The sequence below is a fragment of the Demequina sediminis genome, from assembly GCF_039545075.1.
Lineage (GTDB): Bacteria > Actinomycetota > Actinomycetes > Actinomycetales > Demequinaceae > Demequina > Demequina sediminis.
In genome coordinates this window covers 1-112,885 of sequence record NZ_BAABRR010000006.1, presented here as the reverse complement: position 1 = coordinate 112,885, position 112,885 = coordinate 1, and the positions used below count along the sequence as shown (strand labels likewise).

The 112,885-nt window shown below is 69.7% G+C and carries 114 protein-coding genes, 1 tRNA gene and 1 pseudogene (1 of these 116 cut by a window edge); 92 read left to right on the top strand and 24 right to left on the bottom strand.

All coding sequences use genetic code 11. The features are described from left to right. Positions 1–36 carry the 3' portion of a MaoC/PaaZ C-terminal domain-containing protein gene (locus ABEA62_RS07140; protein ID WP_286214934.1) on the top strand. 396 nt of this gene lie to the left of the window's left edge, so only the last 36 of its 432 coding nucleotides appear in the window; the start codon falls outside the window, past its left edge; the stop codon is at positions 34–36. 128 nt (positions 37–164) lie between these two features. Then, a complete protein-coding gene (locus ABEA62_RS07135; protein ID WP_286214936.1) occupies positions 165–1,616 on the top strand; it encodes an NCS2 family permease in 1,452 nt (483 codons plus the stop codon). 104 nt (positions 1,617–1,720) lie between these two features. Here the strand turns inward: ABEA62_RS07135 and ABEA62_RS07130 are convergent, their stop codons facing one another. Further along, complete coding sequence (locus ABEA62_RS07130) at positions 1,721–2,797, bottom strand: LacI family DNA-binding transcriptional regulator (protein ID WP_345379336.1); 1,077 nt, start codon at positions 2,795–2,797, stop codon at positions 1,721–1,723. A 170-nt stretch (positions 2,798–2,967) separates the two neighbouring features. Between ABEA62_RS07130 and ABEA62_RS07125 the strand changes: the two genes are divergently transcribed. Next, positions 2,968–4,377, top strand: coding sequence for an MFS transporter (locus ABEA62_RS07125; protein ID WP_345379334.1), 1,410 nt, complete (start codon positions 2,968–2,970; stop codon positions 4,375–4,377). Beyond that, positions 4,374–5,423 (top strand): UDP-N-acetylmuramate dehydrogenase, encoded by a 1,050-nt coding sequence (locus ABEA62_RS07120; protein WP_286214938.1) that lies wholly within the window; start codon positions 4,374–4,376, stop codon positions 5,421–5,423. Before ABEA62_RS07125 ends, ABEA62_RS07120 begins: the two co-directional genes overlap by 4 nt. 68 nt (positions 5,424–5,491) lie before the next feature. Here ABEA62_RS07120 and ABEA62_RS07115 read toward each other — a convergent pair whose 3' ends face one another. The 7 genes from ABEA62_RS07115 to ABEA62_RS07085 all read right to left on the bottom strand — a co-directional run bounded on the left by ABEA62_RS07115 (position 5,492) and on the right by ABEA62_RS07085 (position 13,928). Next, entirely contained in the window at positions 5,492–8,029 is a 2,538-nt protein-coding gene (locus ABEA62_RS07115; protein ID WP_286214939.1) for an ABC transporter permease, read from the bottom strand. Further along, complete coding sequence (locus tag ABEA62_RS07110) at positions 8,029–8,766, bottom strand: ABC transporter ATP-binding protein (protein ID WP_286214940.1); 738 nt, start codon at positions 8,764–8,766, stop codon at positions 8,029–8,031. The genes ABEA62_RS07115 and ABEA62_RS07110 overlap by 1 nt, the downstream gene beginning before the upstream one ends. A 143-nt stretch (positions 8,767–8,909) precedes the next feature. Next, positions 8,910–9,578 (bottom strand): response regulator, encoded by a 669-nt coding sequence (locus tag ABEA62_RS07105; protein WP_286214942.1) that lies wholly within the window; start codon positions 9,576–9,578, stop codon positions 8,910–8,912. Next, positions 9,575–10,813 carry a sensor histidine kinase gene (locus tag ABEA62_RS07100; RefSeq protein ID WP_345379330.1) on the bottom strand — a complete coding sequence of 413 codons (1,239 nt, stop codon included), beginning with the start codon at positions 10,811–10,813 and terminating at the stop codon, positions 9,575–9,577. Before ABEA62_RS07100 ends, ABEA62_RS07105 begins: the two co-directional genes overlap by 4 nt. A gap of 58 nt (positions 10,814–10,871) precedes the next feature. Beyond that, positions 10,872–11,720 carry an ABC transporter permease gene (locus ABEA62_RS07095; RefSeq protein ID WP_286214946.1) on the bottom strand — a complete coding sequence of 283 codons (849 nt, stop codon included), beginning with the start codon at positions 11,718–11,720 and terminating at the stop codon, positions 10,872–10,874. Beyond that, on the bottom strand, positions 11,717–12,622 hold the full coding sequence (locus ABEA62_RS07090) for an ABC transporter ATP-binding protein (protein WP_286214947.1): 906 nt from the start codon (positions 12,620–12,622) through the stop codon (positions 11,717–11,719). The genes ABEA62_RS07095 and ABEA62_RS07090 overlap by 4 nt, the downstream gene beginning before the upstream one ends. Before the next feature lie 103 nt (positions 12,623–12,725). Next, positions 12,726–13,928: a pyridoxal phosphate-dependent aminotransferase gene (locus ABEA62_RS07085; RefSeq protein ID WP_345379327.1), complete on the bottom strand. Its 1,203-nt coding sequence runs from the start codon at positions 13,926–13,928 to the stop codon at positions 12,726–12,728. A 321-nt stretch (positions 13,929–14,249) separates the two neighbouring features. Between ABEA62_RS07085 and ABEA62_RS07080 the strand changes: the two genes are divergently transcribed. The 54 genes and pseudogenes from ABEA62_RS07080 to ABEA62_RS06815 all read left to right on the top strand — a co-directional run bounded on the left by ABEA62_RS07080 (position 14,250) and on the right by ABEA62_RS06815 (position 56,490). Then, positions 14,250–15,110, top strand: a complete 861-nt coding sequence (locus tag ABEA62_RS07080) for a hypothetical protein (protein ID WP_286214949.1) — start codon at positions 14,250–14,252, stop codon at positions 15,108–15,110. 234 nt (positions 15,111–15,344) lie between these two features. Next, positions 15,345–15,417 (top strand) — tRNA-Trp (locus ABEA62_RS07075). A gap of 50 nt (positions 15,418–15,467) precedes the next feature. Further along, positions 15,468–15,725 carry a preprotein translocase subunit SecE gene (secE, locus tag ABEA62_RS07070; RefSeq protein WP_286214950.1) on the top strand — a complete coding sequence of 86 codons (258 nt, stop codon included), beginning with the start codon at positions 15,468–15,470 and terminating at the stop codon, positions 15,723–15,725. A 23-nt stretch (positions 15,726–15,748) separates the two neighbouring features. Next, positions 15,749–16,546 carry a transcription termination/antitermination protein NusG gene (nusG, locus tag ABEA62_RS07065; protein ID WP_286214951.1) on the top strand — a complete coding sequence of 266 codons (798 nt, stop codon included), beginning with the start codon at positions 15,749–15,751 and terminating at the stop codon, positions 16,544–16,546. Between the two features lie 59 nt (positions 16,547–16,605). Continuing rightward, positions 16,606–17,037, top strand: coding sequence for a 50S ribosomal protein L11 (gene rplK, locus ABEA62_RS07060; protein ID WP_286214952.1), 432 nt, complete (start codon positions 16,606–16,608; stop codon positions 17,035–17,037). Positions 17,038–17,100: 63 nt separating this feature from the next. After that, a complete protein-coding gene (rplA, locus tag ABEA62_RS07055) occupies positions 17,101–17,799 on the top strand; it encodes a 50S ribosomal protein L1 (protein ID WP_286214953.1) in 699 nt (232 codons plus the stop codon). 455 nt (positions 17,800–18,254) lie between these two features. Continuing rightward, positions 18,255–18,776, top strand: a complete 522-nt coding sequence (gene rplJ, locus ABEA62_RS07050; protein ID WP_286214954.1) for a 50S ribosomal protein L10 — start codon at positions 18,255–18,257, stop codon at positions 18,774–18,776. A 57-nt stretch (positions 18,777–18,833) separates the two neighbouring features. Then, entirely contained in the window at positions 18,834–19,217 is a 384-nt protein-coding gene (rplL, locus tag ABEA62_RS07045; RefSeq protein ID WP_286214955.1) for a 50S ribosomal protein L7/L12, read from the top strand. Positions 19,218–19,370: 153 nt separating this feature from the next. Next, positions 19,371–21,452, top strand: a complete 2,082-nt coding sequence (locus ABEA62_RS07040) for an acyltransferase family protein (RefSeq protein ID WP_345379321.1) — start codon at positions 19,371–19,373, stop codon at positions 21,450–21,452. 253 nt (positions 21,453–21,705) lie between these two features. Then, positions 21,706–25,179: a DNA-directed RNA polymerase subunit beta gene (gene rpoB, locus ABEA62_RS07035; RefSeq protein ID WP_345379319.1), complete on the top strand. Its 3,474-nt coding sequence runs from the start codon at positions 21,706–21,708 to the stop codon at positions 25,177–25,179. A gap of 74 nt (positions 25,180–25,253) precedes the next feature. Then, positions 25,254–29,126: a DNA-directed RNA polymerase subunit beta' gene (locus ABEA62_RS07030; protein WP_286214958.1), complete on the top strand. Its 3,873-nt coding sequence runs from the start codon at positions 25,254–25,256 to the stop codon at positions 29,124–29,126. A gap of 199 nt (positions 29,127–29,325) precedes the next feature. Next, positions 29,326–29,700 (top strand): 30S ribosomal protein S12, encoded by a 375-nt coding sequence (rpsL, locus tag ABEA62_RS07025; protein ID WP_042213193.1) that lies wholly within the window; start codon positions 29,326–29,328, stop codon positions 29,698–29,700. Beyond that, positions 29,700–30,170 carry a 30S ribosomal protein S7 gene (gene rpsG, locus ABEA62_RS07020; RefSeq protein ID WP_286214961.1) on the top strand — a complete coding sequence of 157 codons (471 nt, stop codon included), beginning with the start codon at positions 29,700–29,702 and terminating at the stop codon, positions 30,168–30,170. The genes rpsL and rpsG overlap by 1 nt, the downstream gene beginning before the upstream one ends. Before the next feature lie 36 nt (positions 30,171–30,206). Continuing rightward, positions 30,207–32,321 (top strand): elongation factor G, encoded by a 2,115-nt coding sequence (fusA, locus tag ABEA62_RS07015; RefSeq protein ID WP_286214962.1) that lies wholly within the window; start codon positions 30,207–30,209, stop codon positions 32,319–32,321. Positions 32,322–32,439: 118 nt separating this feature from the next. Continuing rightward, the gene (gene tuf, locus ABEA62_RS07010) at positions 32,440–33,630 is read left to right on the top strand and encodes an elongation factor Tu (protein ID WP_286214964.1); all 1,191 of its coding nucleotides are present in this window, start codon (positions 32,440–32,442) and stop codon (positions 33,628–33,630) included. Positions 33,631–33,866: 236 nt separating this feature from the next. Next, a complete protein-coding gene (gene rpsJ / locus ABEA62_RS07005) occupies positions 33,867–34,175 on the top strand; it encodes a 30S ribosomal protein S10 (protein WP_042213186.1) in 309 nt (102 codons plus the stop codon). A 24-nt stretch (positions 34,176–34,199) separates the two neighbouring features. After that, complete coding sequence (gene rplC, locus ABEA62_RS07000; RefSeq protein WP_286214965.1) at positions 34,200–34,862, top strand: 50S ribosomal protein L3; 663 nt, start codon at positions 34,200–34,202, stop codon at positions 34,860–34,862. A gap of 5 nt (positions 34,863–34,867) precedes the next feature. Then, positions 34,868–35,515 (top strand): 50S ribosomal protein L4, encoded by a 648-nt coding sequence (gene rplD / locus ABEA62_RS06995; RefSeq protein WP_286214967.1) that lies wholly within the window; start codon positions 34,868–34,870, stop codon positions 35,513–35,515. Position 35,516: 1 nt separating this feature from the next. Then, positions 35,517–35,822: a 50S ribosomal protein L23 gene (gene rplW / locus ABEA62_RS06990; protein WP_286214968.1), complete on the top strand. Its 306-nt coding sequence runs from the start codon at positions 35,517–35,519 to the stop codon at positions 35,820–35,822. Between the two features lie 20 nt (positions 35,823–35,842). After that, positions 35,843–36,682 carry a 50S ribosomal protein L2 gene (gene rplB, locus ABEA62_RS06985; protein WP_286214970.1) on the top strand — a complete coding sequence of 280 codons (840 nt, stop codon included), beginning with the start codon at positions 35,843–35,845 and terminating at the stop codon, positions 36,680–36,682. Between the two features lie 13 nt (positions 36,683–36,695). Next, entirely contained in the window at positions 36,696–36,974 is a 279-nt protein-coding gene (gene rpsS, locus ABEA62_RS06980) for a 30S ribosomal protein S19 (RefSeq protein ID WP_286214972.1), read from the top strand. 32 nt (positions 36,975–37,006) lie between these two features. Continuing rightward, positions 37,007–37,366: a 50S ribosomal protein L22 gene (gene rplV, locus ABEA62_RS06975; protein WP_286214974.1), complete on the top strand. Its 360-nt coding sequence runs from the start codon at positions 37,007–37,009 to the stop codon at positions 37,364–37,366. Positions 37,367–37,377: 11 nt separating this feature from the next. Continuing rightward, positions 37,378–38,199, top strand: a complete 822-nt coding sequence (rpsC, locus tag ABEA62_RS06970) for a 30S ribosomal protein S3 (protein ID WP_345379303.1) — start codon at positions 37,378–37,380, stop codon at positions 38,197–38,199. A 5-nt stretch (positions 38,200–38,204) separates the two neighbouring features. Continuing rightward, on the top strand, positions 38,205–38,624 hold the full coding sequence (gene rplP / locus ABEA62_RS06965; protein WP_286214975.1) for a 50S ribosomal protein L16: 420 nt from the start codon (positions 38,205–38,207) through the stop codon (positions 38,622–38,624). Beyond that, positions 38,624–38,851 (top strand): annotated as a pseudogene (gene rpmC, locus ABEA62_RS06960) (50S ribosomal protein L29); the annotation flags it as partial. The gene rplP and the pseudogene rpmC, both read left to right, overlap by 1 nt. A gap of 21 nt (positions 38,852–38,872) precedes the next feature. Beyond that, positions 38,873–39,160: a 30S ribosomal protein S17 gene (rpsQ, locus tag ABEA62_RS06955; protein WP_286214979.1), complete on the top strand. Its 288-nt coding sequence runs from the start codon at positions 38,873–38,875 to the stop codon at positions 39,158–39,160. Between the two features lie 58 nt (positions 39,161–39,218). Further along, a complete protein-coding gene (gene rplN / locus ABEA62_RS06950; protein WP_062293953.1) occupies positions 39,219–39,590 on the top strand; it encodes a 50S ribosomal protein L14 in 372 nt (123 codons plus the stop codon). Next, positions 39,590–39,928, top strand: coding sequence for a 50S ribosomal protein L24 (gene rplX, locus ABEA62_RS06945; protein WP_286214988.1), 339 nt, complete (start codon positions 39,590–39,592; stop codon positions 39,926–39,928). Before rplN ends, rplX begins: the two co-directional genes overlap by 1 nt. Further along, the gene (gene rplE, locus ABEA62_RS06940) at positions 39,928–40,488 is read left to right on the top strand and encodes a 50S ribosomal protein L5 (protein ID WP_286214990.1); all 561 of its coding nucleotides are present in this window, start codon (positions 39,928–39,930) and stop codon (positions 40,486–40,488) included. Before rplX ends, rplE begins: the two co-directional genes overlap by 1 nt. Before the next feature lie 3 nt (positions 40,489–40,491). Beyond that, the gene (locus tag ABEA62_RS06935) at positions 40,492–40,677 is read left to right on the top strand and encodes a type Z 30S ribosomal protein S14 (protein ID WP_286214991.1); all 186 of its coding nucleotides are present in this window, start codon (positions 40,492–40,494) and stop codon (positions 40,675–40,677) included. 57 nt (positions 40,678–40,734) lie between these two features. Continuing rightward, a complete protein-coding gene (gene rpsH / locus ABEA62_RS06930) occupies positions 40,735–41,133 on the top strand; it encodes a 30S ribosomal protein S8 (protein ID WP_286214993.1) in 399 nt (132 codons plus the stop codon). 21 nt (positions 41,134–41,154) lie between these two features. Beyond that, positions 41,155–41,691, top strand: a complete 537-nt coding sequence (rplF, locus tag ABEA62_RS06925) for a 50S ribosomal protein L6 (protein WP_286214995.1) — start codon at positions 41,155–41,157, stop codon at positions 41,689–41,691. A gap of 3 nt (positions 41,692–41,694) precedes the next feature. Next, positions 41,695–42,066 carry a 50S ribosomal protein L18 gene (gene rplR / locus ABEA62_RS06920; protein WP_286214997.1) on the top strand — a complete coding sequence of 124 codons (372 nt, stop codon included), beginning with the start codon at positions 41,695–41,697 and terminating at the stop codon, positions 42,064–42,066. Between the two features lie 23 nt (positions 42,067–42,089). After that, positions 42,090–42,659, top strand: a complete 570-nt coding sequence (gene rpsE / locus ABEA62_RS06915; protein WP_286214998.1) for a 30S ribosomal protein S5 — start codon at positions 42,090–42,092, stop codon at positions 42,657–42,659. 2 nt (positions 42,660–42,661) lie between these two features. After that, entirely contained in the window at positions 42,662–42,844 is a 183-nt protein-coding gene (gene rpmD, locus ABEA62_RS06910) for a 50S ribosomal protein L30 (RefSeq protein ID WP_062293932.1), read from the top strand. Next, positions 42,844–43,545, top strand: a complete 702-nt coding sequence (rplO, locus tag ABEA62_RS06905) for a 50S ribosomal protein L15 (protein WP_286214999.1) — start codon at positions 42,844–42,846, stop codon at positions 43,543–43,545. The genes rpmD and rplO overlap by 1 nt, the downstream gene beginning before the upstream one ends. Before the next feature lie 77 nt (positions 43,546–43,622). Further along, positions 43,623–44,921: a preprotein translocase subunit SecY gene (gene secY / locus ABEA62_RS06900; protein WP_286215000.1), complete on the top strand. Its 1,299-nt coding sequence runs from the start codon at positions 43,623–43,625 to the stop codon at positions 44,919–44,921. Continuing rightward, positions 44,921–45,484 carry an adenylate kinase gene (locus tag ABEA62_RS06895; protein WP_286215002.1) on the top strand — a complete coding sequence of 188 codons (564 nt, stop codon included), beginning with the start codon at positions 44,921–44,923 and terminating at the stop codon, positions 45,482–45,484. Before secY ends, ABEA62_RS06895 begins: the two co-directional genes overlap by 1 nt. Positions 45,485–45,487: 3 nt before the next feature. Next, positions 45,488–46,297, top strand: coding sequence for a type I methionyl aminopeptidase (gene map / locus ABEA62_RS06890; RefSeq protein WP_286215003.1), 810 nt, complete (start codon positions 45,488–45,490; stop codon positions 46,295–46,297). A gap of 117 nt (positions 46,298–46,414) precedes the next feature. Then, positions 46,415–47,044, top strand: coding sequence for a hypothetical protein (locus tag ABEA62_RS06885; RefSeq protein ID WP_286215005.1), 630 nt, complete (start codon positions 46,415–46,417; stop codon positions 47,042–47,044). Positions 47,045–47,188: 144 nt separating this feature from the next. Continuing rightward, on the top strand, positions 47,189–47,770 hold the full coding sequence (locus tag ABEA62_RS06880; RefSeq protein WP_286215007.1) for a hypothetical protein: 582 nt from the start codon (positions 47,189–47,191) through the stop codon (positions 47,768–47,770). Between the two features lie 170 nt (positions 47,771–47,940). Beyond that, positions 47,941–48,213 (top strand): hypothetical protein, encoded by a 273-nt coding sequence (locus tag ABEA62_RS06875; RefSeq protein ID WP_286215010.1) that lies wholly within the window; start codon positions 47,941–47,943, stop codon positions 48,211–48,213. Between the two features lie 204 nt (positions 48,214–48,417). After that, entirely contained in the window at positions 48,418–48,639 is a 222-nt protein-coding gene (gene infA, locus ABEA62_RS06870; protein WP_042213122.1) for a translation initiation factor IF-1, read from the top strand. A 48-nt stretch (positions 48,640–48,687) separates the two neighbouring features. Then, positions 48,688–48,801 (top strand): 50S ribosomal protein L36, encoded by a 114-nt coding sequence (gene rpmJ, locus ABEA62_RS06865; RefSeq protein ID WP_062069916.1) that lies wholly within the window; start codon positions 48,688–48,690, stop codon positions 48,799–48,801. Positions 48,802–48,925: 124 nt separating this feature from the next. Beyond that, positions 48,926–49,294, top strand: a complete 369-nt coding sequence (gene rpsM / locus ABEA62_RS06860) for a 30S ribosomal protein S13 (RefSeq protein ID WP_286215015.1) — start codon at positions 48,926–48,928, stop codon at positions 49,292–49,294. A gap of 3 nt (positions 49,295–49,297) precedes the next feature. After that, positions 49,298–49,687, top strand: a complete 390-nt coding sequence (gene rpsK, locus ABEA62_RS06855) for a 30S ribosomal protein S11 (RefSeq protein ID WP_062463072.1) — start codon at positions 49,298–49,300, stop codon at positions 49,685–49,687. A 156-nt stretch (positions 49,688–49,843) separates the two neighbouring features. Then, on the top strand, positions 49,844–50,830 hold the full coding sequence (locus tag ABEA62_RS06850; RefSeq protein ID WP_286215018.1) for a DNA-directed RNA polymerase subunit alpha: 987 nt from the start codon (positions 49,844–49,846) through the stop codon (positions 50,828–50,830). Positions 50,831–50,848: 18 nt separating this feature from the next. Continuing rightward, complete coding sequence (gene rplQ, locus ABEA62_RS06845) at positions 50,849–51,391, top strand: 50S ribosomal protein L17 (protein WP_286215020.1); 543 nt, start codon at positions 50,849–50,851, stop codon at positions 51,389–51,391. A gap of 39 nt (positions 51,392–51,430) precedes the next feature. Then, entirely contained in the window at positions 51,431–52,291 is an 861-nt protein-coding gene (gene truA / locus ABEA62_RS06840; RefSeq protein WP_345379280.1) for a tRNA pseudouridine(38-40) synthase TruA, read from the top strand. Between the two features lie 183 nt (positions 52,292–52,474). Next, positions 52,475–52,918: a 50S ribosomal protein L13 gene (rplM, locus tag ABEA62_RS06835; RefSeq protein WP_286215022.1), complete on the top strand. Its 444-nt coding sequence runs from the start codon at positions 52,475–52,477 to the stop codon at positions 52,916–52,918. Between the two features lie 25 nt (positions 52,919–52,943). Continuing rightward, positions 52,944–53,423, top strand: a complete 480-nt coding sequence (gene rpsI / locus ABEA62_RS06830; protein ID WP_345379278.1) for a 30S ribosomal protein S9 — start codon at positions 52,944–52,946, stop codon at positions 53,421–53,423. Between the two features lie 10 nt (positions 53,424–53,433). Further along, positions 53,434–54,795 carry a phosphoglucosamine mutase gene (gene glmM, locus ABEA62_RS06825; RefSeq protein WP_286215025.1) on the top strand — a complete coding sequence of 454 codons (1,362 nt, stop codon included), beginning with the start codon at positions 53,434–53,436 and terminating at the stop codon, positions 54,793–54,795. An 85-nt stretch (positions 54,796–54,880) separates the two neighbouring features. Then, positions 54,881–55,609 (top strand): DedA family protein, encoded by a 729-nt coding sequence (locus tag ABEA62_RS06820; protein WP_286215026.1) that lies wholly within the window; start codon positions 54,881–54,883, stop codon positions 55,607–55,609. Then, positions 55,609–56,490 carry a class I SAM-dependent methyltransferase gene (locus tag ABEA62_RS06815; RefSeq protein ID WP_286215029.1) on the top strand — a complete coding sequence of 294 codons (882 nt, stop codon included), beginning with the start codon at positions 55,609–55,611 and terminating at the stop codon, positions 56,488–56,490. Before ABEA62_RS06820 ends, ABEA62_RS06815 begins: the two co-directional genes overlap by 1 nt. A gap of 6 nt (positions 56,491–56,496) precedes the next feature. On the opposite strand, the gene coaA is transcribed toward ABEA62_RS06815, so the two are convergent. Continuing rightward, the gene (gene coaA / locus ABEA62_RS06810) at positions 56,497–57,471 is read right to left on the bottom strand and encodes a type I pantothenate kinase (protein ID WP_286215030.1); all 975 of its coding nucleotides are present in this window, start codon (positions 57,469–57,471) and stop codon (positions 56,497–56,499) included. A 48-nt stretch (positions 57,472–57,519) separates the two neighbouring features. Between coaA and glmS the strand changes: the two genes are divergently transcribed. From glmS to ABEA62_RS06770, 8 genes are all read left to right on the top strand, one after another. Then, positions 57,520–59,385: a glutamine--fructose-6-phosphate transaminase (isomerizing) gene (glmS, locus tag ABEA62_RS06805; RefSeq protein WP_345379273.1), complete on the top strand. Its 1,866-nt coding sequence runs from the start codon at positions 57,520–57,522 to the stop codon at positions 59,383–59,385. Between the two features lie 2 nt (positions 59,386–59,387). Further along, positions 59,388–59,744, top strand: a complete 357-nt coding sequence (locus ABEA62_RS06800; RefSeq protein ID WP_286215031.1) for a holo-ACP synthase — start codon at positions 59,388–59,390, stop codon at positions 59,742–59,744. Next, complete coding sequence (gene alr / locus ABEA62_RS06795) at positions 59,741–60,841, top strand: alanine racemase (RefSeq protein WP_286215032.1); 1,101 nt, start codon at positions 59,741–59,743, stop codon at positions 60,839–60,841. The genes ABEA62_RS06800 and alr overlap by 4 nt, the downstream gene beginning before the upstream one ends. Further along, positions 60,838–61,344 carry a tRNA (adenosine(37)-N6)-threonylcarbamoyltransferase complex ATPase subunit type 1 TsaE gene (tsaE, locus tag ABEA62_RS06790; protein ID WP_425557987.1) on the top strand — a complete coding sequence of 169 codons (507 nt, stop codon included), beginning with the start codon at positions 60,838–60,840 and terminating at the stop codon, positions 61,342–61,344. The genes alr and tsaE overlap by 4 nt, the downstream gene beginning before the upstream one ends. 4 nt (positions 61,345–61,348) lie before the next feature. Next, complete coding sequence (tsaB, locus tag ABEA62_RS06785; protein WP_345379270.1) at positions 61,349–61,957, top strand: tRNA (adenosine(37)-N6)-threonylcarbamoyltransferase complex dimerization subunit type 1 TsaB; 609 nt, start codon at positions 61,349–61,351, stop codon at positions 61,955–61,957. Beyond that, positions 61,954–62,412 carry a ribosomal protein S18-alanine N-acetyltransferase gene (gene rimI, locus ABEA62_RS06780; protein WP_286215034.1) on the top strand — a complete coding sequence of 153 codons (459 nt, stop codon included), beginning with the start codon at positions 61,954–61,956 and terminating at the stop codon, positions 62,410–62,412. Before tsaB ends, rimI begins: the two co-directional genes overlap by 4 nt. A 77-nt stretch (positions 62,413–62,489) precedes the next feature. Continuing rightward, the gene (tsaD, locus tag ABEA62_RS06775; protein ID WP_286215035.1) at positions 62,490–63,527 is read left to right on the top strand and encodes a tRNA (adenosine(37)-N6)-threonylcarbamoyltransferase complex transferase subunit TsaD; all 1,038 of its coding nucleotides are present in this window, start codon (positions 62,490–62,492) and stop codon (positions 63,525–63,527) included. Beyond that, a complete protein-coding gene (locus tag ABEA62_RS06770) occupies positions 63,527–65,113 on the top strand; it encodes a glycoside hydrolase family 3 N-terminal domain-containing protein (RefSeq protein ID WP_345379268.1) in 1,587 nt (528 codons plus the stop codon). The genes tsaD and ABEA62_RS06770 overlap by 1 nt, the downstream gene beginning before the upstream one ends. A 21-nt stretch (positions 65,114–65,134) precedes the next feature. Here ABEA62_RS06770 and ABEA62_RS06765 read toward each other — a convergent pair whose 3' ends face one another. Continuing rightward, on the bottom strand, positions 65,135–66,019 hold the full coding sequence (locus tag ABEA62_RS06765) for an ArgP/LysG family DNA-binding transcriptional regulator (RefSeq protein WP_286215039.1): 885 nt from the start codon (positions 66,017–66,019) through the stop codon (positions 65,135–65,137). A gap of 70 nt (positions 66,020–66,089) precedes the next feature. Here ABEA62_RS06765 and ABEA62_RS06760 point away from each other — a divergent pair, with 70 nt between their 5' ends. Then, positions 66,090–66,707, top strand: coding sequence for a LysE/ArgO family amino acid transporter (locus ABEA62_RS06760; protein ID WP_345379265.1), 618 nt, complete (start codon positions 66,090–66,092; stop codon positions 66,705–66,707). Between the two features lie 7 nt (positions 66,708–66,714). Here ABEA62_RS06760 and ABEA62_RS06755 read toward each other — a convergent pair whose 3' ends face one another. Continuing rightward, entirely contained in the window at positions 66,715–67,884 is a 1,170-nt protein-coding gene (locus ABEA62_RS06755; protein ID WP_286215041.1) for a THUMP-like domain-containing protein, read from the bottom strand. A gap of 172 nt (positions 67,885–68,056) precedes the next feature. On the opposite strand from ABEA62_RS06755, the gene groES reads away from it, so the two are divergent. Further along, on the top strand, positions 68,057–68,350 hold the full coding sequence (groES, locus tag ABEA62_RS06750) for a co-chaperone GroES (protein WP_062314564.1): 294 nt from the start codon (positions 68,057–68,059) through the stop codon (positions 68,348–68,350). 141 nt (positions 68,351–68,491) lie between these two features. Here groES and ABEA62_RS06745 read toward each other — a convergent pair whose 3' ends face one another. Next, on the bottom strand, positions 68,492–68,782 hold the full coding sequence (locus ABEA62_RS06745; protein ID WP_286215045.1) for a WhiB family transcriptional regulator: 291 nt from the start codon (positions 68,780–68,782) through the stop codon (positions 68,492–68,494). A 214-nt stretch (positions 68,783–68,996) separates the two neighbouring features. Between ABEA62_RS06745 and guaB the strand changes: the two genes are divergently transcribed. Both guaB and ABEA62_RS06735 read left to right on the top strand, forming a co-directional pair. Next, a complete protein-coding gene (guaB, locus tag ABEA62_RS06740; RefSeq protein WP_286215047.1) occupies positions 68,997–70,508 on the top strand; it encodes an IMP dehydrogenase in 1,512 nt (503 codons plus the stop codon). Next, positions 70,509–71,258, top strand: a complete 750-nt coding sequence (locus ABEA62_RS06735) for a TSUP family transporter (protein WP_286215049.1) — start codon at positions 70,509–70,511, stop codon at positions 71,256–71,258. It begins immediately after the preceding gene. A 30-nt stretch (positions 71,259–71,288) separates the two neighbouring features. Here ABEA62_RS06735 and ABEA62_RS06730 read toward each other — a convergent pair whose 3' ends face one another. Both ABEA62_RS06730 and ABEA62_RS06725 read right to left on the bottom strand, forming a co-directional pair. Beyond that, positions 71,289–72,617: a Glu/Leu/Phe/Val family dehydrogenase gene (locus ABEA62_RS06730; RefSeq protein ID WP_345379256.1), complete on the bottom strand. Its 1,329-nt coding sequence runs from the start codon at positions 72,615–72,617 to the stop codon at positions 71,289–71,291. 81 nt (positions 72,618–72,698) lie between these two features. Beyond that, complete coding sequence (locus ABEA62_RS06725) at positions 72,699–73,448, bottom strand: exonuclease domain-containing protein (RefSeq protein ID WP_286215052.1); 750 nt, start codon at positions 73,446–73,448, stop codon at positions 72,699–72,701. A 68-nt stretch (positions 73,449–73,516) separates the two neighbouring features. On the opposite strand from ABEA62_RS06725, the gene ABEA62_RS06720 reads away from it, so the two are divergent. Further along, entirely contained in the window at positions 73,517–74,641 is a 1,125-nt protein-coding gene (locus ABEA62_RS06720; RefSeq protein WP_286215054.1) for a GuaB3 family IMP dehydrogenase-related protein, read from the top strand. 2 nt (positions 74,642–74,643) lie between these two features. Continuing rightward, complete coding sequence (locus ABEA62_RS06715) at positions 74,644–75,201, top strand: YdeI/OmpD-associated family protein (RefSeq protein WP_286215056.1); 558 nt, start codon at positions 74,644–74,646, stop codon at positions 75,199–75,201. A gap of 1 nt (position 75,202) precedes the next feature. Here the strand turns inward: ABEA62_RS06715 and ABEA62_RS06710 are convergent, their stop codons facing one another. Next, positions 75,203–76,561, bottom strand: coding sequence for an urease accessory protein UreH domain-containing protein (locus ABEA62_RS06710; protein ID WP_286215057.1), 1,359 nt, complete (start codon positions 76,559–76,561; stop codon positions 75,203–75,205). Positions 76,562–76,755: 194 nt separating this feature from the next. Between ABEA62_RS06710 and ABEA62_RS06705 the strand changes: the two genes are divergently transcribed. The 3 genes from ABEA62_RS06705 to ABEA62_RS06695 all read left to right on the top strand — a co-directional run bounded on the left by ABEA62_RS06705 (position 76,756) and on the right by ABEA62_RS06695 (position 82,321). Then, positions 76,756–77,013: a hypothetical protein gene (locus tag ABEA62_RS06705; protein WP_286215058.1), complete on the top strand. Its 258-nt coding sequence runs from the start codon at positions 76,756–76,758 to the stop codon at positions 77,011–77,013. An 86-nt stretch (positions 77,014–77,099) separates the two neighbouring features. Beyond that, on the top strand, positions 77,100–79,787 hold the full coding sequence (locus ABEA62_RS06700) for a DNA methyltransferase (protein ID WP_345379250.1): 2,688 nt from the start codon (positions 77,100–77,102) through the stop codon (positions 79,785–79,787). Then, positions 79,784–82,321 (top strand): hypothetical protein, encoded by a 2,538-nt coding sequence (locus tag ABEA62_RS06695; protein ID WP_345379247.1) that lies wholly within the window; start codon positions 79,784–79,786, stop codon positions 82,319–82,321. The genes ABEA62_RS06700 and ABEA62_RS06695 overlap by 4 nt, the downstream gene beginning before the upstream one ends. A 195-nt stretch (positions 82,322–82,516) precedes the next feature. Here the strand turns inward: ABEA62_RS06695 and ABEA62_RS06690 are convergent, their stop codons facing one another. Further along, positions 82,517–84,388, bottom strand: coding sequence for an ABC-F family ATP-binding cassette domain-containing protein (locus ABEA62_RS06690; RefSeq protein WP_345379245.1), 1,872 nt, complete (start codon positions 84,386–84,388; stop codon positions 82,517–82,519). A gap of 63 nt (positions 84,389–84,451) precedes the next feature. Here ABEA62_RS06690 and ABEA62_RS06685 point away from each other — a divergent pair, with 63 nt between their 5' ends. The 3 genes from ABEA62_RS06685 to ABEA62_RS06675 all read left to right on the top strand — a co-directional run bounded on the left by ABEA62_RS06685 (position 84,452) and on the right by ABEA62_RS06675 (position 86,076). Beyond that, the gene (locus ABEA62_RS06685; RefSeq protein ID WP_345379243.1) at positions 84,452–85,144 is read left to right on the top strand and encodes a glutamine amidotransferase-related protein; all 693 of its coding nucleotides are present in this window, start codon (positions 84,452–84,454) and stop codon (positions 85,142–85,144) included. Continuing rightward, entirely contained in the window at positions 85,141–85,527 is a 387-nt protein-coding gene (locus ABEA62_RS06680) for a DUF3054 domain-containing protein (protein ID WP_286215067.1), read from the top strand. Before ABEA62_RS06685 ends, ABEA62_RS06680 begins: the two co-directional genes overlap by 4 nt. 201 nt (positions 85,528–85,728) lie before the next feature. Continuing rightward, positions 85,729–86,076: a cupin domain-containing protein gene (locus ABEA62_RS06675; RefSeq protein ID WP_286215069.1), complete on the top strand. Its 348-nt coding sequence runs from the start codon at positions 85,729–85,731 to the stop codon at positions 86,074–86,076. Positions 86,077–86,156: 80 nt separating this feature from the next. On the opposite strand, the gene ABEA62_RS06670 is transcribed toward ABEA62_RS06675, so the two are convergent. The 3 genes from ABEA62_RS06670 to pta all read right to left on the bottom strand — a co-directional run bounded on the left by ABEA62_RS06670 (position 86,157) and on the right by pta (position 92,299). Further along, positions 86,157–88,613 (bottom strand): phosphoketolase family protein, encoded by a 2,457-nt coding sequence (locus ABEA62_RS06670; protein ID WP_286215073.1) that lies wholly within the window; start codon positions 88,611–88,613, stop codon positions 86,157–86,159. 474 nt (positions 88,614–89,087) lie between these two features. Continuing rightward, on the bottom strand, positions 89,088–90,224 hold the full coding sequence (locus ABEA62_RS06665; protein ID WP_345379239.1) for an acetate/propionate family kinase: 1,137 nt from the start codon (positions 90,222–90,224) through the stop codon (positions 89,088–89,090). Continuing rightward, positions 90,221–92,299, bottom strand: a complete 2,079-nt coding sequence (gene pta, locus ABEA62_RS06660) for a phosphate acetyltransferase (RefSeq protein ID WP_345379236.1) — start codon at positions 92,297–92,299, stop codon at positions 90,221–90,223. Before pta ends, ABEA62_RS06665 begins: the two co-directional genes overlap by 4 nt. A 248-nt stretch (positions 92,300–92,547) precedes the next feature. Between pta and ABEA62_RS06655 the strand changes: the two genes are divergently transcribed. From ABEA62_RS06655 to guaA, 4 genes are read left to right on the top strand one after another with little or no spacing between them, the layout of a single operon-like run. After that, positions 92,548–93,723 carry a GGDEF domain-containing protein gene (locus tag ABEA62_RS06655; RefSeq protein WP_286215075.1) on the top strand — a complete coding sequence of 392 codons (1,176 nt, stop codon included), beginning with the start codon at positions 92,548–92,550 and terminating at the stop codon, positions 93,721–93,723. Then, positions 93,720–94,484, top strand: coding sequence for an SURF1 family cytochrome oxidase biogenesis protein (locus tag ABEA62_RS06650; RefSeq protein ID WP_345379234.1), 765 nt, complete (start codon positions 93,720–93,722; stop codon positions 94,482–94,484). The genes ABEA62_RS06655 and ABEA62_RS06650 overlap by 4 nt, the downstream gene beginning before the upstream one ends. Continuing rightward, positions 94,481–94,828: a DUF3817 domain-containing protein gene (locus ABEA62_RS06645; protein WP_286215079.1), complete on the top strand. Its 348-nt coding sequence runs from the start codon at positions 94,481–94,483 to the stop codon at positions 94,826–94,828. Before ABEA62_RS06650 ends, ABEA62_RS06645 begins: the two co-directional genes overlap by 4 nt. Then, positions 94,825–96,396, top strand: coding sequence for a glutamine-hydrolyzing GMP synthase (guaA, locus tag ABEA62_RS06640; RefSeq protein ID WP_286215081.1), 1,572 nt, complete (start codon positions 94,825–94,827; stop codon positions 96,394–96,396). The genes ABEA62_RS06645 and guaA overlap by 4 nt, the downstream gene beginning before the upstream one ends. Positions 96,397–96,497: 101 nt before the next feature. On the opposite strand, the gene ABEA62_RS06635 is transcribed toward guaA, so the two are convergent. Both ABEA62_RS06635 and ABEA62_RS06630 read right to left on the bottom strand, forming a co-directional pair. Continuing rightward, the gene (locus ABEA62_RS06635) at positions 96,498–96,932 is read right to left on the bottom strand and encodes a hypothetical protein (RefSeq protein ID WP_286215083.1); all 435 of its coding nucleotides are present in this window, start codon (positions 96,930–96,932) and stop codon (positions 96,498–96,500) included. Continuing rightward, complete coding sequence (locus ABEA62_RS06630) at positions 96,929–98,506, bottom strand: PspC domain-containing protein (protein ID WP_345379230.1); 1,578 nt, start codon at positions 98,504–98,506, stop codon at positions 96,929–96,931. Before ABEA62_RS06630 ends, ABEA62_RS06635 begins: the two co-directional genes overlap by 4 nt. 160 nt (positions 98,507–98,666) lie before the next feature. Between ABEA62_RS06630 and ABEA62_RS06625 the strand changes: the two genes are divergently transcribed. Further along, on the top strand, positions 98,667–99,683 hold the full coding sequence (locus ABEA62_RS06625; RefSeq protein ID WP_286215086.1) for a sensor histidine kinase: 1,017 nt from the start codon (positions 98,667–98,669) through the stop codon (positions 99,681–99,683). Continuing rightward, a complete protein-coding gene (locus tag ABEA62_RS06620; RefSeq protein WP_286215088.1) occupies positions 99,680–100,330 on the top strand; it encodes a response regulator in 651 nt (216 codons plus the stop codon). The genes ABEA62_RS06625 and ABEA62_RS06620 overlap by 4 nt, the downstream gene beginning before the upstream one ends. A 12-nt stretch (positions 100,331–100,342) precedes the next feature. Here the strand turns inward: ABEA62_RS06620 and ABEA62_RS06615 are convergent, their stop codons facing one another. Then, positions 100,343–101,032, bottom strand: coding sequence for a hypothetical protein (locus tag ABEA62_RS06615; RefSeq protein ID WP_286215090.1), 690 nt, complete (start codon positions 101,030–101,032; stop codon positions 100,343–100,345). 232 nt (positions 101,033–101,264) lie between these two features. Between ABEA62_RS06615 and ABEA62_RS06610 the strand changes: the two genes are divergently transcribed. The 7 genes from ABEA62_RS06610 (at position 101,265) to sucD (ending at position 110,066) form a co-directional block, all read left to right on the top strand. Continuing rightward, positions 101,265–102,767, top strand: a complete 1,503-nt coding sequence (locus ABEA62_RS06610; RefSeq protein ID WP_286215092.1) for a DEAD/DEAH box helicase — start codon at positions 101,265–101,267, stop codon at positions 102,765–102,767. Between the two features lie 129 nt (positions 102,768–102,896). Next, positions 102,897–103,313: a hypothetical protein gene (locus ABEA62_RS06605; protein ID WP_286215093.1), complete on the top strand. Its 417-nt coding sequence runs from the start codon at positions 102,897–102,899 to the stop codon at positions 103,311–103,313. Positions 103,314–103,637: 324 nt separating this feature from the next. Next, positions 103,638–105,998, top strand: a complete 2,361-nt coding sequence (gene pcrA, locus ABEA62_RS06600; protein WP_345379224.1) for a DNA helicase PcrA — start codon at positions 103,638–103,640, stop codon at positions 105,996–105,998. Positions 105,999–106,056: 58 nt separating this feature from the next. Continuing rightward, the gene (locus ABEA62_RS06595) at positions 106,057–106,674 is read left to right on the top strand and encodes a hypothetical protein (protein WP_286215094.1); all 618 of its coding nucleotides are present in this window, start codon (positions 106,057–106,059) and stop codon (positions 106,672–106,674) included. Positions 106,675–106,924: 250 nt separating this feature from the next. After that, positions 106,925–107,881 carry an L-lactate dehydrogenase gene (locus tag ABEA62_RS06590; protein WP_286215096.1) on the top strand — a complete coding sequence of 319 codons (957 nt, stop codon included), beginning with the start codon at positions 106,925–106,927 and terminating at the stop codon, positions 107,879–107,881. 118 nt (positions 107,882–107,999) lie between these two features. Then, positions 108,000–109,172, top strand: a complete 1,173-nt coding sequence (gene sucC, locus ABEA62_RS06585; protein ID WP_345379221.1) for an ADP-forming succinate--CoA ligase subunit beta — start codon at positions 108,000–108,002, stop codon at positions 109,170–109,172. A gap of 9 nt (positions 109,173–109,181) precedes the next feature. Beyond that, positions 109,182–110,066 carry a succinate--CoA ligase subunit alpha gene (gene sucD, locus ABEA62_RS06580; protein ID WP_286215098.1) on the top strand — a complete coding sequence of 295 codons (885 nt, stop codon included), beginning with the start codon at positions 109,182–109,184 and terminating at the stop codon, positions 110,064–110,066. A gap of 77 nt (positions 110,067–110,143) precedes the next feature. Here sucD and ABEA62_RS06575 read toward each other — a convergent pair whose 3' ends face one another. Further along, positions 110,144–110,674 carry an endonuclease domain-containing protein gene (locus tag ABEA62_RS06575; RefSeq protein WP_286215100.1) on the bottom strand — a complete coding sequence of 177 codons (531 nt, stop codon included), beginning with the start codon at positions 110,672–110,674 and terminating at the stop codon, positions 110,144–110,146. A gap of 633 nt (positions 110,675–111,307) precedes the next feature. Between ABEA62_RS06575 and ABEA62_RS06570 the strand changes: the two genes are divergently transcribed. After that, positions 111,308–112,657, top strand: a complete 1,350-nt coding sequence (locus ABEA62_RS06570; protein WP_345379214.1) for a cell division protein PerM — start codon at positions 111,308–111,310, stop codon at positions 112,655–112,657. 78 nt (positions 112,658–112,735) lie between these two features. On the opposite strand, the gene ABEA62_RS12695 is transcribed toward ABEA62_RS06570, so the two are convergent. Then, positions 112,736–112,885 (bottom strand): integrase core domain-containing protein (locus ABEA62_RS12695; protein ID WP_425557993.1); only part of this gene is annotated, 150 nt, incomplete at its 5' end.

Below are 112,885 nucleotides of genomic sequence, written 5' to 3'. Positions count from 1 at the left end.
TTGGGCAAGGCGCAGGCGCTGGTCCCCTGCGCGTAGGCGTGTCCGGGGTCCCGGTCGCGACGCGATACGCTGGCGCCGCATCCGCCCCCTCGCCGTGAGCCCCGACCGGCTGGTGGGCATCACCATTGGGAACTCAGCGCCCACGAACTACTGAGGAGACACACATGTCCGCGCCTGCGCGCCCCGGCATCGTCGCCAAGCTCGACACCTATTTCGAGATCACCCAGCGTGGCTCGACCTTCGGCCAGGAGATCCGCGGCGGTCTCACCACCTTCTTCACCATGGCGTACATCGTGGTGCTGAACCCGCTGATCATCGGCACCGTCGCCGATGGCACGGGCGAGTACCTGGGAGGCGGCGACGCCCCCAACCTCGCGATGATCGCCGCCGCGACCGCGCTCGTCGCGGGCCTGCTGTCGATCGCGATGGGGGTGTGGGCACGCTTCCCGCTCGCCCTCGCGGCCGGGCTCGGCCTCAACGCGTTCGTCGCATACGGCATCGCCGCGCGCGAGGGCATGACCTGGCCGCAGGCCATGGGCTTCGTGGTCATCGAGGGCGTCATCATCCTCGTGCTGGTGCTCACCAACTTCCGCAAGGCCGTGTTTGCCGCGGTGCCCACGTTCCTCAAGCAGGCCATCGCGGTCGGAATCGGCCTGTTCCTCGCGTTCATTGGACTGTACGACGCTGGCATCGTGCGCGCGGGCGCCGGCACCCCGACCCAGTTCGGGTTGGGCGGCTACATCTCGACGTGGCCCATGGTCGTATTCATCGTGGGCCTGTTCACGGCGATCATCCTCATGGTCCGCAAGGTGCGCGGCGCGCTACTCATCTCGATCGTGGTCGCCACCGTGCTCGCGGTGCTCATCGAGGCCGCGCTGTCGCTCGGATCCGCGGTCGAGAACCCGTCGGGCTGGGCGCTCGTGGTGCCCGCGGTGCCCGACTCGGTCGCGTCCGTGCCCGACTTCTCGCTCGTGGGTCAGGTGGACCTCTTCGGCGGCTTCACGTCGCTGCCCGTGCTCACCGCGCTCCTGCTGGTCTTTTCGCTGCTCATCGCCGACTTCTTCGACACCATGGGCACCATGACCGCCGTGGGCGCCGAGGCCGGGCTCAACGACAAGGACGGCAACCCGCCGCGCTCGCAGCAGATCCTGCTGGTGGACTCGATCGGTGCCGCCGCGGGTGGACTGGGATCGGTGTCCTCGAACACCACGTACATCGAGTCCGCGGCCGGCGTGGGTGACGGCGCGCGCACCGGCCTCGCCTCCGTGGTGACCGGCATCGCGTTCCTGCTGTCGACGTTCCTCACTCCGCTGTACGAGCTGGTGCCGTTCGAGGCCGCCACGCCCGTGCTCGTGGTCGTCGGCTTCCTCATGGTCTCGCAGGTCGCTGGGATCGACTGGAAGGACTACCGGATCGCGATCCCCGCGTTCCTCACGTTCATCCTCATGCCGTTCGGCTACTCGATCTCCGTCGGAATCGGCGCGGGCTTCATCTCGTACGTGCTGCTCCAGGTGGCGACCGGCGCCGCGCGCAAGGTCCACCCGCTCATGTGGGCGGCCTCGGGAGCGTTCGTGGTCTACTTCGCGCTGGGTCCCATCACCTCGCTGGTGGGCTGACCCAAGCAGGTGTGCGTGCCCGTGGGGCGGGTCGATCACGGATCGACCCGCCCCACAGGCTCCGCGAGCCCGAATGGCGGACGATGCCGGGAACGGCCCGCGATTCAGGTCGCCGAGGCGTGGGGCGGGCGCGCCGTGGTGTTGCCCAGGCGCAGCTCGAGCTCCATCACCACCGGCTCGGGGCTGTCGCCGGCGAGCAGCGCCTTGACCTCGGCCGCCATCGCGTGGCCCTTGGCCTCCGCGTCCTGCACCTGAGTCGTGAGCTCGAGCGGCGCGATCCAGGGCAGGTCGATTCCGTCGAAGCCGGTGATCGACAGGTGCTGAGGCACCGGGATGCCCAGCTCGCGCGCGGCAAGGATCGCTCCCCCCGCCAGGAGATCCGACTGGCACACGAGCGCGGTGGGTCGCGGCTCCTGGGCAAGGGCGAGGTGGGCGGCGGCGAGGCCCTCGGCCGCGATCGACGCGCGCGCCTCGACCACCACGCACGGCTCGACCCCGGCATCGGCGAAGGCCTCGAGCCTGCGGTGCACCGGCGTCCATGCGGTCTCGGCGAGCGCGTCCTCGAGCGTGCGCACGCGCGTCTCCCCGTCGAGTCCCGCGGGGAGAGTGATGGTGCCGATCCGCTCGTGACCCAGGTCGACGAGGTGGCGGATGAGCGCCGCCGTCGCCGCGCGGTCGTCGATCTCGAGGATGCCGGCCCCCTGCGGGGCCTCGCCCTCCATCACCACCATCGGAAGCCCGCGGCGGCGCAGGATGTCGATCGCGGGCTCGCCGTCGTGATCGCGCACGCGCAGCAGCACCGCGGCGTCCATCGACGCGGTCTCGAGCAGGCTGCGTTCTCCCGGCTCGCCCGTCGGCGTGGGGATCAGCAGCACGCCGAGCCCCATCTGACCGAGGTCGCCCACCAGCGCGTCCATGATGCGCAGCATGAGGGGATCGCGGAGGGACAGCTGGAGGCGCTCGTGAATCACCACCCCCACCACTCCGGTGCGACCCGAGCGCAGCGCCTGCGCGTGGGGCGCGGGACCGCCGTAACCCAACTCCGCGGCCGCGCGTTCGACCTTGGCGCGCGTCTCGGCTGACAGCGGTCCGGCGCCCGAGTACGTGAGGGATACAGTGGAGAGCGACACTCCTGCGAGTGCGGCGACATCGGCCATCGTTGGTCGACGTGTGCGTGCCACGTGGGTCTCCCTCGGCTCGTCGTCACCGCGCTCGGCGAAGCGAAGGCGATGCCCGGCGGCGGTGATGCGGTGTGGTGTGGTGCCCAGCGTAGCGCCGCGTACCTCGGCCATTGCCCGTCCGTCTCGCACCGCCCGCCCGACCTCGACCGTTCTCTCCCGCAAAGGTGATCGTGACCCACGTCATAGAGCCCCCGTACTCCGCCCCCCGCATCGCCGCCGCACGTCGCGGCGTGCTCGCCCTCTTCTGGCTCATGGGCGTGTTCATGGCGACGATGGTGGCCCGTTACCCGTCGATCACCGAGCTGCTCGATGTGACCTCCGGCGAACTCGCGCGGCTGCTCCTGTTCGGTGCGCTCGGCGCGCTGTGCGCGCTGCTCGTCACCGGATGGTCGGTGGCCAGGTTCGGCACGCGCGCGCTGCTGTGGTGGTCGTCGTTCGCGCACCTCGGGGCGTTCGTGCTGCTGGGGGCGTCCACCGCGCTCGGCTCGCAGGTGCTGTTCGCCGCGGCATCGTTCCTCGTGTCCGTCGCGTTCGCGTTCACGAACGTGTGTATGAATGCCGAGGCGGCCGAGGTCGAGAGGGCCATGGATCGCGCGGTGCTGCCGCAGTTCCACGCCGCGTTCTCGGTGGGCATGGCGATGGGCCTCGCGCTCGGAGCGGGCGCGTCGCACGCCGGCGTGGCCCCGGTGTGGCACTTCGCGGCGGTCGCCGTGGTGCTCACCGCGGTGCGGCTCGCGGTGCTGCCCGCCGCGGTGCTGGATGGCGCCGCCCGTCCGGACGATGCCCGGCCCGGGTTCGGCGGTCCGTTCGCCGCCGCGCGCGACGAGTATCGCGAGCGGCGCGTGATCCTGCTCGGCCTCATCGTGTTCTCGGCGTCCACGATCGAGGGAGCGGCGGCCCAGTGGGCCGCGCTCGCGGTGGTCGAGGCCTTCGACCAGCCCGAGGCGGTCGGAGACCTCCTCTACTGGGTGTTCGTGGTGGCCATGGTGTCGGTGCGGTGGGCGGGTGCGCTCGTCATCGGCCGCCTCGGGCGCGTGGTGTCGCTGCGCGTGTCGGCGGTACTTGTCACGGCGGGCGTCACGATCTTCGCGTTCGCGCCGGCGCTGTGGCTCGTGCCGGTCGGCATGATCCTGTGGGGACTCGGCGCCGCGCTCGGCGTGCCGATCGGCTTCTCGGCGGCGTCCGACGAGCCCTCCCGTGCCGCGGCCCGCGTCGCCGCGGTGTCCTCGTTCTCGACCATCGCGGGACTCGTGATGCCTCAGGTGATCGGCCACCTGGGAGACGTGATCGAGCTGCGCAAGGCGCTCCTCGTGGTGGTCGCGGGGGCCGTGATGTCGTTTGTGCTCGCGCGCGCGGTGCGGCGCGAGGGTCCGCTGTTCAGGTCCCACCGGGTGCTCGCGCGCCGCGAGGCCGAGGAGGAGGCACGGGCGACAGGTCGCGCGGCGGGACACGTGTCGACCGCCGAGCGGGACGCCGCCGCGGCAATCCTCGCGGAAGGAGTCGAGCCGACCCAGGCGCTGCCCGAGCCTGCCGATGCCCCGACGGCGGGCGGCGATCGCCCCGATACCCTGAGGGCATGAACCTCGCCTCGCTCACCACGCTGCGCGTGGGTGGTCCGGCGCGCGAGTTCCGCGAGGCGGCGACGGAGGCGGAGCTCATCGACGCGGTCCGGTCGGCTGACGCGGACGGCACGCCGCTGCTGGTGTTGGGCGGGGGGTCCAACGTGTTGGTCTCCGACGACGGCTTCGACGGCGTGGTCGTGCGCGACGCGCGCGCGGACGTCTCGCTCGTCAACGACGGCGCGTGCGGCGGCCTGTCCATCACCGCGACGGCGGGCACCCCGTGGGACGGACTGGTCGCGCAGGCGGTCGCGTCGAAGTGGAGCGGCTTCGAGGCGCTCGCGGGCATCCCCGGCTCGACGGGCGCGACCCCCATTCAGAACGTGGGCGCCTACGGAGCCGAGGTGTCCGACATCGTGTCGATCATCCGCACGTGGGACCGCGAGGACCGGCAGGTGCGCTCGCTGCCGCTCATCAAGGCGCAGTTCGGATACCGCGACTCGATGCTCAAGCGCACCATGACCGACGGCCCGTGGGGCCCCACCCCGCGCTACGTGGTGCTCGACGTCACCTTCCACACGCGCATGGCAAGCCTGGGGGCGCCCGTCCGGTATCAGCAGCTCGCGACGGCCCTCGGGGTCGAACTGGGCACGCGCGTGCCCATCATCGACGTGCGCGAGGCCGTGCTCGCGCTGCGCGCGTCCAAGGGGATGGTGCTCGATGCCGCGGATCACGACACGTGGAGCGCGGGGTCCTTCTTCACCAACCCGGTGGTGGCGGACGATGCCCTGCCTGAGGATGCGCCCCGGTATCCGTCGGGACGGGAGGGCCTTGTGAAGACCTCCGCCGCGTGGCTCATCGAGCAGGCGGGATTCACGCGCGGCTTTGCGATCGCGCCGGGTGCACCCGCGTCGCTGTCGACCAAGCACACGCTCGCGCTCACCAACAGAGGCGGAGCGACCGCTGCCGACCTGGTCGCTCTCGCGCGCGCGGTGCGGGACGGGGTGCGCGAGCGATTCGGCATCACGCTCGTGCCCGAGCCCGTGGGCGTGGGCATCACCGTCTAGCCAGCCCGCGTGCCGGACCGATCCATGATCGATCCGGCACGCGGGCCGTGGCTACCCCGCGGCGGCCGCTACCCGTCGGCGGCGATCGCCTGCAGGATGTCCATCTTGGACGCCCGGCGCGCAGGCCACAGCGCGGCGAGCACGCCCGCGAGCGCGGCCCCCACGGTGTAGACCGCGAGCCAGCCCCACGGCACGGCGACCGTCGAGAACCCGAAGTCCTCAAGCGCAAGCACCAGGGCCGCGCCGAGTCCCACGCCAAGGATCATGCCGAGGATGGTGCCGAAGATCGCCATCACCATCGACTCGATCGTGATCATGCGGCGAATCGACGTGCGCCGCACACCCACGGCGCGCAGGAGCCCGATCTCCCTGGTGCGCTCGGTCACCGAGAGCAGCAGGGTGTTGGCGACACCCAGGATCGCGATGATGAGCGCCGCGCCCAGCATGGCCGAGATCACGCCCAGCAGCAGGTCGATGAACTGGTTCGCGAACTGCTCGAGCTCGCTCGGTGACTGGAGAGCCAGGAGCGGGTACTCCTCGCCAAGGGCGGCGATCAGCTGCTCTTGAGCCTCCGCAGCGTCGACGCCGTCCTCGAGCACGACCCAGGCCTGGAAGACCTCGGTATCGCCGAGCAGCTCGGCTCCGGTCTCCTGGTCGACCCAGAGGTTGGCGTCGCCCTCGTTAAGGTACAGCCCCGTGACCGTGAGGGTCACGCTGCCCTCCGCGCCCTCGAGAGTGATCTGGTCGCCCACGTCGACACCCAGCTCCTGGATCACGGGGTCGATGAAGACGCCGCCGTCCATCGCGTCGAAGGCGGGGTCGTTGTTGTAGTCGAACGCGAGATCGGCGGTCTCGGGCTGGATGACGGCCACCGACCTCGACACCCCGTCGACGTCCGCCTCGCCCACGCCGAGAGTGCTGACGAAGTCCACGCCGGTCTCCGCGTCGAGGAGCTCGATCGCGCCCTGCGGGAGCGCTCCGCCCTGCGAGTCGAGGACGAAGAAGTCGGCGCTGGTGCCCTGGAACTGCTCGGTCACCACCGCTTTGAGTGACTCGGTGAACGTCGCGACGAGCGCGAGCAACATCACGCCGATCATCAGCGCGGCCGCCGTGTTGGCGCTGCGCCGTGGCTCACGGCGGATGTTGTTGGCCGCGAGCTTGCCGTCGACGCGGAAGAGCCTGGTCAGCATGGACTTGAGCCCGAACGCGAGCGGCACGAGCACCTGAGCCGCGAGCAGCGTGACGCCGATCACGAGGAGCATCGCGCCCGCACCCACGTAGATGTAGGGACGCTCGAGGCCCATGTACAGGCCCACGACGATCGACAGCACACCCAGCAGCGCGATTGCGCCGCCCACGATGTTGCGCAGCCGCAGCGGCTTCTTCGACTCGGTCGCGGACTCGCGCAGCGCCTCCATCGGGGAGATGGTCGACGCATGGATCGCTGGCACGAGCGCCGAGACGACCGTCACGAGCGAACCGAGGACGTAGCTCCATACGACGGCGTCGAGCGGCAGAGTGACCGTGCCGAAGAGATCGCCCGAGAACGTCTCGACCAACGCGGAAAGGCCGAGCGCGCCCAGGTAGCCCAACACCAATCCGATTGTCGAGGCGACCGCGGCCACCACGAGCGCCTCGAGCAGGATCATGGTGCGCAGTTGGCGACCCGTGACGCCGATCGCGCGCAGCAGCCCGAACTCCCTCGTGCGCTGCGTCACGATGATGCGGAACGTGTTGACGATGATGTACGAGCCGACGAACAGCGCGATGAGCGCGAACGCGATCGCGAAGATGTCGATGTACTGGAGGAGCTCGTCGAGCTGCTCGGCCTGCTCGGCCGCCTTGGCTTCGCCGGTGATCGCGCGCGTGCCGTCGGGGATGACCTCGCTGATCGCGCTCGCGACGGCCTCCTTGTCGGCCCCCTCCGCGGTGATGACGGCGATCTGCTGGAAGCCATCCATGCCGGACAGCTCGATCGCGGCGGCCTCGGTCATGTAGCCGAGCGTCGCGCCCTGCAGCGAGTTGGACTCGCCGAAGCGCACGAGGCCAACGAGCTCGAACTCCGTGACGCCCGACTCGGTCGCGACCATGACGTCGTCGCCGATCTCGTAACCCAGCCGGGGAGCAGCGTCGAGGTCGAGCACGATCTCGTCGTCGGCCGCGGGGCCCTCGCCCTCGACGAGCTCGGACAGGTCAATGCGCGGCTCTCCCACCCAGTTGAAGAGCTGGCTGGGGGCGCCGCCGCCGCCGGTCAGGTCGCCGGTCGGCTCGAAGTCGGCGGGGAGGACGGACCCCATGACCTGGATGCCGCCCTCGGCGCGCTCGACGCCGTCGACGCCGCGCACGGAGTCAAGGTCGTCGAACGAGAACACGGCCTCGCCGGCCGCGAAGGGGTCTTCACCCTCGGAAGAGGCGTCGGGCGCGGGCTCGACGATCACGTCGGTCGACGCGTAGATCTCCTCGAACAGCTTGGTGAAGCCGCTCGACAGCGCGTTGGTGAGGGTAAACGTGGTCGCGGCGAGCGCGACTCCGAGCGCCACCGCGATCGCGGTGAGCACCAACCTCTTGGGGTTGTGCTTGACGGACTTGACTGCGAGGCGGAACATCAGTGCCCCATCTGCTTCATGCGGTCGAGCACGCGCTCCGCGGTGGGCTCGCGCATCTCGTCGACGATGTGACCGTCCTCGAGGAAGAGGATGCGGTCCGCGTACGAGGCCGCGGTCGGGTCGTGCGTCACCATGACGATGGTCTGGTGGAACTCCTTGACCGCGCGGCGCATGAAGCCCAGCAGCTCGGCTCCCGAGCGCGAGTCGAGGTTGCCCGACGGCTCGTCCGCGAAGATCAGCTCGGGGCGGGACACGAGCGCGCGCGCGACCGCGACGCGCTGCTGCTGTCCGCCCGAGAGCTCGGCGGGCAGGTGAGTGAGACGGTCGCCCAGGCCCAGCACGGCGATGATCTGGCCGAACCAGTCGGCATCCAGGTCGCGTCCCGCGATGTCGAGCGGCAGCGTGATGTTTTCCTTCGCGGTGAGCGAGGGGATGAGGTTGAAGGACTGGAAGACGAAGCCGATCTTCTCGCGGCGCACCTGGGTGATCTTGTCCTCGGACAGGCCGGTGATGACGGTCTCGCCGATCGACGACACGCCCGCGGTGAGGCGGTCGAGGCCCGCGAGCGTGTGCAACAGCGTCGACTTGCCGGAGCCGGACGGTCCCATGATCGCGGTGAACTCGGCGGCGGCGATGTCGACGTCAATCCCGTCGAGCGCCCGCACGGCCATGTCGCCGGTGCCGTAGTCCTTGGTGCCGCCGCGCATCGACGCGGCCAGCGTGACAGTTGAGGTCATGGGAAGGCCCTTCTTCGTAGTGAGATGGCGCCTTCGCTTGCCGGCGCCGTGAACCGATGACCGCCCCAGTCTGGCGGCGGGCCCGCGGCCCCGGCATCGGCCGCACGGACGGTTCTCGCGCGTCCGCCTCAGGGATGACCCCGTCAGGCGCGCGGCACCACGATCCCCGAGTCGTACGCCTCGACAACGGCCTGCACGCGGTCGCGCACGCCCAGCTTGGTGAGGATGTGGCTCACGTGAGTCTTCACCGTCGTGCTCGAGACGTAGAGCTGCGACGCGATCTCCTGGTTCGACAGGCCGCGGGCCATGAGCCGCAGCACCTCGACCTCGCGGTCGGACAGGTCGCCGATCGCCTCGGCGCTCGGCACGTGGTCCTCGTCCCTCAGCGGCGCGGTGCGCGCGAACTGCTCGATCACGCGTCGCGTCACCTCGGGCGCGAGCAGCGCCTCGCCCGCCGCGACGACGCGCACCGCGGCGACCAGCGCGTCGCCCTCGACGCTCTTGAGCAGGAATCCCGACGCCCCCGCGCGCAGCGCCTCGTACACGTACTCGTCGTCGTCGAACGTCGTGAGGATGACGATGCGCGAATCGGGGTGAGCAGCCAGCACCTCGCGGGTCGCGGTGAGGCCGTCCATGCCCGGCATGCGCACGTCCATGAGGACCACGTCGGGGGAGTGGGCCGCGACGATGCGCGCCGCCTCGGTCCCCGACGTCGCCTCCGCGACCACGGAGATGTCCCCCTCGGACTCGAGGATCATGCGCAGGCCCACCCGCACCATCGCCTGATCGTCGACCAACGCGACCCGAATCATCGTCCACCCTCCGCCGTGCGCGCGCGGCGCGCCACCACCTGGTCGTCACCCGAGGGCAGCACCGCGCGCACGCGGAAGCCGCCGCCCTTGCGGGGACCGTACTCGAGGATCCCGCCGAGCGCGTGCACCCGCTCCGCCATGCCGCGCAGGCCGTGGCCCCCACTCGTGCGCGCCGCGTCGGAGATCACGCCGCGGCCGTCGTCCTCGACGACGACCGTCACGCGGTGCGGCTGACGCTCGACGCGCACCATGGCGCGCGCGCCGGGGCCCGCGTGCTTCATCGCATTGGTGAGCGCCTCCTGCACCACGCGATACGCGCTGAGTTCGACCCCGGCGGGCACGTGTGACGTACCCGAGATGCTGAGGTCGACGGGCAGGCCGGCGTCCTCGACCTGCTGGGCGAGCGCGGGAATCGCGGCGAGTGCGGGCATCGGCTCGAGGTCGATCACGGCGCGGTCACGCTCCGCGGTGTCGACGGCGTCCTGCTCGGTGGCGCGGAGCACGCCGATCATGCGCTGCATCTCGACCAGACCCTTGCGGCCCGAAGCACTGATGGTGCCGAGCGCGTCGAGCACACGCTCGTCGGACTGCTTGGCCAGGCGACGCGCGCCCTCCGCCTGCAGCGTCATCACCGTGATCTCGTGCGCCACGACGTCGTGGAGCTCACGCGCGATTCTCGCGCGCTCGGCCCGCACGGCATCGGCCGCGACGACCTGCTGCGCCTGCTCGCGCCGCGCGTGCTCGAGCTCGAGCTCGGTGAGCCGCTGTCGCCTGCGGAAGTCGACGAATCCGATCATGAGCGGCACCACCACGGCGAGCGTCACCGCGATGAGCGACGTCCACTGCACGAAGTCGGTGAGGAACAGCCCCGCCGTGGTCCACAGCAGCATCACGAGCCCGACCGCGAGGCCGTGCGTGAGCGCCGCGCGGCGCGGCGTGTAGGCCGCCAGTCCGTACAGCGCGACGTAGATCGCGAACATCGCGGAGGTGTCGGGGTAGCCCATCCCGACCGCGATGATCCACGGCACCAGCACGGCCCACACGACGATCCGCGGGTACACCTGTCGCCACGCGAGGGGAGTGACCTGCGCGACCAGGAGCACCACGCCGAATGCGTCGTAGGGCCGCGTGCGGTCGAGGATGAACTCCGCCGACTGATCGACCCCGATCAGCGCGAGGACCAGCAGCGCCGCCGCGATCGCGATGTCCCACCAGCGGGGTGCCTTGACGTCCATCCGCCCAGGGTAGGGCGGTCGGCCCGTCCGCGGCATCGGCCGCAGGGACGATGCCCCGCTAGTGGTCGTCGTGCCGCATCCAGCGGAACGTGCGGATCGCGAGGAACAGTCCGACGATCACCCACAGCGTCAGCACGATTGCCGTCGCGGGGTGCTCCCACGAGCCGCGTGCCTCTGCCATCGCGAAGTCCTCGGGCAGGAACACCGAGCGCATCCCCTGCGCGAGCCACTTGAGCGGGAAGATCTCCGCAAAGCGCTGGAGGAAGACCGGTAGCTGCGTGTAGACCAGGAACACTCCGGACGTGAACTGGAGCACGAGCACGATCGGCGTGACGATCGCGGAGCCGGCCTTCGCGTTGCGCAGCAGCGAGGACATCGCGAAGCCCAGGGTGGTCGACGCCGCCGTACCCAGCAGGAACACCCACGTGAACGTCCACCAGCGGCCCGCATCCGTGGGTAGCGCGACGTCGTAGATCGCGACTCCCAGAGCGATCAAGACCGCGATCTGGATGATCGACACCACCAGCACCTGCGCGATGCGCGCGGCGAAGAACGACGTCGTCGGCAGCGGCGAGGCGTAGATGCGCTTGAGCACGTCCTCGTCGCGGTCGATCGCGATCGACATCGCGAGCGACTGGAAGCCCGTGTTGGCGATTCCAGTCGCGATCATGCCCGGCAGGAAGTACTGCGCGAACGTGACGTCGGTGGGCTCGAGCACCTGGCCGCCGAACACGGACCCGAACAGAAGCAGGAAGAGCATCGGGAACGCGAAGATGAAGATCATCTGTTCGCGGCTGCGCACGAACTCCTTGACCTCGACCACGAAGCGATTGTGGGTCATCGACATCCACGTGGGTGTAGGCCGGGTGTCGGGGGTGCGGGGGGACGATGCCGTGGTCGCGGTCATGACCGGCCTCCTTCGGTGGTGGCGGGCTGGGCGGCTGCCGCCGCGGCGTCCTCGGCCGCGCTCGCGGCCTCGCCGATCAGCGTGAGGTAGACGTCCTCGAGCGAGGGGTGCACCACCTGGAGGCCGTCCACCTCGCCCTCGGTGCGCGCGAGCAGCTCGCGCAGCAGCGCGGTCGGCGTCGCGGTCTCGACCGCGCGCGACTCGCCGTTCTCGACCCAGCTCACCCTGGCATCGTTCGCGCGCGCCCGCAGCCCGGACGGGGTGTCGAGGGCCACGAGGCGCCCCGCGGCGATGATGCCGATCCGGTCCGCGAGGTAGTCGGCCTCGTCGAGGTAGTGCGTGGTGAGGACCACCGTGGTGCCGTCACCTCGCAGCGCCTCGATGAGTCGCCAGAAGGACCTACGGGCCTCGGGATCGAAGCCCGTGGTGGGCTCGTCGAGGAAGACCAGCTCGGGGCGGCCGATCACGGCGAGCGCGACGTCGAGCCGGCGGCGCTGGCCGCCCGAGAGGGTCTGCGGCTTGGCGCTCGCCTTCTCGGTCAGCCCCACGGCGTCGAGGGTCTCGTCGACGTCCCGCGGGTGAGGGTAGTAGCGGGAGGCGTGAACGAGCGCCTCGCGGGCCGTGAGGGCCGAGTTGTCCGAGGTGGTCTGCAGCATGATGCCCACGCGGGCGCGCCAGTGCTTGTCCGCGTGCTGCGGGTCCTCACCCAGCACGCTCACCTCGCCGGCGGTGCGCTTGCGGAAGCCCTCGAGGATCTCGACGGTCGTGGACTTGCCTGCCCCGTTGGGGCCCAGCAGGGCGAAGACCTCGCCCGCCGCGATGTCGAGGTCGACGCCGTCGACGGCGTGCAGGTCTCCGTAGTGCTTGCGCAGTCCCCTGAGGGAGATGGCGGATGCGGTCATGGCTTGGAGCCTAGGCCAGCCGCCCGCGCGGGTGCCTCCGTCGCGCGGACGAAAGTGGGGCATCGTCCCAGCGGACGATGCCCCACCCTCGGCGTACGAGGCGCTACTCGGAGAGCAGGCGCTGGATGCGACCCACACCCTCGGCGAGGTCGTCGTCGCCCAGCGCGTAGCTGAGGCGCATGAAGCCGGATGGGCCGAACGCCTCACCGGGCACCACCGCGACCTCGGCCTCCTCGAGGATGACGGTCGCGAGGTCGGCACTCGTGGCGATCTCGCGACCCCGGATGGTGCGACCCAGCAGGCCCTCGACGCTCGGGTACGCGTAGAACGCCCCCGTGGGGGTGGGGCACACGATGCCGTCGATCTCGCGCAGCATGTCGACCATGGTGCGGCGGCGGCGGTCGAAGGCCTCTCTCATCTCGTGAACGGCCTCGAGGCCGCCCTCGAGCGCGGCGATCGCGGCGCGCTGCGACACGTTCGCGACGTTGCTCGTGAGGTGGCTCTGGAAGTTGGCGGCGGCCTTGGTGACGTCCGCGGGGGCGATCATCCATCCCACGCGCCAGCCGGTCATCGCGTAGGTCTTCGCGACGCCGTTGACCACGATGCACTGGTCGGCGAGCTCGGGCACCGCGCGGACGATCGGCGTGAAGACCGCGTCGTCGTAGACCAGGTGCTCGTAGATCTCGTCCGTGATCACCCAGATGCCGTGCTCGACGGCCCACTCGCCGATCGCCCTGGTCTGGGCGGGGGAGTAGACGGCTCCCGTGGGGTTCGAGGGGGAGCAGAACAGCAGCGCCTTGGTCTTGTCCGTGCGCGCGGCCTCGAGCTGCTCGACCGTGACCAGGTAGTCCTGGTCGGCGCCGGCGAAGACCTCGACGGGCGTGCCTCCCGCGAGCGCGATCGCCTCGGGGTAGGTGGTCCAGTACGGCGCGGGCAGCAGGACCTCGTCGCCCGGGTCGACGATCGAGGCGAAGGCCTGGAACACGGCCTGCTTGCCGCCGTTGGTGACGATCACCTGGGCGGGGTCGATCTCGTAGCCCGAGTCCCGCATCGTCTTGGCGGCGATCGCCTGCTTGAGCTCCGGCAGGCCCGTCGCGGGGGTGTAGCGATGGTTCTTCGGGTCCTGCGCGGCGGCGACCGCGGCCTCGACAATGAAGTCGGGCGTGGGGAAGTCGGGCTCACCTGCGCCGAACCCGATGACGGGACGGCCGGCGGCCTTGAGCGCCTTCGCCTTCGAGTCGACGGCGAGGGTGGCGGACGGCGCGATGGCGCCGAGACGGGCGGAAACGCGGCGAGCAGGCTTCATGCGGGCCATTCTTCCATCTTCGGTTCGGGTGTCGAGCCGGGGCGCGGGTGGGTCGTGCACCGTCGCGGTCCACCGGCCCCCTCAGCATGCCCCGCGCCGCCCCGTGCCGCCCGGCGCGCGGGCGATCCTCGGGACCGCCCGCGATTCGGGCCGCCACGACCCAGGACGCGTACGGATCTCTGAACGGTGCGCAGGCGGGGTGCCCTCGCGTTGGCCTCCACGGCGCTGTGCCGATGTCCCCGGCCTCCGCACCACGCGTGCACGTCCACGATCGTGCGCCATGCGGAGGCGGGGCGCCACGCCGCGGATCACGGTGGGGCCATGGATCCGGTGCGGCTCGTGGAACTCAACGGGGGCGCGATGCGGCGAGCTGACGCGCTGCGATCACGCCTCACGCGTACGGCGCTCGACTCGGCCGTGCGCGAGGGCCGGCTGATGGTTCCGACCCGGGGCGTGGTGGCCGTGGCGACCGCCTCGCCGCGGGCCATCGTCGCGGCGACGGTGCGTGCGCGCCTCACGTGTGTCTCCGCGATCGCGGAGCAGGGCCTGCCGCTGTGGGGCCGGGTTTGCGACGTCCATGTCGCGACGGCGACCGGCGGACACGGCCCGAGAGAGAGGGATGGCCTGCGGGTGCACTTCGCGCGTGACTGCGGCCGCTCGCTTGCGCCGATGCCCCTCCCGACCGCGCTCGATCACGCGGGCCGATGCGTCGGGGACCGCGCCCACCTCGTGATGCTCGACGCCGCGTTGCGCGCTGGCCTCGTCAAGGGCGCGGACCTGAGCGCCTGGACCGCGACGCCCGCCGCGCGCAGGGACTGGCTCCTCGCGCATTGCGATCCCCGTGCCGAGTCCGCGCAGGAGACCATTGCTCGAATTGAGCTTGTCGAGGCCGGGATACCCGTGGTGCCCCAGGTCTACGTCGACGGAGTGGGGCGGGTGGATCTCATGGTGGACGGCAGGCTCGCGCTCGAGGTCGACGGACGGCGCTATCACGATGGCGATGACGCCTTCACTCGCGATCGCAGGCGGGACAGGGTGGTGCTCACCCGAGGGGTACTTGCCGCTCGGTTCTCGGCGGCGGAGGTGGAGCATGCACGCAGGGGCGAGATCGCGCGGGCGGTGGTCGAGATTCTGGCGGCGCATAGTGGCGCGGCGAGGCCGTCCCGGACGGCTCATACTTGAGGCATGCGCCCGCGTTCCAGATGAGGAGCGCTCGGGGTGCGGGTCGATCCCAGGATCGCCCGTAGAGCGGTACGTGACGAGGTCCCCACGCGGCACACGCGAGCGGCGGTTCGACTCTCGGGACAAAAAGGCGTAGCATGGCACGTCGGCGATTGACACACGTCAGGATGGTTCGCGCCCTGAGGGCGGACGATGCTGTGGTGGCAAGCGCCGACGGGGGTCACAACCCCCCGAAGGGCAGTGGCGCAATTGGTAGCGCATCGGTCTCCAAAACCGACGGTTGTGGGTTCGAGTCCCGCCTGCCCTGCGCAACGTGGGGATCCCCACGCACGCAATCCACGAGAGAAGGACTTTTCGGTGAGCGAATCTGCCGTGACCGACTCCGGAGAGAAGGACCCGCGGCACGAGACGCGCGAGGGTCTGAACATCTTCGGACGCATCGCGCTCTTCGTGCGCCAGGTCATCTCCGAGCTGCGCCGCGTGGTCACCCCCACGCGCGAGGAGCTGATCCGCTACGTGTGGGTGGTGCTCGGGTTCGTGGCGGTCATGATGGCGCTCGTCTTCGTCCTCGACCTCGCGTTCGGATGGATTGCCGCGAAGACGTTCGGCGGCTAGGGCCGCCTCAAGGGGAGTGAATGATGAGCGACAACACTGACGAGACCGTGGTCCCGGTCGACGAGGCCGGCTTTGCCGACGCACCCGTCGACGCGGCGATCGAGGCGGACGACGACACCGTCCCCTCCGACGAGCTCGAGAGCCTCGCACCCGAGGTGGACGCGCTCGCGATCGCCGACGAGGACACGACCGTTGACGAGGACGCCTCGATCGACGACGCACCCGCCGACCCCGTCGCGGAGTTCAAGGCGCGCCTGCGCACCCTCGAGGGTGACTGGTACGTGGTCCACAGCTACTCGGGCCACGAGAAGCGCGTCAAGCAGGCGATCGAGCACCGCACCGAGAGCCTCCACATGGAGGACTTCATCTTCCAGGTTGAGGTCCCGATGGAGGAGGTCGCCGAGATCAAGGGCGGCCAGCGCAAGCTCGTCACCCGCGTCCGGATGCCCGGATACGTCCTGGTCCGCATGGACCTCACGGACGAGTCCTGGGGCGCCGTGCGCAACACGCCCGGCGTCACCGGATTCGTGGGTCACGCTCACAACCCGGTGCCGCTGACCGCCGACGAGGTCTACTCGATGCTCGCGACCAAGGAGGTCACGGCGGCAGCAGCGGCCGAGGACCCCTCGGCGCAGCAGGCCCCCGTCTCCGTCGAGTTCGAGGTCGGCGAGTCGATCACCGTCATCGACGGCCCGTTCGCGACCCTCCCGGGCACGATCTCGGAGATTTCTGCCGAAAGCCAGAAGCTCCACGTGCTCGTCTCCATCTTCGGCCGGGAGACCCCGGTCGAGCTGTCGTTCTCCCAGGTCACCAAGATCTAGGTTCGGCAGCACCCTCGCGGCCGCCAAGCCGCACAGGCAAGAAAGATAAGGACCCGAAAATGGCACCCCCGAAGAAGAAGGTCTCCGGTCTGATCAAGCTTCAGATCCAGGCCGGCGCCGCCAACCCTGCCCCGCCGGTCGGTCCGGCGCTCGGTCAGCACGGCGTCAACATCATGGAGTTCTGCAAGGCCTACAACGCGGCCACCGAGTCGCAGCGCGGCAACGTGATCCCCGTGGAGATCACCGTCTACGAGGACCGTTCGTTCACGTTCGTCCTCAAGACCCCGCCGGCCGCCGAGCTCATCAAGAAGGCCGCTGGCGTCGCCAAGGGCTCCGGTACCCCGCACACCGCCAAGGTGGGCAACCTCACCGAGGCCCAGGTGCGCGAGATCGCCGAGCAGAAGATGGCCGACCTCAACGCCAACGACATCGACGCTGCGGCGAAGATCATCGCAGGCACCGCCCGTTCCATGGGCATCACGGTCTCCTAAGACCCCTGACCTAGTGGGAGGGCCGCGCTGGCCCGCCACCACGACTGCAAAGGAACATCGCAGATGACTAAGCGCTCCAAGGCTTACCGCGACGCAGCCCAGCTCGTCGACCGTAGCCAGCTCTACACGCCGCTCGAGGCAGTGCGCCTCGCGCAGAAGACGTCCTCGAAGAACACCGACTCGACCATCGACGTCGTGTTCAAGCTCGGCGTCGACCCGCGTCACGCGGACCAGATGGTCCGTTCCACCGTCATCCTGCCTCACGGCACCGGCAAGACCGCCCGGGTCCTGGTCTTCGCCAACGGTGACAAGGCAGAGGCCGCCCGCGAGGCTGGCGCCGACATCGTCGGTGGCGACGAGCTCATCGAGGAGGTGGCCGCCGGACGTCAGGACTTTGACGCAGTGGTCGCCACCCCCGACCTCATGGGCAAGGTGGGTCGCCTGGGCCGCGTGCTCGGCCCCCGTGGCCTCATGCCCAACCCCAAGACGGGCACCGTGACGATGGACGTCGCCAAGGCCGTGTCCGAGATCAAGGGCGGAAAGATCGAGTTCCGCGTCGACAAGCACGCCAACCTGCACACGCTGCTGGGCAAGGCGTCGTTCGGCGACGAGAAGCTGCTCGAGAACTACCAGGCCGTGCTGGACGAGGTCCTGCGCGCCAAGCCCTCGGCCTCGAAGGGCAAGTACATCGTGAAGGCCTCGATCTCCGCGACCCAGGGTCCCGGCATTCCGGTCGACGCCCTCGCGAAGTCCGAGGCGTAGTCTCCGGCTCCACGAGTCTCTCGCACACCGCCCGGCGATCCCGGGCGGTGTGACGGAGAACGGGTCGCGCGGGTGTCACCCACCACCCTGCCCCGCGCGCCCATCCGGCCCGGTTCCCCCACGGGGGAACCGGGCCCTCTCTCTTTCCCGGGACGATGCCGAGGTGACCGGGCAGGCGGGCCCCGCCCCGCATCGGCCGATTTGCGGACGATGCCCCGGTCACGTAGGATGGCCAGGCCCAAGACCGCCGGTCGTCGGGCCCGGGATCCCCGGGAACGGCCGAAGTCCCGCTCACGCGGGGTCCAGCGCAGGTGAAGCTGATAGCGCAGTGCGCACAGACTCTCGGGCGGCCTGATGGCCGCCTTTGGTCTGTGGCCAGCGCCTCCGGCCCCGCCTGCGCGGGGCCTTTGTCGTGTCCGGGGCGGGTGCGGTGGTCATCCGAAGGAAGGACAAACATGGCGACGCCAGACAAGGTGAACGCTGTTGCGGAGATCGCGGACCAGTTCCGCAACTCCTCGGCGGTGCTGATCACCGAGTACCGCGGCCTCTCCGTCCCGCAGCTCGCAAAGCTGCGCGGTGAGCTCCGTGGCGCCGCGACCTACAAGGTCGCGAAGAACACTCTGACGGCGCTCGCGGCCAAGGACGCCGGTGTGGAGGGTCTCGACGACCTTCTCGTCGGCCCCACGGCCATCGCTTTCGTCACCGGTGACCCGGTGGAGGCTGCGAAGGGTCTTAAGGCTTTTGCCAAGCAGAACGACAAGCTCGTCATCAAGGGCGGCGTTCTCGAGGGCAAGATCATCTCTGCGGATGATGTCAACAAGCTGGCGGACCTCGAGTCCCGCGAGGTTCTGCTTGCCAAGGCTGCCGGCGCCATGAAGGCGTCGCTCTTTGGTGCTGCATACCTGTTCCAGGCACCGCTTGCTCAGGCAGCGCGCGCCGTCGACGCCCTGCGTGCGAAGCAGGAAGACGCGGCCTAACGGTCGCACCCCACCCCATTCATCTGCTTCACGCAGTCAAAGAGTAAGGAAGTCATCATGGCTAAGCTCTCCACCGAGGAGCTCATCGAGCAGTTCAAGCAGCTCTCGCTCATCGAGCTGTCCGAGTTCGTCAAGGCGTTCGAGGAGACCTTCGAGGTCACCGCCGCCGCGCCGGTCGCCGTTGCCGCCGCTGCCCCCGCCGCCGAGGCCGCCGCCGAGGTCGAGGAGAAGGACGCGTTTGACGTCTTCCTCGCCGCCGTTGGCGACAAGAAGATCCAGGTCATCAAGGAGGTCCGCGCACTGACCGGACTCGGCCTGGGCGAGGCCAAGGCGCTCGTGGACGAGGCCCCGAAGGTGGTCCTCGAGGGCGCCAAGAAGGACGACGCCGAGAAGGCCAAGGCTCAGCTCGAGGCTGCCGGCGCCACCGTCGAGCTCAAGTAACACGGCTCGCAGAGACGGGGTCGGGTCCGCAAGGGCCCGGCCCCGTTTCGCTGATTCTGGGGGACGATGCGCCCGCGTGCCCACGCACGGGGCGGGGCAAGGAGAAGGGTGAGGCGTGTGACAATGACGGGCGTGGTAGCGACACCTCCCGCAGTGACCCCGCGGCATGCGCGAGGCCGCGTGCGACCCACGGGCACGCCGGCCGATCGCTTCCGGCCGGACATCCAGGCGCTGCGCGCCCTGGCCGTCACCCTCGTGGTGGTCTATCACCTGTGGCCCACCCGGCTCACGGGCGGCTACGTCGGCGTCGACGTCTTCTTTGTCATCAGCGGCTACCTCATCACGTCCCACATGTGGCGCGAGGCGGTCGAGACCGGGGGCATCCGCCTGGGCAGGTTCTGGGCCCGCCGCGCCCGCCGCCTGCTGCCCTCTGCCCTCACGGTGTTGCTGGTCACGGCCGTCGCGAGCATCTGGCTCCTGCCCGCCGCCACCGTGGGTTCCTCCCTCAAGGAGATCCTCGCATCGGTGTTCTACGGCGAGAACTGGTTCCTCGCCGCCTCGTCCGTCGACTATCAGGCCGCGGAGTCCGCCGCCTCGCCCGTGCGCCACTACTGGTCGCTCTCGGTCGAGGAGCAGTTCTATGTGATGCTCCCGCTGCTTCTGGTCGGCGCCATCTGGTTCGCGCGCCGTGCGCGCCTGCCTCACCGCAGGGTCGTGATGGGCGTCATCGTCTCGGCGGCTCTCGCGTCGTTCGGCTACGGGCTGTGGCTCACCGCGGTGTCGCCCGCCGCCTACTTCTCCACCTTCACGCGCCTGTGGGAGTTCGCCTTTGGCGCGGTGGTGGCCATCGCGGTGGGACGAGTCTCGGGGCGCCCGTGGATCGCGGCGCTCGGGCTCGTGCTCATCGTCGGCTCGGCCGTGGCCTTCGACGCCGCGACTCCCTTCCCTGGCTATCACGCGCTCGTTCCCGTCGTGGGGACGGCCCTTGTCCTCGTCGGCGGCAGCGGCACCTTTGTCGACCGCGTGGGACTCTGGCGACCCGTCGCCCACGTGGGGCGCACGTCGTATGCGATCTACCTGTGGCACTGGCCTCTGATCGTGCTCGCCCCGGCGCTACTCGGCGAGGAGCCCGGCCGGCTCGACAAGCTCGCGATCGCGGCGATCACCGTGGTGCTCGCGACGGCCACGACCCTGCTCATCGAGGACCCGGTTCGCTTCTCGCCTCGCCTCTTGGCCGGACGCTCGCCCCGCGCCGTCGCGGCATGGTCGCTGGCAGGCATGGCGACGGTGACGCTCGTGGTGGTGGCCGGCATGCTGGCGGCCGATGCCAGGGCCGAGCGTGAGCGCGAGCGGGCCGACGAGCTCGCCGCGCGACTCGAGGCGTGCCTCGGCGCGGGGTCACTGCTGCCGGGGATCGAGTGCCCGCCGCCAGCGGGCGAGCCGGTCTTTGTCCCCGCGCTTGCCGACCTCGAGGACGACTCAGGCAACCGCCCCGAGTGCTGGGCTGGCCTCGAGGACCCGAACTTCCACCAGTGCACGGTCGGGCGCCCCGGCGCGACCGGCGAGCGCTTCCTCGTGCTGGGAGACTCGCACTCCAACGCGCTGCTCGCGGCGTACGACTCGTTGGGCCGCACCACGGATTGGACGTTCGACATCGCGGGACACGCGGGGTGCTATCCGACTACCCGCACGCTCCACGGTCCCGGAACCGTGAGGGACGCGTGCACCGAATGGCGCGAGGCCGCACTCGACGCGATCGAGGGCGCGCACGACTACGACGCGATCATCGTGACCAGGCGCCACCTTGACGAGCCCGACGCCGAGCGACGCGAGCGCGACGTCGAGGCGCTCGTGGAGGCGTGGAACCTTGCGCCCGAGGGGGTGCCGGTGCTGGTGCTGCCTGACAATCCCCGCATGGATCGCGACTTCGTCGCGTGCCTCGAGAGCGAGGGGCCGCAGCGCGCGCACGTGTGCGGCGCGCCCGTCGCCGACGCCCTCCCGCCCGACCTGCTCCGGGACGCCGCGGAGCAGGCGCGAGATGCGCGGGTCGTCGACCTTACGCCGGCGTACTGCGCCGACGGGCAGTGCTCGCCCGTGATCGGCTCGGTGATCGTCTACCGCCCCGACGGCCACCACGTCAGCGCGACCTATGCGGCGACAGTGGCGCCGTTCCTCGAGCGGGGGATCGAGGCGGCTCTCGCCGGTCGCGATGCCACAGCGCAGGCGGCGCAGTAGCGATTGGTGGCGAGGCGTGGGCGCGATGCCAGGGTCTCATCTCGGCCAAGCCCGGCGTGTCGACTGGCGCTGCTCCGCCGGCATTGGACAAACCCCGCGGCCGGCGGTAGTCTAGCGACTTGCGCTGTCTATTGCCCTGCCCTCACATGCCTACCCGGCGTGCGTCCGCTCGTAGCGGGTTTCGCCCCGGGGTCCGGTGGAGCCGCGGCTAGGCATCGTGGTCACGCACGATCATAAAGGGAAGGAACCACCCTTGGCTGCCTCGCGCACCGATTCCGCCGTCCTCAACCGTTCAGCATCGCGCCGTATCTCATTCGCCCAGATCCACGAGCCGATCGAGGTCCCTAACCTCATCGCCCTGCAGACCGAGAGCTTCGACTGGCTCCTCGGCAACCAGGCGTGGAAGGCGCGGGTCGAGGCGGCGAAGAAGGACGGTCGCAACGACGTCCCCGAGATTGCGGGCCTGCAGGAGATCTTCGAGGAGATCTCCCCGATCGAGGACTTCGGACAGACCATGTCGCTGTCCTTCTCGGACCCGTACTTCGAGGAGCCTCGCTACACCCCCGAGGAGTGCAAGGAGAAGGACTTCACCTTCGCCGCGCAGCTCTTCGTCACGGCCGAGTTCATGAACAACACCACCGGCGAGATCAAGTCGCAGACGGTGTTCATGGGCGACTTCCCGCTGATGTCCCCTCGCGGCACCTTCATCGTCAACGGCACCGAGCGCGTCGTGGTCTCGCAGCTCGTCCGTTCGCCTGGCGTGTACTTCGAGCGCACCCCCGACAAGACGTCCGACAAGGACATCTTCACCGCGAAGGTGATCCCCTCGCGTGGCGCGTGGCTCGAGTTTGAGATCGACAAGCGCGACGCCGTCGGCGTCCGCGTCGACCGCAAGCGCAAGCAGCCTGTGACGCTGTTCCTCAAGGCGCTCGGCATGACCGACGACCAGATCGCCGAGGAGTTCGCGCAGTTCCCCGCGGTCCTCGAGACTCTCGCCAAGGACACCGTGCACGCTCACGAGGAGGCGCTAGTCGACCTCTACCGCAAGCTGCGCCCGGGAGAGCCCCCCACGGTCGAGGCGGGCCAGAACTTGCTCGACAACTTCTACTTCAACCCCAAGCGCTACGACCTCGCCAAGGTGGGTCGCTTCAAGCTCAACAAGAAGCTGGGGCTGGGCAAGGAGCTGGGCGACTCGGTGCTGGGTCTCGACGACATCGTCGCGACGATCAAGTACATCGCGGCCGCCCACGCCGGCATCTCGACGCTGGACGGCGCCACGGGCGATGTGCGCGTCGAGACCGACGACATCGACCACTTCGGCAACCGTCGCATCCGCGCGGTGGGCGAGCTCATCCAGAACCAGATCCGCACCGGGCTGTCCCGCATGGAGCGCGTCGTCCGCGAGCGCATGACCACGCAGGACGTCGAGGCGATCACGCCGCAGACGCTCATCAACACGCGTCCTGTGGTCGCCGCGATCCGCGAGTTCTTCGGCACCTCGCAGCTGTCGCAGTTCATGGACCAGAACAACCCGCTCGCGGGCCTGACCCACAAGCGTCGCCTGTCGGCGCTGGGCCCCGGCGGTCTCTCGCGCGACCGCGCTGGCATGGAGGTCCGTGACGTCCACCCGTCGCACTACGGCCGCATGTGCCCGATCGAGACCCCTGAGGGTCCGAACATCGGCCTCATCGGCTCGCTCGCGTCGTTCGGTCGCATCAACCCGCTCGGCTTCGTCGAGACCCCGTACCGCAAGGTCGTCAAGGGCGTCGTGACCGCCCAGGTCGACTACCTCACGGCGGACGACGAAGATCACTTCGTGATCGCGCAGGCGAACGCTGAGCTTGCCGACGACGGCCGCTTCGTCGAGGACCGCGTGCTCGTCCGTGGTCGCGGCGGCGAGGTCGAGTTCGTCGCCCGCGAGGCCGTGGACTACATGGACGTGTCGCCGCGCCAGATGGTGTCGGTCGCGACCGCGCTGATCCCGTTCCTCGAGCACGACGACGCCAACCGCGCGCTCATGGGCGCCAACATGCAGCGCCAGGCCGTGCCGCTGGTGCGTTCCGAGGCACCGCTGGTCGGCACCGGCATGGAGCGCCGCGCGGCGATCGACGCCGGCGACGTCGTCATCGCGACCAAGGAGGGCGTGGTCACCGAGGTCAGCTCGGACCTCGTCACCGTTGCGAACGACGACGGCACGACCGGCTCGTACCGCATCGCGAAGTTCCAGCGCTCCAACCAGGGCACCTCGTACAACCAGCGTGTCGTGGTGGACGAGGGCGACCGCGTGGTCGTGGGCTCGGTCATCGCCGATGGTCCCGCCACCGACAACGGCGACCTCGCGCTCGGACGCAACCTGCTGGTCGCGTTCATGTGCTGGGAGGGTCACAACTACGAGGACGCGATCATCCTGTCGCAGCGCCTCGTGCAGGACGACGTCCTCAGCTCGATTCACATCGAGGAGCACGAGGTCGACGCCCGCGACACGAAGCTCGGCCCCGAGGAGATCACGCGCGACATCCCGAACGCGTCGGAGGAGGCCCTGGCCGACCTCGACGAGCGCGGAATCGTGCGCATCGGTGCGGAGGTCCGCGCCGGTGACATCCTGGTCGGCAAGGTCACGCCCAAGGGCGAGACCGAGCTCACGCCCGAGGAGCGCCTGCTCCGCGCGATCTTCGGCGAGAAGGCGCGCGAGGTGCGCGACACCTCGCTCAAGGTTCCCCACGGCGAGTCCGGCACCGTCATCGGCGTCCGCGTGTTCACCGAGGAGGACGGCGACGATCTCCCCGCTGGCGTGAACCAGCTGGTGCGTGTCTACATCGCGCAGCGCCGCAAGATCCAGGAGGGCGACAAGCTCGCCGGCCGTCACGGCAACAAGGGCGTCATCTCGACGATCCTGCCCGTCGAGGACATGCCGTTCCTCGAGGACGGCACGCCAGTCGACGTGATCCTCAACCCGCTGGGTGTTCCCGGCCGCATGAACGTCGGTCAGGTCCTCGAGACCCACACCGGCTGGCTTGCGAAGAACGGGTGGGACGCGTCCGAGGCCACGGGCGAGTGGACCAAGCACCTGCCCGCGAACGCCGTGAAGTCGGAGCCGGGCACCCCGGTCGCGACGCCGGTGTTCGACGGACTCCGGGAGGACGTCCTCGGCGGACTTCGCACGGTGGTCAACCCCAACCGCGACGGCGTCCGCCTCGTGGATGAGGAGGGCAAGGCGCGCCTGTACGACGGCCGTTCCGGCGAGCCGTTCCCCGAGCCGATCGCGGTGGGCTACAAGTACATCCTCAAGCTCCACCACCTGGTCGACGACAAGATCCACGCGCGTTCGACCGGTCCTTACTCGATGATCACGCAGCAGCCGCTGGGCGGTAAGGCTCAGTTCGGTGGCCAGCGATTCGGCGAGATGGAGGTGTGGGCCCTCGAGGCGTACGGCGCTGCCTACGCGCTGCAGGAGCTGCTCACCATCAAGTCCGATGACGTGGCCGGCCGCGTCAAGGTCTACGAGGCGATCGTCAAGGGTCAGAACATCCCGGAGCCGGGCTTGCCCGAGTCGTTCCGCGTGCTCATGAAGGAGATGCAGTCGCTCTGCCTCAACGTGGAGGTCCTCAACCACGAGGGCCACGTCATCGAGATGCGTGAGACCGACGACGACGCCTACCAGGCCGCCGAGTCGCTCGGCATCTCCCTGTCCAGCCGCCCCGATGCCTCCAGCGTCGACGAGATCTAACGAGCCTCGCGCTCACTCCATACAGAAGAAGTTTTTCGGTGCCGGCCTCTGGCCGGAGTTAAGGAAGTAGAACCTTGCTCGACGTGAACGAGTTTGGCGATCTGCGCATCGGCCTGGCCACGGCGGAGGACATCCGCAACTGGTCGCACGGTGAGGTGAAGAAGCCCGAGACGATCAACTACCGCACGCTCAAGCCCGAGAAGGACGGCCTGTTCTGCGAGAAGATCTTCGGCCCCACCCGCGACTGGGAGTGCGGCTGTGGCAAGTACAAGCGTGTCCGCTACCGCGGCATCGTCTGTGAGCGCTGCGGCGTCGAGGTGACGCGCTCGAAGGTCCGCCGTGAGCGGATGGGCCACATCGAGCTCGCCGCCCCCGTCACCCACATCTGGTACTTCAAGGGCGTCCCGTCGCGCCTGGGGTACCTGCTTGACCTCGCCCCGAAGGACCTCGAGAAGGTCATCTACTTCGCGGCGTACATGGTCACCGAGGTCGACATCGACGGCCGTCACGAGGACCTTCCGCAGCTCCGCAACGAGCTCGAGAAGGAGAAGAAGTCGATCGCCAACCAGCGCGACGTCGACATCAACACCCGTGCGGAGAAGCTCGAGAAGGACCTCGCCGAGCTCGAGGCGGAGGGTGCCAAGTCCGACGTCAAGCGCAAGGTCAAGGACGGCGCGGAGCGCGAGATGGCCAACATCCGCAAGCGTGCCGATGCCGAGATCGAGCGTCTCGACGCGATCTTCGACCGCTTCGCCGGCCTCAAGGTTCAGGACCTCGAGGGCGACGAGATGCTCTACCGCGAGATGTCGCGTCGCTACGGCTCGTACTTCAAGGGCTCGATGGGTGCGGAGGCGATCCAGAAGCGCCTCCAGACCTTCGACCTTGACGCCGAGGCCGAGAAGCTGCGCGAGATCATCGCGACCGGCAAGGGGCAGCGCAAGACCCGGGCCCTCAAGCGCCTCAAGGTGGTCAACGCGTTCCTCACGACCACCAACTCGCCCGAGGGCATGGTGCTCGACTGCGTCCCGGTCATCCCGCCGGACCTGCGTCCGATGGTGCAGCTGGACGGTGGCCGCTTCGCGACCTCCGACCTCAACGACCTGTACCGCCGCGTGATCAACCGCAACAACCGCCTCAAGCGACTGCTGGATCTGGGCGCGCCCGAGATCATCGTGAACAACGAGAAGCGCATGCTGCAGGAGGCCGTCGACTCGCTGTTCGACAACGGCCGTCGTGGCCGCCCCGTCACGGGTCCCGGCAACCGTCCCCTGAAGTCCATCTCGGACATGCTCAAGGGCAAGCAGGGACGTTTCCGCCAGAACCTGCTGGGCAAGCGCGTCGACTACTCGGGCCGTTCGGTCATCGTGGTGGGCCCGACCCTCAAGCTGCACCAGTGCGGCCTGCCCAAGCAGATGGCGCTCGAGCTGTTCAAGCCGTTCGTCATGAAGCGACTCGTCGAGCTCAACCACGCGCAGAACATCAAGTCCGCGAAGCGCATGGTCGAGCGCAGCCGTTCCGAGGTCTGGGACGTGCTCGAGGAGGTCATCCGCGAGCACCCCGTGCTGCTGAACCGCGCGCCGACTCTTCACCGACTGGGCATCCAGGCCTTCGAGCCCCAGCTCGTCGAGGGCAAGGCCATTCACCTGCACCCGCTCGTCTGCGGCGCGTTCAACGCCGACTTCGACGGTGACCAGATGGCCGTGCACCTGCCGCTGTCCGCCGAGGCTCAGGCCGAGGCCCGCGTGCTGATGCTGTCCTCGAACAACATCCTCAAGCCGTCCGACGGTCGCCCGGTGACCATGCCCTCGCAGGACATGATCATCGGCCTCTACCACCTCTCGCTCCTCAAGAAGGGCGAGAAGGGCGAGGGCCTCGTGTTCGGCACGCAGTCGGAGGCCGTCATGGCGTTCGACGGCGGCAGCCTGTCGCTCAACGCGGAGATTCGTCTGCGCGTCGACGGAGACACGGTGCCGCCGGTGGACGTCGAGCTGCCCGAGGGCCACGTCGAGGGCGAGCCCTACATGCTCACCACGACGCTCGGCCGTTCGCTCTTTAACGACCTGCTGCCGGTGACGTACCCGTACGTCAACCGCAACGTCGACAAGAAGGTGCTCGGCGACATCGTCAACACTCTTGCCGAGCGGTACCCGAAGGTCGAGGTTGCCGCCTCGCTCGACGCGCTCAAGGCGGCCGGCTTCCACTGGGCCACGCGCTCGGGCGTGACGATCGCCATCGGCGACGTCGCGACGCCGTCCAACAAGCAGGAGATCCTCGAGCGCTACGAGACCCTCGCCGCCAAGGTGCAGGACCAGTTCGAGACCGGTCTCATCACGGACGACGAGCGCCGCCAGGAGCTCATCGAGATCTGGACCCAGGCGACCAACGAGGTCGACAAGGCCATGCGTGAGTCGTTCCCCGAGCACAACACCGTGCACACCATGGTGGGCTCGGGTGCGCGAGGCAACTGGATGCAGGTGCGCCAGATCGCGGGTATGCGTGGCCTCGTGGCCAACCCGAAGGGCGAGATCATCCCGCGTCCGATCAAGTCGAACTACCGCGAGGGCCTGTCCGTCCTCGAGTACTTCATCGCGACCCACGGTGCCCGTAAGGGTCTCGCCGACACCGCGCTGCGTACCGCGGACTCGGGCTACCTCACGCGTCGCCTCGTCGACGTCTCGCAGGACGTGATCGTCCGCGAGGACGACTGCGGCACCGAGCGCGGCCTGACGATGCCGATCGTCGAGGTCACCGCCGGTGGCGAGAAAGTGCTGCACGAGCGCGTGGCGACCTCGGTGTTCGCTCGCACGCTCGCGGTCGACGTCGAGAACGCCGCCGGCGAGGTCATCGCCAAGGCGGGCTCGGACGTGGGCGACGTGATCATCGACGCGCTCATCGAACAGGGCGTCGAAGAGGTCAAGGTGCGCTCGGTCCTCACCTGCGAGTCCGCCGTGGGAACGTGCGCGCGCTGCTACGGCCGCTCGCTCGCGACCCGCGAGCTCGTCGACATCGGCGAGGCGGTGGGCATCATCGCCGCGCAGTCGATCGGTGAGCCCGGCACGCAGCTGACGATGCGTACGTTCCACACCGGTGGTGTGGCATCGGCCGACGACATCACGCAGGGTCTGCCGCGTGTCCAGGAGCTCTTCGAGGCCCGTACCCCCAAGGGTGAGGCCCCGATCTCCGAGGTCACCGGCACGCTCAAGGTGGACGACTCGGAGGCGACGCGCCGCTTGGTCATCACCCCCGACAACGGCGACGAGGTCATCGAGTACCCCGTCACCAAGCGTTCGCGCCTGCTCGTGCAGGACGGCGAGCACGTGGTCGTGGGCCAGCAGCTCGTGGCCGGTGCGGTCGATCCCAAGAACGTGTTGCGCATTCTCGGCCCCCGCGCCACCCAGAAGCACCTGGTGGACGAGGTCCAGAACGTGTACCGCTCGCAGGGTGTGGAGATCCACGACAAGCACATCGAGGTCATCGTTCGCCAGATGCTGCGCCGCGTGACGGTGCTCGACTCGGGCGACACGAACCTGCTGCCCGGCGAGCTCGCCGAGCGCAGCCGCTTCGAGAACGCGAACCGCGAGACCGTGACCGCGGGCGGCAAGCCCGCCTCCGCGCGTCCCGAGCTCATGGGAATCACGAAGGCGTCGCTCGCGACGGAGTCGTGGCTCTCGGCGGCCTCCTTCCAGGAGACCACGCGCGTCCTCACGGAGGCCGCGATGTCCGGAAAGTCGGACTCGCTGCTGGGCCTCAAGGAGAACGTCATCATCGGAAAGCTCATCCCCGCTGGTACGGGCCTCGCCCAGTACCGCACGGCGACGGTCGAGCCCACCGAGGAGGCGAAGGCCAACCTGTTCCCGACCTTCGGCTACGAGGAATGGGACGGGCAGTTCTTCGGCGAGGGCACGGGTCAGGCCGTCCCGCTGGAGGAGTTCGACACTCGCGACTGACTCATGACGGGGCCGGCGGGCAGAATCCGCTTTTGACGGCGGCGCGGAGCGCAGGTATCTTAGATGCTTGTGCCCGCGTCGCCGGGCCCCCGAGTCGCGCCTCAAGGTGCGACACCCGATGGAACGACACGCCCGGGCGCGGGGGTCGGGCCGACACGTTAGAGAAGTTTCTCAGAACCGACACAGACACGGAGAAGTAGTGCCTACGATTCAGCAGCTGGTCAGGAAGGGCCGCCACCCCAAGGCGTCCAAGACCAAGACCCCGGCTCTTCAGTCGAGCCCCCAGCGTCGTGGCGTGTGCACGCGCGTCTACACGACCACCCCGAAGAAGCCGAACTCGGCGCTTCGCAAGGTCGCCCGTGTCCGCCTCTCGACCGGCATCGAGGTGACCGCCTACATCCCCGGTGAGGGCCACAACCTCCAGGAGCACTCGATCGTGCTCGTGCGTGGCGGTCGTGTGAAGGACCTCCCCGGTGTCCGCTACAAGATCGTCCGCGGCTCGCTCGACACCCAGGGCGTCAAGAACCGCAAGCAGGCTCGTAGCCGTTACGGCGCGAAGATGGAGAAGAAGTAATGCCTCGCAAGGGACCGGCCCCGAAGCGGCCGATCATCAACGACCCCGTCTACGGCGCCCCGGTCGTGACGCAGCTCATCAACAAGGTCCTGCTCGACGGCAAGAAGTCGACGGCTGAGGCCATCGTGTACGGCGCCCTCGAGGGCGTCCGCGAGAAGTCGGGCCAGGACCCCGTCGTCGTGCTCAAGCGCGCGCTCGACAACATCCGCCCCGCGCTCGAGGTCCGCAGCCGCCGTGTGGGTGGCGCGACGTACCAGGTGCCGGTTGACGTGCGTCCCGTGCGCCAGACCACCCTCGCGCTGCGCTGGCTGGTCGACTTCTCGCGTCAGCGTCGCGAGAAGACCATGACCGAGCGCCTCATGAACGAGATCCTCGACGCATCGAACGGCCTTGGCGCCGCGGTGAAGCGTCGCGAGGACATGCACAAGATGGCCGAGTCGAACAAGGCGTTCGCGCACTACCGCTGGTAGTCGCGGCCCTCGACGGAATCTCAAGGAGAACCACTCGTGGCACAGGACGTGCTGACGGACCTCAAGAAGGTCCGCAACATCGGCATCATGGCGCACATCGACGCCGGCAAGACCACCACCACCGAGCGCATCCTGTTCTACACGGGTGTGAACTACAAGATCGGTGAGACCCACGACGGCGCGTCGACCACCGACTGGATGGAGCAGGAGCAGGAGCGCGGCATCACGATCACGTCTGCCGCCGTGACCTGCTTCTGGAACAACAACCAGATCAACATCATCGACACCCCCGGCCACGTGGACTTCACGGTCGAGGTGGAGCGTTCGCTCCGCGTGCTCGATGGCGCCGTTGCCGTCTTCGACGGCAAGGAGGGTGTCGAGCCGCAGTCCGAGACGGTGTGGCGTCAGGCCGACAAGTACAACGTGCCGCGCATCTGCTTCGTCAACAAGATGGACAAGCTGGGCGCCGACTTCTACTTCACGGTCGACACCATCAAGTCGCGCCTCGGCGCGCGTCCGCTGGTCATCCAGCTGCCGATCGGCGCCGAGAACGACTTCCTCGGCGTGGTCGACCTGGTCCAGATGAAGGCCCTCGTGTGGCCCGGCGACGCCAAGGGCGACGTGACGATGGGTGCCAAGTACGAGGTCACCGACATCCCCGCCGACATGCAGGAGAAGGCCGAGCAGTACCGCGCCGAGCTCCTCGAGACGGTCGCGGAGTCCGACGAGGCCCTCCTCGAGAAGTACTTCGGTGGCGAAGAGCTCACGATCGACGAGATCAAGGGCGCGATTCGCAAGCTCACCGTCTCGTCTGAGCTCTACCCGGTTCTGTGTGGTTCCGCCTTCAAGAACCGTGGCGTTCAGCCGATGCTCGACGCGGTGGTCGACTACCTGCCGGGTCCGCTCGACGTGCCCGCGATTCAGGGCCACGACGTGCGTGACGAGGAGAAGATCGTGGAGCGTCACGCCGACGCCGACGAGCCCTTCGCCGCTCTCGCGTTCAAGGTCGTGTCGCACCCGTTCTTCGGTCGCCTCACGTACGTGCGTGTCTACTCCGGTCGTCTCGACTCCGGCGCTCAGATCGTCAACTCGACGAAGGGCAAGAAGGAGCGCATCGGAAAGCTCTTCCAGATGCACGCCAACAAGGAGAACCCCGTCGAGTCGGTGACCGCCGGCCACATCTACGCGGTGATCGGCCTCAAGGACACCACCACCGGTGACACCCTGTGCGACCCGAACGCGCAGGTCGTGCTCGAGTCGATGACCTTCCCCGAGCCCGTGATTCACGTCGCGGTCGAGCCCAAGACCAAGGGCGACCAGGAGAAGATGTCGATCGCGATCCAGAAGCTCGCCGAGGAGGACCCGACCTTCCGCGTGAAGCTGGACGAGGACACCGGCCAGACCGTCATCTCCGGCATGGGCGAGCTGCACCTGGACATCATCGTCGACCGCATGCGTCGCGAGTTCAAGGTGGACGCAAACGTCGGCAAGCCGCAGGTCGCGTACCGCGAGACCATCCGTGGCAAGGTCGACAAGCACGACTACACCCACAAGAAGCAGACGGGTGGCTCCGGCCAGTTCGCGAAGGTGCAGATCTCGATCGAGCCCCTCGACGCCGACTCCGAGCTCACGTACGAGTTCGTCAACTCGGTCACCGGTGGCCGCGTGCCGCGCGAGTACATCCCGTCGGTGGACGCCGGTATCCAGGACGCCATGAACATCGGCGTGCTCGCGGGCTACCCGATGGTGGGCGTCAAGGCGAGCCTTCTCGACGGCCAGTACCACGACGTCGACTCGTCTGAGATGGCGTTCAAGATTGCTGGTTCGATGGCCTTCAAGGAGGCCGCACGCAAGGCCAACCCGGTCCTGCTCGAGCCCGTGATGGCCGTTGAGGTCCGTACGCCCGAGGACTACATGGGCGAAGTGATCGGCGACCTCAACTCCCGCCGTGGCCAGATCCGTCAGATGTCCGACGCCGCCGGCGTCAAGGTCATCGACTCCCTGGTCCCGCTGTCGGAGATGTTCGGTTACGTCGGCGACCTGCGTTCCAAGACGCAGGGTCGTGCGGTGTACTCGATGACGTTCGACAGCTACGCGGAGGTTCCTCGCAACGTTGCCGAGGAGATCATCGCAAAGACCCGGGGCGAGTAGTCCCACCGGTTGAAGTAGGAAATAATACGACCAGTAGGGATACGCCCCACGATGGCTAGCGCCATCAGCAGTCGGATCCTCTACCCGAGTCTCACAACCCATTCAGGAGGAAGCCACCATGGCTAAGGCCAAGTTCGAGCGGAACAAGCCGCACGTGAACGTCGGCACGATTGGTCACGTCGACCACGGCAAGACCACGCTGACCGCTGCCATCTCGAAGGTCCTGCACGACAAGTACCCGGACCTCAACCCCTTCACGCCGTTCGAGGACATCGACAAGGCTCCCGAGGAGCGCGAGCGCGGTATCACGATCAACATCGCGCACATCGAGTACCAGACCGAGAAGCGCCACTACGCGCACGTCGACGCTCCTGGTCACGCCGACTACATCAAGAACATGATCACCGGTGCCGCTCAGATGGACGGCGCGATCCTCGTGGTCGCGGCGACCGACGGCCCGATGGCGCAGACGCGTGAGCACGTGCTGCTCGCCCGTCAGGTGGGTGTGCCCTACCTGCTCGTCGCGCTGAACAAGTCCGACATGGTCGACGACGAGGAGATCCTCGAGCTCGTCGAGGTCGAGGTGCGCGAGCTCCTCTCCTCGCAGGGCTTCGACGGCGACAACGCACCGGTCGTTCGCGTCTCGGCGCTCAAGGCGCTCGAGGGCGACCCGGAGTGGGTCAAGACCGTTCAGGACCTCATGGACGCGGTGGACGAGAACGTCCCCGAGCCCGTGCGCGACATGGACAAGCCCTTCCTCATGCCGATCGAGGACGTCTTCACGATCACCGGTCGTGGCACCGTCGTCACCGGCAAGGTCGAGCGCGGCAAGCTCAAGATCAACTCGGAGGTCGAGATCCTCGGCATCCGCTCGCCGCAGAAGACCACTGTCACCGGTATCGAGATGTTCCACAAGCAGATGGACGAGGCGTGGGCCGGCGAGAACTGCGGTCTGCTCCTGCGCGGCACCAAGCGTGAGGACGTCGAGCGCGGCCAGGTCGTGGTTGCCCCCGGCACCACCACGCCGCACACGCAGTTCGAGGGCAAGGTCTACATCCTCAACAAGGATGAGGGTGGCCGCCACAACCCCTTCTACACGAACTACCGTCCGCAGTTCTACATCCGCACCACGGACGTGACCGGCGTCATCTCGCTGCCCGAGGGCACCGAGATGGTCATGCCGGGTGACACGACCGAGATGACGGTCGAGCTCATCCAGCCCATCGCCCTCGAAGAGGGACAGGGCTTCGCGATCCGTGAGGGTGGCCGCACCGTCGGCTCGGGCACCGTCACCAAGATCCTCAAGTAGTTCACCACCGATGCGGGGTCTGGCCTTCGGGCCGGGCCCCGCATCGGCGTGTGTGCCATTTGCGCCCCCGGCGCCCATCTGGCACAATGTTCAGGTTGCCTATCGCGGGCACCACACCTTCACCCACGACCCGAGAGAAATCTCAGGCGCGCGTGTGTCGCAGATGAGCGACACGCCCGAGCGCGGGGGTCGGGGGAGATGACCATAGTTGTACGAGAGAAAAGGCAGACCACGCCATGGCGGGACAGAAGATCCGCATTCGGCTGAAGAGCTATGACCACGAGGTCATCGACTCCTCCGCCCGCAAGATCGTCGAGACGGTCACGCGCGCCGGTGCGTCGGTGGTGGGACCCGTCCCGCTGCCCACCGAGAAGAACGTGTTCTGTGTGATCCGTTCGCCCCACAAGTACAAGGACTCCCGCGAGCACTTCGAGATGCGCACTCACAAGCGCCTCATCGACATCGTGGACCCGACGCCGAAGGCCGTCGACTCGCTCATGCGTCTCGACCTGCCCGCGGACGTCAACATCGAGATCAAGCTCTAAGCAAGCGTAAGGACTATCACCACCATGACTACGACTTCCAATGCCCAGCGCGCGGTCACCGCGTTGCTCGGTACGAAGCTGGGCATGACGCAGGTGTGGGACGCCGAGGGTCGTATCGTGCCTGTCACGGTCATCCAGGTCGACACCAACGTCGTGACCCAGGTGCGGGGCGCCGAGACGGACGGCTACGAGGCCGTCCAACTCGCCTTCGGCGCCGTTGACCCGCGCCGCGTCACCAACCCCCTCAAGGGCCACTTCGAGGCCGCCGGCGTCACGCCGCGCCGCCACGTGGCCGAGGTGCGGACCGCCAACGCGTCCGAGTACGCGCTCGGCCAGGAGATCACCGCCGAGGTGTTCGAGGCCGGCCAGCTCGTCGACGTGACGGGCACCACCAAGGGCAAGGGCACCGCCGGTGTCATGAAGCGTCACGGCTTCCACGGCGTGGGTGCCTCGCACGGTGCGCACCGCAACCACCGCAAGCCGGGCTCCATCGGCGGCGCTTCGACGCCGTCTCGCGTGTTCAAGGGCATCAAGATGGCCGGCCGCATGGGCAACGCCCGCAAGACCGTTCAGAACCTCCGCGTTCACGCTGTGGACGTCGAGAAGGGTCTCGTGCTCGTCAAGGGCGCGGTTCCCGGCAACAAGGGCGGCGTCGTTCTCATCCGCTCCGCCGTGAAGGGCGCGTGATCTCCATGGCTACCAAGCTGAACGTCGAGCTTCCCGCCGACATCTTCGACGTTGACACCAACGTCCCCCTCATCCACCAGGTCGTGGTGGCGCAGCTCGCCGCCGCGCGCCAGGGCACTCACGCCACCAAGACCCGCGGCATGGTCGCGGGTGGTGGCAAGAAGCCCTACAAGCAGAAGGGCACCGGACGCGCCCGCCAGGGTTCGATCCGCGCTCCTCAGTTTGCAGGCGGTGGCACCGTCCACGGCCCGCAGCCGCGCGACTACTCGCAGCGCACCCCCAAGAAGATGAAGGTCGCCGCCCTGCGCGGTGCCCTGTCCGACCGGGCCCGTGCCGGCCGCGTGCATGTCGTCGAGAGCATCGTCTCCGGCGAGGTTCCCTCGACCAAGGCCGCTCTCGAGGCGCTCGCATCGATCACCGGCGGCCGCAGCGCCCTCGTGGTGCTCGAGCGCAACGACGAGCTGTCGCTGCTGTCGCTGCGCAACGTCGCCGAGGTGCACGTCATCGCGGTCGACCAGCTCAACACCTACGACGTGCTCGTCAACGACGACACGGTCTTCACGCAGGGTGCCTACGACGCGTTCATCGCGGGTCCGGCAACCGGCAAGTCCGCGAAGGCCGTTGCGACGGAGTCTGAGGCGGAGGAGAAGTAACGTGACCACGCTGAACAAGGACCCCCGCGACATCATCGTCCGCCCGGTCGTCTCCGAGAAGACCTACGGCCTCATGGACGAGGGCAAGTACACCTTCGAGGTGGACCCGCGCTCGAACAAGACCGAAATCAAGATCGCGGTCGAGCAGATCTTCGGTGTGAAGGTTGCCTCCGTCAACACCATCAACCGCAAGGGCAAGACGCGCCGCACGCGCTTCGGCCTGGGCAAGCGCAAGGACGTCAAGCGCGCGATCGTGACGATTGCCGGTGGCGGCGCTATCGACATCTTCTCGGGCCACGCAGGCTAGAAGGACACAGGTAAGCACTCATGGCTATTCGCAAGTACAAGCCGACGACGCCGGGCCGTCGCGGCTCGTCCGTCGCCGACTTCGTCGAGGTGACCCGCTCGGAGCCCGAGAAGTCGCTCGTTCGCCCTCTGCACAAGAAGGGCGGCCGTAACAACACCGGTCGCATCACCACCCGTCACCAGGGTGGCGGTCACAAGCGCGCCTACCGCGTGATCGACTTCCGTCGTCACGACAAGGACGGCGTCCCCGCGACCGTGGCGCACATCGAGTACGACCCCAACCGCACCGCGCGCATCGCGCTGCTCCACTACGCGGACGGCGAGAAGCGCTACATCATCGCCCCCGACAAGCTGGGCCAGGGCGACCGTGTCGAGGCCGGCATGGGTGCCGACATCAAGCCCGGTAACAACCTGCCGCTGCGCAACGTCCCCGTGGGTACGGTCGTTCACGCGATCGAGCTCAAGCCGGGTGGCGGCGCCAAGATCGCCCGCTCCGCGGGTGCCTCGGTGCAGCTCGTGGCGAAGGACGGCCCCTACGCGCAGCTGCGCATGCCGTCCGGCGAGATCCGCAACGTCGACGCGCGCTGCCGCGCGACCGTCGGCGAGGTCGGCAACGCCGAGCAGTCGAACATCAACTGGGGTAAGGCCGGCCGCATGCGCTGGAAGGGCAAGCGCCCGACCGTGCGTGGTGTCGTGATGAACCCCGTGGACCACCCTCACGGTGGTGGTGAGGGTAAGACCTCCGGTGGTCGTCACCCTGTGAGCCCGTGGGGCAAGCCCGAGGGCCGCACCCGCAAGCAGAACAAGGAAAGCGACAAGCTCATCGTGCGTCGCCGCAAGACCGGCAAGAACAAGCGTTAAGGGAGCCTGAAGAATGCCACGCAGCCTGAAGAAGGGCCCCTTCGTCGACGACCACCTGCAGAAGAAGGTGGACGCCCAGAACGAGGCCGGCTCGAAGAACGTCATCAAGACCTGGTCCCGTCGGTCCGTCATCACGCCCGACTTCCTGGGTCACACCTTTGCCGTGCACGACGGCCGCAAGCACGTCCCGGTGTTCGTCACCGAGTCGATGGTCGGCCACAAGCTGGGCGAGTTCGCCCCGACGCGCACGTTCAAGGGCCACGTCAAGGACGACCGCAAGGGCCGCCGCTAAGGCGCCTGAGCGAAGGTAAGAGGAGTAAGAACATGGAAGCCAAGGCGCAGACGCGGTACATCCGCGTGACCGCTCAGAAGGCTCGCCGCGTCGTGAACCTGGTCCGTGGTCAGAACGCCGTTGAGGCCGCTGCCTCGCTGAAGTTCCAGCCGCAGGCCGTCGCGACCGATGTGCGCAAGCTCATCGAGTCGGCGATCGCCAACGCGCGTGTGAAGGCCGACAAGGCCGGCGAGCGCTTCGACGAGCGCGAGCTCGTCATCAAGGAGATCTACGTGGACGAGGGTCCGACCATGAAGCGCATTCAGCCGCGCGCTCAGGGCCGGGCGAACCAGATCCTCAAGCGCTCCTCCCACATCACCGTCACCGTCGCGACCCCGGTCGCGTCCAAGTAAGGGGCCAAGTAATGGGACAGAAGGTCAACCCCCACGGCTACCGCCTGGGCATCACGACCGACCACCGTTCGCGCTGGTTCGCTGACTCGACCAAGAAGGGCGAGCGCTACCGCGACTACGTGGACGAGGACGTCAAGATCCGCAAGATGATGTCCGCGGGCCTTGAGCGCGCCGGCGTCTCGAAGGTGGAGATCGAGCGCACCCGTGAGCGTGTGCGTGTGGACCTCCACACCGCGCGTCCCGGCATCGTCATCGGTCGCCGCGGCGCCGAGGCCGACAAGCTGCGCGCGAACCTCGAGAAGCTGACCGGCAAGCAGGTCCAGCTCAACATCCTCGAGGTCAAGAACGCCGAGATCGACGCTCAGCTCGTCGCTCAGGGCATCGCCGAGCAGCTCGCCTCGCGTGTGTCGTTCCGTCGTGCCATGCGCAAGGGCATCCAGTCCGCGCTGCGCGCCGGCGCCAAGGGCATCCGTGTGCAGTGCTCGGGCCGCCTGGGTGGCGCCGAGATGTCGCGCTCGGAGTTCTACCGCGAGGGCCGTGTGCCCCTGCACACGCTCCGCGCGAACATCGACTACGGCTTCTTCGAGGCCCGCACCACCTTCGGCCAGATCGGCGTGAAGGTGTGGATCTACAAGGGCGACATGACGGAGAAGGAGTGGGCCGCCGAGCAGGCGAAGGCCCCCCGTCCGCAGCGTGGCCGTGGCGACCGCCGCGGCGGCGACCGCGGTCCCGACCGCGGCCCGCGCCGTGACGCCGCCCCCCGCCAGTCCGAGGCCCCCGCGGCCGAGGCCCCCGCTGCCGAGGCTCCTGCCGAGGCCGGTAAGGAAGGCTGACAGACATGCTTATCCCCCGTCGTGTGAAGCACCGCAAGCAGCACCACCCGAAGCGTTCGGGCGCGGCGACCGGTGGCACCGCAGTGTCGTTCGGCGACTTCGGCATCCAGGCTCTGGAGCCCGCCTACGTCACCAACCGTCAGATCGAGGCAGCTCGTATCGCGATGACCCGCCACATCAAGCGTGGCGGAAAGGTCTGGATCAACATCTACCCGGACCGTCCCCTGACCAAGAAGCCTGCCGAGGTCCGCATGGGCTCCGGTAAGGGCTCGCCCGAGTGGTGGGTCGCGAACGTCAAGCCCGGTCGCGTGATGTTCGAGCTCGCCGGCGTCCCGGAGGAGCTCGCTCGCGAGGCCATGCGTCGTGCGCAGCACAAGCTCCCCATGAAGACCCGTTTCGTGACCCGTGAGGGTGGTGACATCTAATGGCCATCGGTACCAAGGACCTCATGCCGTCCGAGCTGGACGCGATGGAGGACGAGCGCCTGGTTGAGGAGCTGAAGAAGGCCAAGGAGGAGCTGTTTAACCTGCGCTTCCAGTCGGCCACCGGTCAGCTCGAGAACCACGGCCGCCTCAAGGCGGTCAAGCGCGACATCGCTCGCATCTACACGATTCTGCGTGAGCGGGAGCTCGGCATCCGCACCGCGCCCTCCGCGAAGGCTTAAGGAAACACTATGTCGACCAAGAATGAGACGGCGGCGGCCGAGGAGCAGCGCGGTTACCGCAAGACGCGTCGCGGCTACGTGACGTCGGACAAGATGGACAAGACCATCACCGTGGAGATCGAGGACCGCGTCAAGCACCCGCTCTACGGCAAGGTCATGCGCCGCACCAGCAAGATCAAGGCCCACGACGAGAACAACACCGCCGGCATCGGCGACCTCGTTGTGGTGATGGAGACTCGACCCCTGTCCGCCTCGAAGCGGTGGCGCCTGGTCGAGATCGTCGAGAAGGCCAAGTAGAAGGTTCGACCAGGCTCGCCGAGGTGTCGGCGAGAACCAGACGACAGGAGACTAAGACATGATTCAGCAGGAGTCGCGGCTGCGCGTCGCCGACAACACGGGTGCAAAGGAAGTCCTTTGCATTCGCGTGCTCGGTGGCTCGCACCGTCGCTACGCCGGCATCGGCGACATCATTGTCGCCACCGTCAAGGACGCTATCCCCGGCGGCAACGTCAAGAAGGGTGACGTCGTCAAGGCGGTCGTCGTGCGCACCACCAAGGAGCGCCGTCGTCCCGACGGTTCGTACATTCGTTTCGACGAGAACGCCGCAGTGATCCTCAAGAACCTCGATGGTGACCCGCGCGGCACCCGCATCTTCGGCCCCGTGGGCCGCGAGCTGCGCGACAAGAAGTTCATGAAGATCATCTCGCTGGCACCGGAGGTCATCTAATGGCGAAGATCAAGACCGGCGACCTCGTGGTCGTCATCGCCGGCCGTGACCGCGGTCAGCAGGGTCGCGTGCTGTCCATCGACCCCGTGCGCGAGCGCGCACTGGTCGAGGGCATCCAGCGCGTCACCAAGCACATCAAGCCGGGCACCCGCCGCGACAACGCGGAGGGCGGTCTCGTCACCGTCGAGGCCCCGATCCACATCTCGAACCTGATGCTCGTGGACCCGGAGACCAAGAAGGGCACCCGTGTGGGCTACCGCACGGAAGAGGTCGAGCGTGACGGCCGCAAGCGCACTGTGCGCGTGCGTGTCGCCAAGCGCTCGGGTAAGGACGTCTGATGGCCACCGCGACCACTACTCCTCGTCTGAAGGAGAAGTACCGCAACGAGATCATCGCGCAGCTGCGCGAGGAGTTCGGGCACGAGAACATCAACCAGGTTGCCGGGCTGACCAAGGTCGTCGTCAACATGGGTGTGGGCGACGCGGCGAAGGACTCGAAGCTCATCGAGGGCGCCATCGCCGATCTCACCGCGATCACCGGGCAGAAGCCGCAGGTCACCAAGGCTCGCAAGTCCATCGCGCAGTTCAAGCTGCGCGAGGGTCAGCCGATCGGCGCGCACGTCACGCTGCGCGGCGACCGCATGTGGGAGTTCCTCGACCGACTGCTGTCGGTCGCGCTTCCCCGCATCCGTGACTTCCGCGGCCTCAGCCCCAAGCAGTTCGACGGTCATGGCAACTACACCTTCGGTCTCAACGAGCAGTCGATGTTCCACGAGATCAACCAGGACAAGATCGACCGCGTGCGTGGCATGGACATCACGATCGTGACCTCCGCCACCACCGACGACGAGGGCCGCTCGCTGCTCAAGCAGCTGGGCTTCCCGTTCAAGGAGAAGTAGGACATGGCCAAGACCGCGCTGAAGAACAAGGCCGCCGGCAAGCAGAAGTTCGCCGTCCGCGCCTACACCCGGTGCCAGCGGTGCGGACGTCCGCACTCGGTGTACCGCAAGTTCGGCCTCTGCCGCGTGTGCTTCCGCGAGATGGCTCACCGCGGTGAGCTTCCCGGCATCACCAAGAGCAGCTGGTAAACCACTACGCCACAGGTCCCCTTCGGGGAAACCACGGCGAGGAAGAGTTCAAGACTCATGACGATGACTGATCCCATCGCAGACATGCTCACGCGTCTGCGCAACGCGAATGCGGCCTACCACGAGACCGTGGCCATGCCTCACTCGAAGCTCAAGTCGAGCATCGCGGCGATCCTGGAGGCGGAGGGCTACATTGCTGGCTCGACCGTCACCGACGCCGAGGTTGGCAAGACGCTGACGCTCACGCTCAAGTACGGCCCCAACCGCGAGCGTTCGCTCGCCGGCGTGCGCCGTGTCTCGAAGCCCGGCCTGCGCGTGTACGCGAAGTCGACCAACCTGCCGAAGGTCCTTGGCGGCCTCGGCGTGGCCATCCTGTCCACCTCCTCGGGTCTCCTCACGGACCGCGAGGCCGAAAAGAAGGGCGTCGGCGGCGAGGTCGTCGCGTTCGTCTGGTAACCGGAAAGGAGAACAAGAGCAATGTCCCGCATTGGCAAGATCCCCGTTCCGGTCCCGGCCGGGGTGGACATCACCATCGACGGCGCCGACGTCACGGTGAAGGGCCCCAAGGGCACCCTCTCCCACACCGTCGCCGCCCCCATCACGGTCGAGCGGGGTGACGAGGCCCTCGAGGTCAAGCGCCCCAACGACGAGCGTGTCTCGAAGTCGCTTCACGGACTCACGCGCACCCTGATCGCCAACATGGTGACGGGTGTGACCACGGGTTACGAGAAGAAGCTCGAGATCGTCGGCACCGGTTACCGCGTGGCGCTGAAGGGCTCGGACCTCGAGTTCGCGCTCGGCTTCTCGCACCCGGTCGTCGTGACCCCGCCGGAGGGCATCACCTTCACGGTCGAGAGCCCCACCCGCTTCACCGTTGTTGGCATCAGCAAGCAGCAGGTGGGCGAGGTCGCCGCGAACATCCGCAAGATTCGCAAGCCCGAGCCTTACAAGGGCAAGGGTGTCCGCTACGCCGGCGAGAACGTGCGCCGCAAGGCAGGAAAGACGGGTAAGTAAGACATGGGTATCGCAATCAAGGGCAAGGGCAAGGCGATTCAGCGCAAGCGTCGCCACTTCCGCCTGCGCAAGAAGATCTCCGGCACCACCGCCCGTCCCCGCCTCGTCGTGACGCGTTCGGCGCGCCACATGGTCGCGCAGATCGTCGACGACACCGTGGGCAAGACCCTGGCTTCCGCGTCGACCCTCGAGGCCGACGTGCGTGCGCTGGACGGCGACAAGACGGCCAAGGCCTCGAAGGTCGGCCAGCTGGTCGCCGAGCGTGCCAAGGCCGCGGGCATCGACGCCGTGGTCTTCGATCGTGGCGGCAACAAGTACCACGGCCGCGTGGCTGCCGTGGCGGACGGCGCCCGAGAGGCGGGCCTCGCCCTCTAGGGCGCGGCCAGGAGTGAGGAATTATGGCTGACAACAACAGCGGCCGTCGCGGCGGAAACCGTCGCGACTCTGAGCCGGAGAACAAGTTCGTCGAGCGCGTCGTCACCATCAACCGCGTCGCCAAGGTCGTGAAGGGCGGTCGTCGCTTCAGCTTCACCGCGCTCGTGGTCGTGGGCGATGGCGAGGGCAACGTCGGCATCGGCTACGGCAAGGCGAAGGAGGTGCCGGCCGCGATCTCGAAGGGTGTCGAGGAGGCCAAGCGCAGCTTCTTCCGCGTCCCGCGCATCCAGGGCACCATCCCGCACGCCGTGCAGGGTGAGGCCGCCGCGGGCGTCGTGTTCCTGCGCCCCGCGTCCCCGGGTACCGGCGTGATCGCCGGTGGTCCGGTGCGCGCCGTGCTCGAGTGCGCCGGCATCCACGACGTGCTGAGCAAGTCGCTCGGCTCGTCCAACGCGATCAACATCGTGCACGCGACCGTCGATGCCCTCAAGCGCCTCGAGCGCCCCGAGGCCGTCGCCGCCCGCCGTGGCAAGGCCGTGGAGGACGTGGCTCCCGCCGCGATGCTCCGCGCCCAGGCAGCGGGGGTGAAGTAGTCATGGCACGACTCAAGGTCGTTCAGAAGAAGTCGGCGATCGGCACCAAGCCGCAGCACCGCGAGACCCTGCGGTCGCTCGGCCTCAAGCGAATCGGCGACATCGTCGTCAAGGAGGACCGTCCCGAGATCCGCGGGATGGTCAAGGCGGTTGACCACCTGGTCACCGTTGAGGAGGTTGACTGATGGCTGAGGCCAAGAAGCCGGTCGAGGAGACCGCCGAGAAGGCTGCTCCCGCCAAGAAGCCGGCCGCCAAGAAGGCTCCGGCCAAGGCTGCGGCTGACAAGCCCGCCGCCAAGAAGCCGGCCGCCAAGAAGGCACCCGCCACCGCTGCGGCTGACAAGCCCGCCGCGAAGGCGAAGGCCGACGAGGCGAAGCCTGCCGCGAAGAAGCCGGCCGCCAAGAAGGCCGAGCCCAAGGTCCAGGAGCCCGTGGAGAAGGTGTCGACCCTCAAGGTCCACCACCTCCGTCCTGCCGCCGGCGCACACACCAAGAAGACCCGTGTGGGTCGTGGTGAGGCGTCGAAGGGTAAGACCGCGGGCCGCGGTACCAAGGGCACCGGTGCTCGCTACCAGGTTCCGGAGCGCTTCGAGGGTGGCCAGACGCCCATCCACATGCGCATCCCGAAGCTGCGTGGCTTCAAGAACCCGTTCAAGGTGTACTACCAGGTCGTCAACGTGGGTCAGCTCGGCGAGCTGTTCCCCAAGGGCGGCGAGGTCACCAAGTCCGACCTCGTGGCGAAGGGCGCCGTGCGGCGCAACCAGCCCGTCAAGGTCCTGGGCGAGGGCGAGATCTCTGTGAAGGTCACGCTGGTGGACGCCGATAAGGTCTCGCAGTCAGCGAAGACCAAGATCGAGGCCGCGGGCGGCTCGGTCAACGAGGGCTAGTATCGCACCGGGCCCGTCCTGAGGGACGGGCCCGGTCGCGTATCCTCGTCTTCTCAATACCCCGCACTGGAGGATCAATGCTGAGTGGCTTCGTGAGTGCGTTCCGCACCCCGGACTTGCGGAAGAAGCTCCTCTTCACGCTTGGCATCATTGCCATCTACCGCCTGGGTGTGTCGATTCCGACCCCGGGCGTCGACTTTGGCAACGTCGAACTGTGTCTCAACCAGACGAGCACGAACACGGCGTTCCAGATCCTCAACCTCTTCTCCGGCGGCGCGCTGCTGCAGCTCTCGGTCTTCGCGCTCGGCATCATGCCGTACATCACCGCGTCGATCATGGTGCAGCTGCTGCGCGTGCTGATCCCTCGCTTCGAGACCCTCTACAAGGAGGGCGCCGAGGGCCAGGCCACGCTCACGCAGTACACCCGCTACATCACCGTGGGCTTCGCCGCGATCCAGTCGGCCTCGTACATCACGATGGCGCGCAACGGGGTGTTCTTCCCCGGCTGCTCGGTGCCCGTGATCCCGAACGACACGTGGAACGTCATCCTCATCATGGTCCTCACCATGACGGCGGGCACGGTGTTCATCATGTGGCTCGGCGAGCGCATCACCGAGCGTGGCGTCGGCAACGGCATGTCGCTGCTCATCTTCACCTCGATCGCCGCCTCGTTCCCCGGTGCGGCCATGACCATCTGGAACTCCTCGAACGGCCCGGCGAACTCGCTGATTGTGGCGCTCGTGGTCCTCGTGGTGATCGTTGCGGTGGTCTACGTCGAGCAGTCGCAGCGCCGCATCCCCGTGCAGTATGCGAAGCGCATGGTGGGCCGCAAGATGCTCGGCGGGTCCTCGACCTACATCCCGCTGAAGATCAACATGGCGGGCATCATCCCCGTGATCTTCGCGTCCTCGCTGCTCATGATCCCGCAGGTGATCCGTCAGTTCCAGGGCAACGACCCGTCCGAGTGGATGGTGTGGCTCGAGAACAACATCGCGGATCCCGGGGCCCCGCTCCACATCGCGCTGTACACGCTGCTGATCGTGTTCTTCGCGTACTTTTACACCGCGATCACGTTCAACCCGACTGAGGTCGCAGACAACATGAAGAAGTACGGCGGCTTCATTCCCGGCATCCGTCCGGGGACCCCGACCGCCGACTTCCTCGACTACGTGCTGTCGCGCATCACCGCGGCCGGTTCGCTGTATCTCGCGATCGTCGCGCTGGCGCCCACACTGGTGTTCGTCGCGCTGGGCCTGTCGACCTCGATCCCCTTCGGCGGTGCCTCGGTGCTGATCCTCGTGGGAGTGGGACTCGACACCGTCAAGCGCATCCAGTCGCAGCTCGAACAGCGTCACTACGAAGGGTTCCTCAAGTAATGCGTGCAGTACTCCTCGGTCCTCCCGGTGCGGGCAAGGGCACTCAGGCCGCCCGCCTCTCGGAGCGGTTCGGCGTCCCGGCGATCTCGACCGGCGACATCTTCCGTGCGAACGTCAAGGGCGGCACCCCGCTCGGGCGCCGTGCGCAGGAGTACATGAACGCCGGGGCCCTGGTCCCCGACGAGGTCACCAATGCGATGGTGCGGGCGCGCCTGGAAGAGGACGATGCCGCGGCTGGCTTCCTCCTCGACGGGTACCCGCGCAATCCAGAGCAGGCGGTCGAGCTGGACTCGATGCTCGGCGACCTTGGCGTCGCGCTCGACGTCGCGATTGAGTTGACCGCGGATGTCGACGAGGTCACGGCGCGGCTGCTCAAGCGCGCCGAGATCGAGGGACGCGCGGATGACACCGAGCCGGTGATTCGCAAGCGCCTCGAGGTCTACGCAACCTCGACCGCCCCGCTCACCGCGTTCTACGCCGGCCGCGGCCTGCTCGTGCAGGTCGACGGACTCGGCGACATCGACGAGGTCACCGCACGACTCGTCGCCGCCGTCGCGCGCTGACCGATGGCGGGACGGATCGAGCTCAAGACCCGCGAGCAGATGCGGGTCATGGCCCGCGCCGGCGTCATCGTCGAGCAGGCCCTCGCGGCGGCTCAGTCCGCGTGCGTCCCCGGAGCCCGCACCCTCGATGCCGACTCCGCCGCGGCACGCGTGATCGCGGAAGCGGGGGCCACCTCGAACTTCCTCGGGTACCACGGCTTCCCTGCCACGGTCTGCATCTCGGTCAATGACGAGGTCGTGCACGGCATCCCCGGTGACCGCGTCCTGGCCCAGGGAGATGTCGTCTCGATCGACTGCGGCGCAGTGGTCGAGGGCTGGCACGCCGACAGCGCTCGCACGTTCATCATCGGCGACCCCCTGTCCAAGGCCGATGTCGCGCTCGTGTCGGCCACCGAGCGCGCGTTGTGGGCAGGTATCGCCGCCCTCGCGACAGCGGAGCGCGTCGCGGAGGTGTCCGCCGCGATCGAGGACGTCGCGGATGAGGCGGGACTCCACCCGCTCGAGGGCTATGTGGGCCACGGGATCGGCTCCGCGATGCACATGGAGCCAGACGTCCCCAACTACAGCGTGCGCGGACGCAGCCCGCGGGTGCGTCCCGGCATGTGCGTCGCGATTGAGCCGATGCTCGTGATCGGTACGCCCGACTCGGCGACGCTGAACGACGAGTGGACTGTGGTGTCGCTCGACGGCTCCCGGGCCGCCCACTGGGAGCACTCGATTGCCGTGCACGACGACGGAATCTGGGTGCTCACGGCCGCGGACGGCGGGGCGGCACGCCTGGCCACCCACGGGATTGTCCCCGTCGCGCCGTAGCGCGCTCGCCGCGCGAGTTCACGCGCCCTTTACATCCGCGCCACGCAGGGGCAACGACCCGGCGATAGCCTCCCGATAGCCGGCGGTCTCCACCGTCGGCACGCTGAGGAGGCGGGCATGGCGCGAGGGTTCAATTACGCGCCCGGCGCGAGCGCGGAGGTCGACGAGGCCGCGCAGCCGGGGCTGTCCAAGGAGCGGCTCACCGCGCTCGGTGGCTCACGCAACGCGATGGTGCGCGAGGCAATCGCACGTCGCGAGGATTGCCCTTTTGGGTTGATGGTCACGCTCGCGCACGATCATGCGCCGGCGGTGCGGGTGGCGATCGCGAGCAACCCGCGCGTCCTGCACTCCGTGCTCGAGTACCTGTCGCACGACCGTCATCAGGAGGTTCAGGTCGCGGTCGTGAACAACCCTGCGACCACGCCCGACATCCTGGACGCCCTTGCGGCAAGCCGCAAGGCGGACGTCCGCGTCGCGGCGGCCGCGGCCCTCGAGGCGCGCGCCGGCGGCACGACAGCTGAGGATCTCCACACGCCGGAACTGCGCGATCGCGTGTTCGAGCAGTCACAGGCGCGCCGTCAGGCCATGCTCGAGGCCTCGGCCGAGCAGTCGCTCGCGGCGGCGGCCGACGCCGCGATGAGCGCGGCGACTCCTCCGGCAGCTCCGGCCAAACCGGTTGAGCCGCTGCCCGCGCGTCCGACGCGTTCCGCGCCGGTGCGCGGCTTCCGGCCGCCCGTCGGCTCGTAGACCGCCGCCGTCACCCCCCGCGTCGCGACCCAGCGCGTGACGGCACCCAGGATTTGCCTGCGCGTCACCCGCCCGCAACCGCGCGGACAGGCGTTGCTCACACCCGCGGCCTAGCCTCGCCCTCACCAAGGCGAGGAGGTTCGGGTGTCGGACGACGGATGGTCCCGTGCCCTCATGGCGGCCTCCGGCGTGCCGGTGGCGAGCGAGGCCCGCGACGATGGCGTGCGCGCCGTGGTGATGGAGGCACGCTCCGACGGCCTCGCGCGGTCGCGGATCCTTGAGTTGGCGCAGCACAAGGAGGCGGTGGTGCGGGAGGCGATCGCGTCGCGGCCCGACTGTCCGCTCGGCATGCAGGCCGCGCTCGCGCATGACCGAAGGACGTCGGTCAGGGTGTCGCTCGCCGCGGGCGCGGGGCTCGCCGGATCGATTGCGGCGGTGCTCGTGGGGGATCGCGAGCCGGCGGTCCTCAAGGCGCTCGCGCGCAACGCGGTGACCCCTCGCAACGTGCTCGAGCGGCTCGCCGTGCATCGGCGCGAGGACGTCGCGCGCCTCGCCCGCCGCGCGCTCGACGGCGTGACCCTGGCGCCCACGCGCTCGGGCGTCCAGGAGATCGAGGAGCACCAGGGGGCGCGCACCGCGCCGCCGCGGGAGGTCGCATCGCCGGTGGGGGAGCGCGTCGCACGCGTGCTTGCACCCCGGCCCGCGGTGGGGCCGCGGCATCCGTGACGCGGTGTCCCGTCTGTCGCGTACGTGGGGCGATGTCTGATTCATCACAATGGTTTGACCAGCCGCCCGGCGATGGTGAGGATACATTCCACAGCCCGGTGACGATCGCCGGGCGCCGACAGGCGCGGAGGTGAGCGATGGTGGTTCCCGCGAGCGGAGCATCCGAAGACGTGAGGCGCGCCCTCGACGCGGATGTGAGCGGCCAGGACCTCCTTCCGTACGCCGTTCACCGCGACCCCTCCGTACGTGCCGCCGTTGCCGCTCGCACCGACTGCCCCATGGGCGCGTTGGTGTCGCTTGGCCACGACTCGAGCCTCGAGGTCTTGGGCGCACTGCTCGGGAACCCGAAGACGCCGTCGTCCGTGGTGCGCCGCCTCGCGGATCACCGCGATCCCCGCATCGCGGGACTGGCCGTCCAGCGACTACGCAACGCGTTCCGCTAGGCCGACTCGCGCATCGTCCCCCGGCCGAACCCGGCATCGTCCCTCGGGGAGCCGCAGGATTTCCGCGCCCTCGCGAGTCCGCTCGGTGGCCTCGCGCGGGAGCGACGTCGAGGCCCGGTTGAGACCCGCATCCGGATGCCGTATAGTTTTCCGTTGGGCGTTTTCGCGCGCCCGCATCCGAGTCAATCAACGTTAGCGGAGTTCATGGCCAAGAAAGACGGCGTCATCGAGGTTGAGGGTGTGGTGGTTGAAGCCCTGCCCAACGCATCGTTCCGAGTGGAGTTGACGAACGGGCACCTGGTGCTCGCTCACATCTCCGGAAAGATGCGCCAGCACTACATCCGAATCCTCCCCGAGGACCGCGTGGTGGTGGAGCTCAGCCCCTATGACCTGTCCCGCGGCCGCATCGTCTACCGCTACAAGTGAGTCGTCGTCGGAGCGCATTCGTGCGTGACGACGGCGCAGGAAAGAACCATGAAGGTTAAGCCCAGCGTCAAGCCCATCTGCGACAAGTGCAAGGTGATCCGACGCAATGGCCGAGTGATGGTCATCTGCGAGAACCTGCGCCACAAGCAGCGTCAGGGCTAGACACACCCAGAAGCATCCTCGTTCGACCCAGCACGAACCCCCGGCTCGGAGGCCGGGGCCCGCTTCGCTTAAGCGGGATGGTCGAGCGTCAGACCTCCGACTACTGATGGAGTAGAACCCCACAATGGCACGCATCGTTGGTGTCGACATCCCGCGCGATAAGCGCATGGTGATCGCACTCACTTACATTTACGGCGTCGGGCGTACCCGCGCCGAGCAGATTCTCGCCGCGACCGGCATCAGCGCGGACCTCCGCGTGAAGGACGCGACGGACGAGCAGCTGGTCGCGATCCGCGACTACATCGAGGGCAACTTCACCGTCGAAGGTGACCTGCGCCGCGAGGTGGCAGCCGACATTCGCCGCAAGGTTGAGATCGGCAACTACCAGGGTCTGCGTCACCGCCGCGGCATGCCCGTCCGCGGACAGCGCACCAAGACCAACGCCCGCACCCGCAAGGGCCGCAAGAAGACCGTCGCCGGAAAGAAGAAGTAAGCCATGGCCGCTCCCACGCGCAAGCCGCGCAAGAAGATCAAGAAGACAGTCGCTCACGGTCAGGCTCACATCAAGTCGACCTTCAACAACACGATCATCTCGATTACGGACCCCTCGGGTGCCGTCGTGTCGTGGTCGTCCTCCGGCCAGGTGGGCTTCAAGGGTTCGCGCAAGTCGACCCCCTACGCCGCCCAGATGGCTGCCGAGGCCGCCGCTCGCCGCGCCCAGGAGGCCGGCATGAGCAAGGTTGACGTGTTCGTCAAGGGACCGGGCTCGGGCCGCGACACCGCGATCCGCTCGCTCACGGCCGCCGGCCTCGAGGTGACCTCCATCAAGGACGTCACCCCGCAGGCGCACAACGGCTGCCGCCCGCCCAAGCGCCGCCGCAACTAGCACGCAGCGCGCGGTTCCGCCGCGCGCACCAAGGTCGCGGGCCGATGCCCAGCATCGGCCCCGCGACCGCCCTCACCTCATCTTCTGGCCCCCGTCGGACCGAACCCGACAGGGATCGCGAGCATCAGATAGCGGATGCTCGGAAAGGAAAGAACCGTGCTGATCGCACAGCGTCCCACGCTGACCGAGAAGGTCATCTCGGAGAACCGTTCGCAGTTCTCGCTCAAGCCGCTCGAGCCGGGCTTCGGCTACACGCTCGGCAACTCGCTCCGCCGTACCCTGCTGTCGTCGATTCCCGGCGCGGCCATTACGGCGGTGCGCTTCGAGGGTGTCCTCCACGAATTCACCACCATTGACGGGGTGAAGGAGGACGTGACCGAGATCCTGCTCAACCTCAAGAACCTCGTGGTCTCGTCGGAGCACGACGAGCCCGTCGTCATGTACCTGCGCAAGTCCGGCGCGGGTGCGGTGACCGGCGCGGACATCGCGCCGCCCGCCGGCGTCGAGGTCCACAACCCCGACCTGCACATCGCGACGCTCAACGCGAAGGCGAAGTTCGAGGTCGAGCTCACGGTCGAGCGTGGTCGTGGCTACGTGCCCGCCGCGCTCAACAAGAGCTACGACGCCGAGATCGGTCAGATCCCCGTCGACTCGATCTACTCGCCCGTGCTCAAGGTGACCTACAAGGTCGAGGCGACCCGTGTCGCGCAGCGCACGGACTTCGACGAGCTGGTCATCGACGTCGAGACCAAGTCCTCGATCTCGCCCCGTGACGCCGTGGCGTCGGCCGGTGCGACGCTGGTCGAGCTGTTCTCCCTCGCCCGTGGCCTCAACGAGGCCGCCGAGGGCATCGAGATTGGCCCGTCGGACACCGACGAGTCGCTCGAGGAGGACTACAACCAGCCGATCGAGGAGCTCAACCTCACGCAGCGGTCGTACAACTGCCTCAAGCGTGAGGGCATCCACACCGTGGGTGAGCTCACCGCGCGTTCCGAGGCGGACCTCATGGACATCCGCAACTTCGGCCAGAAGTCGATCACCGAGGTCAAGGAGAAGCTCGCCGAGCTGGGCTTCTCCCTCAAGGACAGCGCCGTCGAGTACGACAGCGCCTCGTCCGTGTACTTCTCGGGCAGCGACGAGTAACAAGGAGAATCCGCAACTATGCCTACCCCCACTAAGGGAGCCCGCCTCGGCGGCGGCCCCGCGCACGAGCGTCAGATGCTGGCGAACCTTGCGCAGAGCCTCTTCGAGCACGGCCGCATCACCACGACGGTGACCAAGGCCAAGCGCCTGCGTCCCTACGCCGAGCGTCTCGTGACCTTCGCCAAGCGCGGCGACCTCGCCTCGCGCCGCAAGGTGCTCGGGATCATCTCCGACAAGGGCGTTGTCCACAGGCTCTTCGCCGAGATCGGCCCCGGCTTCGCCGAGCGCGACGGCGGCTACACCCGCATCACCAAGGTCGGCTTCCGCAAGGGCGACAACGCGCCCCTCGCGGTGATCGAGCTGGTCGAGGCCGGTGCGCCCGCCAAGAAGGCCGTGACCAAGGAGGCCGAGAAGGCCACCAAGAAGGCCGCGCCCAAGAAGGCGAAGGCCGAGAAGGTCGAGGAGGCTCCGGCCGAGGAGACCGTCGTCGAGGACACCACCGTCGAGGAGACCGAGGCCCCCGCGGCCGAGGCGACCGCGACGGACGCCGAGACCAAGTAGTCACCGCCTCTCTGTGAGGCGCACACGAGGCGGGTCCGCATGATCGAGCAGTCGACGATCGTGCGGGCCCGCCTCGACTTGTCGTACGACGGGACCGACTTCTCGGGCTGGGCCGCCCAGCCGGGCCTGCGGACCGTCCAGGGGGTCCTGGAGGACGCGCTGACGCGCATCCTGCGCCAGGACCGCGCTCCCCGCGTCACCGTCGCGGGACGCACCGATGCGGGGGTCCACGCGCGCGGTCAGGTCGCCCATGTGGACATCGACCTCGACTCGTGGGAGCGGCTGCCCGGTCGCGCGCCGCGTAGCCCCGCGGAGGGGCTCGCGAGCCGGCTGGATGGGCTGCTTCCCGACGATGTCGTGATCAAGGCGGTGTCGATCGCGCCGGAGGGATTCGACGCGCGGTTCTCTGCCACGCAGCGTCGCTACGCGTACCGCATTTGCGACGGGGTGCCCGACGTCCTGACCCGTCGCCACGTGGCGCGCGTGCGCCGCCCCCTCGATGTCGACGCCCTTAACAGGGCATCGGCCACCCTCACGGGACTGCGCGACTTCGCCGCCTTCTGTCGCGGACGCGAGGGCGCGACGACCATCCGCGACCTGCTCGAACTGTCGTGGCGACGCGAGAGCGACGGCCCCGATGCGGGGCTCGTGGTCGCGACCGTGCGCGCGGATGCCTTCTGCCACTCGATGGTCCGCTCGCTCGTGGGCGCGCTGCTCGCGGTGGGAGAGGGTCGCCGCGACCTCGACTGGCTCGAGGTGGTGGCCGCCACGGAGGGGCGATCCTCGGCGATCGCGGTGGCGCCGGCGCATGGGCTCACGCTCGAGTCCGTCGCGTATCCGGACGACTCCTCGCTTGCGGCGCGCGCCGAGGCTACCCGGGGCAGGCGCACCCTGCCGTGACCGACGCGCGGGGCAGGCCGGTGTCGGATTGACCGCCGCGCCACCTCCCGCGTATGATGGTGCGTCGTTGTGCGTTCCCTTGTGGACGGTGCCTCCCACTCGCCCCCGCAGGTCCCGCCGACCGAAATGCTTCGCGGTGATTCCGTCACCGTCCACCGAATCGAGTAGAAGTAAGGCTTCACAGTGCGTACGTATTCTCCCAAGCCGGGTGACGTCACCAAGAACTGGTATGTCATCGACGCTACTGACGTGGTCCTCGGTCGTCTGGCCTCTCAGGCCGCTTCGCTGCTCCGCGGCAAGCACAAGGCGACGTTTGCGCCCCACGTCGACGGCGGTGACTTCGTCATCGTCATCAACGCTGAGAAGGTGGCCCTGTCGGGCAACAAGCTGACCGACAAGATGGTCTACCGCCACTCGGGCTACCCGGGCGGCCTCTCCGCCGTTCCGATCGGCGAGCTCCTCGAGAAGAACCCTCGCCGGGTCATCGAGAACGCGGTCAAGGGCATGCTCCCGAAGACCACGCTCGGCGCCAACCAGCTCAAGCACCTCAAGGTGTACGCGGGCTCGGAGCACCCCCACGCCGCGCAGCAGCCGCAGGTGTTCGAGATCTCCCAGGTCGCGCAGTAAGCGCCGCAGTTAAGGATTGATGAAAGTGGCAGAAGTGACGACCGAGGTCGAGAACGAGACCCCCACCGAGTACACCTCCGAGACCGCGCCCGAGCGCGGCAAGGGTGCCTCCAATGTTGCCCCCGGCGCCGGCCTTGGCCGTCGCAAGGAGGCCGTCGCCCGCGTGCGCCTGGTGCCCGGCACCGGCACCTGGGTTATCAACGGCCGCACCCTCGAGGACTACTTCCCGAACAAGGTGCACCAGCAGCTCGTGAACTCGCCGTTCGCGCTCCTCGACATCGAGGGCAAGTTCGACGTGCACGCGCGCATCCACGGTGGAGGCCCCTCGGGTCAGGCCGGCGCGCTGCGCCTCGGCGTGGCCCGTGCCCTCAACGAGATCGACGTGGAGAACAACCGCCCCGAGCTCAAGAAGGCCGGTTTCCTCACGCGTGACGCTCGCGTGGTGGAGCGCAAGAAGGCTGGTCTCAAGAAGGCCCGCCGCGCGCCCCAGTACTCGAAGCGCTAACACCGCGCGCATGGCGCGTCTCTTTGGCACGGACGGTGTCCGGGGCCTCGCGAACCGCGACCTCACAGCGGAGCTCGCCGTCGACCTTGCGGTCGCGGCGGCCCATGTGCTGGCCGAGCGGGGCGAGTTCTCCGGACACCGCCCGCGTGCCGTGATCGGCCGCGACACCCGCGTCTCAGGCGAGTTCCTGAGCGCGGCTGTCGCGGCCGGTCTTGCGTCTGCGGGGGTTGACGTCCTCGACGCCGGCGTGGTCCCCACGCCCGCCGTCGCCTACCTCACGGGTTCCACTCAGGCCGACCTGGGTGTCGTGATCTCCGCCTCCCACAATCCGATGCCAGACAACGGCATCAAGTTCTTCGGCAGGGGCGGGCACAAGCTCGACGACTCCGTCGAGGAGGCGATCGAGGCTCGCGTGGGCGAGGCGTGGGAGCGCCCGACAGGCGCGGCGGTGGGACGCATCGTCCCGTCACCCGACCTGGCCGACGACTACGTCGCGCACGTCGACGGCGCTGTCCGTGCCTTCGCGCGGCTCGACGCGCCCCTCGCGGGCCTTCACGTGGTGGTCGACGCGGCGCACGGCGCCGCCAGCGTGGTCGGACCCCTCGCGCTCGAGAACGCCGGCGCGCGGATCACGACCATCAACGCGAGCCCCGACGGCCTCAACATCAACGACGGCGTCGGCTCGACCCACCTGGCGCCGCTGCAGGCCGCCGTGGTCGCGCACGGAGCGGACCTGGGCGTCGCGTTCGACGGTGACGCCGACCGCTGCCTCGCGGTCGACCACGAGGGCAGCGTGGTCAACGGCGACCAGATCATGGGCCTGTTGGCCGTCGCGATGCGAGACGCCGGCGCGCTCTACCGCTCGACGCTGGTCGCGACCGTGATGAGCAACCTGGGGCTTCACCAGGCGATGCGTCGCGAGGGCATCGACATCGTGGAGGCCGCCGTGGGCGACCGCTACGTGCTCGAGGCGATGCGCGACGGCGGCTTCTCCCTGGGCGGCGAGCAGTCGGGCCACATCATCGTCGCTGACCACTCCACCACCGGAGACGGGATTCTCACCGCGCTGCTCGTGGGCGCCCGCGTCGTCGCGCGCGGACCGCTGCGCGACCAGTGCGCCGGGATCGAGACACTGCCGCAGGTGCTCATCAACGTGCGCGACGCGGACCGCTCGCGCGTGCACACCGACACCGAGGTGCAGTCCGCAGTAACCGCGGTGCGCCGCGAGCTCGGCGACTCTGGGCGCGTGCTGTTGCGCCCGTCGGGAACGGAGCCGCTGGTGAGGGTCATGGTCGAGGCCGCGACGGCCGACGACGCCCAGCGCCACGCCGAGGCGATCGCGGCCGTGGTCGCGCGCCGGCTCGCGCTGTAGCCGGTTCACCTTTCATCCTCGCGGCGGGTCGCGATCAGGGGATCACCCCATCGTCCGCAGGGCATCGACCTGACAGACTGACCCGGTGAATGAGTTTTGGCACCTGCTCACCGACTGGGTCGGAGCGGTCGAGGAGTGGACGCTCACCCTCACCGAGTCCCTGTGGATCTACCCCAGCGTGTGGGCCCTCGCGGTCATCGACGGCATCTTCCCCGTGGTGCCCAGCGAGTCTGTCGTCATCGCCTCCGCGACGGCTTGGGCACAGACGGGCACACCGATCGTGTGGATCGTGTGGATCGCGGCGGCGCTGGGCGCGTGGTGCGGCGACCAGATCGCGTACTGGGTGGGGTCGAGATTCGACGTGCGCAAGCATCCGTTCTTTGCTCGCGCTCGCGTGCGCAAGACCCTCGATTGGGCGGAGACCACGCTCGAGCGCAGGGGCACGACCTTCATCATCGCGGCGCGCTTCATCCCCATGGGGCGCGTCGCCGTGAACATCACCGCGGGCGCGCTGCGCTATCCCCAGAAGTGGTTCATGGCGGTCGACGCCGTGGCCGCGGTGATCTGGGCCACCTACGGCATCGCGCTCGGCGTGTGGGCGGGCTCGATCTTCGAGAACCTGCTGGTGTCGATCGCGGTCGGCGTGACCGGCGGCATCATCCTCGGCATCGTGATCGACAAGATCCTGCAGCGACTCGGATTCGCGGAGCCAGAGCTGCCCGACCTGGTGGCCGACATCGAGCAGCGCATCGCGACCGGCGAGATCCAGGTGCGGCCGCCGCGTCACGAGCGCCGCGCCACGGAGGAGGACTGATGTCGGGAGCCGACGAGCCCGTCGAGATCGCGTGGGAGGCCGCGCGCGCAACCAACCACGCCAACTGGGAGGAGCGGGTGCCCCTCCACCTCGACGCGTACGACATCGCGTCGCTGCGGGACGACCCGGTCCGGCTGTCGGGTGTGGTGGAGACCGACATGGAGACGATGCGCGCACACCTGGGGCCCGACGGCCTCGCCGGGCTTGACGTGTGTCACTTGCAGTGCCACATCGGCACGGACACGGTTTCGCTCGCGAGGGCCGGCGCGGCCCGCGTGGTCGGCGTCGACTTCTCGGCCTCCGCGCTGGAGGCAGCGGCGGCACTCGCGCGTGAACTCGGTGTCGCCGCGCGGTGGGTCGAGACGGATGTGCTCGCGGCCCGAGCGGCAGTCGTCAGGGAGCTCGGCCCGGAGACCGTCTTCGACGTCGTGTACACGAGCATCGGCGCGATCTCTTGGCTCAACGACCTCGACGCGTGGGCCGCGCAGGTGGCCGCGCTGCTGACGCCGGGCGGGCTGTTCTACATCAGGGACGGGCATCCCGTGCTGTACGCGCTCGACGAGGATGCGGAGACGCTCGAGCTGCGCTATCGCTACTTTGGCGACGGCCGGGCGCTCGCGTGGGACGAGGACACGACCTACGTCGGAGACGGGCGGATCACTCACACCCGCACGTACGAGTGGCCGCATCCGCTGTCCGAGGTGGTCATGGCGCTGCTGGGTGCGGGGCTCGTCATCGAGCGACTCGACGAGGGCCGGACGCTGCCGTGGCGCTTCAGCGACCGCATGATCGAGCTTCCCGACGGCAACTTCGCCTGGCCCGACGAGGACGCATGGCGCGTGCCGTGCACCTTCACGGTGGTGGCGCGGCGTCCCGCGTGACGTGAGCTACAGCTTGCGCAGCCGCACCGACTCGACGGTGTGGTCGGCGCCCTTGCGCAGGATGATGGTCGCGCGCGAGCGCGTGGGCGCGATGTTGCGTGCGAGGTTGGGTGCGTTGACGGTGTCCCACACCTGGCCGGCGACCGCCTTAGCCTGGGTGTCGGTCAGCGTCGAATACGAGTGGAAATACGAGTCCGGCCGTGCGAACGCCGACTCGCGCAGCGCGAGGAACCGCTCGATGTACCAGCGGCGGATGTCGTCGGGATCCGCATCGACGTAGATCGACACGTCGAAGAAGTCGCTGACCGCGATCTGCGAGGCGCCCGGCTCGCGGGACTGCGCGGTCTGCAGCACGTTGAGGCCCTCGACGATGAGAACGTCGGGCTGGCGGACCACCACCTGCTGGTCGGGCACGATGTCGTAGACCTGGTGCGAGTACACCGGCGCCCGAACCTCGGAGGCGCCCGACTTCACCTGCAAGATGAAGTTGCGCAACGCGCGCCTGTCGTACGACTCGGGAAAGCCCTTGCGCGCGAGCAGGTCGCGCTCGATGAGGACCGAGTTCGGATAGAGGAAGCCATCGGTCGTGACGAGCTCGACCCGGGGAGAGCGGGGCCAGCGGGCCATGAGCTCCTTGAGGAGGCGCGCGGTGGTCGACTTGCCGACCGCGACGGATCCCGCGACCCCGATCACGAAGGGCGTGCGCGACGCGCGCTCGCCAAGGAACTGGCTGGTCGCGCGGTGCAGGGCGCCGGTCGCGCCCGAGTACAGGTCGAGCAGTCGCGACAGCGGGCGATAGATCTGATCCACCTCGGCAAGGTCGACCGGATCTCCCAGGCCCCTGACCTTGGCGATGTCGGCCTCGGTGAGCGGCAGCGGCGTGGCGTCGGCCAGCGCGGCCCACTCGTCGCGGCCCAGGGTCACATAGGGGGTGCCCGCATCGGACCCTCGCGCCTCATTCACTCGCCCATTGTTGCGCATCGTCCGCGCTGCGCCGGGTCCGCGAGGGCGGCATCTAGACTCGGGGTCATGTGCGGAATCGTCGGATATGTGGGTGCGGGTGAGCCCGGAGCACGGCCTCAGGGCGTCGTGATGGCCGGACTCGCGAGGCTCGAGTATCGCGGATACGACTCCGCGGGCATCGCTGCGGTCACGACCGACACGAGCCACGTGGACATGGCCAAGAAGTCGGGCAAGCTCATCAACCTCGCGAAGGCGCTCGCGGAGCACCCCCTGGGCGCCGCCACCGCGGCGATCGGGCACACGCGGTGGGCGACCCACGGAGCACCCACGGACGCCAACGCGCACCCGCACCTCGCTGCCGGCGGGCGCATCGCGATCATCCACAACGGGATCATCGAGAACTTCGCGGCGCTGCGCGCCGAGCTCGAAGCCGAGGGCGTCGCGTTCCTCTCGGAGACCGACACCGAGGTCGCCGGCCACCTGCTTGCCAGGGAGGTGGACAAGGGTGTGGGCCTCGCGGATGCGATGCGCCTCATCACGCGACGCCTCGAGGGCGCGTTCACGTTGCTCGCGGTCGATGCGCGGGAACCGCGCACGGTCGTCGGCGCGCGTCGCAACAGCCCGCTGGTGATCGGTCTGGGCGAGGGAGAGAACTTCCTCGGCTCCGACGTGGTGGCGTTCATCGAGCACACCCGCACGGCGCTCGAGCTGCACCAGGACGAGGTCGTCGAGATCACTCCCGATCGCGTCACGATCACCGACATGAAGGGCCTCGTGGTCGAGCGCGAGCCGTATCACGTGGACTGGGACGCCTCCGCTGCTCAGAAGGGCGGCTTCTCGACCTTCATGGAGAAGGAGATCCACGACCAGCCGACCGCGGTCGCGGACACCCTGCGCGGCCGCATCGACGACCGCGGACGACTCCAGCTCGACGGTGGCATCATTCACGAGACCGTGCTGAACTCGATCGACAAGATCATCGTCGTCGCGTGTGGCACCGCCGCATACGCGGGGCTCGTGGGCCGCTACGCGATCGAGCACTGGTGCCGCATTCCCGTCGAGGTCGAGCTCGCGCACGAGTTCCGCTATCGCGACCCCGTGGTGGGCGTGCGCACCCTCGTCGTGGCCATCAGCCAGTCGGGCGAGACCATGGACACGATCATGGCCGTGCGTCACGCGCAGCAGCAGGGCGCGCCGGTCATCGCGATCGTCAACACGCAAGGCTCGACGATCGCGCGCGAGGCGGACGCCGTCCTCTACACGCGCGCCGGTCCCGAGATTGCGGTCGCGTCGACCAAGGCCTTCCTCGCGCAGATCACCGCGGTGTACCTGCTGGGCATCTACCTCGCGGAGCTGCGCGGCAACAAGTTCCCCGACGAGATCGAGTCGCTCCTCGAGCAGCTCGACGCGATCCCCTCGAAGATCCAGCGGGTCCTCGACACTTCGGAGCCCATTCGTGAGCTTGCGCGCACCATGGCGAACGAGCGCACCGTGCTGTTCCTGGGCAGGCACGTGGGATACCCGGTCGCGCTCGAGGGCGCCCTCAAGCTCAAGGAGCTCGCGTACATCCACGCCGAGGGCTTCGCCGCGGGAGAACTCAAGCACGGGCCCATCGCCCTGGTCGAGGAGGGCCAGCCGGTGTTCATCGTGCTGCCCAGCCCGCGCGGTCGCGAGTCGCTGCACGCGAAGGTGATCTCCAACGTGCAGGAGGTCCGCGCGCGTGGCGCCCGCACGTTCGTGATCGCCGAGGAGGGCGACACCGACGCGGCCAACTACGCCGAGCAGGTCTTCTACGTCCCGTCCGCCCCCGTCCTCATGACGCCGTTGCTGTCCGTGGTGCCGCTGCAGATCTTCGCGCTCGAACTCGCCGCGGCGAAGGGCTACGACGTCGATCAGCCGCGCAACCTCGCCAAGTCCGTCACGGTGGAGTAGCGGTGGCGATCCTGGGCCTCGGCATCGACGTGGTCGAGATCGCTCGCTTCGAGGAGGCGCTCGAGCGGTCGCCCGGCTTCCTCGACCGCGTCTTCACCCCTGCGGAACGCCACCTGGGCCACGCGAGCCTCGCCGCGAACTGGGCCGCGAAGGAGGCGCTCGCGAAGGCGCTCGGCGCGCCGGCGGGACTGAACTGGCACGACTGCGAAGTCCTGCGCGAGGAGGGCGGGCAGCCGCGCCTCGCGGTCACCGGCACCGTCGCCGCGCGGGCGACGGCGCTCGGCATGACGTCGCTCCACGTGTCGCTGTCGCACGATGCCGGGATTGCCTCGGCCGTCGTCATTGGGGAGGGCGCATGACCAGGCTCGAGGTGAGCGTCGACTACGGCGCGATCACCCGCAACGTCGTCAGGCTGCGGGCGACGACGACGGCTCAGGTGATGGCGGTCGTGAAGGCCGATGCGTACGGTCACGGCCTCGTGCCGGCGTCACGAGCGGCGCGTGAGGGCGGTGCAACGTGGCTGGGCGTCGCCCAGCCCGACGAGGCGCTGGCGCTGAGGGCCGCGGGCGACACCGGGCGCATCCTGACCTGGCTCTACGGTCCCGAGCTGCCCGCGCGCGCACTGCTCGCGGCGGGGGTGGACCTCAGCGCATCGTCCCTCGAGGTGCTCGACGTGATCGTGTCGGCGGCGCGCCAGGACGGGCGCCGCGCGCGCGTCCACGTGTGCCTCGACACGGGGCTTGCGCGCGAGGGAGTGCGCGCGGAGGGTCTGTCCGCGCTGCTCGACGCCGCGCTCGCGGCGGACGATGCCGTGGAGATCGTCGGGGCGTGGTCGCACCTCGCGTGGGCCGACCAACCCGGCCATCCCACGATCGACCTGCAGGCCCAGGCCTTCCGCGACGCGCTCGCGGTGATCGAGGCCAGGGGAGTGGCGCTCGAGGTGCGCCACCTGGCGAACTCGGCGGCCACGCTCACGCGACCCGATCTGCACTTCGACCTGGTGCGCCCCGGAATCGCCGTATACGGGCTGCCTCCCGTCGAGGACCCCGCCGGAGCGTCGTTCGGACTCGAGCCCGCGATGAGCGTGACCGCGTCCCTCGCGCTCGTCAAGGACGTCCCCGCCGGGCAGGGCGTGAGCTACGGCCACGACTACACCACGCCCGCGGCCACGCGCCTGGGACTCGTCACGGCCGGATACGCCGACGGCATCTTCCGGTCGGCCGGCAACCGGGCCGAGGTCGCGATCGACGGCCGTCGCCACCGGATCGCGGGGCGCGTGTGCATGGACCAGGTGGTGCTCGACCTGGGCCCCGACGCGCCGGAACGCGCGGGTGACCGCGTGGTGCTGATCGGCCCCGACGGCCCGAGCGCACGCGACTGGGCGCGCGCCGTCGACACCATCGACTACGAGATCGTCTGCCGGTTCGGCGGACTGAAGGGGAAGACGCCCGCATGACCACAGCATCGGCCCCCGCCACCTTCTCGATCGCCGACGGCGACGCGATGCGCGCGCTCGCGCGTGACGTCTTCGCGCCACACCTGCGCGCGGGCGACGTCGTCATCCTGTCGGGCGACCTGGGTGCGGGGAAGACCACGTTCACGCAGGGCCTGGGCGAGGCGCTGGGAGTCCGGGGCCCGGTCGCGAGCCCCACGTTCATCATCGCGCGCACCCATCCTTCTCTCGTGGGAGGGCCCGCGCTCATCCATGTCGACGCATACCGGCTCACGTCCCTCGCGGAGCTCGACGACCTCGACCTCGACGCGACCGTCGACTCGTCGGTGACCGTGGTCGAGTGGGGTGAGGACAGGGCCGAGCAGCTGTCGCAGGATCGCCTCCACGTGGTGATTTCTCGCACGCGCGGCGGCGAGGTCGACATGGAACGGCCCGACGAGGGCCTGCGCACCGTGACCGTCACGACCCACGGCGACCGCTGGGCCGACGTCGCCCTCGTAGGCTAGAGCCGTGATTCTCGCGCTCGATACGTCATCCGCGATCGCGGTCGCACTCGTCTCCGAAGCGGGCGAGGTGGTCGCGTCGCGCTCGGAGTTCAACCCGCGCGGCCATGCCGAGCTGCTCGCGGGCCTCATCGACCAGGTGATGGACGAGGCCGGAGTCTCTCGCGAGGCGATCACGCGCATCGTGGTCGGCACGGGTCCCGCGCCGTTCACAGGCCTGCGCGTGGGACTGGTGACCGCGCGCACGCTCGGTCACGTGTGGGGCATCCCCGTCGAGGGGGTGTGCTCGCTCGACGCGATGGGCGCCGCTCACGGCGGCGAGGTCACCGTGGTCGCGGACGCCAGGCGCCGCGAGGTGTACTGGGCGACGTATCGCGACGGCGAGAGGACCGCGGGTCCCGCGGTGACCGTGCCCGGCGAGGTTGAGGCGGTCGGAACCGTGGTCGGCCGCGGCGCGCTGCTGTACCCCGACGACTTCCCCTCCGCGGTGACGGCGGACCCGGATCCGGTGCTGCTCGCGGCGGTCGCGGCGCGGCTACGCCGGCGCGGCGAGGACCTGCCGACCGAGCCGCTGTACCTCCGCCGCCCCGACGTCCACGGCGTGCCAGGGGCGTGATCCGCGACCTCGGGGAGTCCGACCTGCCGTGGATGGCGGAGGTCGAGAGCGAGTTGTTTGGCGCCTCGGCGTGGTCGCGCGAGCTCATCGAGCACGACTACGTGTACGGCTTCACGCGCTATCGAGGCATCGAGGCGGATGGGAGGCTCGCGGGTTACGCCGTGTACGGCTACGACGGCGATGCGTTCCACCTCATGAACCTGGCGGTGCTGCCCGCGATGCGTCGCCGCGGCCTCGCGAGGGCGTTGATGGAGGACTTCCTTGCGGAGGCGCGGCGCGTGGGCGCTCCCGACGTGTGGCTTGAGGTGGCGGTGACCAATGACGCGGCTCTCGCGCTGTACCGCGCATACGGCTTCGAGGACGTGCGCGTGCGGCGCAAGTACTACCAGCCCGAGGGTGTGGACGCGCTCGTGATGCGCCGTGCGCTCTCGACCTACGAGCCCGGTTCCCCGTAGTAGCACGTCCCCGTTCGGGACGCTCGGGGCCCAGACGCGCGCGGAGGCGCGCGCGGCGGCCCGGCTAGAGTTGACCCGTGGCACTTGTACTCGGACTGGAGAGCACCTGCGACGAGACCGGCGTCGCCCTCGTGGAGAACGGGGAGCTGCTCGCGGACGTCGTCGCCTCGTCGATGGACGAGCACGCGCGCTTCGGCGGCATCGTCCCCGAGGTCGCCTCGCGCGCCCACCTGGAGGCCGTGCTTCCCACGCTCGACGAGGCTCTCGCGCGCGCCGGGCGCTCGCTGTCGGACGTCGACGCGGTCGCGGTGGCCTCCGGCCCGGGGCTCGTCGGCTCGCTCACGGTGGGCGTGTCCGCGGCCAAGGCGCTCTCGCTCGGGCTCGGCCGCCCGCTCTACGGCGTCAACCACGTGATCGGCCACGCCGCCGTCGACCAGTTGGTGCACGGCCGCTTCCCCGATCGCACCATGGCGCTCGTGGTCTCGGGTGGTCACACGTCGCTGCTTCTCGTGGACGACATCGCGACGCGCGTCACCGAGCTCGGTCACACGCTCGACGATGCCGCGGGCGAGGCCTTCGACAAGGTGGGACGCCTGCTGGGCCTGCCGTATCCGGGTGGGCCGCACGTCGACCGGCTCGCGCGCGAGGGTGACCCCGAGGCGATCCCCTTCCCGCGCGGACTGTCCAAGCCGAAGGACATGGCTAAGCACGCCTACGACTTCTCCTTCTCGGGTCTCAAGACGGCCGTCGCGCGGTGGGTCGAGGCCCGCCGTGAGTCTGGACTCGAGGTGCCGGTCGAGGACGTCGCCGCGAGCTTCGCCGCAGCCGTGGCCGATGTCCTGGTGACCAAGACCCTCAACGCGTGCCGCGAACACGGGGTCGACACCCTCGTGATCGGCGGGGGATTCTCCGCGAACAGCCAGTTGCGTGAGCTCGCGCAGCAGCGTGGCGAGGCGGCTGGCATCGACGTGCGCATCCCGCCGCTGCGCTACTGCACGGACAACGGCGCGATGATCGCCGCGCTCGGCTCCGCCGTGCTGGAGGCTGGCGTCGCGCCCAGCCGCCTCGACATCGGCGTCGACTCGTCGATGCCGCTGTCGACCATCACGGTCTGATGCGCATCGCGGCGCTCGCGCTCGCGGCCGCCCTCGCCCTGGGCGCGTGCACGCCGGCGACCGACGCCCGGCCGCTGCCGACCGCGACGGACCCCGCGAGCGCCGCCCCGGCATCGTCCCCCTCGCCCGACCCCGTGCCCACGACGCTGACGTGGGGCCCGACCCACGAGACGTGGCAGCAGGCGCTGGCCGATGCCAGGGCGCTGCCGCTCGAGCGCGTGGCCGCGCAGGTGATGGTCGTGGATCTCGCGTCGCCCGATCCCGCCGTGGCGTCGGACCTCGTGCGACGCCACCACGTGGGCGGGGTGATCCTCATGGGGGGATCGGCTCCCTCGGCCGAGGCCGTCGCGACACTCACGCGCGCCGTCGCGGATGCCGACGACCGCGACTGGCCCGTGTGGATCTCGACCGATGAGGAGGGCGGATCCGTGGCCCGCTTGCGCGCGGCGATCCCCCGCCTGCCGTCGTTCATGGCGGCCGGTGCCGCGCGGGACAAGGATGCGGTGACCGCCGCGTATCGCGGCCTCGGGGCCGACCTGCGGGACCTGGGAGTGGGCATCGACTACGCGCCGGTGGCCGACGTCACGATCGGCACCACGGATCCCACGATTCGCACGCGCAGCGCGGGCGACGATCCCGAGCGCGTCGCGGAGACGGTCGTGGCGGCGGTCGAGGGCTTCGTGAGCGGCGGAGTGGCCCCGGTCATCAAGCACTTCCCTGGCCACGGGTCCGTCACGGTCGACTCTCACACGGGGCTCCCCGTGCACGGGCGCAGCGTCGCGAAGCTTGCGGAGACCGACCTGGTGCCCTTCGCGCGCGCGATCGAGGCGGGCGCGCCCGCGGTCATGATGGGTCACATCGCGGTGCCGCAGTGGGGCTCGGGACCCGCGACGCTCGAGCCCGACGCCTACGCGTACCTGCGCGAGGAGATGGGCTTCGAGGGCGTGGCGATCACCGATGCCCTCAACATGGCCGCCGTCACCGAGGGGCGCGCGCCCGGCGAGGTCGCGGTCGAGGCGCTGGCGGCCGGCGCCGATGTCCTCGTCATGCCCGGGGACATCGAGGTCGCGGTGCGCGCGGTGGTTCGCGCGGTCGAACGGGGCACGCTCACGCGCGAGCGCCTCGACGAGGCGGCCGCGCGCTCGATCGCGCTGCTGCGGTGGCAGGACGCGCTCGACCCGGCGCCACAGGAGGACGGCTACGCGCGCACGCTGGCCGCGGCGGGAGCGACCGTCGCGGCCCGCGAGTGCGAAGGACCGTTCGTGGGCGAGACCGTGCGCGTGACCGGGGGATCGGACGATGCCGCGCGCGCCCTCGCGGGCGCGCTCGAGTCGCGGGGGGTGCCAGCGGGAGACGGCACCTCGGGCGTGCTCCTGACGTCCGGCTCGCAGACAGCCACGGCGGATGTGGTGGTGTCGCTCGGCGGGCCGTGGGGCCTCGAGGCCTCGACCGCGGACGCCTACGTCGCGATGTACGGGGACTCGCGCGCGGCCATCGAGGCGCTCGCGGATGTGCTCACGGGCGCGAGCGCGCCCGGTGGGGACTGGCCGGTGCGCATGGGTGAGGGCCTGCCGGCGACCTGCTGAGGGGCGACCGCTCGCCCGCGGCTACTGATCGAGGGCCGTCGACGCGGCCGCGGCGACCTCGCTCGCGAGCGCGTCGAGGTGGTCCGAGTGAAGGCGCCACTGCTGCCAGTGGAGGGTCACCGCGAGCTCCGGCTCGCCCAGCGCGACCAGGTCCAGGCCGCGGCGCTGGGCGGCGGGAAGCATGCCCCACCCCAGCCCCAGGGCGATCGCGGACGCGAACTCCGCCGAGGACGGCACGCGATGGCGCGGGGGAGCGGCGGGATCGACGCCGCGCGACTCGAGCCAGCGGGTCTGCAGCGTGTCGCGTGCGTCGAAGTCGACGATGGGAGCGTGGGCGAGTGCGGTCGCGAGCCCTGCGGGCCCCGCATCGCGGGAAAGCCACCGCTCCGCGAAGGCGGGACTGGCGACCGCGCGATACGTCATGCGTCCCAGGGTGGTGACCGTGCAGCCAGGGACCGGGGTGGCGCGCGTGGTCACGGCGGCGACCACGGTGCCGTCGGCAAGGAGCGCGGCGGTGTGGGACTCGTCCTCGCGATGCAGGTCCAGCAGGAATCCGCGTGACCGTGAGACGCGGGCGAGCGGGGCGAGCAGCCAGGTCGCGAGCGAGTCCGCGTTGACGGCTATCGGGAGGCGCGCCGCGTCGCTGTCGCTCAGCCCCAGCGCCGATGCGGCGTCCGCGTCGAGTTGCTCGACCTGGCGCGCGTAGCGGATCACGACGTCACCCGCCGACGTCGCGCGGACCGGGCGCGCGCGCACGAGCAGCACCTGCCCGGTGAGGCGCTCGAGCGTCGCGAGGCGCTGGCTGACCGCGGACTGCGTCACGTGGAGCGCGCGGGCGGCCGCCTCGAGCGAGCCCTCACGCACGACGACGGCCAGCGTGATTGCGAGTTCCGCGGGGATCTTCACATTAGTGAGCCTAATGCTCGTGAAGGAATCATGAGTGGTGCTCGAGACGCGGCGACCCTACGGTGGCGCCATGACCTTTCTTGCCGGGCTCGGCCTCGGGCTCTCCCTGATCGTCGCGATCGGCGCCCAGAACGTCTTCGTGCTGCGCCAGGGCCTGCGTCGCGAGCACGTGCGGCTCGTGGTCGCGATCTGCGCGGTGTCGGACGCGGTGCTGATCGCGGCAGGAGTCGCGGGAGTCGGCGCCGCGATCGAGACCGTGCCGTGGCTCATCACCGTCGCGCGCTGGGCCGGCGCCGCGTTTCTGCTGGGCTATGCGCTGCTCGCGGCGCGGCGCGCGTGGCGGCCCGCGCGTGAGAGTCTCGCCGCGGACGGCGCGCCCCCCGGTCGATCCGTGTCCAGCGAGTCCGCGCGCACGGTCGCGCTGACGTGCCTCGCGCTCACGTGGCTCAACCCGCACGTGTACCTCGACACCGTGGTGCTGCTCGGCACGGTGGGAGCCGCCCAGGCGGCGCCGTGGATCTTCGCGGCGGGGGCCATGACCGGCTCCGTGGTGTGGTTCACGTCTCTCGGCTACGGGGCGCGGCTGTTGTCGGGGGTGCTCGCGAGGCCCGGCGCGTGGCGCGTGCTCGACGGGATCATTGCCGTCGTGATGGCGGCGCTCGCGGTGTCGCTCATCGTGGGGGCGTAGCGGGCGCCTACGCGGGCTCGACGAGCAGCGCCGCGTGGTCGCCCTCGAGGCGAGTGAGCACCACCGTCGCGCGCTGCGTGCCCTTGAGCTTGAGCCGCGGCCGCACCTGTTCGGGGGTGAGGTCGACGCCGCGCTTCTTGATGTCGACCGTGCCCACGTCGCGCGCGCGCAGCTCGCGTGCCAGGGCCTTGATGTCGAGCGGCCATCGCTCGAGCACGCGATACGTGCGGGCCAACGGCGTCTCGACGCGCTCATCCGCGGTGAGGTAGGCGATGCGCGGGTCCACCAGGCGCGTGCCGGTCCGCTCCGCGAGCACGCCCACCAGGCCCGCGCGGATCACCGCGCCGTCGGGCTCCAGGAGCCAACCCCCGAGCGGTCCCGAAGGGGCGCGATCCGTCGGCCCGAAGATCTCGTGCGACTGCCCGCCGCGCAGGACGAGCGCCGCGTGGCCCGGACGCCGCGCGGCGGCGCCGGACCACAGGCCCACCTCGACCACGTCGCCGTCGATGCTCACCCACTGAGCCTCCATGTCGGGCGGAATCGCCTCATGCGGCAACCCCGGCCCCGCCTTGACACCGAGCGCGCGCACCTCGTGACGGAGGTCGAGGACGGCGTCGAGCCGCGGCGAGTAGTCCGCGGGGTCGTGGCGGCGACCGCGTGCCGTGCGCCGGGCGGGATCCGCGAAGATGCCGTCGACCGACAGGTCGCCCAACGCCTCGAGGGAGTCTCCCCACACGACCCTCGCGTGGGGCCACGGGGCCAGGTTGTGCGCCGCGAGGATCGCCGTCGCCTCATCCGCCTCGAACGCGACCACCTCGATGCCGCGTGCGGCCAGCGCCATGGAATCGGCCCCGAGGCCGGCCGTGAGGTCGGCCACACGCTCGCACCCCGCCTCCGCGAAGCGCGCCGCATGCAGCGACGAGGCCGCGACACGCGAGGCCTGCTCGAGGCCCGCGCGGTGAAACACCATGGAGTCCGCCGCGTCGCCGAGCCGCGGGCGAGCCTCGGTGCGGAGCTCGGCGAGGGTCATCGCGGCCGTCACGAGCGCGGGATCGTGACCCGCACGGCGCAAGCGACCCGCGATCGCGAGGGCCTCTCGAGGAGCGAAGCCGCGCAGCGACCCCGCGAGGTCGAGGCACGGTGCGCTCACGGTGAGGCGAGCGGTGGCGGCGTCCATACGCGGATCCTTTCACGGGGGGCGAACACGACCGCGCCCGTTAGCACTCGGGGCACACGAGTGCTAAATTGGTCCTGCTCTCACGAGCAGGAACCAGCTGGGTCCGACCCCCGCGACGGCGGACCCGACCGGTTCGCATTCCATACTTCGACGACGGAAGGTGAGGTCCGCAGTGTCGGTCTCAATCAAGCCTCTGGAGGACAAGGTCGTTGTCAAGGCCGCCGCGGCCGAGACCACGACGGCGTCCGGCCTCGTGATCCCTGACACGGCCAAGGAGAAGCCCCAGGAGGGCGAGGTCGTGGCCGTGGGCCCCGGCCGCATCGACGACAACGGCAACCGAGTCCCGCTCGACGTGAACGTCGGCGACAAGGTCATCTACAGCAAGTACGGCGGCACCGAGGTCAAGTACGCCGGCGAGGAGTACCTCATCCTCTCGGCGCGCGACCTGCTCGCCATCGTCGGCTAATTCCAGCCGTCACCACGGGCCCCGGGGCGATAGCCTCGGGGCCCGTTGGCGTCTGCGGGCGGACGATTCCGCCCACCCCGTACCCCGGCATCGTCCCTTCACCAGGCCTCTCGAGGGACGATGCGCGAGGCAACGGGGCAGCTAGCTCGCCTGACGCAGGCGGCCGGCGAGGATCGCGTGACGCTCATCCTCGCTGAGGCCGCCCCACACCCCAAACGGCTCGCGTGCCTGGAGCGAACGCTCGCGGCACATGTCGAGCACGGGGCACCGCGAGCAGAACTCCTTCGCGGACTCGGCCCGGCGCTTGCGCGCCGCACCGCGTTCTCCCTCGGGGTGGAAGAACAGGTCGGGGTCGGCCTCGCGGCACGCGCCCTCGTATTGCCACTCCCACTGATCTTGGGTGGGTGCTGGCAGTTTCGCCACGGCCTCCATAACGCCCCCTTAACGGGTCTTCGCCGGTTCCCCCCAGGAAAACGCCGTTGCCTCCCGAACCGAACTGTGGTGCCACTGGTGCTGCAGCGGGAACCGGGCTGGTAACCCGGGCCTCGCGTGCTCCCTCACTGCCATTCTTAACACCCTCGGGGTGGCTTGGGAAGTCCCGATTTGCCTGGTTCGTGAGACTCCGACGACCGCCTAGAATGTGCCAATGGCGCCGCTCGAGAACGACCCCTTCGCCTTCACCGGACTGACCTACGATGACGTCCTCCTCTTGCCCGGGGAGTCCGACGTCATTCCGTCCGAGGTGGACACCACCACTCAGCTCACCAAGGGCATCTCCGTTGCGGTCCCGCTGCTGTCCGCGGCGATGGACACTGTCACCGAGGCACGCATGGCGATCGCCCTCGCGAGGCTCGGCGGATTGGGTGTGCTGCACCGCAACCTGTCGATCGAGGACCAGGCTCACCAGGTCGAGATCGTCAAGCGATCCGAGTCCGGCATGATCACGGACCCCGTTACCGTGGGCCCCGACGCGACTCTCGCGGAACTCGACGCGCTGTGCGGCAAGTACCGCGTCTCGGGCCTGCCCGTGGTCGACGAGGACAACCGCCTCGTGGGCATCATCACCAACCGCGACCTGCGCTTCGTGAGCCCCTCGGAGTTTGCGACGCGCCTGGTGCGCGAGCAGATGACGGCAATGCCGCTGATCACGGCGCGCGAGGGCGTCTCGAACGCCGAGGCCTCGGAGCTGCTCGCCAAGCACCGCGTCGAGAAGCTGCCGCTCGTCGACGCCGACGGCCGCCTCACGGGCCTCATCACCGTCAAGGACTTCGTCAAGACCGAGAAGTACCCGCTCGCCTCGAAGGATGCGGAGGGTCGCCTCAGGGTGGCCGCCGCGGTGGGCTTCTACGGCGACGCGTGGGAGCGTGCGACGGCGCTCGTGGAGGCCGAGGTCGACGCGCTCGTGGTCGACACCGCCCACGGTCACGCGCGCGCGATGATCGAGATGATCCAGCGACTCAAGTCCGACCCCGCGACCCGCCACGTGCAGGTGATCGGCGGCAACGTGGCGACCCGCGCGGGCGCCCAGGCGCTGGTCGATGCTGGCGTCGACGCCGTCAAGGTCGGAGTCGGCCCCGGGTCGATCTGCACGACGCGCGTGGTTGCGGGCGTGGGCGTGCCTCAGGTGACCGCGGTGTACGAGGCGTGGAAGGCGGCGCACCCCTCGGGCGTGCCCGTGATCGCCGATGGCGGCCTCCAGTACTCGGGCGACATCGCCAAGGCCCTGGTGGCCGGCGCATCGTCCGTCATGCTGGGGTCGCTGTTCGCCGGCTGCGCGGAGACCCCTGGTGACCTGGTGCTCGTCAACGGCAAGCAGTTCAAGAGCTACCGCGGCATGGGGTCCATGGGTGCGATGGCGTCCCGCGGGCGCGTCTCCTACTCGAAGGACCGCTACTTCCAGGCGGACGCCCCGAGCGACGATGACCTCATCCCCGAGGGCATCGAGGGTCGCGTCCCCTACAAGGGTCCGCTGTCCTCCGTCGTGCGCCAGCTGGTCGGCGGCCTGGGCCAGTCGATGTTCTACGTGGGTGCGCGCACCATTCCGGAGCTGCAGGAGCGCGGCAAGTTCGTCCGCATCACGCCTGCCGGGCTCAAGGAATCCCACCCTCACGACGTTCAGATCACGGTCGAGGCACCCAACTACGCGGGCCGCCAGTAGGTGGATCTCGCCTGGCAGACGCTCGCGATCCTGGCGGTCGTGGCGTTGGTCGCCGGGTTTCTCGACACCCTCGCCGGCGGCGGCGGGCTGCTGACGCTGCCCGCGCTACTGCTCGCCGGCGTGCCCCCGCTGCAGGCGCTCGGCACCAATAAGCTGCAGGGGTCCTTCGGGACGGGAATGGCGACGTGGCAGGTGCTGCGCAGGCGCCGAGTGAGATGGGACGATGCTCGCTGGCCGATGCTGTGGGCCTTCCTGGGGTCCGTCGCGGGTTCCGTCGCGGTGCAATTCGCGGACGCGGACGCGCTGAGGATCCTCATCCCCGTGGTGCTCGCCGTGATCGCGGCGTACTTCGCCTTTGTGCCGCGCGCTCATCACCCGCCGGATCACGAGCGGATGTCGGCGGCGCCCTACGAGGCGAGCGTCGTGCCCGCCATTGGCGCGTACGACGGCGCGTTCGGGCCGGGCACGGGGTCGCTCTTCGCGCTCGCGGGCGTCACCCTGCGCGCGTACCCGCTGGTGAGGTCGACAGCGGTCGCCAAGACCCTCAACTTCGCCACGAACATCGCGTCGCTCGCGGTCTTCGCGATCGCGGGGCAGATGGCCTGGGCGGTGGGCGGAGTGATGATCGCGGGTCAGCTCGTGGGCGCCTACGTGGGCTCGCACGTGCTGTTCCGGGTGTCGCCCGTGGTGCTGCGCGTGCTGATCGTGGTGATGAGCGTCGGGATGCTGATGCGGTACCTGCTGGGCTGAGGTGGGGTGCGGTGGGGCTCGGCCCCCGGCTCAGGGGTAGAGCCCCCGAAGCTTGTGGGCCTCGGTGACGCGGCGCACCGCGAGGGCAGTGGCCGCCTGGCGATACGTGAGGTCGTGGGCGCCTGCGTAGTCGACCACGTCGTGCCACGCGCGCGTCATGCGCTCCTCCAGGCGATCATTCACGTCGCGCTCGGACCACTGGTACGCCTGGTTCGCCTGGACCCATTCGAAGTAGGACACCACCACGCCGCCCGCGTTCGCGAGGATGTCGGGCACCACCAGCACGTCGCGCTCGCGCAGAATCGAGTCGGCGGCCTTCGTGGTCGGTCCGTTGGCCCCCTCGACCACGATCGACGCCTGCACCTGGTGAGCGTTGTGCTCCGTGATGACCCCCTCGACCGCGGCGGGCACCACCACGTCGACGTCGAGGGTGAGGACCGAGCGCGGGTCGATCGACTCGGTGCCCTCGAAGCCCACGACCGATCCCGTCCGTGCGGCGTGTTCGGCGAGCCGGCCAATGTCGAGGCCTCGGTGGTCGTAGATCGCGCCGTCGACGTCGCTCACCGCGATGACGCGCACGCCCGCTGCGGCGAGGAAGCGCGCCGCATCGCGACCGACCTTGCCGAATCCCTGCACCGAGGCGGTCGCGCGCTCGGGCCGCATGCCGCGCGAGGCCATCGCCATGAGCGTGATGTTGGCGACCCCTCGGGAGGTGGCCGAGGCGCGCCCCAGCGACCCGCCCAGGCTCACCGGCTTGCCCGTCACCACGCCCGGCACCGTGTACCCCACCGCGGCCGAGTACGTGTCCATGATCCACGCCATGGTGCGCTCGTCGGTGCCGATGTCGGGGGCGGGGATGTCCTTGGTGGGGCCGATGATCGGCAGCACCTCCGACGTGTAGCGCCGCGTGACGCGCTCGAGCTCCGCGAGGCTGTGCTCGCGGGGGTCGATCGCGATCCCGCCCTTCGCGCCGCCGTACGGGACGTCGACGAGCGCACACTTCCACGTCATCCACATCGCGAGCGCCCTGACCTCGTCGATGTCGACGCTGGGAGCGAAGCGCAGTCCGCCCTTGGCGGGGCCGCGCGAGAAGTTGTGCTGGACGCGGTAGCCCGAGTACACCGCCGTCGAGCCGTCGTCCCGCCGTAGCGGCACGCTCACCATGAGCTCGCGGCGCGACGTCGCGAGCATGCGGTGCATGCCGGTCTCGTAGCCCAGGTGATCGATCGCGCTCGCGAGCTGCGCGTGCGCATCGGCCAAGGGCCCGGACGATGCCCCGGAAAAGGGGCCCGCCGACGTTCCGGTGAGCGTTCCGAGCGGCGTCCCGGCGCGGGCGTCTGTTTCAGTGGACCACGTCATTGTGACCTCCGGTGAGTGACGCTTTCGACGATAGCGCCGCGCGTTCGGGTGCCCGAGCCTCACACCGCGGGCACCTCGCGGCTACCCGAACAGAGTGTCCTGATTTGCGGGCGCCGGGGCGGCGGCGACCGCGACGGGCCACTCGGGTCGGGGGAGGTCGTCGACCTCTCCCTTCGACTTCAGCCACGCCGCGAAGCGCACCGCCCACTCGCGATGAGCCGAGGCCTGGAGGTCGTGGAGCGAGTCGAGAGACGTCGCGCGCATCGTGGGATGGGCCGCCGCGAGCGCCTGGACCAGCTCGAGGGTCGCCAGGACGTCGGCATCGGCCGCGTGGAGGTCCTCCGCGACCACGGTCACCGCGTAGAGGGTGCACAGGTCGATGAGCTTGCGCTTACCCTTGCGGTACTGGTCGAGCTTGCGGTCCAGCACGAGCGGATCGATCACCGGACGCACCTCGCGCCGCACCAGCCGCGCCGCGAGAGAGCGCAGGCCGTGGCGCGCGAGCTCGTTCTCGAGCAGCGTGAGGTCGAACTGCGCATTGAAGGCGACCACGGGGAAGCCCGCGTTGAGGGCGCCGGCGAGTGCGGTTGCGACCTCCTCGAGCGCCTGCGCTGGGGCCGCGCCCTCCGCGCGTGCCTGGGCTGTCGTGATGCCGTGCACCGCCGTCGCGCCCGCGGGGATCTCGACGCCAGGATCGATCAGCCACGTGCGCGTGGTGACGGTCTCCCCGGTGCGCGTGATCACCGCCGCGGTGACGATCCGGTCGTGCTCCGTGGACACGCCCGTGGTCTCGGTGTCGAATCCGACCATTGTCTCGTCGAGCCAGCTCATGGTCCTAGACTGGCACGCCTCACCGACACCGCGTCGCATCGTCATCATCGCCGGTAGGCTGGTGGCCCGTGAGCAACGAGATCGAGATCGGCCGCGGCAAGCGCGGACGCCGCGCGTATTCCTTCGACGACATCGCCGTGGTGCCCTCGCGCCGCACGCGCGATCCGCAGGTGGTGAGCCTCGGCTGGCAGATCGATGCCTTCCAGTTCGAGATCCCCGTGATCGGCGCGCCGATGGACTCCGTGATGAGCCCCGCGACCGCGATCGCGCTGGGCAACGCGGGCGGCCTGGGCGTCCTCGACCTCGAGGGGCTGTGGACGCGCTACGAGGACCCGACCGCGCTGCTCGAGGAGATCGCCGCCCTCGACCCCGCCGACTCGACCGTGCGCATGCAGGAGATCTACCGCGAGCCCATCAAGGATGAGCTCATCACCGCGCGGCTCAAGGAGATCCGCGCCGCCGGCGTGGTGGTGGCCGGGGCGCTCAGCCCGCAGCGCACGCAGGAGCACTACGCGACCGTGCTGAAGGCCGGCGTCGACCTGTTCGTCATCCGCGGCACCACGGTGAGCGCCGAGCACGTCTCTGACGGAGCCGAGCCGCTCAACCTCAAGAAGTTCATCTACGACCTCGACGTGCCCGTGATCGTCGGAGGGGCGTCGACGTATCAGGCGGCGCTCCACCTCATGCGCACCGGTGCCGCAGGCGTGCTCGTGGGCTTCGGCGGCGGTGCGGCCCAGACCACGCGCACCACGCTCGGCATCCACGCACCCATGGCGACCGCGGTGTCGGACGTCGCGGCCGCGCGACGCGACTACCTCGACGAGTCCGGCGGCCGCTACGTCCACGTCATCGCGGACGGCGGCTTGGGACGCTCGGGCGACCTGGTCAAGGCCTTCGCATGCGGCGCCGATGCCATCATGCTGGGCGCCGCGCTCGCGCGCGCCGAAGAGGCGCCGGGTGCCGGCTTCCACTGGGGTCCCGAGGCTCACCACCCCGAGCTGCCGCGCGGGGAGCGCGTGCACGTGGGCGTGACCGGGACGCTCGAGGAGATCCTCTTCGGCCCGGGCACCCGCGCCGACGGCACGTCGAACCTCATGGGGGCGCTGCGGCGCTCGATGGCCACCACCGGCTACTCGGACCTCAAGGAGTTCCAGCGCGTCGACATCGTGGTGAGCCCGTACCAGGCGCAGTAGCGATGGCGGAGCCCGCCGAGTTCACCGTGGCCGATGCCGCGGCCTGGCGCGTGTGGCTCGACCTCCACGAGTCGACGTCGGACGGCGTGTGGCTCGTGCTCGCGAAGAAGGGCGTCACGGTGCCCACGTCGCTCACCTACGCCCAGGCTCTCGACGAGGCGCTGTGCTCGGGGTGGATCGACGGCCAGAAGAGGGGCCGCGATGCGGCGACCTTCCTCCAGCGCTTCACGCCGCGACGCGCGCGCTCGATGTGGTCGGCCCGCAACGTCGAGCACGTCGCGCGCCTCACCGACGCGGGGCGCATGCGCGAGCGCGGACTCGAGGAGGTCGCCAAGGCTCGGCACGACGGGCGCTGGGAGCGGGCCTACGACGGCTCGGCGACCGCGGCCGTGCCGGACGACCTCGCCCGCGCGCTGGCCGCGGAGCCCGCGCTCGAGGCCGCCTTCGAGGCGCTCACCCGCGCCGAGCGCTTCGCGGTCCTGCACCCGCTCATGACCGCAGCGACCGAGGCGACGCGCGAGCGGCGCCTGCGGCGCGCGCTCGACAGGTTGCGAGGCTAGGTCACGCCTCGGGCCGGTCGATCACCACGAACGCGCCCGTGTACATGCCCATTGCGCACGAGTAGGCGTACGTGCCCGGCTCGCCCGCGGTGAACTCCACCGTGGCGGGACCCGTGAGCACGTCGATGCTGTCGAGGCCGAGCGATGGCGCGGTGATGAGGCTCGCGCACCCGACCCACTCGGGCTCGAGGCGCCACCTCACGTTCTCGCCCGCGTAGACCACCGAGACCTCGGGGGAGTAGCCGTCCGCCTCGACCACCGTGGTGACCTCCTGCGCGCCACGGACATCCGCGACGTTGGCCGTGCGCTCGGTGGGGGTGAGCCCGCCGAAACCGAGCCCTGGCGCGAGGGTGGTCACCGCACCCGCGCCCGTCACCAGCGCGAACGCGACCACCACGACGCCCACGACCCGGAGCGCTCGTCCCGTCGAGGACCGCCTGGCCGCGCTCGCGGCGGCGCCGGCCGCCAGCAGTCCGGGCGTGGTCCCGAGCGCGAAGACGGCCATGACGGCGGCGCCCGCGGCGGCGGATCCCGTCGACAGCGCGTAGACCTGGACGGCCTGCGTGAAGCCGCACGGCAGGAAGAACGATGCCGCGCCCAGTCCTGCCGCGCGCAGGTCGCCGGCGCGGGCGCCTTTGCGAACGGTGGACGGACCGGCACCCGTCCGCGCCCATGCGCCCCAGCGGCCCGGCAGGGTGAGCTGCCACCCGGCGAGGCGCGGTGAGGCGCCGGTGAGGCGCAGGCCGAGGACGCCCATGACCACGGCGGCGACGAGCATCGTCGCCGCGAGCGCCGTGCCGGAGAGTTGCAGTCCCTGGCCCGCCCACCCGACCACGCCTCCCAGCACCGCGAAGCCGACGACCCTGCCCACGTTGAACGCGAGGTGGGGGCGCAAGCGGGCGGCGCGGCGGGCATCGTCCCCGACGGAGGCCGCGAGAGAGATCACCAGGCCGCCCACGAGCGCCATGCACGTGGACACCGACGCCGCGACGCCCAGCAACGCGATGAGCGCGAGCGATCCGGCCGAGGCGCCTGACGTGAGCGTGCCGATGCGCTCGTCGAGACCGAACGCGTACGCCGTGATCGCGAGCGCGGCGACCACCGCGGCCGCGACCGTGACGTCGCGCCACACCGTGTGATCGCGGCTCAGCCACGGACGTGCGCCCACGCGATACGGGGTGTCGGCGAGCGCGGCATCGAGGGCGGAATCGGCGGGCAGACGCTCGCCCTCGAGGGTGAGCCGGCCCGAGCGGCGGTCGGCGCGCGCGGCGCGCACGCCGGGAAGCTCGAGCGCGGCGGCGGTGACCGTGGTCTCGCACGCGGCACACGTCATTCCCTCGATGGGGACGATGCGCTCCATGGCTCCTCCTCGCGGCCCGCCGGGGTGCGGGCTGGCTTGTGTGAGGTCAGGGTAGACAGATCGCGGGGGCGTTCGCTCGGGACCTGGGTCGCGACCCTGCCCGTGCGGGAAGGTGTGTACGTCATGTCCCGTCCACAGCCGCGGCACGCTGTCGGTCGGCGCGGGTACCCTGGGTGGGTCCGAAGGGAGCCCTCATGTCCTCTGCTGCTCACGTTCCGTCTGGATCTGGCGACCCGACGCGCGACGACGCGATGGGTGAGGTCTCCGCGGTGCTACTGAATCTCGAACACACCATCGCACGTGCGAAGAAGGGCCTGGCAAAGGTGAAGAAGTCGGGCGGAGACCGCAATGTCGAGCTCGCGCTCGACGCGGCGATCACCGAACTGGCCAAGCAGCACAAGCGCTTGATGCAGGACACGTACTATGCGGGTGACGCGGTTCGCCTGATCTAAGGCGGAGCGGGCGAGCGCAATCAAAGACGCTGAGGGGGACACCGGTGCGAAGTGGTGCCGAGATTGAGGCGGATCTGCGCGCCTTCGTGAAGCGGTGGGAAGCGTACGCGGGGTCCGAGAAGGCCGAGGCGCAGACGTTCCTCAACGAGCTCTTCGCAGCCTACGGCACGGATCGCTTGGCGGCGGGGGCACTGTTCGAGGACTTCAAGTCCTCCGCCGGCTTCATGGACCTCCACTGGCCCGGCCAGCTCATTGTCGAGATGAAGAAGCCGGGCGTGGCCCTGGCCAAGGCCGACGACCAGCGCATTCGCTACTGGCAGGAGTCCTCGGACGCCAAGGAGGGCATCCCCGCGGCACGCTTCGTGGTGCTGTGCAACTTCCACGAGTTCGAGATCTGGGAGCCGGGACGCTTCCCCAAGGAGCCGCGCCTGCGCCTCACGCTCAGGGAGCTTCCCGACCGCGCCGAGGCGTTCATGTTCCTGGTGGCGGGTGACGTGGATCCCGTCTTCACGGAGCAGAGGCGGGAGCTCACCGCCGAGGCCGCCGAGCACGTGGCGAAGCTGTACACCTCCCTTGCGGACCGCGGCGCCGCGCCGGTCACGGACATTCAGCGCTTCACCATGCAGGTGGTGTGGTGCATGTTCGCCGAGGACCTGGGCCTGCTCGACGGACTGCCGCTGTCGCATGCGGTCGAGGTGGTGCTAAAGGATCCTGAGCTCAACTCAACCAGGGAGTTCGACTACCTGTTCGGGCTGCTGAACAAGAAGTCCGATTCGGGTCGCGCCGGCGCCTACGCGGGTACGCGCTACGTCAACGGCGACCTCTTCGCCGAGGTCGATTCGCCCATGCTGACCAGGGACGAGCTGCTCCACCTCAAGAAGGCGGTCGAGTTCGACTGGCGCAACGTCAACCCCACCATCTTCGGCAGCCTGCTCGAGGGCGTGCTGGGTCAGGAGCGTCGCTCGGCGCTGGGAGCGCACTACACGCACGAGGCCGACATCATGAAGATCGTCACACCCACGATCGTGCGGCCGTGGCGTGACAGGATCGCCGCCACCGCCTCGCCTGCGGAGGCCCGGGCGTTGCTCGACGAGCTGTGCGCCTTCACGGTGTTGGACCCCGCGTGCGGGTGCGGCAACTTCCTCTATGTGGCGTATCGCGAGTTGCGCGCCCTCGAGTACGAACTCAAGCAGCGCATCTTCACCCTCGCGGAGACCACGGGTGCGCCCGCACCGTCCGGACCGCTGCCGTACGTGCCGCTCACCGCGGTCCACGGGATTGACATCGAGCACGTCGCGGTCATGATCGCGCGCGTGGTGCTGTGGATGGGACATCGCCAGGTGATGGACCTCTACGGGGAGGCGGAGGCGCCACTGCCGCTGGTGAGCCTGCCGGGCGTGCGGGCGGCCGATGCCCTGCGCGCCGAGTGGCCCCAGGTGGACGCGATCATCGGGAACCCGCCATTTCTCGGCTCTCAGCTCCTCCGCGAGTCCCTGGGCGACGCCTACCTCACATGGCTTAAGAAGGAGTTCGGCGTCGGGATCAAGGACCTGTGCGTGTACTGGTTCCGCAAGGCCAACGACGCCCTTGCGCAGGGCCAGCGAGCCGGCCTCGTTGGCACCAACTCCATCTCACAGAACCGCGCGCGCGGCGCCTCGCTTGAATACGTTGCCGCGCACGGCGGCGTGATCACCGACGCGGTCTCGTCGCAGAAGTGGCCGGGCGAGGCCAAGGTTCACGTCTCGATCGTCAATTGGATCAAGGAGCCCGCGGAGGCGGTCACTGAGTTCGACCTCGACGGCGCGCGCGTCGCCGGGATCACGCCCTCCCTCACCGCGACCGGCGCCGATACGTGGGCTCCGCAGGCGCTCGCGGCCAACAAGGGCAGGTGCTTCCAGGGGCCGATTCCGATCGGCAAGGGCTTCGTGATGGACGATGCGTCTGCGGCGGCGCTGCAATCCCGTTCCGAGGCCGTCTACGCGGACATCGTGCGTCCCTACGTGATCGGCGATGACGTGGCAAACCGATCTGCCCAGGATCCGTCCCGTTGGATCATCGACTTCGGGCTCCGTCCGCTCGAAGAAGCTGCGTCCTACCCCGCCGCGCTCGACATCGTGCGGCGTCTGGTCAAGCCGGACCGTGAGCAGTCGAACCGCGCGGTCTACCGCGAGCGATGGTGGATCTTCGGCGAGCCCCGCACGGCCATGCGCTCCGCTCTCTCGCCGCTCTCGCGGTTTATTGTGGGTACCGCGACGGGCAAGCGACTGGCGCTTGCCTGGCAGGATGCCGCCGTCTGCCCCAGCAACCTGGTGAACGTGTTCGCCTTCGACGATGACTACTCCATGGGCATCCTGCTCTCCCGCGCGCACGACGCGTGGGCATGGGCCCAGTCCTCGACGCTCGAGACGCGACTCCGCTACACGCCAACCAGTGTGTTCGAGACCTTCCCCTGGCCCCAGCCGACCAAGACTCAGAGGGAGGCTATTGCCGAGGCATCCAGCGCCCTTTACGCTCGCCGCTCCGAGCTCTGCATCGAGCACCAACTGGGCCTCACCAAGCTCTACAACCTGATGGACGAGGGCGGCTTCGCCGACCTCAAGGCGCTGCACAAGCGCCTCGACGAGGCCGTCGCTGCGGCCTACGGCTGGCCCAAGGCCGTCGCTCAGGACGGGCCCGAGCTGGTGCGCCGCCTCCGCTCGCTCAACCGCGACATAGTCGAGGGGCGGGTCGCTTACGAGCCGTTGACTGGGCCCCAAGGCGGAGCGCGCCCGTGAGCGTGGGCGTATCTGAGGCCGACGACTTCGCCTTGCTCGGACACCGCGATGCGGCTACCCGGGCTGCCGCAGCGAAATCGCTCGCCAAGCGACGACGACTGAGCCCTGCGCTGGCGGTATTCCTTCGTGCGGACCGAGACGTGAAGGTGCGCGTCGCCGCTGAGCGCTCCTTGACCCGCACCCTCGAGGGGCATGAGGTCGCGAGACTACTGCGATCGGACGAGCCCGAGGAACGCGTGCTTGGTGCAGATGCGGTGCTCGATATCGGCACCCTCACGGCTCTTGCACGAGACCCGAGCCCTCTCGTGCGCGAAGTGGTAGCGCAGGGGAGCCCTCCAGTCGACTTGCTGATGGCTCTCGCGCACGATTCTTCGGACGATGTCCGCTTGGCGGTGGCGCGGGACTTCCGATCCGCGCGCGAGGTCTACGAGATCCTGGAGCGCGATCAGACCGAGCGGGTGCGTGAGGAGGCGCTGAGGCGGCGCAACTGGCGCCTGGAGCACAACGACGACATTGCGGCGGCTCTCGGGCTCAATCTTCACCGGATACTTTCCGGTGAATCGGGCAGCGCTCGTGGCGCGCTGACAGTGATGATATCCGCGCCGCACACGTCATTGCGTGTTCGTCTCGCGCGGCAGCCGTGGATTCCCGCGGAAACGCTCGCGCAGTGGGCGCATGACGTCGAGCCAGCCGTGGTCGAGGCCGTAGCGGGCAATCCTTCAACCCCCGTGAGCGTACTTGCGCTGATCATGGAGTCACGGTGGGGGCCGGACCCGCGGATCGCCATGGCCAATGTGGCGATGCGCGCGGACGTGCGCGAGACCGCCTGGCGATTTCCACAAGGCATCTTCCGTGACGATGTTCTCGACCTACCGAGTGAGCTGCTCGAAGTCATCGGCACCAACCCCCTGACGTTGCCGCGCACGCTGGCGCGGATCGCGGAGCACGCCGGAGACACCGTCGCTGCCGCCCTCGCGCGCAACCCCTCCACGCCGAGCTCGACGCTTGAGTGGATCGCCAAGTGCCACGCGGATTCGACAGAAGTGGCACGCGCACTTGCGTCCAACCCGCGATCGTCTGCGTTGGTCTACGGCGTGCTTCACGCCACCCGGAACCACGCTCGCGCACTCGCTGGGGGGCGCTCCGCGCCGAGCGACGTGCTCGTCGCACTTGCGGATCACGAAGACCTCATGGTGCGCCGCAGTGTTGCGCTCAACCCGCGCACGCCTGACGCAGTGGTGGAGCGATTTGTCGACGATATCGAGGTGCGGGCGCCATACCTCGGTGCTCCTGGTGCCCCGACCTTCGTCGAGCCACTCTCGTGGCAGCGTCGAGGCCATGCCGAGAGGCTCATCGCAGAAGACTGCGACGCCGCCATGCTGCCCGAGCCGCGGAGTGCGCTCGAGGTTGCGGGCGTATTGGTCCGCGCGCATGCGACGTCGGAAAAGGTGCACGTCGCATCGTCAACGGTGCCGCTCGAGCCGACGTTCGTCGAGGGCATTCTCGTCCGCGACGAGGCGCCCCAGGTACGACGCTCGCTCGCGGGAAGCGTGTACGCGTCTGATCGACAAAGATCGCGGCTTGCAGATGACTCAGACGAGAGCGTGCGTGCCAGCGTGGCGCGGTATACCTGCGACGCATCCGTCCTCGAGCGGCTTGCACGGGACCCTTCTGCACAGGTGCGCGGAGAGTGCGTCCACAACCCGATCGCGGCGACCGGTGTGCTCCGGGCGTTGGTGGCACGTGTGCCCAATCATGAGTTGGCGTACATCGCGCAACATTCTGAGGCTTCGGCCGACTTGCTCGCGGATCTCGCAGGCAGCGGGTCGTCGCACACCCGTGAGGCGGTCGCCGCCAACGGTCGCACGCCTGTCTACTCGCTCGATGCCTTGGCCAAGGCCCCCGAGGTAGAAGTCCGGCGCGCGGTCGCTGGCAACTCTTCCGCATCTCCCGAGGCGCTCGCCACTATGGTTGCCGATCGGAGCGACGACGTGCGTCGGCTGGTCGCAGCCCACCGGAGCACGCCCGGCGCAGCGTTGGAGACCCTGAGTCTGGAGTCCGACTTCGAGATCTGCCTGCTCGTTGCGCTTCACCCCCGCTCGACTCCCGGGGCGCTCAAGCGACTGTCGCGGGACGGCAGGGCCGCGATCCGCCAAGCTGTCGCGCTTCACCCCTCGGCGCCTGAGGTGCTCTGGACTGACTTGGTCCGGGACGCGGACGCTGGCGTTCGCGAACTCGCCAGGCGACACATGCGCTCGTCCCCAACGGAGCGGCGGCGCGTCGCCGCCGACGAGTCGACTCCGGCGGACACTTTGGCCGCACTCGCCGCGGATAGCGCTGTCGCCGTGAGGGAGGCGCTGGCGAGCAATCGCAGGACACCCGTGGATGCACTGGTGACACTGTCGAAAGACGCGGACCAGGGCGTGCGTGGATTGCTGGGCGGGCGATCGGGCTTGCCACGTGCGGCGCTCGAGCATCTTGCTCACGATCCGGTGTGGCGCATTCGTCGCGCCGCGAGGAAGCGCCTGCGCTGAGAGCCGTGCTCATCCGATCTGTCGAAATCCTTGGTGAACAACTTGAGCTGCTGACGCGCTGAGGATGCGCGAAACCCCGGGCCCTGTCGTCCGGCAGGGACTCCCGGGGTTCACTTCCGGGATCCTCCGCAGATCTCCCGGCTAGGGCACCCAAATTACCGGGGTGCGGCCGCGCGCGGAACCCCTGCGCAGGCCTCAGCCGAGCCGCTCGGACAGCTCGAGCCACCGCTCCTCGAGCTGAGCGGTCTCGTCCTCGTACGCCTTGAGGGTCTTCATGAAGGCCGCGAGGCCGGTGAAGTCGGACTGGTCGTGCATGACCATCTCGTTGTGGGTGCCCTCGGTGAGCTCCTCGAGCTTGGCCATGCGCCGCTCGACGGCCTTGAGCTCCTTCTCCACCTCGCGGCGCTCGGCGCCGCTCAGGGTTGGGGCGGACGATGCGGGGGTCGCCGCCGCGGCGGGTAAGGCCGCCCGCACGGTGGCCGCGGCATCGTCCTGGCGGGGGGCGCCCGACCCGGCCCGCGCATCGTCCCTGCCAAAGGTGCCGATGCCGGCGCCGCCGGCGCGGCGCTGCCGTGAGAGCTCGACGTACTCGTCGACGCCGCCGGGGAGGTGGCGCAGGCCGCCGTCGACCACGGCGAACTGGGTGTCGGTGATGCGTTCCATGAGGTAGCGGTCGTGGCTGACCACGATCAGGGTGCCGGGCCACGCGTCGAGCAGGTCCTCGAGGGCGGCGAGCATGTCCGTGTCCAGGTCGTTGGTGGGCTCGTCGAGGACCAGCACGTTGGGCTCGGACAGGAGGACCACCAGCAGCTGGAGGCGGCGGCGCTGGCCGCCGCTGAGCCGCCCGACCGGCGTCTTGAGCTGCGCGGACGTGAAGCCCATGCGCTCGAGGAGCTGCCCCGGGGTCATCTCCTGGCCGTCGCTCAGCGTGATCGAGGAGAACTGCTTGACCACGGCGGACACGCGTTCGTCGGCGTGCTCCTCGAGCTCGGCGAGCTGCTGGCTGAGCTGCGCGACGCGCACCGTGATGCCCGTCTTCACGCGGCCCGAGGTGGGCTTCTGCTCGCCCGTGACCAGACGCAGCAGCGTGGACTTGCCCGCGCCGTTCTCGCCCAGCAGGCCGATCCGGTCGCCGGGGCCGATGTTCCAGTCCAGGTCGCGGATGACCTCCTTGTCGCCGTAGGTGACGCCCACGCGGACCAGTTCGACCACGTCCTTGCCCAAGCGGGCGGCGGCCATGCGGTGCAGCTTGACGGAGTCGCGGATCGGCGGGACGTCCGCGATCAGCGCGTTGGCGGCGTCGATGCGGAACTTGGGCTTGGAGGTGCGGGCGGGGGCGCCGCGGCGCAACCATGCGAGCTCCTTGCGCATGAGGTTCTGGCGGCGCTGCTCGGTGACGTTGGCGATGCGGTCGCGCTCGACGCGTTGGAGCACGTACGCGGCGTATCCGCCCTCGTACATGTCGACCTCGCCGTCGTGGACCTCCCAGGTCTTGGTGGTGACCTCGTCGAGGAACCAGCGGTCGTGGGTGACCACCAGGAGGGCGCCACGGTTGCCCGACCAGCGGCGCTTGAGGTGCTCCGCGAGCCAGGTGACGCCCTCGACGTCGAGGTGGTTGGTGGGCTCGTCGAGGAACACCGCGTCGTGGTCGCCCACCAGAACGTGCGCGAGGGCGACGCGTCGCTGCTGGCCGCCTGACAGGTCGCCCACGATCGCGTCGGCGGGCAGGTCGGGGACCAGGCCGGACATGATGTCGCGCACCCGGGGGTCGGCCGCCCACTCGTGCTGGTCCATGTCGCCGACGATCGCCTGCGCGACCGTGAGCGCGGTGTCCACGTGGTCGGACTGATCGAGCACGCCGATCCGCGTGCCCCGCGCGATCGTGATGCGTCCGCCGTGGGGCTCGAGGCGGCCTGCGAGGGCCTTGAGCAGGCTCGACTTGCCCGCGCCGTTGGCGCCCACGACGCCGATCCGGTCGCCGTCGTCGAGACCGATGCTGACCGAGCCCAGCACCGGTCCGGTGCCGAAGTCGACGTGCAGCGCCTCGGCGCCTAGGAGATGAGCCACCCGACAAGGGTAGTCGCGCGGCGTGGCCTACCTGCGCCTTACCCCATCGCCTAGGCTCGCGCCATGAAATGCGTCGCGTTGCGCCATGTCGCGTTCGAGGACCTGGGGCTGTGGGAGGCGGAGATCGCCGCATACGGCTACGACGTCACGTACCTCGACGCCGGTGTCGACGACCTCTCGCCGCTCGCCACCGCCGACCTCGCGATCGTGCTCGGTGGGCCCGTCGGGGTGGGCGACCTCGACGACCATCCCGTGCTCGCCGAGGAGATGGCGCTGCTCGAGGGTCGGGTCGCGCGCGAGCTGTCCACTCTCGGCGTGTGCCTGGGCGCGCAGCTACTCGCGGCCGCACTCGGCGGGTCGGTCGCTCCCGGCCGGCCCGAGATCGGCTGGGGCGTCCTCGATCTGGCGCCCGAGGCATCGTCCACGCCCCTGCGCCACCTCGACGGCGCGCCGGTGCTCCACTGGCACGGCGACGCGATCACGCCGCCAGCCGGCGCGACCGTGCTTGCCTCGACGCTGGCGACGCCGTGCCAGGCGTTCGTCTACGGCAGCGCGCTCGGCCTGCAGTTCCACCCCGAGGTCGACGCCGAGCGCATCGAGCAGTGGCTCATCGGGCACAGCGGCGAACTGCGCGAGCGGCGGATCGCGCCGGGGGAGTTGCGCGCGCAGGCGCGTGCCCATGGGGACGATGCCGCTGTCGCCGGGGTGCTCATGATCCGCGAGTACCTGCGTGGACGGGAAGGGGCCGGATCGTGAACCTCCGACAAGCGGCGCTGGGCGCCGCCGCTCTTGACGCCGGCGCGATCGTGGCGTTCTCCGCGATCGGCCGTGCGAGTCACGACGAGGGCGTCCTGGGTGAGTCGGGTCTGGGGCTCGCGACCACGGCCTCGCCGTTCCTCACGGGTGCCGCGCTCGGCTGGTTGCTCGCCCGCGCATGGCGCAGGCCGTGCGACGGGAAGCGCACCGGAGTGATCGTGTGGGCCTCGACGCTCGTGGGCGGGATGGTGCTGCGCGCCGTCTACGGCCAAGGAGTTCAGGTGTCGTTCGTGCTGGTCGCGGGCGCGGTGCTCGCCGTGTTCCTCATCGGGTGGCGCGTGGTGTCCGGATGGATCGCCACGCGCAGGGGTCTCAAGCCCTAGGGGCTTGTCGCGGCTCCCGCCGCGTCCCGCCACCTCCTCGTGGGCGGGGTTCGCCGGGTGCACGATGGCAGCATGGACACCTCCCACGTCATCATCACCGACGGCAGCGATCTCCCCTCGCGCGAGGAGTCGCGCGGCGTCTTCGCGTACACGAAGCGGCTGGTGCTCGAGCGCCGTGGGCATTAGGCGACCGTGGCGTTCATGGAGATTCCGCCGGGCAGGTCGGCGTATCCCTATCACTGGCACGAGTCGATCACCGAGGTCTACGTGATCCTGTCCGGACGCGGACGGCTGCGGACTCCCGACGGGGAGCGTGAGGTGGGACCGGGGCACGTCGTGGTGCTGCCGCCTGGTCCCGCCGGCGCGCACCGGCTCACTAACGACGGCACCGAGGTGCTGCGTTACGTCGACGTCGACACCACGAGCGATCCCGATGTGGCCCACTACCCCGACTCGGGCAAGACTGGGCTGATCGTCGGTGGGGTACCCGTGGCCTTCCACCGCGACGCGGAGGCGGTCGACTACTACGACGGCGAGTCCGGCGCATGACGGGCCCACACGCGCGGAAAGGGGGCCGACCCTCCGGCTGAACCGGAGCATCGGCCCCCTTCCGTGAGGCGCGAAGGCGACTACTCGTTGTCGCCGTCGGTCGCGAGCGCGCCCGAGAGCTTGGCCTGCACGTCGGCGCCCGCGCCAGACCAGACCCACTCGGCGACCTCGGGAAGGTCGGCGCCGGTCTCGTAGGCGTAGCGCTGCGCCTCGAAGCGCTTGTCCTGGAGCTTCTGGCGCAGGGAGGCCGCACGGGTGCCGAGCCCGGGAACGCGGTCGATCACGTCCATGACCAGGTGGAAGCGGTCGATGTCGTTGACCATCGCCATGTCGAAGGGCGACGTGGTGGTGCCCTCCTCCTTGAAGCCGCGCACGTGCAGGTTGGGGTGGCCGTTGCGGCGGTAGGTCAGGCGGTGGATGAGCCACGGGTAGCCGTGGTAGTTGAAGACGATCGGCTTGTCCGTGGTGAACAGCTGGTCGAACTCGCGGTCCGACATTCCGTGCGGGTGCTCCTTCTCCGGCTGGAGGCGCATGAGGTCGACCACGTTGACCATGCGCACCTTGAGATCGGGCAGCTCCGTACGGATGATGTCGATCGCCGCGAGGATCTCCATCGTGGGCACGTCGCCCGCCGCGGCCATCACGACGTCGGGCTCCTCGCCCAGCGGCACGTTGGACGCGAAGTCCCAGATGCCGGCGCCGCGAGCGAAGTGGTTCTCCGCCTCCTCGATCGTGAGCCACTGCGCCTGCGGCTGCTTGCCCGCGACCACCACGTTGACGTGGTCGCGCGAACGCAGGCAGTGGTCGTAGGTCGCGAGCAGCGTGTTGGCGTCGGCGGGCAGGTAGACGCGGACGACCTCGGCCTTCTTGTTCACGACGTGGTCGATGAAGCCCGGGTCCTGGTGCGAGAAGCCGTTGTGGTCCTGGCGCCACACGTGGCTCGACAGCAGGTAGTTGAGCGACGGAATGGGGCGGCGCCACGGGAGCTCGTGAGCGACCTTGAGCCACTTGGCGTGCTGGTTGAACATCGAGTCGACGATGTGAATGAACGCCTCGTAGCTGGTGAAGAGGCCGTGGCGGCCCGTGAGGTTGTAGGCCTCAAGCCAGCCCTGGCACTGGTGCTCCGACAACATCTCGACCACGCGGCCCTTGTGGGCCATGGGGCCGTCGTCGGGGTCGATGTCCGCGTTCCACACCTTGTCCGTGACCTCGAGGACGGCCTGGATGCGGTTCGACGCGAGCTCGTCGGGCGCGAAGATGCGGAAGTTATCGGGGTTGTTGCGCATGATCTCGCGCAGGAAGTTGCCCAGCGTGCGGGTCGCCTCGCCAATCGCCGCGCCGGGCGCGGGGACGTCCACCGCGAAGTCGCGGTAGTCGGGCATGACCAGGTCCTTCATGAGGATCCCGCCGTTGGCCTCGGGTCGCGCCGACATCCGCAGCTCGCCCGTGGGCACCACGCCCAGGACCTCGGGGCGGACCACGCCGTTCTCGTCGAAGAGGTCATCCGGACCGTAGGACTGGAGCCACGCCTCGAGAGTGTGGAGGTGGTCGTCGGTGTCGCGCGCGTTGGACAGCGGCACCTGGTGTGCGCGCCACGATCCCTCGGTGCGCTTGCCGTCGATCTCGGGCGGGCAGGTCCAGCCCTTCGGGGTGCGCAGCACGATCATGGGCCACATCGGGCGGTCCATGTCGGGGTTGACCTTGGCCTCGGCCTTGATCGCCGCGATCTCGTCCATCACGTCATCGAGCACGGCGGCAAAGCGCGCGTGGAACGATGCCGGGGTCTCGTCGTCGAAACCGGCCGTGAAGACGTGGGGCTTGTGGCCGTAGCCGACCATGAGCGCCTCGAGCTCCTCCTCGGAGATGCGGCTCAGGACCGTCGGGTTGGCGATCTTGTAGCCGTTGAGGTGCAGGATCGGGAGCACCACGCCGTCCGTGGCGGGGTTGATGAACTTGTTCGAGTGCCAGCTGGTGGCCAGCGGGCCGGTCTCGGCCTCGCCATCACCCACCACGGCCGCGACCAGCAGGTCCGGGTTGTCGAAGGCCGCGCCATACGCGTGGCTCAGCGCATAGCCGAGCTCGCCGCCCTCGTGGATCGAGCCGGGCGTCTCGGGTGCGACGTGCGACGGGATGCCGCCGGGGAATGAGAACTGCTTGAAGAGGCGCTGGAGACCGCGCTCGTCCTCGGAGATCTCGGGGTAGGTCTCGTTGTACGTGCCCTCGAGGTAGCTCGCGGCGACCAGTCCGGGGCCGCCGTGGCCGGGTCCGATGATGTACATCGTCGGCTGCTGACGCGACGTGATCATGCGGTTGAGGTGCGTGTAGATGAAGTTGAGGCCCGGGGTGGTGCCCCAGTGGCCGACGAGGCGCTTCTTGACGTGGTCGCGGTGCAGCGGCTCGCGCAGGAGCGGGTTGTCCAGCAGGTAGATCTGGCCAACGGACATGTAGTTGGCCGTCCGCCACCACAGGTCGATTGCCTCGACCTCGGCGTCGGAAACGGAATCCGCGGCGCGGGGGGACCAGGGCGTCGGTGCCATCATTTCCTCCATCTTGGGGTGCACCCTCAGGATGGCATGATTAACGTTCACATGGTTGGGCGAAGGTCCCATTCCTGAGGCCAATTCTGAGTGAACGGTCAGTCGTTTCTTGGCCCGTGCATCGTCCCTTGCACCGCGCCCCCCGCGCGGCGCTGCGCCCCGTGAGGTGCTCAGTGCCCGAAATCGGCCGGATCGGGCACTGAGCACCTCGCAGGACGCAGCCCGATGCGTGCAGGGACGGCCGGGCGCAGGTCAGCGCACGCGAGAGCCGCGGCTCCGCCACACAGATCAGCGCGGGATCGTGGCGTCAGGGCGTGCGCGAGCCCGACACGCCGCCGACACGCCGATGCCCGTGTGGCGGAGCCGCGAATCCGTGTGGCGGAGCCGACAGGAGCCGGTGCGTAGCGCGCACCACCGCACCGAGGGCCGGCCTCCCACGTGGGAGACCGGCCCTCGGGACGATGCTGTGGCTGGCTAGGAGACCGCCGCGATCGACTGGACCGCGATCTCGCGCTCCTCGTTGGTCGGGATGACCCACACCTGCACGCGCGAGGACTCCGTCGAGATCAGCGTGGCCGCCTTCTTGCGGCCCGCGTTGAGCTCGGGGTCGACCTCGATGCCGAACTCCTCGAGACCGGCGAGGGACTGCAGGCGCACGATGTCGTCGTTCTCGCCCACGCCCGCCGTGAACACGATCGCGTCGAGACCGCCCAGCTGAGCCATGTACTGGCCCACGTAACCCTTGATGCGGCGGCAGTAGATGTCGAGGGCGACGCGTGCCTCGTGGCTGCCCTCCTCGATCGCCTTGTGGACGTCGCGCATGTCCGAGTAGCCCGTGAGTCCGAGCAGGCCCGAGCGCTTGTTGAAGAGGTTGTCGATCTCGTCGATGTCGAGGCCGGCGGCGCGGTGGAGGTGGAACACCACGGCCGGGTCGATGGCCCCCGTGCGCGAGCCCATCACGAGCCCGTCGAGCGGCGTGAGGCCCATCGAGGTATCGATCGCGACGCCGCCCTTGATGGCGTCAGCGGACGCGCCGTTGCCCAGGTGCAGCGTGATGATGCGCAGCTCCTTGGGGTCGCGGCCCATGAGCTCGGCGCACTCACGCGACACGTAGCCGTGCGAGGTGCCGTGGAAGCCGTAGCGGCGGATGCCGTGCTCGCGCGCGAGGTGCGGGTCGATCGCGTACGAGTACGCCGCCTCGGGCAGGGTCGCGTGGAAGGCGGTGTCGAACACGGCCACGTGCGGGATGTGCGGGAACGCGGCACGGGCGGCGGAGATGCCGGCGACGTGGCCGGGGTTGTGCAGCGGGGCGAGCACCGCGAGCTTGGCGATCGCGTCCTCGACGGAGTCGTCGATGACGGTGGGGGCGCTGAACTCCGCGCCGCCCTGCACCACGCGGTGGCCCACCACGGTGAGCGCGTCGAGGTCCACGCCCGAGTCGGGCGCCGACAGCGACTCGATGATGGCGCGCACGCCCTCGTTGTGGTCCGTCACGCGCTCGACCAGGCCGGACGCGAGCGGCGCCTCCTGGGTGGTGTCGACCACCTGGTACTTGATCGAGCTGGAGCCGCAGTTGAGGACGAGTGCGATGCCGTTGTAGTTGACGCTCACGCGTTGCCTTCCGAAGTGTCGAGATTCTGAGCCTGGATCGCGGTGATCGCGACCGTGTTGACGATGTCCTGGACCAGCGCGCCGCGCGAGAGGTCGTTGACGGGCTTGCGCAGACCCTGCAGCACCGGGCCGACGGCGACCGCGCCGGCGGACCGCTGCACGGCCTTGTACGTGTTGTTGCCCGTGTTGAGGTCGGGGAAGACCAGCACGGTCGCGCGCCCGGCGACGGGGGAGTCCGGCGCCTTCGACTTCGCGACCGAGGGCTCGACCGCGGCGTCGTACTGCATCGGTCCGTCGACCAGCAGGTCGGGGCGACGCTCGCGCACCAGTCGGGTCGCCTCGCGCACCTTGTCGACGTCGGAGCCCGTTCCGGACTCGCCCGTCGAGTACGACAGCATCGCGACGCGCGGCTCGACGCCAAACTGCAGCGCCGTCTCCGCAGAGGAGATCGCGATGTCCGCGAGCTGCTCGGCGGTCGGGTCGGGGTTCACGGCACAGTCGCCGTAGACCAGCACCTGGTCCGCGAGGCACATGAAGAAGACAGAGGACACGATCGAGACGCCCGGAACGGTCTTGATGATCTGGAACGACGGCATGATCGTGTGCGCCGTCGTGTGGGCGGCGCCCGACACCATGCCGTCCGCGAGCCCCTCCTGGACCATCATCGTGCCGAAGTAACTGACGTCCTGGACCCGGTCGCGCGCCGCCTCCAGGGTCGCGCCCTTGTGCTTGCGCATCTCGTAGTACGAGGCCGCGAAGCGCTCGACGTATTCGGGATCCGTGGGGTCGATGATGCGTGCGGCGTCGAGCTCGAGGCCCAGTTCCGCGGCACGCGAGCGGATCGACTGCTCGTTGCCCAGGATGGTGAGGTCCACGACGTCGCGGGTGAGGAGGGACGATGCCGCGCGCAGGATGCGGTCGTCGCCGCCCTCGGGGAGGACGATGTGCTGCTTGCGGCTGCGGGCACGGTCGAGCAGTCCGTACTCGAACATCAGCGGAGTAATGACCTCGGTGCGAGCGACGTCGAGCACGCCGCGCAGCTTGTCGGCGTCGACGCGCTGCTCGAACATCGCGAGCGCGGTGTCGACCTTGAGCTGGCTTTCGCGTGACAGCCGGCCGCGGGTGGTCGAGCAGCGGCGGGCCGTCTCGAACGTGTCGAGAGTGGTGCGGATGACGGGCAGCGGCGAGCCGAGTCCCTCGACCAGTCGACGGACGGCCGTGCGGGGCTCGAGGCCGCCGGTGAGGATCACGCCCGTGAGCGCGGGGAAGCCCTCGGCGCCGTGCGCAGCGAGCAGCGCGAGCAGCGTGTCGGCGCGGTCGCCCGGCACGATCACCACGGAGCCGTCCTCGAGGCGGTCGAGGAGGTTGGCCGCGGTCATGGCGCCCACGATGATGCCGCGCGACTCGCGCGACAGCAGCGCCGGATCGCCCGTGACCAGCGTGCCCTCGACGGCGTCGAGCAGCTGCTTCATGGACGGTGCCACCAGGACGGGGTCCTCGGGGATCACGCCCAGGCACAGGTCGGCGGGAAGCAGTCCCGTGATCGCGTCGACGTCCGCGGCGCTGGACCGGTTGACGAACATCCCGACCACGCTCGCGTGCGAGCCGGCGAGCTCGGCGCGAGCCTGCTCGACCACCTGGGAGACCTCGGCGGGCGTGCGCTCGTGTCCGTGCACCACGAGCACGACGGGCGCGCCCAGGTTCGCGGCGATGCGTCCGTTGAACTCGAGCTCGGCCGCGGCCGACACGTCGGTGTAGTCGGTGCCGACGATCACGACGAAGTCACACAGGCGCTCGACTTCGTGATAGCGCGACACGATGGTCTCGAGCGCGCGCTCGGGGTCCGCGTGGACGTCGTCGTAGGTCACGCCGATCGCCTGCTCGTACGACAGGTCGATGCTGTCGTGACCCAGCAGGAGCTGGAGGACATAGTCCGAACCGTCGGCGACGCGCGCGACGGGGCGGAAGATCCCCACCCTGCCCACCTGCTTGGCGACGAGGTTGGTGATGCCCAGTGCGATGGTCGACTTGCCCGTGTCCCCCTCGGCGGAGGCGATGTAGATGCTTCGTGCCACGGCCCCATCGTTTCATGAACTGAGGGGTGCCACCTGGCCTAAGGTCCTGATGCCCTCCGGGGTATCGGGTCGAACTGTCGCCAATCCGCCCTTCTATGCGGGACACCGGTTACGTAGACTGCGCGAGAGGGCGTCTGCCGTCGGGGGTGAGATCTCCGGCGGGGGACGATGCGCGGCCCGGGTCCCCGGAGGCGCGTAGCTGAGGGGCCTGCCGTGCGCGCGTCACGCGGGTCAAGACTGGGGGCTCGATGGCGATGCGTGCGATCACCGCGGCGTTGGCGCGCCTTCCCGCGTTCCTGTCCGCGATCTTCGAGCGTCCCGCGGGTGGGCTCGAGGCGGAGGAGGGCCGCGCCGCCGGCACCGTGCAGACCTTCGCGGTGATCTCCGTGGGCACCACGTTCGTGTTCACTGTCGCCTACCTCATGCGCCCCGACCAGACCACGGGTCCGCTGGTGCTGCTCAGCACCGGAACACTGATCGCCTTCATTGCGAACCTGATCGTTGTGCGCAGCGGGCGCCAACTCGTCGGCGCGATCATGTACCTCACGATCGCGACGGTCGGGATGCTCTACATGGCGCAGCTCTTCGGCTGGCGCACCGGCCAGCACCTCTACCTCATCACGTCCGCACAGCTCGTGTTCCTGATGTTCACGGACCGCCAGCGCGGCTGGCGCTGGGTATTCGTGGTCGGCTCGGCCGCGGCCTTCATCTACACGCAGCTGGGCGCGCCTCCGGTCGGCCCGTACTCGCGGGCCGGCGACGCCACGATCTCCACGATCTTCGCGGTCAACGCGATCGGCACGGCGACCCTGATGTTCATCCTGTCGGTGGTGGCGCACTATCGCGCCGGCGCGGCGCAGGCGCGCGCCGCGGAGCTCGCGGCACAGGCCGAGTACCTGGCGAACACCGATCCGCTCACCGGACTCGCGAACCGCCGCCCGATTTCCGCGCGGCTCGAGGCGCTCGCCTCTCTCGACGGCGCGCGCTACTGCGTCGCGATCGCGGACATCGACCGCTTCAAGGCACTCAACGACGCGCACGGTCACGCCTGCGGAGACCGGGTCCTCGCCGCGCTCGGCGCGCGGCTGCGTGGACAGCTGCGCACCACGGACGCACTGGGCCGGTGGGGCGGCGAGGAGTTCATCGTGGTGCTCGCGGATACCGGGATCGACGAGGCAGGCGGCATCATGGAGCGCATGAGAAGTCTTGTGGCCGGCACCCCGGTGGAGTGCGGCGAGCACGTCCACGCCGTGACGATGTCCGTGGGAGTGGCCGACGGCGTCGCGGACTCGATGAGCCACCGCGTGGTCAAGCGCGCGGACGACGCTCTCTACGACGCGAAGCTCGCGGGCCGCGACCGCGTGAAGGTGCGCGCGCTCGGCGAGCCTGACTCCGTCCACCCGGCCGCGCGGCGCGGACGGTGACCCCGCCGCTTCGCGGCCGCATCCTGTGGGGCCGCGTGGTCGCGGGCGTGTTGGTCGCGGTCGTCGCGGTCGTGGCCTGTGGCGCGCTGGGGTGGTGGCAGTGGTCGCGCGCCCAGACCACCGGCCGCGTGGTCGAACCCGAGCCCGCGGTGGCCATCGCGGACGTCTTGCGCCCCGCTGAGTCGGCCGGCGCCGCGCTCGGGCGCCAGGTCACGGTGACGGGGGAGTGGGCCGACGAAGACGCGGCGGTCGTGACCGGCCGCGAGGTCGACGGTGTCGCGGCGCAGATGCTCGTGCGCGCGCTCACGGTTCCGGCCGATGCCACGGGCACGGGCGAGGCGGCGACGCTCGCCGTGGTCGTGGGGTGGCAGCCCGAGGGCGAGGTGACGGGCGTCGACCTCGACGACCCCGCCATGGAAGGCCCCGTGACCCTCGAGGGCTATCTCCGGACGCCCGAGGCGTCCATGGCATCGTCCCCCTCTCAGGCCCCCGCCGAGGGGACCTTTTGGGCCTCCGCGCTCGCGACCTCCGAGCTGGCCCAGGTGTGGCCCGCCCCCCTCTACGGCGCGCTGCTCGTGTCCTATGAGGGCACCGAGTCCTGGGCCGCGCTCGAGCCGCTGCCGGCGACCACGGAGTTCAACTTCCGGTCCGCCGCGTACGCGATCGAATGGTGGCTGTTCGGGGCCTTCGCGCTGTTCATCACGGTCCGTTGGATGCGGGACAATGGTCGCGTTCCCCCAACCCGAGAGGACGGCGCGTGAGCGACGCTTCCAGCAAGATCCCCGGGGCGCTGTCCCGCTACCGCGTGATGGCGCTCGTCACGGGCACGCTGCTGCTCATCGTGACCGTCGGAATGCTCCGGTACTTGCCCGGTCTCGAGGACGTGAAGGAGACGCTCGACCCGATCCTCGGGCCCGTCGCGATCCTGCACGGATGGGTGTTCATCGTCTACCTCGCCACCGTCACGCAGCTGTGGATGCTGATGGAGTGGAACCTGGGCCGCCTGGTCTACATGGCCGCCGGCGGCATCGTCCCCCTGCTGTCGTTCTTTGCCGAGCGCCGCGTGCACGCGGAGGTCTCGGCCCAACTGGAGGAGGCCAAGTGACCGAGACCCAGCACCGTCCCGTCCTGGTCGTCGACTGCGGCGCGCAGTACGCGCAGTTGATCGCGCGCCGCGTGCGCGAGGCGAGCGTGTACTCCGAGGTGGTCCCGCACTCGATGAGCGCGGCCGACATGCTCGCCAAGAACCCCGCCGCGGTGATCCTGTCCGGCGGCCCCTCCTCGGTATACGAGGACGGCGCCCCTCAGATCGACCCCGCGCTGTTCGAGGCCGGCGTGCCCGTCATGGGCATCTGCTACGGCTTCCAGGCGATGGCCCAGGCGCTCGGCGGCACGGTCGCGAAGACCGGCCTGCGCGAGTACGGCCGCACCCAGGCCTCCGTCGCGGTGGCCGGCACCGCGCTCGCGGGCAGCCCCGCCGTCCAGGAGGTCTGGATGAGCCACGGCGACTCCGTGCAGGAGGCGCCTCCCGGCTTCGACGTGCTCGCCACCACCGAGGGCGCGCCTGTCGCGGCGTTCGAGAACCTCGACAAGCGCATGTGCGGAGTGCAGTGGCACCCCGAGGTCAAGCACTCCCCGCTGGGTCAGCACGCGATCGAGAACTTCCTCTACAACGTCGCCGGGCTCCAGCCCGACTGGACGCCGTCGAACGTGATCGACGAGCAGGTCGCGCTCATCCGCGCGCAGGTGGGTTCCAAGCGCGTGATCTGCGCGCTGTCGGGCGGCGTGGACTCGGCCGTGGCCGCCGCGCTGGTGCAGAAGGCCGTGGGCGACCAGCTCACGTGCATCCATGTGGACCACGGGCTCATGCGCGCGGGCGAGGTCGAGCAGATCGAGAAGGACTTTGTCGCCTCGACCGGCGTGCGCCTCATCATCCGCGACGAGAAGGAGCGGTTCCTGACCGCGCTCGCCGGCGTGAGCGACCCGGAGACCAAGCGCAAGATCATCGGCCGCGAGTTCATTCGCGTGTTCGAGGACGCCGCGCGCCAGGTGGTCGAGGAGGCCGGCTCCCACGGGGAGCAGGTGGAGTTCCTGGTCCAGGGCACGCTGTACCCCGACGTGGTCGAGTCCGGCGGCGGCGAGGGCGCGGCCAACATCAAGAGCCACCACAACGTGGGCGGCCTCCCCGACGACCTGCAGTTCTCGCTGGTCGAGCCGCTGCGCGCGCTGTTCAAGGACGAGGTCCGCGCCGTGGGCCGCGAACTGGGCATCCCCGAGGAGATCGTGGGACGCCAGCCGTTCCCCGGACCAGGGCTGGGCATCCGGATCATCGGCGAGGTCACGTGGGAGCGGCTCGAGATCCTGCGCCGCGCCGACGCGATCGCGCGCGAGGAGCTCACCCGCGCGGGTCTCGATCAGGAGATCTGGCAGTGCCCCGTGGTGCTGCTCGCTGACGTGCGCTCCGTGGGTGTTCAGGGCGACGGCCGCACGTACGGCCACCCGATCGTGCTGCGCCCCGTGTCCTCCGAGGACGCGATGACCGCCGACTGGTCGCGCGTGCCCTACGAGGTGCTCGCGCACATCTCCAACCGCATCACCAACGAGGTGGCCGAGGTCAACCGCGTGGTGCTCGACGTCACGAGCAAGCCGCCGGGCACTATCGAGTGGGAGTAGACGGCGGACTCGGGGTTTCATCCGTGGACCGTGACCCGGTTCGCGGGCCTATCCGGGACTGACCCGCGTTCCAGGTCGAAGTGACCCGGAACGCGGGCGGATCAGGATTCCTTGCGGCTTTCGGGCTCGGTCGGCGTCTCGGCGTCGCCCTGGTCCCACGTGCGGGCGGGCTCGCTCCACCGATGCGTCGACGCGGGGCTTGCCGCCGAGGGTGCCGTCCGCGGTGACGCCGCGGTGCGAGGGGACGATGCCGCGGAGGCGGCGAGGTTGGGTGCGGTGCCCACGGCATCGGCCTTCCGCTGGGCCGCGAGAGCGGCCCTCTCCTGCCGCGACTGGCGCGTGCCCGCCGCGATCGCGGAGAACAGCAGCCAGCCGCCCAGGGCCGTGAGCGACACGATCGCGACCAGCTCGAGGTCGATGTCGTAGCCGGACAGGGCCGCGATGAGGAAGCCTCCCGCGGCAGCGACGATCGCCCCCCAGATGGCCCCGGTGACGCGCTCTGCCGCGCCGCGGCGGGGTCGGATATCGGTGCTCATGGCTGGACCTCCTCGATCACGATCGTGTAGTACTCGTCGGCCGCGGTGGAGGCCAGGGTGATGCTGGGGGAGTCGGGGTTGGCCACCGAGAACGAGTCGCTCCCGAGCTCGCACCACACCCCACGGCTGGGCCAGTAGATCTCGCCCATCGCGCCGTCGACATCCACCGTGACTCCCGTGCCTGCCGCGACACGGAGCACGGTGTGCTGCGCGTCGAGTGTGACCCGGGTGTCCGAGGTCGCGTCAGTGAGCGACAGCAGGGCACGCGTGGTGCCCTCGGTGCTCGGCGCCTCGTCGGCAGCGTCGCACCATGCGGGCAGGGTGACCTGCGCGTAGTCGTCGGCGAAGACCGCGAGGGCGTCGAGGGTGGGCCCGGGAGCGGGCTCCGCGGAAGACACTTCGGGAACGGGCTCGCCGATCACGATGTCGCCGTCGCCGATGTCGATCCCGGTGACCTCCTCGCCGTCGCGCTCGATGCGGATCTCGGGGAAGTAGCGGTCGGCCCAGCCGTCGCGAATCTCCTCGGCCTCGATGATCATCACGGCCGTGGGGATGAGCAGCATCGCCGAGAGGAAGCCCAGAAAGCCCAGCTTGCGACCCGCGAGGGACACGAGCGCCAGGATGACGCCCAGTCCCGTCACGAACAGAGCGAACCACGCGACCAGGGGATGCACCACGAGCCAGTCGCGCCACGTCGCCCACGCGGTGCCCGCGGCGGAGATGACCAGCCACGCGAGCGTGAGGAGTCCGAAGGGCGCGCCGGGGCCGGGAACTCGCGGGGTGCGCGGGGGGACGGGGGGAGCGGGCGGCGCCGCGTAGTACGCGGGGGGCGGAGTGGGCGCCGCACCCGGCGGCGGCGGGGTGGTCGACCATGCGGCGGCGCCAGCCGCGGCCTCGGCACGCGCGACGGCCTCGTTGGCCTGCCGTCCCGCGGCCTCCCATTGGGCGGCGCGCTGGCGCTGACGCTCGGCCGCCCATGCGGGCGGAGCGGCGTAGACGGGCGGCGCACCGTCGGGGCCGGTGGGACCGTGAGGACCCGCGGCGTACTGCCCGCCGGCGTCGGCACGGCCGCGACGCGCGAGCACCACGATGAGCACGATCACGCCGGCAATGATCGCGAGCGGGATGAGGACCGCGAGGGCGACGCCCACCACCCGGACGATGCCGTCGGAGGCAAAGCCGGAGTCCCACGGCCATCCGGTCATGTCCCACGGCCAGCCGTTCCAGGGACTGCGGTTGTCGCCCAGGTTGACGAGGCCCAGCAGGGCGACGATGCCGATTCCGATGAGCGCACCCACGTTGGGAACGCCGCGTCCGAAGTCCTGAATGATGATGCGGCCCTGGCGATCCGGCAGCAGCGCCCAGGCAGCCGCGTAGGCGAGCAACACGAGCCCGTTGAGCAGGATCGCGAGACCCACGACTCCCGCGCGGGTCCAGCCGATCGACCAGCCCAGCTTCTCGGCGAGCCCGCTCGCGACGCCGCTGAAGACGCGCGAGTCGCTGCGGGTGATGTTCCAGCCGCGGATGGTGGTGAAGAACCCGGCCTCGGTGGGCGGGGTCTGTGGGTCAGTCATGTCAGTCCTCCGATTCTTCTTCGAGTCTGGCCCCGCGTTCCCGGCGCGCGCTATGAGGGAAGCCCCTGATTCGGCCCCTGATCCTGGACGCGCCCGCCCGTCCCCGGCATCGTCCGCATGGCCGAGGGCGCCCCGACGCCCCCTGTGCGAACCTGGTCCCATGACCGCCGCGGCACCGCGCCTCGCGCGGCCGCTGGAGCGCCGCTCCCCGGCCGCGCAATGGTGGCGCGCCACGTTGGGGGCCGTGCTGCTCGCGTTCGCGGCGACGATGCTGGTGCACCGCTACGAGTGGGCGCGGCTGTCCTGGTGGTTGCTTCCGCTGCTGATGTTCGTCGTCGCGGTGGTGCTGGTGTGGAGCCCGCTTGAGAACGCCGCTCAGCTCGACGCGCGCAGGCCGGACAAGGGCCTGTTCTCGCGAGACGCGTGGCTCAGGGCCGCGGCGGGGCTTGCCCTCGCGCTCGGTGCGCTCGCGTGGTTTGGCGCGGGGACCGCGGAGTGGAACCCGCTCGTGCGCTTCCTCGTGGTGCCCGTGGTCGCGATCCTCGGCGTGGCGCTGGTGCTCGCGCCGTGGTGGCTCAGGCTGATCCGGCAGGTGCGCGTCGAGCGCGAGCGCCGGGTGCGCGAGTTCGAGCGCGCGGAGATCGCCGCCCACCTGCACGACTCGGTGCTGCAGACGCTCACGCTGATTCGCGCCAAGGCGGACGATCCGGAGGCCGTCGCGCGGCTCGCGCGTGCTCAGGAGCGCGACCTGCGCTCGTATCTCTACCAGGAGCGTCGGTCGACCTCGGAGTCGGTGGCGACGGCCCTCGCCGCGGTGGTCGCCGAGGTCGAGGACGCTCACGGCATCCAGGTCGAGCTCGTGACGGTGGGAGACGCGCCCACGTCGGTGCCGTTGGCCGCCGCGGTCCAGGCGGTGCGCGAGGCCGTGGTCAACGCCGCGCGCCACGCCCACGCGCCGTACTCGGTCTACGCCGAGGTCACGGCCACGTCGCTCGAGGTGTTCGTCCGCGACGGCGGTCCCGGCTTCGATCCCGCGGCGGTGCCCGCCGGTCGGCTGGGAATCTGCGAGTCGATCGTGGGGCGCGTCACGCGCCGCGGGGGAACGGCAGAGATCAGTTCGCGACCGGGTGGCCGCACGGAGGTCGCCATCACCAGCCCCAAGGAGGATCCGCGATGAGTGTCACCGTGGTGATTGTCGACGACCACGACGTGATCAGGGTCGGGGTGCGCGAAAGCCTCGACGCCGGGATCGACGTGGTGGGCGAGGCGCGCGACGTCGAGTCCGCGATCGCGGAGGTGCGCGCGAAGGCGCCGCAGGTGGTGATCCTCGACGTGCATCTGCCAGGCGGCACCGGGGGAGGCGCGCTCGACGTGCTCGCGGAGATCCTCCACCGGCCAGGGGCGCCTCGCGTGCTCGCGCTGTCCGTGTCCGATGCGGCGGACGACGTGGTCGCGACGGTGCGCGCGGGGGCACGCGGCTATGTCACCAAGTCGATCTCGGGGCCGGACCTGTCGGATGCGGTGCGCCGGGTCGCGGGAGGGGACGCGGTGTTCTCGCCGCGGCTCGCGGGATTCGTGCTCGACGCCTTCGGTGCGGCGGGCGGCGAGGTCGCGGCGGCCGACGAGGACCTCGACAAGCTCACCGAGCGCGAGCAGGAGGTCATGCGCCTCATCGCGCGCGGCTACACGTACCGCGAGGTCGCGGAGAAGCTGTTCATCTCGATCAAGACGGTCGAGACCCACGTGGGCAAGGTGCTGCACAAGCTGCAGCTGTCCAACCGTCATGAGCTTGCGCACTGGGCGGCGCAGCGACGCATCGTCTAGCAACGGGCCGCGTTACCCGAAAAGCGCGACAGCGCGCGCGATCACGAGCGCGAGCAGGACGAATCCCGAGAAGGCCTGCAACCCCATGAGCGCCTTGGCGCGCCCCGACAGGGGAATCGAGTCGGAGGCGGAGAACGCCATCGAGTTCGACAGCGACGAGTAGAGATAGTCGCCGAACCGCGGCCTCCAACCGGACTCGCGCGACGATGCCGCGGCGACCTCCTCGATCGCGTCGTGGTCCTCGTCCTGGGCGAAGCGCAGGTCGGCGGGCGGGAGATCCGCGCGCAGGGGAGTGAACCGCGTGACGGGGCCGCCTCGATCCAGCTCCCAGAGCACGAGTGCGAACGCGATGACGTTGGTGAGCCACACCTGTGCGGCGGCGAGCAGCAGGCCGGGCCCCGAGTCGGCGGGCGGGTCGACCAGCGTCGCGAGCAGCGTGACGAGCGCGACCTGGTTGGCGGCCGCGAGCAGTAGCGCCTGGCTCACGCTGAGCCGGCGCGTCCACGTGGTCTGGCGTCGCATGCGCACGGGGTTGACGGCGATGAGCGGCACCAGCAGCACCAGCCCCACCGCGGCGACGCCGTAACGCATGCCCGGCAGAAACGTCGACGGCAGCGCGAGATACAGCCCGAGCGCGATCAGCAGCGCGACCACCGCGGGCCAACGATGCTCTCCGTGTCCGGGTGGGTGTTCGATGGCCATGGCTCGATTGTGCTCTTACCTGATACCCTCGGTGGTACTTGCAGGACCACCCCCGGTCCTCCTGCGTCGCAGATTGCTTCCACTTCTCGCCAGCGCCTGGCCTACAGGCCGCGCGGCTCGTAGAAATTCTCTCCGGCGAACGAGCGCGGATTCCTCCGCCTTCGCCACCACCGCCGGTGACCTGACCGCTTGAGGTCTGCGCGCATCGGCCCATGCCACGAAGGGCACTCACGTGACTTCCACGACTTTCGCCGAACTCGGCGTTCCCACACACCTCACCGACGTCCTCGAGCGCGAGGGCAAGACCCACGCGTTCCCGATCCAGGTCGACACGCTCCCCGACACGCTCGCGGGACGCGACGTGCTGGGGCGCGGCCGCACCGGCTCCGGCAAGACGCTCGCGTTCTCCCTGCCGATGGTCGCGCGACTAGGCCAGGCGGGCGGCCGTGCGCGCCCGGGCAAGCCCCGCGCGCTCGTGCTCGCCCCCACCCGCGAGCTTGCGACGCAGATCGACGCCGTCATCGCGCCGCTCGCCGCCGCATACGGCCTCACCACCACCACGATCTTCGGCGGCGTGAGCCAGCACCGCCAGGAGCAGGCGCTCGGACGCGGCGTCGACATCGTCGTGGCCTGCCCCGGCCGTCTCGAGGACCTCATGCGTCAGCGTCACGTGTCGCTCGACGCGGTCGAGATCACCGTGCTCGACGAGGCCGACCACATGGCCGACCTCGGCTTCCTGCCCGGCGTCACGCGCATCATGACCGCGACTCCCGCCAAGGGCCAGCGACTCCTGTTCTCCGCGACGCTCGACAACGGCGTGGACAAGCTCGTCAAGCGCTTCCTGTCGAACCCGATTATGCACTCGGTCGACACCGAGTCCAGCCCGGTCGAGGCCATGACGCACCACGTGCTGCACGTCGCGGGCGCGGATGCCAAGCGCGACGTGGTCCAGGCACTTGCCTCGGGTCGCGGCCGCCGCATCCTGTTCATGCGCACCAAGCACCAGGCGAAGAAGCTCGCGAAGCAGCTCACGGCGGCGGGCATCCCCGCGGTCGACCTGCACGGCAACCTGTCGCAGGCCGCGCGTGACCGCAACCTTGCCGCCTTTGCCGGCAACACTCACCGCGTGCTGGTCGCGACGGACGTCGCCGCTCGCGGCGTGCACGTCGACGGCGTCGAGCTGGTGGTCCACGTGGACCCGCCGGCCGAGCACAAGGCGTACCTCCACCGCTCGGGCCGCACGGCTCGCGCCGGCTCCGCGGGCGACGTGGTGACCGTGGTGCTTCCCGAGCAGCGCCGCGAGACCGAGCAGCTCCTGCGCAAGGCCGCGATCCGCGTCCGCCCCCAGGCCGTCAACGCGGCATCCGCCGAGGTTGTCGCGTTGATCGGCGAGGTGGCACCGTTCGTGGCTCCGGCCGATGCCGTGGTTCCGGGCACCCCCACGCAGCAGCGTGGGCAGGGGTCGCGCTCGCGCGGCAACGGCGGTGCCGGTGGTGCGGGCGGCCGCGGTCGCCGCGGTGGGCAGGCACGTGCCGGGCAGCCGCGCACGGGCTCCGGCTCGGCCACGGGTGCGCAGTCGCGTCCTCAGGGCCACGGTGCACACGGTGGCCAGGGCTCGACCGGCGGCGCGTCCCGCGCGGGAGGCGCGTCCTCCGGCGCCTCTCACTCGGGCGGTGCCGCCGCGTTCTCGAGCCGTGGTGGCTCGGGCGGCGGTCGCGCGCGTCGTTCGCGCTAGCTTCCCTCGCTCGCTCCCGGCGCTCCGCACGGAGTCCGGAGCGACACTCCGATGGACGGTCCCGCAGGGGGCCGTCCATCGGCGTTTCCGGGTCTTGTGGAATCGCCGCGAATCGGATATCTGTGGCACATGCCCCGCGGCGATGCGAAACCCCTGGTCGGGCGTCGGTTCCAGATCGACAGCCGAGACCTGCCCCGTGCCTTCGCGCACGACGGAGACGACCCGCTGCGCGCGCACGCCTTCTGGACCGCCTGGCCGCGTCGCGACAGGGACGGCACGCTGCGTGCCGAGAGGATCGGTGCGCTCGCGCGTCTGTCTCCCCGCCTGCGGGTGCTCGCAGAGGATCCGCGTCCCGAGCTGCGCGTCACCTACGCGCTGTGCTTCTCGATCCTCGCGTGGGCGGGACGCGCGCCGTCGGATCGCGAGGTGTGGCGCACGCTGCTGGGCCTGAGCAAGTACGACGACGACCCCGCGGTGCGCGCGGCCGCCGAGGAGGCGCTCGCGATCTTCGAGCGACTGGGCACGGTCGCGCGCGACGTGGCGTGAGTTCCAGCGCCTGCTCCCCACCTGCCCCCACCCCGCACCCGTCCCGCGCCCCTCTTGCGGCTCCGCCACCCCGCGCCCACCCCGCGCCCCTCTTGCGGCTCCGCCACACAAGCCGCCCGGGGCATCGTCCCTGAGCGCGCCTCCGGGCGCGACACGCCGGCGACACGCCGAGACCCGTGTGGCGGAGCCGCGATTCCGTGTGGCGGAGCCGCGGGGGCGGCGCGCGGGAGAGGCGCGGAGCCGCGGAAGGCAGGTGAGGCGGCGCGGAAGGCAGGTGAGGAGGCGCGCCCGACGGTCGGAGCCAGCGCCTAGACTTTCCGGGTCATGGATGCGCTCTTCGACCTCTCTGAGGCCCCCCAGTCCCCGCTCGTCTCCGGGCTCAACCCGCCGCAGGCCGAGGCCGTGCTCCACGCGGGCGACGCGCTGCTCATCATGGCGGGAGCGGGATCGGGCAAGACCCGCGTCCTCACGCATCGGATCGCGCACCTGCTCGAGGCGGGGCGCGCGCGTCCGCACCAGATCCTCGCGATCACCTTCACCAACAAGGCGGCGGCCGAGATGCGCGAGCGTGTCGAGGCGCTCGTGGGCCCCGAGGCACGCGGCATGTGGGTGTCGACGTTCCACAGCGCGTGCGTGCGCATCCTGCGCAGCGACCACGAGCTCGCGGGGCTCAGCAGCTCCTTCTCGATCTACGACACGTCGGACTCGATCAACCTCATGAAGCTCGTCATGAAGGAGCTCGACCTCGACCCCAAGAAGTTCACCCCCCGCGCTCTGCTGGGACGGATCGGGAAGTTCAAGGACGAGCTGATCGACCCCGAGGTTGCGCTTGCGGGGGCCGCGATGGCGTCGCGCTTCTCAATCGAGCATGCCGCCGCGCACGCGTATCCGCTGTACCAGCGCCGGCTCGCGGCGGCCAACGCCGTCGACTTCGACGACATCATCGTGCGCACGGTGCGGCTTCTCCAGGATCACCCGCAGGTGGCGCGCGCGTATCGCGAGCGCTTCCGCCACATCCTGGTCGATGAGTACCAGGACACCAACCACGCGCAGTATGTGCTCGTGCGCGAGCTGGTCGGGCCCGCCGACGATGCAAGCCTCCCGCCCGCCGAGCTCACGGTCGTCGGTGACGCTGACCAGTCGATCTACGCGTTCCGCGGCGCGACCATTCGCAACATCCTCGAGTTTGAAAAGGACTATCCGAACGCGCACATCGTGCGCCTCGAGCAGAACTACCGTTCGACGCAGAACATCCTGTCCGCGGCCAACGCGGTGATCGCGAACAACTCGGACCGCCGTCCCAAGAACCTGTGGACGGACTCGGGCGCGGGCGCGACCATCACGGGCTACGCCGCGGACACCGAGCAGGGCGAGGCGCAGTACATCGCGACCGAGATCCGCCGCCTCATCGACGCGAACGAGGCCCAGCCTTCGGACATCGCGATCATGTACCGCGCGAACGCGCAGTCCCGCGCGATCGAGGAGCGCTTCATCCGCGCCGAGATCCCCTACAAGGTCGTCGGCGGCACGCGCTTCTATGAGCGCAAGGAGATCAAGGACATGCTCGCGTACCTCGCCGCCGTGGTGAACGAGGATGACGACATCGCGACCCGCCGCATCATCAACACGCCCAAGCGTGGAATCGGGGACACGGCGGTGGACTCCGTCGAGGCGGTGCGCCGCTCGCTCGCGCTCGCTGGCGAGCAGGTGAGCTTCGGGACGTCGCTGAGGCGCCTGGACGATGCCGGGCTTGCGGCCCGCTCGCGGCGCGCCATCGAGGACTTCGTGCGGCTCATGGACGACCTGCGCGCGCTCGCGAAGGACAACGGCGCTGCGGGGGTGCTCGACGCGATCGCGGACCGCAGCGGCATGCTGGCGTCGCTGCGATCGAGCGAAGACCCGCAGGACGCGAGCCGCATCGAGAACATCATGGAGCTCGTCGCGGTGGGGCGTGAGTTCTCCGAGGACAACCCCGAGGGCACGCTCGCCGACTTCCTCGAGAAGGTCGCGCTGGTCGCCGATGCCGATCAGGTGCCCGATGCCGACGGCACCGGCGGCGTGGTCACGATGATGACCCTGCACACCGCGAAGGGCCTCGAGTTCCCCGTGGTCTTCCTCACGGGCATGGAGGACGGCACGTTCCCGCACATGCGGTCGATCGAGTCGGGCGACCTCAAGGACATGGAGGAGGAGCGGCGCCTTGCCTACGTGGGCCTCACTCGCGCGCGCGAGCGGCTCTACCTCACGCGAGCCGAGGCGCGGTCCTCGTGGGGATCCCCGCAGTACTTCGGCGCGAGCCGCTTTGTCGAGGAGATCCCGGCCGATCTCATGACGTGGACGCGCGCCGCGGTCACGATGTCCTCGCTGCGTGCCACCTCGGACCGCGGCAGCTCCCGCTCCGGCGCATGGTCGGGCATGGGCTACGGCGGCAACCAGGATCGCGAGGACGGCAACACGTATTCGCGCGCGGGTGCGGTCAGCACGCGGCGGGTGCCGCCGAGCCCGCCGGGCGTGGGCTCGGGGGACATCGGCTTCGAGGTGGGCGAGCGCGTGCTGCACGACAAGCACGGCATGGGCAAGGTCGTGGGCACCGAGGGCGTGGGCCGCAACGCGGTGGTCAAGGTCGACTTCGGCGGCGACGTGAAGCGCCTCGTGTTGCGCTTCAACAACCTCGACAAGCTGTAGCCGCCAGCGCTAGCATTCCCCCAGGTAGGCGTCGGTGCCGACGCCTCATGGGGGGACGATGCGCGGGTGGGCCTGGGCGGGAGCGGTCGCCGTGGCGGTGATCGTGGCCGCGCTCGCGGTGCCCTGGGTGCCGGCGGCGGCCGTCAGCACGGTGCCGGTCGAGCGCGAGTGGACGCTCACGGACGAGCAGTCGGGCCACTGCGTCGACGTCGGCTTCTCCACCACGCTTGAGGGCACGGAGCGACGCCCCGTGATCGCGGCGCTGCCGTGGCGCGTGTGGACGGACACGTCGCTCGTGGGCGACACGATCGCGAGCGTGCACGCCGGCACCGGTTGCACGGGCGTGGGCGAGCTCAGCGCCATCGACGCAGGGATCGTGGTGGGGGATGCGACGTGCGGCGAGTGGGACTTCGGGCCGCCGTCGATGGGCGACTCGCTCGCCGAGATGACGTTCGGCTGCGACGAGACCTCACTGCGCTTCGATGTCGGGAGCCTCGACGCGGCAACCGGCACGGAGTCGCACCAGGAGGTGTACCCGTGGTGGGGCATCGGCCGCGACGGCTGCATCGAGGTCGTCGCGTGGGCGACCATCAGCTCGACGCGCGGTGAAGCGGCGTTCTCGGCTAGCGTCCCCGGTCCCGAGCGCGCGACCTTCTGCCTGTCCGACGCGGACTGAACCCGCGCATCGTCCGATCCAAGCGCAACTCCGCACCCGCGCCGGCACCCGAACCCTGCGCACGTCACACATCTGACGCCGGGTAATCCGGAGTCCCCGTGTGGCTCGCGCGCACCGGTCGCCAGATGTGTGACTTCCGGAACGGGGGGTGGGGTCGGGGTGCGGGGAAAAGGGACGCGAGCGAGGTGGGGGCGCGGCCCGGGCGGGCGGACTAGGCTCGTACCCGGATCATCGAACCTCCGGAGGAACCATGGAAACCAAGACGTCGAAGGTGTCGATCGTGGGTGCGGGAGCCGTGGGCTCGACCCTCGCATACGCGGGACTGATGCGCGGATTCGCGCGTACCGTGGCGCTCTACGACATCAACAAGGCCAAGGTCGAGGCGGAGGCGCTCGACCTCGCGCAGGGCATCCAGTTCATGCCCGAGGCGACCGTGCTCGGCTCGAACGACGTCGGCGTGGTGGAGGGCTCGGACGTGGTCGTCATCACCGCCGGCGCCAAGCAGCAGCCCGGCCAGAGCCGCATGGACCTGGCCGGTGCGACCATCTCGCTCATGGACAAGGTCCTGCCGCCGCTGCTCGAGGCCGCGCCCGACGCGATCTACATCCTGGTCACGAACCCCGTCGACGTGGTCACGTACGCGGCCATCAAGAAGTCGGGCATGGACCCGGCGCACATGTTCGGCTCGGGCACGGTGCTGGACAGCTCGCGCCTGCGCCACGAGATCGCGCGAGAGTGCGACGTCGCCGTGGGCAACGTGCACGCCTACATCGCGGGCGAGCACGGCGACACCGAGGTCGCGCTGTGGTCGTCGGCGACCATCGGCGGCCTGCCGCTCAACGAGTGGAAGGGTCGCGACGGCAAGGTCGTCATGACCGAGGACGTGCGTGAGCGCATCCACCACGACGTCATGCGCTCCGCCTACACGATCATCGAGGGCAAGGGCGCGACCAACTACGCGATCGGCGCCGCCGGCGCGCGCATCGTCGAGGCGGTCCTGGGCGACCAGCGCCGCGTCCTGCCGGTCTCGACGCTCATCGAGTACCCCGGCGTCGGCGAGGTCTGCATGTCCCTGCCGGCCGTCGTGGGACGCAACGGCATCGAGCACCAGGTGCAGGTGCCGGTGGACGATGCCGAGAGGGCGGCGCTCGACGCGTCCGCCGCGTCGATTCGTGAGACCGCGACGAGGTTCGGCGCGGGCGGCTGAGCGCACGACGGCGGGCAGGGGACCATGGTCCCGAATGGGCGGCCGATCTCGGTAGGCTGAGCCTGGACCATCGGACCAGCGCGCCGACGAGGGCGCGCGTATCGCGTGAGGACAGTGCATGGACCTGTACGAGTACCAGGCGCGCGACATGTTCGAGAAGCACGGCGTACCCGTGCTTCCCGGAATCGTCGCCACGACCCCCGCCGAGGCACGCGCCGCGGCAGAGCAGCTGGGCGGCGGCGTGGTCGTCGTCAAGGCGCAGGTGAAGACCGGAGGCCGCGGCAAGGCCGGTGGCGTCAAGGTCGCCCGCTCCCCCGAGGAGGCCGAGGCACACGCCGCGGCGATCCTGGGCATGGACATCAAGGGCCACACGGTCCACCGCGTGATGATCGCGGCCGGCGCGCAGATCGCCGAGGAGTACTACTTCAGCGTGCTGCTCGACCGCGCCGAGCGGCGCTACCTCGCGATGTGCTCGGTCGAGGGCGGCATGGAGATCGAGCAGCTCGCGGTCGAGCGTCCCGACGCCCTCGCGCGCGTCGCGGTCGACCCGCTGGTGGGCATCGATGCCGCGAAGGCCGCCGAGATCGTCGCCGTCGCGAACTTCCCCGAGGACCTGCGCGGTCCCGTCGCGGACGTCATTCAGAAGCTGTGGACCGTCTACGCCGAGGAAGACGCGACCCTGGTCGAGGTCAACCCGCTCGTCCGCACCGAGGACGGGAGCATCGTCGCCCTCGACGGCAAGGTGACGCTCGACGAGAACGCGGGCTTCCGCCACGCCGACCACGAGGCGCTCGAGGACAAGGCCGCGGCCGACCCCCTCGAGGCCAAGGCCAAGGCGCTCGACCTCAACTACGTCAAGCTCGACGGCGCGGTGGGAATCATCGGCAACGGCGCGGGGCTCGTGATGTCCACGCTCGACGTGGTCGCGTACGCGGGCGAGCAGTTCGGCGGGGTCAAGCCCGCGAACTTCCTCGACATCGGTGGCGGCGCGTCCGCGGCCGTGATGGCCAACGGCCTCGACGTGATCCTCAACGATCCTCAGGTGAAGAGCGTGTTCGTCAACGTCTTCGGCGGCATCACCAGCTGCATCGAGGTCGCCAACGGAATCGTCGGCGCGCTCGAGACGCTGGGCGACGAGGCCTCGAAGCCCCTCGTGGTGCGCCTCGACGGCAACGCCGTCGAGGAGGGCCGCGCGATCCTGGCCGCCGCCAACCACCCGCTCGTGACCATCGTCGAGACCATGGACGGCGCGGCGGCGAAGGCCGCAGAGCTCGCCGCCGCGGCCGCCTAAGGAGCACTCATGGCCATCTTCCTCACCGCAGACTCCAAGGTCGTCGTCCAGGGCATGACCGGCTCGGAGGGCATGAAGCACACCACGCGCATGCTCGCCTCGGGCACGCAGATCGTGGGCGGCGTCAACCCGCGCAAGGCCGGCGAGCAGGTCGACTTCCCCGGCGACGTCACGATTCCCGTATTCGGCTCGGTCGCCGATGCCATGGCCGCGACGGGCGCCGACGTCTCGGTGGTCTTCGTGCCGCCCGCCTTCACCAAGGCGGCGGTCATCGAGGCCGTCGACGCCGGCATGCCGCTCATCGTCATCATCACCGAGGGCGTTCCCGTCGCCGACACCGCGGAGTTCTTCGCGTACGCGCAGTCCAAGGGCACGCGGCTCATCGGCCCCAACTGCCCCGGCCTCATCACGCCCGGCCAGTCGAACGTGGGCATCACCCCCGCGACCATCACCGGACCCGGACGGATCGGCCTCGTGTCGAAGTCCGGCACGCTGACCTATCAGATGCTGTTCGAACTGCGCGACCTGGGCTTCTCGACCGCCGTCGGAATCGGTGGCGACCCGATCGTGGGCACCACCCACATCGACTGCCTCGAGGCCTTCGAGAACGACCCAGACACCGCGGCGATCGTGATGATCGGCGAGATCGGCGGCGACGCCGAGGAGCGCGCGGCCGCCTACATCAAGGAGCACGTGACCAAGCCCGTGGTGGGCTACGTCGCGGGCTTCGAGGCGCCCGAGGGCAAGACGATGGGCCACGCCGGCGCGATCGTGTCCGGCTCTGCGGGCACCGCCCAGGCCAAGAAGGAGGCACTCGAGGCCGCCGGCGTCAAGGTCGGCAAGACCCCGTCTGAGACGGCGCGCCTCATGCGGGAGATCCTCACCGCTTCCTGACAGTCTCCGTCCACCTGACACATGGGTGCTCGAACGGCGCGGTACTCGAGCACCCATGTGTCAGTCAGGGGTGTCAGTCAGGGTCTGGGCCGGCGCGTCGCGAGGACTCGCAGCAGCATCTCCCGGCACCACTCGGGCCGCTCGCGCAGGTCCCGAAACGAAAACCTGACGGTGTGCCAGCCTTCGGATGCGAACTCGACGTCCCTGGTGCGATCACTGTCGACGGCAGTGCGCGACGAGTGATAGCCCGCGCCGTCGAGCTCGATCACCACGCGGCGCGCGCGGTGCAGCGAATCTGCGGTCCGGTCCCGTCCGGCGATCCGCATTGCGACGTGCCATTCGAGGTCGCGGAAGCGCTGGCCCGTGAAGACTTCGCGCCTCGCCATCACCTCCGAAGGAGACGTCGCACCGTCCAAGAAGTCGCCCATGATGGCATCGAAATGCGCACGGTCGGGTAGGCGACGCCGGCGCGCGGCTTCCGAAATCAGTCGCCTCGCGCCCACGATCTTCAGCCACAACGCCTGGTAGAGAATGTCCTTGCGGCGGTGCGCTGGGGCTCGGGCCCACGCGTCGAGCAGGGCGTCCTCGGCTGCCAGGCACGGCACCATTCGAAAGGTGGACCTGGTGCGAGGCATAGGGCGTCGGCTGAGGTCCAGCCACGAAGGCGGGCGCGCATTCCAGTGCGGCGGCCCGATTGCTCTCACTCTTGCCGGGGCGGCGAAGCGTGGATTCGCAAGGTGAAGGGCGGACTCTCCGCCGATGAGTATCCGGCCCTTGCTCCACACTCGCACGGCGGCGCACCGTACGCGATGGTCCAGCGCGAGGTCTCCCGCGACGTAGATCCCTGGCAGCACCGAGACCAGTTCGCTGTGCGCGACTGCTGACTCGAGTCCGCGGCGCCCGATGGCGGCGAGAACCTCGGCGCGCGTCAGCGCCGGCTCGAAAGGCCCGTGGAGGCGCGCGAGGAGCTCCTCGATTGCGCGCGAGACGCGAGCGTGACGGGTCATGCGTCATGGTCCGTCGCGGGGCTCGGCGCGTGCAGGTGACCGCGAGAATCTGTGGACAGCGACGTCACCCCGCGCCCCGCTGACACAACAGTGTCCAGAACGCTGCGAAATCGGGCACCCACGTGTCAGCGAGACGGGGTAGGGGGCGACGGAGCGGACGGGGCAGCAGGACGCGGTCCGGACCCCGCGCGCCGGTCCGCCGCATTGCGACCGCGCCGCGCGACCATGGATGCCATGCCCTTCGACCCGCCGCGCCCGGCATCAACCCCGCGCCCGGACCCCGCGCCGCGCAGTTCGCGTCCCGCTCGCGCGCCGCGCGCCGTGCGCCGTGCGATCAGTCGCATGCGTGAGGCGCTGCCCGGGTGGGCCGGCGGTGTCCTCACGGGGCTGCAGGGCGTGCTGTTGTCCTATCTCGTGGTGCTCGCCCCCGCGCTCGCGGCGGTCGCGGGCGCGCCGAGCCTCGACGGCTCGGCCGCGGTCGATTGGTCGGGTGCCGCGACCGTGGCGACCCGCCTGTGGCTGCTCGGGCACGGCGTTCCGGTTCCGGCGGGTGACGGCGTCGTGTCGCTCGTGCCGCTGGGCATGGTGCTGTTGAGCGGCGCGATCCTCGCGTCCGTCGCGCGCCGCTTCGCGGTCAAGACGTGGACCAGCTGGGGACTCGCCGTCGCGGCCTTTGCCGGGGGTGCTGGGGTGATTGCGGGGCTGGCGACCGCCGCGACCGACTCGACCACGGCATCGGTCCTGCGGGCCACGACCGTGGGCGCGCTGATCGCCGCGCCGGCGGTGGCGATCGGGATCTGGCGCGCATACGGCGCGCGCCTCGAGATGCTCGACCGCATCCCCGCGACGATCCGTGCGGGGCTGCGCCTGGGCCTTGCGACGCTCGCCCTGGTGCTCCTGCTGGCCGCGGCAGCCGGAACTGCGTGGGCGGTGCTGGGGATGGACCGCGTCGCATCCACGGCGACCGGCCTCGCGATGGACCCGCTGGGCGCGGGCGCGCTCGCGCTGGGCGAGGTGCTCTACGTGCCCACGCTCGCGTGCTGGATGGTCGCGTGGGTGATCGGTCCCGGCTTCGTGGTGGGCACAGGGTCGCTGTACGCGCCCGACACCCTGACGGAGGCCGCGCTGCCGCAGCTACCCCTGCTCGGCGCGCTGCCGTCGGGCTCCGGTGGATGGTGGGTATGGGCACCGGCGGTTGTGGCGGCACTCTCGGCGCTCGCGTTCGCGCTGCTCCACCGACGCGTGGGCCGTGGGTGGGCCGGGGCACGCGCGGCGGGCACCGCCGTCGCGGTGGTCGCCGCGGGTCTCGCTGTGCTCACGATGGTGTCGCGCGGGTCGATTGGCCCCGGGGCGCTCGCGGTCGCTGGCGCCGAGGTCGTGCCCGTCACGATCGTGGGAACCGCCCTGGTCGCGGGTGGCTACGCCGCGGTGTGGGGCGCACGCGAGGGGTGGCGGTGGCTGCGCTCTCGCGGGAATGATGCCGGTCGCACGGAAGATGCCGGTCGCGCCGGTGAGGATGCCGTGGGTCAGGGCGAGGTGTCGGCGGGCGGGGTGAGGCCCCAGCGCTCGAGCAGGTTGATGTAGGCCTGCGGGAGTCTCGAGCGTTCGCGAGGGCGCCTGGCGCTGAAGTTGACCCCGTTTCCCGGACAGGTAGTTGGTTGGTCATGCGGCCAGCGCGAGCTGGCGGCGTTCGTACTCTAGCGGGCTGAGGTAGCCCAGGGCGCTGTGGCGTCGGCGGGCGTTGTACCAGCCGTCGATCCAGGTGTAGGAGCCTCGCCGGGCATCCTCGATGGTCGCGAAGACGTGCCGGTG

Coding starts and splice junctions, on each gene's coding strand:
- ABEA62_RS07135 (WP_286214936.1), top strand. CDS start 165: ATGTCCGCGCCTGCGCGCCCCGGCATCGTCGCCAAGCTCGACACCTAT.
- ABEA62_RS07120 (WP_286214938.1), top strand. CDS start 4,374: ATGAACCTCGCCTCGCTCACCACGCTGCGCGTGGGTGGTCCGGCGCGC.
- ABEA62_RS07115 (WP_286214939.1), bottom strand. CDS start 8,029: ATGTTCCGCCTCGCAGTCAAGTCCGTCAAGCACAACCCCAAGAGGTTG.
- ABEA62_RS07110 (WP_286214940.1), bottom strand. CDS start 8,766: ATGACCTCAACTGTCACGCTGGCCGCGTCGATGCGCGGCGGCACCAAG.
- ABEA62_RS07105 (WP_286214942.1), bottom strand. CDS start 9,578: ATGATTCGGGTCGCGTTGGTCGACGATCAGGCGATGGTGCGGGTGGGC.
- ABEA62_RS07100 (WP_345379330.1), bottom strand. CDS start 10,813: ATGGACGTCAAGGCACCCCGCTGGTGGGACATCGCGATCGCGGCGGCG.
- ABEA62_RS07095 (WP_286214946.1), bottom strand. CDS start 11,720: ATGACCGCGACCACGGCATCGTCCCCCCGCACCCCCGACACCCGGCCT.
- ABEA62_RS07090 (WP_286214947.1), bottom strand. CDS start 12,622: ATGACCGCATCCGCCATCTCCCTCAGGGGACTGCGCAAGCACTACGGA.
- ABEA62_RS07085 (WP_345379327.1), bottom strand. CDS start 13,928: ATGAAGCCTGCTCGCCGCGTTTCCGCCCGTCTCGGCGCCATCGCGCCG.
- ABEA62_RS07080 (WP_286214949.1), top strand. CDS start 14,250: ATGGATCCGGTGCGGCTCGTGGAACTCAACGGGGGCGCGATGCGGCGA.
- nusG (WP_286214951.1), top strand. CDS start 15,749: ATGAGCGACAACACTGACGAGACCGTGGTCCCGGTCGACGAGGCCGGC.
- rplK (WP_286214952.1), top strand. CDS start 16,606: ATGGCACCCCCGAAGAAGAAGGTCTCCGGTCTGATCAAGCTTCAGATC.
- rplA (WP_286214953.1), top strand. CDS start 17,101: ATGACTAAGCGCTCCAAGGCTTACCGCGACGCAGCCCAGCTCGTCGAC.
- rplJ (WP_286214954.1), top strand. CDS start 18,255: ATGGCGACGCCAGACAAGGTGAACGCTGTTGCGGAGATCGCGGACCAG.
- rplL (WP_286214955.1), top strand. CDS start 18,834: ATGGCTAAGCTCTCCACCGAGGAGCTCATCGAGCAGTTCAAGCAGCTC.
- rpsG (WP_286214961.1), top strand. CDS start 29,700: ATGCCTCGCAAGGGACCGGCCCCGAAGCGGCCGATCATCAACGACCCC.
- tuf (WP_286214964.1), top strand. CDS start 32,440: ATGGCTAAGGCCAAGTTCGAGCGGAACAAGCCGCACGTGAACGTCGGC.
- rpsJ (WP_042213186.1), top strand. CDS start 33,867: ATGGCGGGACAGAAGATCCGCATTCGGCTGAAGAGCTATGACCACGAG.
- rplC (WP_286214965.1), top strand. CDS start 34,200: ATGACTACGACTTCCAATGCCCAGCGCGCGGTCACCGCGTTGCTCGGT.
- rplD (WP_286214967.1), top strand. CDS start 34,868: ATGGCTACCAAGCTGAACGTCGAGCTTCCCGCCGACATCTTCGACGTT.
- rplB (WP_286214970.1), top strand. CDS start 35,843: ATGGCTATTCGCAAGTACAAGCCGACGACGCCGGGCCGTCGCGGCTCG.
- rpsS (WP_286214972.1), top strand. CDS start 36,696: ATGCCACGCAGCCTGAAGAAGGGCCCCTTCGTCGACGACCACCTGCAG.
- rplV (WP_286214974.1), top strand. CDS start 37,007: ATGGAAGCCAAGGCGCAGACGCGGTACATCCGCGTGACCGCTCAGAAG.
- rpsC (WP_345379303.1), top strand. CDS start 37,378: ATGGGACAGAAGGTCAACCCCCACGGCTACCGCCTGGGCATCACGACC.
- rplP (WP_286214975.1), top strand. CDS start 38,205: ATGCTTATCCCCCGTCGTGTGAAGCACCGCAAGCAGCACCACCCGAAG.
- rpsQ (WP_286214979.1), top strand. CDS start 38,873: ATGTCGACCAAGAATGAGACGGCGGCGGCCGAGGAGCAGCGCGGTTAC.
- rplN (WP_062293953.1), top strand. CDS start 39,219: ATGATTCAGCAGGAGTCGCGGCTGCGCGTCGCCGACAACACGGGTGCA.
- rplX (WP_286214988.1), top strand. CDS start 39,590: ATGGCGAAGATCAAGACCGGCGACCTCGTGGTCGTCATCGCCGGCCGT.
- rplE (WP_286214990.1), top strand. CDS start 39,928: ATGGCCACCGCGACCACTACTCCTCGTCTGAAGGAGAAGTACCGCAAC.
- ABEA62_RS06935 (WP_286214991.1), top strand. CDS start 40,492: ATGGCCAAGACCGCGCTGAAGAACAAGGCCGCCGGCAAGCAGAAGTTC.
- rpsH (WP_286214993.1), top strand. CDS start 40,735: ATGACGATGACTGATCCCATCGCAGACATGCTCACGCGTCTGCGCAAC.
- rplF (WP_286214995.1), top strand. CDS start 41,155: ATGTCCCGCATTGGCAAGATCCCCGTTCCGGTCCCGGCCGGGGTGGAC.
- rplR (WP_286214997.1), top strand. CDS start 41,695: ATGGGTATCGCAATCAAGGGCAAGGGCAAGGCGATTCAGCGCAAGCGT.
- rpsE (WP_286214998.1), top strand. CDS start 42,090: ATGGCTGACAACAACAGCGGCCGTCGCGGCGGAAACCGTCGCGACTCT.
- rpmD (WP_062293932.1), top strand. CDS start 42,662: ATGGCACGACTCAAGGTCGTTCAGAAGAAGTCGGCGATCGGCACCAAG.
- rplO (WP_286214999.1), top strand. CDS start 42,844: ATGGCTGAGGCCAAGAAGCCGGTCGAGGAGACCGCCGAGAAGGCTGCT.
- secY (WP_286215000.1), top strand. CDS start 43,623: ATGCTGAGTGGCTTCGTGAGTGCGTTCCGCACCCCGGACTTGCGGAAG.
- ABEA62_RS06895 (WP_286215002.1), top strand. CDS start 44,921: ATGCGTGCAGTACTCCTCGGTCCTCCCGGTGCGGGCAAGGGCACTCAG.
- map (WP_286215003.1), top strand. CDS start 45,488: ATGGCGGGACGGATCGAGCTCAAGACCCGCGAGCAGATGCGGGTCATG.
- ABEA62_RS06885 (WP_286215005.1), top strand. CDS start 46,415: ATGGCGCGAGGGTTCAATTACGCGCCCGGCGCGAGCGCGGAGGTCGAC.
- infA (WP_042213122.1), top strand. CDS start 48,418: ATGGCCAAGAAAGACGGCGTCATCGAGGTTGAGGGTGTGGTGGTTGAA.
- rpmJ (WP_062069916.1), top strand. CDS start 48,688: ATGAAGGTTAAGCCCAGCGTCAAGCCCATCTGCGACAAGTGCAAGGTG.
- rpsM (WP_286215015.1), top strand. CDS start 48,926: ATGGCACGCATCGTTGGTGTCGACATCCCGCGCGATAAGCGCATGGTG.
- rpsK (WP_062463072.1), top strand. CDS start 49,298: ATGGCCGCTCCCACGCGCAAGCCGCGCAAGAAGATCAAGAAGACAGTC.
- rplQ (WP_286215020.1), top strand. CDS start 50,849: ATGCCTACCCCCACTAAGGGAGCCCGCCTCGGCGGCGGCCCCGCGCAC.
- truA (WP_345379280.1), top strand. CDS start 51,431: ATGATCGAGCAGTCGACGATCGTGCGGGCCCGCCTCGACTTGTCGTAC.
- glmM (WP_286215025.1), top strand. CDS start 53,434: ATGGCGCGTCTCTTTGGCACGGACGGTGTCCGGGGCCTCGCGAACCGC.
- ABEA62_RS06815 (WP_286215029.1), top strand. CDS start 55,609: ATGTCGGGAGCCGACGAGCCCGTCGAGATCGCGTGGGAGGCCGCGCGC.
- coaA (WP_286215030.1), bottom strand. CDS start 57,471: ATGCGCAACAATGGGCGAGTGAATGAGGCGCGAGGGTCCGATGCGGGC.
- glmS (WP_345379273.1), top strand. CDS start 57,520: ATGTGCGGAATCGTCGGATATGTGGGTGCGGGTGAGCCCGGAGCACGG.
- alr (WP_286215032.1), top strand. CDS start 59,741: ATGACCAGGCTCGAGGTGAGCGTCGACTACGGCGCGATCACCCGCAAC.
- tsaE (WP_425557987.1), top strand. CDS start 60,838: ATGACCACAGCATCGGCCCCCGCCACCTTCTCGATCGCCGACGGCGAC.
- ABEA62_RS06770 (WP_345379268.1), top strand. CDS start 63,527: ATGCGCATCGCGGCGCTCGCGCTCGCGGCCGCCCTCGCCCTGGGCGCG.
- ABEA62_RS06760 (WP_345379265.1), top strand. CDS start 66,090: ATGACCTTTCTTGCCGGGCTCGGCCTCGGGCTCTCCCTGATCGTCGCG.
- ABEA62_RS06755 (WP_286215041.1), bottom strand. CDS start 67,884: ATGGACGCCGCCACCGCTCGCCTCACCGTGAGCGCACCGTGCCTCGAC.
- ABEA62_RS06745 (WP_286215045.1), bottom strand. CDS start 68,782: ATGGAGGCCGTGGCGAAACTGCCAGCACCCACCCAAGATCAGTGGGAG.
- guaB (WP_286215047.1), top strand. CDS start 68,997: ATGGCGCCGCTCGAGAACGACCCCTTCGCCTTCACCGGACTGACCTAC.
- ABEA62_RS06730 (WP_345379256.1), bottom strand. CDS start 72,617: ATGACGTGGTCCACTGAAACAGACGCCCGCGCCGGGACGCCGCTCGGA.
- ABEA62_RS06725 (WP_286215052.1), bottom strand. CDS start 73,448: ATGAGCTGGCTCGACGAGACAATGGTCGGATTCGACACCGAGACCACG.
- ABEA62_RS06715 (WP_286215056.1), top strand. CDS start 74,644: ATGGCGGAGCCCGCCGAGTTCACCGTGGCCGATGCCGCGGCCTGGCGC.
- ABEA62_RS06710 (WP_286215057.1), bottom strand. CDS start 76,561: ATGGAGCGCATCGTCCCCATCGAGGGAATGACGTGTGCCGCGTGCGAG.
- ABEA62_RS06705 (WP_286215058.1), top strand. CDS start 76,756: ATGTCCTCTGCTGCTCACGTTCCGTCTGGATCTGGCGACCCGACGCGC.
- ABEA62_RS06685 (WP_345379243.1), top strand. CDS start 84,452: ATGAAATGCGTCGCGTTGCGCCATGTCGCGTTCGAGGACCTGGGGCTG.
- ABEA62_RS06675 (WP_286215069.1), top strand. CDS start 85,729: ATGGAGATTCCGCCGGGCAGGTCGGCGTATCCCTATCACTGGCACGAG.
- ABEA62_RS06670 (WP_286215073.1), bottom strand. CDS start 88,613: ATGGCACCGACGCCCTGGTCCCCCCGCGCCGCGGATTCCGTTTCCGAC.
- ABEA62_RS06655 (WP_286215075.1), top strand. CDS start 92,548: ATGGCGATGCGTGCGATCACCGCGGCGTTGGCGCGCCTTCCCGCGTTC.
- ABEA62_RS06635 (WP_286215083.1), bottom strand. CDS start 96,932: ATGAGCACCGATATCCGACCCCGCCGCGGCGCGGCAGAGCGCGTCACC.
- ABEA62_RS06630 (WP_345379230.1), bottom strand. CDS start 98,506: ATGACTGACCCACAGACCCCGCCCACCGAGGCCGGGTTCTTCACCACC.
- ABEA62_RS06625 (WP_286215086.1), top strand. CDS start 98,667: ATGACCGCCGCGGCACCGCGCCTCGCGCGGCCGCTGGAGCGCCGCTCC.
- ABEA62_RS06620 (WP_286215088.1), top strand. CDS start 99,680: ATGAGTGTCACCGTGGTGATTGTCGACGACCACGACGTGATCAGGGTC.
- ABEA62_RS06615 (WP_286215090.1), bottom strand. CDS start 101,032: ATGGCCATCGAACACCCACCCGGACACGGAGAGCATCGTTGGCCCGCG.
- ABEA62_RS06605 (WP_286215093.1), top strand. CDS start 102,897: ATGCCCCGCGGCGATGCGAAACCCCTGGTCGGGCGTCGGTTCCAGATC.
- pcrA (WP_345379224.1), top strand. CDS start 103,638: ATGGATGCGCTCTTCGACCTCTCTGAGGCCCCCCAGTCCCCGCTCGTC.
- ABEA62_RS06595 (WP_286215094.1), top strand. CDS start 106,057: ATGCGCGGGTGGGCCTGGGCGGGAGCGGTCGCCGTGGCGGTGATCGTG.
- ABEA62_RS06590 (WP_286215096.1), top strand. CDS start 106,925: ATGGAAACCAAGACGTCGAAGGTGTCGATCGTGGGTGCGGGAGCCGTG.
- sucC (WP_345379221.1), top strand. CDS start 108,000: ATGGACCTGTACGAGTACCAGGCGCGCGACATGTTCGAGAAGCACGGC.
- sucD (WP_286215098.1), top strand. CDS start 109,182: ATGGCCATCTTCCTCACCGCAGACTCCAAGGTCGTCGTCCAGGGCATG.
- ABEA62_RS06575 (WP_286215100.1), bottom strand. CDS start 110,674: ATGGTGCCGTGCCTGGCAGCCGAGGACGCCCTGCTCGACGCGTGGGCC.
- ABEA62_RS06570 (WP_345379214.1), top strand. CDS start 111,308: ATGCCCTTCGACCCGCCGCGCCCGGCATCAACCCCGCGCCCGGACCCC.